This window comes from Paenibacillus sp. FSL R5-0928, from assembly GCF_037970385.1.
Classification (GTDB): domain Bacteria; phylum Bacillota; class Bacilli; order Paenibacillales; family Paenibacillaceae; genus Paenibacillus_AQ; species Paenibacillus_AQ odorifer.
Window position 1 is genome coordinate 3171928 of the sequence record NZ_CP150225.1, and the last position, 115343, is coordinate 3287270.

Annotated in this window: 118 protein-coding genes and 1 pseudogene (2 of these 119 only partly in view); 91 read left to right on the forward strand and 28 right to left on the reverse strand. The window is 43.8% G+C overall.

Annotation, left to right across the window (positions count from 1 at the left end; all coding sequences use genetic code 11):
* From MKZ16_RS14200 to MKZ16_RS14210, 3 genes are all read right to left on the reverse strand, one after another.
* Positions 1-252, reverse strand: partial view of a HAMP domain-containing sensor histidine kinase gene (locus tag MKZ16_RS14200; protein ID WP_076101750.1) — the 5' portion only. 1122 nt of this gene lie to the left of the window's left edge; only the first 252 of its 1374 coding nucleotides appear in the window; the start codon lies at positions 250-252; its stop codon lies off the left edge, out of view.
* 1 nt (position 253) lies between these two features.
* The gene (locus MKZ16_RS14205; RefSeq protein WP_036686413.1) at positions 254-913 is read right to left on the reverse strand and encodes a response regulator transcription factor; all 660 of its coding nucleotides are present in this window, start codon (positions 911-913) and stop codon (positions 254-256) included.
* Positions 914-1125: 212 nt separating this feature from the next.
* Positions 1126-2616: a 4-hydroxyphenylacetate 3-hydroxylase N-terminal domain-containing protein gene (locus MKZ16_RS14210; RefSeq protein ID WP_076104282.1), complete on the reverse strand. Its 1491-nt coding sequence runs from the start codon at positions 2614-2616 to the stop codon at positions 1126-1128.
* Between the two features lie 202 nt (positions 2617-2818).
* Here MKZ16_RS14210 and MKZ16_RS14215 point away from each other — a divergent pair, with 202 nt between their 5' ends.
* Both MKZ16_RS14215 and MKZ16_RS14220 read left to right on the forward strand, forming a co-directional pair.
* The gene (locus MKZ16_RS14215; RefSeq protein WP_036686415.1) at positions 2819-3196 is read left to right on the forward strand and encodes a BlaI/MecI/CopY family transcriptional regulator; all 378 of its coding nucleotides are present in this window, start codon (positions 2819-2821) and stop codon (positions 3194-3196) included.
* 5 nt (positions 3197-3201) lie between these two features.
* Positions 3202-5442 (forward strand): M56 family metallopeptidase, encoded by a 2241-nt coding sequence (locus MKZ16_RS14220; RefSeq protein ID WP_076104281.1) that lies wholly within the window; start codon positions 3202-3204, stop codon positions 5440-5442.
* A 166-nt stretch (positions 5443-5608) separates the two neighbouring features.
* Here MKZ16_RS14220 and MKZ16_RS14225 read toward each other — a convergent pair whose 3' ends face one another.
* Entirely contained in the window at positions 5609-7672 is a 2064-nt protein-coding gene (locus tag MKZ16_RS14225) for a methyl-accepting chemotaxis protein (RefSeq protein ID WP_076104280.1), read from the reverse strand.
* A gap of 375 nt (positions 7673-8047) precedes the next feature.
* On the opposite strand from MKZ16_RS14225, the gene MKZ16_RS14230 reads away from it, so the two are divergent.
* The 3 genes from MKZ16_RS14230 to MKZ16_RS14240 all read left to right on the forward strand — a co-directional run bounded on the left by MKZ16_RS14230 (position 8048) and on the right by MKZ16_RS14240 (position 11113).
* On the forward strand, positions 8048-10003 hold the full coding sequence (locus MKZ16_RS14230) for an AraC family transcriptional regulator (protein ID WP_076104279.1): 1956 nt from the start codon (positions 8048-8050) through the stop codon (positions 10001-10003).
* A 257-nt stretch (positions 10004-10260) separates the two neighbouring features.
* A complete protein-coding gene (locus MKZ16_RS14235) occupies positions 10261-10446 on the forward strand; it encodes a hypothetical protein (RefSeq protein WP_036686420.1) in 186 nt (61 codons plus the stop codon).
* A gap of 208 nt (positions 10447-10654) precedes the next feature.
* Positions 10655-11113, forward strand: coding sequence for a hypothetical protein (locus MKZ16_RS14240; RefSeq protein ID WP_076101754.1), 459 nt, complete (start codon positions 10655-10657; stop codon positions 11111-11113).
* Here MKZ16_RS14240 and MKZ16_RS14245 read toward each other — a convergent pair whose 3' ends face one another.
* Positions 11114-11494 (reverse strand): hypothetical protein, encoded by a 381-nt coding sequence (locus tag MKZ16_RS14245; protein ID WP_076104278.1) that lies wholly within the window; start codon positions 11492-11494, stop codon positions 11114-11116.
* A gap of 84 nt (positions 11495-11578) precedes the next feature.
* Between MKZ16_RS14245 and MKZ16_RS14250 the strand changes: the two genes are divergently transcribed.
* Positions 11579-12046, forward strand: coding sequence for a hypothetical protein (locus tag MKZ16_RS14250; protein ID WP_076104277.1), 468 nt, complete (start codon positions 11579-11581; stop codon positions 12044-12046).
* A gap of 375 nt (positions 12047-12421) precedes the next feature.
* On the opposite strand, the gene MKZ16_RS14255 is transcribed toward MKZ16_RS14250, so the two are convergent.
* Genes MKZ16_RS14255 through MKZ16_RS14265 form a run of 3 tightly spaced genes read right to left on the reverse strand, consistent with a single transcriptional unit; the run spans position 12422 to position 13893 of the window.
* A complete protein-coding gene (locus tag MKZ16_RS14255) occupies positions 12422-13177 on the reverse strand; it encodes a class I SAM-dependent methyltransferase (protein WP_076104276.1) in 756 nt (251 codons plus the stop codon).
* 13 nt (positions 13178-13190) lie between these two features.
* Positions 13191-13538, reverse strand: a complete 348-nt coding sequence (locus MKZ16_RS14260) for a cupin domain-containing protein (RefSeq protein ID WP_036686430.1) — start codon at positions 13536-13538, stop codon at positions 13191-13193.
* A 16-nt stretch (positions 13539-13554) separates the two neighbouring features.
* Positions 13555-13893, reverse strand: a complete 339-nt coding sequence (locus MKZ16_RS14265; RefSeq protein ID WP_076104275.1) for a cupin domain-containing protein — start codon at positions 13891-13893, stop codon at positions 13555-13557.
* 171 nt (positions 13894-14064) lie between these two features.
* Here MKZ16_RS14265 and MKZ16_RS14270 point away from each other — a divergent pair, with 171 nt between their 5' ends.
* Entirely contained in the window at positions 14065-14757 is a 693-nt protein-coding gene (locus MKZ16_RS14270) for a Crp/Fnr family transcriptional regulator (RefSeq protein WP_076104274.1), read from the forward strand.
* A gap of 270 nt (positions 14758-15027) precedes the next feature.
* Here the strand turns inward: MKZ16_RS14270 and MKZ16_RS14275 are convergent, their stop codons facing one another.
* The 3 genes from MKZ16_RS14275 to MKZ16_RS14285 all read right to left on the reverse strand — a co-directional run bounded on the left by MKZ16_RS14275 (position 15028) and on the right by MKZ16_RS14285 (position 16829).
* Entirely contained in the window at positions 15028-15417 is a 390-nt protein-coding gene (locus MKZ16_RS14275) for a DoxX family protein (RefSeq protein ID WP_306019493.1), read from the reverse strand.
* A 102-nt stretch (positions 15418-15519) separates the two neighbouring features.
* Entirely contained in the window at positions 15520-16356 is an 837-nt protein-coding gene (locus tag MKZ16_RS14280; RefSeq protein ID WP_076104273.1) for a sulfurtransferase, read from the reverse strand.
* A gap of 101 nt (positions 16357-16457) precedes the next feature.
* Positions 16458-16829, reverse strand: coding sequence for a hypothetical protein (locus MKZ16_RS14285; protein ID WP_036686439.1), 372 nt, complete (start codon positions 16827-16829; stop codon positions 16458-16460).
* A 195-nt stretch (positions 16830-17024) separates the two neighbouring features.
* On the opposite strand from MKZ16_RS14285, the gene MKZ16_RS14290 reads away from it, so the two are divergent.
* From MKZ16_RS14290 to MKZ16_RS14310, 5 genes are read left to right on the forward strand one after another with little or no spacing between them, the layout of a single operon-like run.
* Positions 17025-17981: an ABC transporter ATP-binding protein gene (locus MKZ16_RS14290; RefSeq protein WP_235219535.1), complete on the forward strand. Its 957-nt coding sequence runs from the start codon at positions 17025-17027 to the stop codon at positions 17979-17981.
* Positions 17974-18720 (forward strand): ABC transporter permease, encoded by a 747-nt coding sequence (locus MKZ16_RS14295; RefSeq protein ID WP_076104272.1) that lies wholly within the window; start codon positions 17974-17976, stop codon positions 18718-18720. The genes MKZ16_RS14290 and MKZ16_RS14295 overlap by 8 nt, the downstream gene beginning before the upstream one ends.
* A 2-nt stretch (positions 18721-18722) precedes the next feature.
* A complete protein-coding gene (locus MKZ16_RS14300) occupies positions 18723-19097 on the forward strand; it encodes a GntR family transcriptional regulator (RefSeq protein WP_036686443.1) in 375 nt (124 codons plus the stop codon).
* Positions 19098-19110: 13 nt separating this feature from the next.
* A complete protein-coding gene (locus MKZ16_RS14305; protein ID WP_179089993.1) occupies positions 19111-19812 on the forward strand; it encodes an ABC transporter ATP-binding protein in 702 nt (233 codons plus the stop codon).
* Positions 19806-20534, forward strand: coding sequence for a hypothetical protein (locus MKZ16_RS14310; protein WP_076104270.1), 729 nt, complete (start codon positions 19806-19808; stop codon positions 20532-20534). The genes MKZ16_RS14305 and MKZ16_RS14310 overlap by 7 nt, the downstream gene beginning before the upstream one ends.
* A 111-nt stretch (positions 20535-20645) precedes the next feature.
* On the opposite strand, the gene MKZ16_RS14315 is transcribed toward MKZ16_RS14310, so the two are convergent.
* Positions 20646-21026 carry a PilZ domain-containing protein gene (locus MKZ16_RS14315; RefSeq protein WP_036686449.1) on the reverse strand — a complete coding sequence of 127 codons (381 nt, stop codon included), beginning with the start codon at positions 21024-21026 and terminating at the stop codon, positions 20646-20648.
* A 123-nt stretch (positions 21027-21149) separates the two neighbouring features.
* On the opposite strand from MKZ16_RS14315, the gene MKZ16_RS14320 reads away from it, so the two are divergent.
* Entirely contained in the window at positions 21150-21758 is a 609-nt protein-coding gene (locus MKZ16_RS14320) for a pentapeptide repeat-containing protein (RefSeq protein WP_036686451.1), read from the forward strand.
* A gap of 441 nt (positions 21759-22199) precedes the next feature.
* Here MKZ16_RS14320 and MKZ16_RS14325 read toward each other — a convergent pair whose 3' ends face one another.
* The gene (locus MKZ16_RS14325; RefSeq protein ID WP_038570583.1) at positions 22200-23255 is read right to left on the reverse strand and encodes an anthranilate phosphoribosyltransferase; all 1056 of its coding nucleotides are present in this window, start codon (positions 23253-23255) and stop codon (positions 22200-22202) included.
* A gap of 9 nt (positions 23256-23264) precedes the next feature.
* Positions 23265-23861, reverse strand: coding sequence for an ANTAR domain-containing protein (locus MKZ16_RS14330; RefSeq protein ID WP_076104269.1), 597 nt, complete (start codon positions 23859-23861; stop codon positions 23265-23267).
* Positions 23862-24144: 283 nt separating this feature from the next.
* Here MKZ16_RS14330 and nirB point away from each other — a divergent pair, with 283 nt between their 5' ends.
* The 11 genes from nirB (at position 24145) to coaD (ending at position 33493) form a co-directional block, all read left to right on the forward strand.
* A complete protein-coding gene (nirB, locus tag MKZ16_RS14335; protein ID WP_143759010.1) occupies positions 24145-26571 on the forward strand; it encodes a nitrite reductase large subunit NirB in 2427 nt (808 codons plus the stop codon).
* 13 nt (positions 26572-26584) lie between these two features.
* Positions 26585-26902, forward strand: a complete 318-nt coding sequence (gene nirD, locus MKZ16_RS14340) for a nitrite reductase small subunit NirD (RefSeq protein WP_170914222.1) — start codon at positions 26585-26587, stop codon at positions 26900-26902.
* A 28-nt stretch (positions 26903-26930) separates the two neighbouring features.
* Positions 26931-27806, forward strand: a complete 876-nt coding sequence (locus tag MKZ16_RS14345) for a formate/nitrite transporter family protein (protein ID WP_036686462.1) — start codon at positions 26931-26933, stop codon at positions 27804-27806.
* Complete coding sequence (cobA, locus tag MKZ16_RS14350) at positions 27803-28570, forward strand: uroporphyrinogen-III C-methyltransferase (protein WP_036686464.1); 768 nt, start codon at positions 27803-27805, stop codon at positions 28568-28570. Before MKZ16_RS14345 ends, cobA begins: the two co-directional genes overlap by 4 nt.
* Before the next feature lie 392 nt (positions 28571-28962).
* Positions 28963-29772 (forward strand): glycoside hydrolase family 73 protein, encoded by an 810-nt coding sequence (locus MKZ16_RS14355; protein ID WP_076104267.1) that lies wholly within the window; start codon positions 28963-28965, stop codon positions 29770-29772.
* Positions 29773-29792: 20 nt separating this feature from the next.
* Positions 29793-30077, forward strand: coding sequence for a holin (locus MKZ16_RS14360; RefSeq protein ID WP_036686468.1), 285 nt, complete (start codon positions 29793-29795; stop codon positions 30075-30077).
* Between the two features lie 112 nt (positions 30078-30189).
* Positions 30190-30612, forward strand: a complete 423-nt coding sequence (locus MKZ16_RS14365) for a hypothetical protein (protein ID WP_036686469.1) — start codon at positions 30190-30192, stop codon at positions 30610-30612.
* A gap of 123 nt (positions 30613-30735) precedes the next feature.
* A complete protein-coding gene (locus MKZ16_RS14370) occupies positions 30736-30840 on the forward strand; it encodes a sporulation protein YjcZ (RefSeq protein WP_080742482.1) in 105 nt (34 codons plus the stop codon).
* A 228-nt stretch (positions 30841-31068) separates the two neighbouring features.
* Entirely contained in the window at positions 31069-32025 is a 957-nt protein-coding gene (locus tag MKZ16_RS14375; protein ID WP_036686471.1) for an alpha/beta hydrolase, read from the forward strand.
* 363 nt (positions 32026-32388) lie between these two features.
* Positions 32389-32997 (forward strand): 16S rRNA (guanine(966)-N(2))-methyltransferase RsmD, encoded by a 609-nt coding sequence (gene rsmD, locus MKZ16_RS14380; RefSeq protein WP_036686473.1) that lies wholly within the window; start codon positions 32389-32391, stop codon positions 32995-32997.
* The gene (gene coaD, locus MKZ16_RS14385) at positions 32981-33493 is read left to right on the forward strand and encodes a pantetheine-phosphate adenylyltransferase (RefSeq protein ID WP_036686476.1); all 513 of its coding nucleotides are present in this window, start codon (positions 32981-32983) and stop codon (positions 33491-33493) included. The genes rsmD and coaD overlap by 17 nt, the downstream gene beginning before the upstream one ends.
* Here coaD and MKZ16_RS14390 read toward each other — a convergent pair.
* Positions 33471-34697, reverse strand: coding sequence for a nucleoside recognition domain-containing protein (locus tag MKZ16_RS14390; RefSeq protein WP_076104266.1), 1227 nt, complete (start codon positions 34695-34697; stop codon positions 33471-33473). The genes coaD and MKZ16_RS14390 overlap by 23 nt on opposite strands.
* Before the next feature lie 152 nt (positions 34698-34849).
* On the opposite strand from MKZ16_RS14390, the gene MKZ16_RS14395 reads away from it, so the two are divergent.
* A complete protein-coding gene (locus MKZ16_RS14395; protein WP_076101778.1) occupies positions 34850-35887 on the forward strand; it encodes a SepM family pheromone-processing serine protease in 1038 nt (345 codons plus the stop codon).
* On the opposite strand, the gene MKZ16_RS14400 is transcribed toward MKZ16_RS14395, so the two are convergent.
* Positions 35877-37115 carry a nucleotidyltransferase gene (locus MKZ16_RS14400; RefSeq protein WP_076104265.1) on the reverse strand — a complete coding sequence of 413 codons (1239 nt, stop codon included), beginning with the start codon at positions 37113-37115 and terminating at the stop codon, positions 35877-35879. The two genes, MKZ16_RS14395 and MKZ16_RS14400, sit on opposite strands and share 11 nt — an antisense overlap.
* A 209-nt stretch (positions 37116-37324) precedes the next feature.
* Here MKZ16_RS14400 and MKZ16_RS14405 point away from each other — a divergent pair, with 209 nt between their 5' ends.
* The 12 genes from MKZ16_RS14405 (at position 37325) to ftsY (ending at position 50175) form a co-directional block, all read left to right on the forward strand.
* On the forward strand, positions 37325-37837 hold the full coding sequence (locus MKZ16_RS14405; RefSeq protein WP_036686482.1) for a DUF177 domain-containing protein: 513 nt from the start codon (positions 37325-37327) through the stop codon (positions 37835-37837).
* A 69-nt stretch (positions 37838-37906) separates the two neighbouring features.
* Positions 37907-38080, forward strand: coding sequence for a 50S ribosomal protein L32 (rpmF, locus tag MKZ16_RS14410; RefSeq protein WP_019911234.1), 174 nt, complete (start codon positions 37907-37909; stop codon positions 38078-38080).
* A gap of 357 nt (positions 38081-38437) precedes the next feature.
* Positions 38438-39034 carry a transcription factor FapR gene (gene fapR / locus MKZ16_RS14415; RefSeq protein ID WP_036686484.1) on the forward strand — a complete coding sequence of 199 codons (597 nt, stop codon included), beginning with the start codon at positions 38438-38440 and terminating at the stop codon, positions 39032-39034.
* Entirely contained in the window at positions 39018-40007 is a 990-nt protein-coding gene (gene plsX, locus MKZ16_RS14420) for a phosphate acyltransferase PlsX (RefSeq protein WP_038570599.1), read from the forward strand. The genes fapR and plsX overlap by 17 nt, the downstream gene beginning before the upstream one ends.
* An 8-nt stretch (positions 40008-40015) precedes the next feature.
* Positions 40016-41005 carry a beta-ketoacyl-ACP synthase III gene (locus MKZ16_RS14425; RefSeq protein ID WP_139329841.1) on the forward strand — a complete coding sequence of 330 codons (990 nt, stop codon included), beginning with the start codon at positions 40016-40018 and terminating at the stop codon, positions 41003-41005.
* 21 nt (positions 41006-41026) lie between these two features.
* Positions 41027-41950: an ACP S-malonyltransferase gene (gene fabD / locus MKZ16_RS14430; protein ID WP_036686490.1), complete on the forward strand. Its 924-nt coding sequence runs from the start codon at positions 41027-41029 to the stop codon at positions 41948-41950.
* Positions 41951-42004: 54 nt separating this feature from the next.
* On the forward strand, positions 42005-42754 hold the full coding sequence (gene fabG / locus MKZ16_RS14435; RefSeq protein ID WP_036686492.1) for a 3-oxoacyl-[acyl-carrier-protein] reductase: 750 nt from the start codon (positions 42005-42007) through the stop codon (positions 42752-42754).
* A 125-nt stretch (positions 42755-42879) separates the two neighbouring features.
* A complete protein-coding gene (locus MKZ16_RS14440) occupies positions 42880-43113 on the forward strand; it encodes an acyl carrier protein (RefSeq protein ID WP_036686493.1) in 234 nt (77 codons plus the stop codon).
* Between the two features lie 218 nt (positions 43114-43331).
* Positions 43332-44567, forward strand: a complete 1236-nt coding sequence (gene fabF / locus MKZ16_RS14445) for a beta-ketoacyl-ACP synthase II (protein WP_076104264.1) — start codon at positions 43332-43334, stop codon at positions 44565-44567.
* A gap of 15 nt (positions 44568-44582) precedes the next feature.
* On the forward strand, positions 44583-45287 hold the full coding sequence (rnc, locus tag MKZ16_RS14450) for a ribonuclease III (protein ID WP_038570606.1): 705 nt from the start codon (positions 44583-44585) through the stop codon (positions 45285-45287).
* Between the two features lie 274 nt (positions 45288-45561).
* Complete coding sequence (gene smc / locus MKZ16_RS14455) at positions 45562-49131, forward strand: chromosome segregation protein SMC (RefSeq protein WP_076104263.1); 3570 nt, start codon at positions 45562-45564, stop codon at positions 49129-49131.
* A gap of 36 nt (positions 49132-49167) precedes the next feature.
* Positions 49168-50175 (forward strand): signal recognition particle-docking protein FtsY, encoded by a 1008-nt coding sequence (gene ftsY / locus MKZ16_RS14460; protein WP_036686498.1) that lies wholly within the window; start codon positions 49168-49170, stop codon positions 50173-50175.
* Between the two features lie 125 nt (positions 50176-50300).
* Here ftsY and MKZ16_RS14465 read toward each other — a convergent pair whose 3' ends face one another.
* Entirely contained in the window at positions 50301-51179 is an 879-nt protein-coding gene (locus MKZ16_RS14465; RefSeq protein ID WP_076104262.1) for a DUF1835 domain-containing protein, read from the reverse strand.
* Between the two features lie 354 nt (positions 51180-51533).
* Between MKZ16_RS14465 and MKZ16_RS14470 the strand changes: the two genes are divergently transcribed.
* The 4 genes from MKZ16_RS14470 (at position 51534) to MKZ16_RS14485 (ending at position 55904) form a co-directional block, all read left to right on the forward strand.
* Complete coding sequence (locus tag MKZ16_RS14470; RefSeq protein ID WP_076104261.1) at positions 51534-52997, forward strand: circularly permuted type 2 ATP-grasp protein; 1464 nt, start codon at positions 51534-51536, stop codon at positions 52995-52997.
* A gap of 75 nt (positions 52998-53072) precedes the next feature.
* On the forward strand, positions 53073-54026 hold the full coding sequence (locus MKZ16_RS14475) for an alpha-E domain-containing protein (protein ID WP_076104260.1): 954 nt from the start codon (positions 53073-53075) through the stop codon (positions 54024-54026).
* On the forward strand, positions 54023-54889 hold the full coding sequence (locus MKZ16_RS14480; protein ID WP_036686503.1) for a transglutaminase family protein: 867 nt from the start codon (positions 54023-54025) through the stop codon (positions 54887-54889). Before MKZ16_RS14475 ends, MKZ16_RS14480 begins: the two co-directional genes overlap by 4 nt.
* 205 nt (positions 54890-55094) lie before the next feature.
* On the forward strand, positions 55095-55904 hold the full coding sequence (locus tag MKZ16_RS14485; RefSeq protein WP_036686506.1) for an SDR family NAD(P)-dependent oxidoreductase: 810 nt from the start codon (positions 55095-55097) through the stop codon (positions 55902-55904).
* Here the strand turns inward: MKZ16_RS14485 and MKZ16_RS14490 are convergent.
* Complete coding sequence (locus MKZ16_RS14490; protein WP_076104259.1) at positions 55896-56372, reverse strand: SRPBCC family protein; 477 nt, start codon at positions 56370-56372, stop codon at positions 55896-55898. The genes MKZ16_RS14485 and MKZ16_RS14490 overlap by 9 nt on opposite strands.
* A 1600-nt stretch (positions 56373-57972) precedes the next feature.
* Between MKZ16_RS14490 and MKZ16_RS14495 the strand changes: the two genes are divergently transcribed.
* On the forward strand, positions 57973-58371 hold the full coding sequence (locus MKZ16_RS14495; protein ID WP_076104258.1) for a DnaJ family domain-containing protein: 399 nt from the start codon (positions 57973-57975) through the stop codon (positions 58369-58371).
* A gap of 138 nt (positions 58372-58509) precedes the next feature.
* Here MKZ16_RS14495 and MKZ16_RS14500 read toward each other — a convergent pair whose 3' ends face one another.
* Positions 58510-58932 (reverse strand): GNAT family N-acetyltransferase, encoded by a 423-nt coding sequence (locus tag MKZ16_RS14500; RefSeq protein WP_076104257.1) that lies wholly within the window; start codon positions 58930-58932, stop codon positions 58510-58512.
* Positions 58933-59071: 139 nt separating this feature from the next.
* Between MKZ16_RS14500 and hrpB the strand changes: the two are divergent.
* Positions 59072-61566, forward strand: a pseudogene (gene hrpB / locus MKZ16_RS14505) (ATP-dependent helicase HrpB).
* 97 nt (positions 61567-61663) lie between these two features.
* A complete protein-coding gene (locus MKZ16_RS14510; protein ID WP_051491471.1) occupies positions 61664-62248 on the forward strand; it encodes a general stress protein in 585 nt (194 codons plus the stop codon).
* A gap of 921 nt (positions 62249-63169) precedes the next feature.
* On the opposite strand, the gene MKZ16_RS14515 is transcribed toward MKZ16_RS14510, so the two are convergent.
* A complete protein-coding gene (locus MKZ16_RS14515) occupies positions 63170-64069 on the reverse strand; it encodes a LysR family transcriptional regulator (RefSeq protein ID WP_249267711.1) in 900 nt (299 codons plus the stop codon).
* Between the two features lie 104 nt (positions 64070-64173).
* Here MKZ16_RS14515 and aroC point away from each other — a divergent pair, with 104 nt between their 5' ends.
* The 5 genes from aroC to MKZ16_RS14540 all read left to right on the forward strand — a co-directional run bounded on the left by aroC (position 64174) and on the right by MKZ16_RS14540 (position 70226).
* Complete coding sequence (aroC, locus tag MKZ16_RS14520) at positions 64174-65229, forward strand: chorismate synthase (RefSeq protein WP_339815836.1); 1056 nt, start codon at positions 64174-64176, stop codon at positions 65227-65229.
* Positions 65230-65389: 160 nt separating this feature from the next.
* Positions 65390-66247, forward strand: a complete 858-nt coding sequence (locus MKZ16_RS14525) for an NAD(P)-dependent oxidoreductase (protein ID WP_076104254.1) — start codon at positions 65390-65392, stop codon at positions 66245-66247.
* Between the two features lie 35 nt (positions 66248-66282).
* Complete coding sequence (locus MKZ16_RS14530; RefSeq protein WP_036686658.1) at positions 66283-66477, forward strand: hypothetical protein; 195 nt, start codon at positions 66283-66285, stop codon at positions 66475-66477.
* A gap of 245 nt (positions 66478-66722) precedes the next feature.
* Positions 66723-69185: a LuxR C-terminal-related transcriptional regulator gene (locus MKZ16_RS14535; RefSeq protein WP_179089992.1), complete on the forward strand. Its 2463-nt coding sequence runs from the start codon at positions 66723-66725 to the stop codon at positions 69183-69185.
* A gap of 102 nt (positions 69186-69287) precedes the next feature.
* Positions 69288-70226: a GNAT family N-acetyltransferase gene (locus MKZ16_RS14540; protein ID WP_076104252.1), complete on the forward strand. Its 939-nt coding sequence runs from the start codon at positions 69288-69290 to the stop codon at positions 70224-70226.
* A 36-nt stretch (positions 70227-70262) separates the two neighbouring features.
* On the opposite strand, the gene MKZ16_RS14545 is transcribed toward MKZ16_RS14540, so the two are convergent.
* Positions 70263-71153, reverse strand: coding sequence for a GNAT family N-acetyltransferase (locus MKZ16_RS14545; protein ID WP_076104251.1), 891 nt, complete (start codon positions 71151-71153; stop codon positions 70263-70265).
* Positions 71154-71519: 366 nt separating this feature from the next.
* Here MKZ16_RS14545 and MKZ16_RS14550 point away from each other — a divergent pair, with 366 nt between their 5' ends.
* The 11 genes from MKZ16_RS14550 to MKZ16_RS14600 all read left to right on the forward strand — a co-directional run bounded on the left by MKZ16_RS14550 (position 71520) and on the right by MKZ16_RS14600 (position 80936).
* Positions 71520-71879: a GNAT family protein gene (locus MKZ16_RS14550; protein ID WP_256715450.1), complete on the forward strand. Its 360-nt coding sequence runs from the start codon at positions 71520-71522 to the stop codon at positions 71877-71879.
* A 1000-nt stretch (positions 71880-72879) separates the two neighbouring features.
* Positions 72880-73239 carry a helix-turn-helix transcriptional regulator gene (locus MKZ16_RS14555; protein WP_036686667.1) on the forward strand — a complete coding sequence of 120 codons (360 nt, stop codon included), beginning with the start codon at positions 72880-72882 and terminating at the stop codon, positions 73237-73239.
* A gap of 93 nt (positions 73240-73332) precedes the next feature.
* Positions 73333-73716: a DivIVA domain-containing protein gene (locus MKZ16_RS14560; protein WP_076104250.1), complete on the forward strand. Its 384-nt coding sequence runs from the start codon at positions 73333-73335 to the stop codon at positions 73714-73716.
* Positions 73717-73929: 213 nt separating this feature from the next.
* The gene (locus MKZ16_RS14565) at positions 73930-74802 is read left to right on the forward strand and encodes a PRD domain-containing protein (protein ID WP_036686671.1); all 873 of its coding nucleotides are present in this window, start codon (positions 73930-73932) and stop codon (positions 74800-74802) included.
* A 22-nt stretch (positions 74803-74824) separates the two neighbouring features.
* On the forward strand, positions 74825-75331 hold the full coding sequence (locus tag MKZ16_RS14570) for a PTS glucose transporter subunit IIA (protein ID WP_036686673.1): 507 nt from the start codon (positions 74825-74827) through the stop codon (positions 75329-75331).
* Positions 75332-75378: 47 nt separating this feature from the next.
* Positions 75379-76833 (forward strand): N-acetylglucosamine-specific PTS transporter subunit IIBC, encoded by a 1455-nt coding sequence (nagE, locus tag MKZ16_RS14575; RefSeq protein WP_036686675.1) that lies wholly within the window; start codon positions 75379-75381, stop codon positions 76831-76833.
* Positions 76834-76976: 143 nt separating this feature from the next.
* A complete protein-coding gene (locus tag MKZ16_RS14580) occupies positions 76977-77294 on the forward strand; it encodes a hypothetical protein (RefSeq protein WP_036686678.1) in 318 nt (105 codons plus the stop codon).
* A gap of 118 nt (positions 77295-77412) precedes the next feature.
* Positions 77413-77931 carry a sigma-70 family RNA polymerase sigma factor gene (locus MKZ16_RS14585; protein ID WP_038570626.1) on the forward strand — a complete coding sequence of 173 codons (519 nt, stop codon included), beginning with the start codon at positions 77413-77415 and terminating at the stop codon, positions 77929-77931.
* A 46-nt stretch (positions 77932-77977) separates the two neighbouring features.
* Complete coding sequence (locus MKZ16_RS14590; protein ID WP_038570629.1) at positions 77978-79063, forward strand: hypothetical protein; 1086 nt, start codon at positions 77978-77980, stop codon at positions 79061-79063.
* Positions 79063-80055, forward strand: coding sequence for an ABC transporter ATP-binding protein (locus MKZ16_RS14595; protein ID WP_038570632.1), 993 nt, complete (start codon positions 79063-79065; stop codon positions 80053-80055). Before MKZ16_RS14590 ends, MKZ16_RS14595 begins: the two co-directional genes overlap by 1 nt.
* Positions 80052-80936, forward strand: a complete 885-nt coding sequence (locus tag MKZ16_RS14600; RefSeq protein WP_038570635.1) for an ABC transporter permease subunit — start codon at positions 80052-80054, stop codon at positions 80934-80936. Before MKZ16_RS14595 ends, MKZ16_RS14600 begins: the two co-directional genes overlap by 4 nt.
* A gap of 77 nt (positions 80937-81013) precedes the next feature.
* Here MKZ16_RS14600 and MKZ16_RS14605 read toward each other — a convergent pair whose 3' ends face one another.
* The gene (locus MKZ16_RS14605) at positions 81014-81340 is read right to left on the reverse strand and encodes a winged helix-turn-helix transcriptional regulator (RefSeq protein ID WP_036686688.1); all 327 of its coding nucleotides are present in this window, start codon (positions 81338-81340) and stop codon (positions 81014-81016) included.
* Positions 81341-81534: 194 nt separating this feature from the next.
* On the opposite strand from MKZ16_RS14605, the gene MKZ16_RS14610 reads away from it, so the two are divergent.
* The 6 genes from MKZ16_RS14610 to MKZ16_RS14635 all read left to right on the forward strand — a co-directional run bounded on the left by MKZ16_RS14610 (position 81535) and on the right by MKZ16_RS14635 (position 87030).
* Positions 81535-82317: a GTP cyclohydrolase II gene (locus MKZ16_RS14610; protein ID WP_036686690.1), complete on the forward strand. Its 783-nt coding sequence runs from the start codon at positions 81535-81537 to the stop codon at positions 82315-82317.
* Between the two features lie 78 nt (positions 82318-82395).
* The gene (locus MKZ16_RS14615; protein WP_038570639.1) at positions 82396-83451 is read left to right on the forward strand and encodes an ABC transporter ATP-binding protein; all 1056 of its coding nucleotides are present in this window, start codon (positions 82396-82398) and stop codon (positions 83449-83451) included.
* Positions 83452-83578: 127 nt separating this feature from the next.
* Positions 83579-84328, forward strand: coding sequence for an ABC-2 family transporter protein (locus MKZ16_RS14620; protein WP_051491475.1), 750 nt, complete (start codon positions 83579-83581; stop codon positions 84326-84328).
* Between the two features lie 6 nt (positions 84329-84334).
* Entirely contained in the window at positions 84335-85120 is a 786-nt protein-coding gene (locus MKZ16_RS14625; protein WP_036686696.1) for an ABC-2 family transporter protein, read from the forward strand.
* 113 nt (positions 85121-85233) lie between these two features.
* Positions 85234-85863: a hypothetical protein gene (locus tag MKZ16_RS14630; protein WP_038570641.1), complete on the forward strand. Its 630-nt coding sequence runs from the start codon at positions 85234-85236 to the stop codon at positions 85861-85863.
* A gap of 36 nt (positions 85864-85899) precedes the next feature.
* Positions 85900-87030 (forward strand): GNAT family N-acetyltransferase, encoded by a 1131-nt coding sequence (locus tag MKZ16_RS14635; RefSeq protein ID WP_080742484.1) that lies wholly within the window; start codon positions 85900-85902, stop codon positions 87028-87030.
* Between the two features lie 101 nt (positions 87031-87131).
* On the opposite strand, the gene MKZ16_RS14640 is transcribed toward MKZ16_RS14635, so the two are convergent.
* Entirely contained in the window at positions 87132-89435 is a 2304-nt protein-coding gene (locus MKZ16_RS14640; RefSeq protein WP_038570643.1) for an MMPL family transporter, read from the reverse strand.
* A 47-nt stretch (positions 89436-89482) separates the two neighbouring features.
* Positions 89483-90103, reverse strand: coding sequence for a TetR family transcriptional regulator (locus MKZ16_RS14645; RefSeq protein ID WP_036686703.1), 621 nt, complete (start codon positions 90101-90103; stop codon positions 89483-89485).
* Positions 90104-90399: 296 nt separating this feature from the next.
* On the opposite strand from MKZ16_RS14645, the gene mraY reads away from it, so the two are divergent.
* The 14 genes from mraY to MKZ16_RS14715 all read left to right on the forward strand — a co-directional run bounded on the left by mraY (position 90400) and on the right by MKZ16_RS14715 (position 101581).
* The gene (mraY, locus tag MKZ16_RS14650; protein WP_076106509.1) at positions 90400-91353 is read left to right on the forward strand and encodes a phospho-N-acetylmuramoyl-pentapeptide-transferase; all 954 of its coding nucleotides are present in this window, start codon (positions 90400-90402) and stop codon (positions 91351-91353) included.
* Between the two features lie 106 nt (positions 91354-91459).
* The gene (locus MKZ16_RS14655; protein WP_051491476.1) at positions 91460-91771 is read left to right on the forward strand and encodes a winged helix-turn-helix transcriptional regulator; all 312 of its coding nucleotides are present in this window, start codon (positions 91460-91462) and stop codon (positions 91769-91771) included.
* Between the two features lie 81 nt (positions 91772-91852).
* Positions 91853-93022: an MFS transporter gene (locus MKZ16_RS14660; protein WP_076106507.1), complete on the forward strand. Its 1170-nt coding sequence runs from the start codon at positions 91853-91855 to the stop codon at positions 93020-93022.
* A 152-nt stretch (positions 93023-93174) separates the two neighbouring features.
* The gene (locus MKZ16_RS14665; protein ID WP_076106505.1) at positions 93175-93795 is read left to right on the forward strand and encodes a thermonuclease family protein; all 621 of its coding nucleotides are present in this window, start codon (positions 93175-93177) and stop codon (positions 93793-93795) included.
* 67 nt (positions 93796-93862) lie between these two features.
* The gene (locus MKZ16_RS14670) at positions 93863-94306 is read left to right on the forward strand and encodes an NUDIX hydrolase (RefSeq protein WP_038574424.1); all 444 of its coding nucleotides are present in this window, start codon (positions 93863-93865) and stop codon (positions 94304-94306) included.
* A gap of 103 nt (positions 94307-94409) precedes the next feature.
* Complete coding sequence (locus MKZ16_RS14675) at positions 94410-95513, forward strand: PRK06851 family protein (protein WP_076106503.1); 1104 nt, start codon at positions 94410-94412, stop codon at positions 95511-95513.
* A gap of 148 nt (positions 95514-95661) precedes the next feature.
* Entirely contained in the window at positions 95662-96378 is a 717-nt protein-coding gene (locus MKZ16_RS14680; RefSeq protein ID WP_076106501.1) for an AzlC family ABC transporter permease, read from the forward strand.
* Complete coding sequence (locus tag MKZ16_RS14685; RefSeq protein WP_036686713.1) at positions 96375-96686, forward strand: AzlD domain-containing protein; 312 nt, start codon at positions 96375-96377, stop codon at positions 96684-96686. The genes MKZ16_RS14680 and MKZ16_RS14685 overlap by 4 nt, the downstream gene beginning before the upstream one ends.
* A gap of 31 nt (positions 96687-96717) precedes the next feature.
* On the forward strand, positions 96718-98217 hold the full coding sequence (locus tag MKZ16_RS14690) for a PLP-dependent aminotransferase family protein (RefSeq protein WP_076106499.1): 1500 nt from the start codon (positions 96718-96720) through the stop codon (positions 98215-98217).
* A gap of 36 nt (positions 98218-98253) precedes the next feature.
* A complete protein-coding gene (locus MKZ16_RS14695) occupies positions 98254-99243 on the forward strand; it encodes an ROK family protein (RefSeq protein ID WP_076106497.1) in 990 nt (329 codons plus the stop codon).
* Between the two features lie 18 nt (positions 99244-99261).
* Positions 99262-99594 (forward strand): PQ-loop domain-containing transporter, encoded by a 333-nt coding sequence (locus tag MKZ16_RS14700; RefSeq protein WP_080742697.1) that lies wholly within the window; start codon positions 99262-99264, stop codon positions 99592-99594.
* Positions 99595-99625: 31 nt separating this feature from the next.
* Positions 99626-100516: a serine/threonine protein kinase gene (locus tag MKZ16_RS14705; RefSeq protein WP_076106495.1), complete on the forward strand. Its 891-nt coding sequence runs from the start codon at positions 99626-99628 to the stop codon at positions 100514-100516.
* Between the two features lie 47 nt (positions 100517-100563).
* The gene (locus MKZ16_RS14710; protein ID WP_339815845.1) at positions 100564-100983 is read left to right on the forward strand and encodes an NUDIX domain-containing protein; all 420 of its coding nucleotides are present in this window, start codon (positions 100564-100566) and stop codon (positions 100981-100983) included.
* Between the two features lie 64 nt (positions 100984-101047).
* Positions 101048-101581 carry a hypothetical protein gene (locus MKZ16_RS14715; RefSeq protein WP_076106492.1) on the forward strand — a complete coding sequence of 178 codons (534 nt, stop codon included), beginning with the start codon at positions 101048-101050 and terminating at the stop codon, positions 101579-101581.
* A 12-nt stretch (positions 101582-101593) separates the two neighbouring features.
* Here MKZ16_RS14715 and MKZ16_RS14720 read toward each other — a convergent pair whose 3' ends face one another.
* Positions 101594-102028 carry a DUF4395 domain-containing protein gene (locus tag MKZ16_RS14720; protein ID WP_076106490.1) on the reverse strand — a complete coding sequence of 145 codons (435 nt, stop codon included), beginning with the start codon at positions 102026-102028 and terminating at the stop codon, positions 101594-101596.
* 96 nt (positions 102029-102124) lie between these two features.
* Between MKZ16_RS14720 and MKZ16_RS14725 the strand changes: the two genes are divergently transcribed.
* From MKZ16_RS14725 to MKZ16_RS14735, 3 genes are all read left to right on the forward strand, one after another.
* Positions 102125-102265: a hypothetical protein gene (locus MKZ16_RS14725; protein ID WP_179090038.1), complete on the forward strand. Its 141-nt coding sequence runs from the start codon at positions 102125-102127 to the stop codon at positions 102263-102265.
* 915 nt (positions 102266-103180) lie between these two features.
* On the forward strand, positions 103181-103750 hold the full coding sequence (locus tag MKZ16_RS14730; protein WP_076107125.1) for a TetR/AcrR family transcriptional regulator: 570 nt from the start codon (positions 103181-103183) through the stop codon (positions 103748-103750).
* Positions 103751-103800: 50 nt separating this feature from the next.
* The gene (locus MKZ16_RS14735) at positions 103801-105255 is read left to right on the forward strand and encodes a DHA2 family efflux MFS transporter permease subunit (RefSeq protein ID WP_036685000.1); all 1455 of its coding nucleotides are present in this window, start codon (positions 103801-103803) and stop codon (positions 105253-105255) included.
* A 69-nt stretch (positions 105256-105324) separates the two neighbouring features.
* Here MKZ16_RS14735 and MKZ16_RS14740 read toward each other — a convergent pair whose 3' ends face one another.
* Together MKZ16_RS14740 and MKZ16_RS14745 are read right to left on the reverse strand one after the other, a co-directional pair.
* The gene (locus MKZ16_RS14740) at positions 105325-105735 is read right to left on the reverse strand and encodes a hypothetical protein (protein WP_143759115.1); all 411 of its coding nucleotides are present in this window, start codon (positions 105733-105735) and stop codon (positions 105325-105327) included.
* A 209-nt stretch (positions 105736-105944) separates the two neighbouring features.
* A complete protein-coding gene (locus MKZ16_RS14745; protein WP_339815848.1) occupies positions 105945-106472 on the reverse strand; it encodes a hypothetical protein in 528 nt (175 codons plus the stop codon).
* A 185-nt stretch (positions 106473-106657) separates the two neighbouring features.
* Between MKZ16_RS14745 and MKZ16_RS14750 the strand changes: the two genes are divergently transcribed.
* The 6 genes from MKZ16_RS14750 to MKZ16_RS14775 all read left to right on the forward strand — a co-directional run bounded on the left by MKZ16_RS14750 (position 106658) and on the right by MKZ16_RS14775 (position 112680).
* Positions 106658-106990, forward strand: a complete 333-nt coding sequence (locus MKZ16_RS14750) for a PadR family transcriptional regulator (RefSeq protein ID WP_076099345.1) — start codon at positions 106658-106660, stop codon at positions 106988-106990.
* Positions 106987-108312 carry an FtsW/RodA/SpoVE family cell cycle protein gene (locus tag MKZ16_RS14755; RefSeq protein ID WP_076105571.1) on the forward strand — a complete coding sequence of 442 codons (1326 nt, stop codon included), beginning with the start codon at positions 106987-106989 and terminating at the stop codon, positions 108310-108312. The genes MKZ16_RS14750 and MKZ16_RS14755 overlap by 4 nt, the downstream gene beginning before the upstream one ends.
* Before the next feature lie 59 nt (positions 108313-108371).
* Positions 108372-109283 carry a hypothetical protein gene (locus tag MKZ16_RS14760; protein WP_052097010.1) on the forward strand — a complete coding sequence of 304 codons (912 nt, stop codon included), beginning with the start codon at positions 108372-108374 and terminating at the stop codon, positions 109281-109283.
* A gap of 14 nt (positions 109284-109297) precedes the next feature.
* Entirely contained in the window at positions 109298-110062 is a 765-nt protein-coding gene (locus MKZ16_RS14765; protein ID WP_218642595.1) for a M15 family metallopeptidase, read from the forward strand.
* 130 nt (positions 110063-110192) lie between these two features.
* The gene (locus tag MKZ16_RS14770; protein ID WP_076105572.1) at positions 110193-110933 is read left to right on the forward strand and encodes a copper amine oxidase N-terminal domain-containing protein; all 741 of its coding nucleotides are present in this window, start codon (positions 110193-110195) and stop codon (positions 110931-110933) included.
* Positions 110934-111201: 268 nt separating this feature from the next.
* Positions 111202-112680 (forward strand): DHA2 family efflux MFS transporter permease subunit, encoded by a 1479-nt coding sequence (locus MKZ16_RS14775; protein WP_143759078.1) that lies wholly within the window; start codon positions 111202-111204, stop codon positions 112678-112680.
* Positions 112681-112742: 62 nt separating this feature from the next.
* On the opposite strand, the gene MKZ16_RS14780 is transcribed toward MKZ16_RS14775, so the two are convergent.
* Positions 112743-113636 carry a DMT family transporter gene (locus MKZ16_RS14780; RefSeq protein WP_076105573.1) on the reverse strand — a complete coding sequence of 298 codons (894 nt, stop codon included), beginning with the start codon at positions 113634-113636 and terminating at the stop codon, positions 112743-112745.
* A 128-nt stretch (positions 113637-113764) separates the two neighbouring features.
* Here MKZ16_RS14780 and MKZ16_RS14785 point away from each other — a divergent pair, with 128 nt between their 5' ends.
* The gene (locus tag MKZ16_RS14785) at positions 113765-114640 is read left to right on the forward strand and encodes a LysR substrate-binding domain-containing protein (protein WP_036678309.1); all 876 of its coding nucleotides are present in this window, start codon (positions 113765-113767) and stop codon (positions 114638-114640) included.
* A 353-nt stretch (positions 114641-114993) separates the two neighbouring features.
* Positions 114994-115343, forward strand: the start of a protein-coding gene (locus MKZ16_RS14790) for a sulfite exporter TauE/SafE family protein (protein ID WP_076105574.1). It continues 400 nt past the right edge of the window; the window shows 350 of its 750 coding nt (coding positions 1-350); the start codon lies at positions 114994-114996; the stop codon falls past the right edge of the window.

Here is a 115343-nt window from a genome sequence, read left to right on the forward strand (position 1 = left end):
ATGATAAAATTCACCATAGGATTGAGCCACGCTGGAGATTAAAGTAGAGGTAAGTGTGGCCCCACGGGTCTGAATCGATTCAAGATTTTCATAAATGTTGTTTGCAATTAATAGCTGTTCGCTTGAAGCACGCTGCATTTCGCTGTCCATGTTCAGCTGCCAGCTTTTTTTCATAATCATTATTACACTCACATCTAGGGCGACGATGAAGAAGGCGAGGACTGACAGCAGAATTTTATGCCAGAATCTCATACTAGACCTGAACTTCCAAGCGGTAACCAAGCTTAAATACGGTTTTAATTCGTTCTTCCCAGCCTAGTTTTTTGCGCAGCTGCCTGATGTGGACATCTACGGTACGGGTATCTCCTTCAAAATCATAGCCCCAGGCTAATTCCAGCAACTTTTCCCTTGATAAAGCAATGTTTCTGTTGCGGATAAGGACTTCAAGAAGCTCAAATTCCCTAGCGGTTAAATCTACGGGTAGTTGATCCACCATGACAAGCCTCTCAAGATAACGTACTTCAACGTTTTCACAAAGAAAATTGGAAGTGCCTTTTTCGCTCCTGCGTAACACCACATTGATTCTTGCCAACAATTCAAGGATTTCAAAAGGTTTAATGATATAATCATCGGCGCCCAGCTCAAAGCCCTTGATGCGATCAGCCAGTGAATCTTTAGCGGTGATTAGAATCACCGGAATTTGTAAGTGAGCAATCCGCTGCATGATCTCAAAACCATCCAGTTCGGGCAGCATTATATCGAGCAGAATTAAATCGGCCTTTTCACGTTCCAGCAGTTCAATAACCTCCAGCCCGCGATAAGCCTTGCTATAGGTATGTCCGACTAATTTTAGATTCATAGTAATTAAGTCACTGATTGCACGTTCATCTTCTACGACTATGATATGGCCCATAGTTCATTGTTCCCTCCTAAGCTAGCAAATCACTTCCTAATGCTAATAAACTATAAACAACTTATTACAGAATTGTCCAGTGAAGGTATGAAAAAGCATCTAGTTCTTCATAATTTTGATTGTGAATAGAGCTCAAAAAGGACTGAAAGAGAACGAAAGCAGTCTCTTAATCAATCCTAAAACACATCATTATAAGCCTTTGCAACTCTTTATTAATTGGAAATTCCATCCGTTGTTGACTTAGGCAAGGGGGTATCGGGGGCAATAAAATCGTGAACGATTTGACGGAAATATTCGTGATTATCATAGCTGTTGTACATACGCCAGGCCACCGTTTGGGAGTTGCCGAAAAATAACCGCTCGAACTGGGTTTGACGACCTCCGAATGCACCCGCTCCTAGTTCCCACGCCAGCCGGAATAAGGCATTTCGATACCATGCATCCGAGACATTCCCCTTCAAATATTCATAAAGATAAGAACCAGCGCTTGATGTAAAGTCGGCTTCAGAGGGGATCATGATGAGACCGCTTGAACTGAGGTTTTGAACCATTTCAACCATTTCTGGATAAAACTCTGAAAAGTGAATGGTTGAAGCCAATAGTGGTCCCTTGTCTGGAACGAGATATCCAAATTTGTCGAGCGAAGCCCCTATTTCCGCTGCAAGTCTTAAGGCTTTGAAAGTTTCTAAATAGGTTAATATTCTGGAAATAGGCAAAATCGTGTAGGATTCAAGGACAGCGTTTTGTTCTTCAGCCAAAGACTCTAGCATACCAAGAAAAAACTCGGTTTTTGCAATATAGCGGGTGACAATTTGGTGGGCCATATGCGTATGAAAGTTACTCTCGCCGAATAATCGGGAACAGTACATCTCATCGCCATAATAAAATATACGATCATGAGGGATAAGTACACGGTCAAAGATAACAAGGGTATCCATTTCTTCATATCTTGAACTTAACGGATGGTCGTAAGTAGATGAGGCAGCGTAGCTTTCACGGCAAAAAAAAGTCATTCCAGGCAGATCATTAGGCACCGCAAAGGCAAACGCAAAGGGATTATCATCATCCACAAGTGAGGGTGAGGGAGTCGGGAATACAAGCATTTCATCGCAGGTAGCTCCCTGTGTTGCCATCATAAAAGCACCGGTAACAATCATCCCCTCATCATTGATTTCTACGACTTTAGCAGCGATAGAATCCTCTGTAGCATCAATCTGGCCGGATATTTTGCTGGCTTGAGGCTGGATGAAGGCATGGGATAAGGTAATGTCATAATCACGACAGTAGGCATAGTATTTTCTGAGGTTCTCAGCATATTTCGGATTAAGGTCCTCAAGGATATCAGCAGCTGTGAAGAGAGACATAATGGCTGTATTCATATAATCGGGGGAGCGTCCTAAAAATCCATGATGTCTATTGGACCAGAGTTCAATCATTTTTCTCCGGCGTTCTAAATCTTCAGCATTTTTGGGTGGAAGAAAAGATAAACCAACAGGATCTCCAGTATCAGGTGAAGGATAGGTCATCTGCGCCAAATAACGTTCATCACACTGCATGTTATACATTTCAGCTTGTGTTTGTATGAGACCCTGAAAGGCAGGGTGTTTGGATAAAGGACCTTCAATACGTGTTCCTCTGTACCAGATATTGATCTTTTGCCGGTCGATTCGTTCGATGTATTGATTACCTGTTTTTATAGGCATAGGTTCCACCTCATTGAAGTCATCTTTGACTAATAAGCCGTATTATTGCTATTAATGTACGTGACCATGAATCTACGTGTACATTGTCCATATACCGTGTGTGAACAGGGAGTTTGGGGTTGACATAAACGAAGCTGACTTGTATATTTTGGATATTGGATTACAAATGTAGTCATGCCAGGAAAGAATGGTGGATAGTATTATGTCTAAGGAAACTCCAAGGATTTCGGATGCCGAGTGGGAAGTGATGAAGGTGCTGTGGGCAAGTGCCCCGCGCACTGCAGGTGAGATTGTTGAAGCACTAGAAGGCAGCAGGGACTGGAACCCAAAGACGGTACGGACGTTGATTAAGCGTCTGACAGAGAAGCAGGCTATTGGTTATAACCAGACAGGTAGGGTGTATTCATATTATCCGCTGGTGAGGGAAGAGGAATGTGTCCAATCGGAGACACGATCCTTTCTGAAGCGGATCTACGGTGGAACTCTGCGCCCGATGTTGGTCAATTTTTTGCAGGATGAAAAGTTGTCCCGGGAAGATATTGAAGAATTGAAGAGAATTTTGGATGAACGAAAGGACTGAGCCGCTTGCTGGAAGCTGCATACAATCTGTTCGTCAAGGTATTGTCGCTGTCTGCCATGGCGAGCGTGCTGGCTCTGCTGATCTTATTGACCCGGTTCCTGTTCAAGGATCGTCTAAAACCTACCTGGACGTATCTTCTGTGGATACCACTGATCGTGAGGCTGGCAATACCTTGGGCACCAGAAAGCACATTTAGTATTTTTAATCTGTTGCCGCTGGAGAAAGAAGCGGCGCAGAGTACCATTTTTCCGTCAGTACAGTCGGAAATCGGCTTTACTTATATGCCCGGGTTGACCGGAGAGGAAGAGGAAGCAGCGTCAGTTACTGGAATTGCAGAAACTGGACCTTTGCCGGGAGCATCGGCATCGGATGATGTGGCACAAGTCAATCCGCAAATAGACAGTTCTACCAGGGCGACCGATTCAGGGTGGGAGCCTCTACATTTACTGGTTTTGGCGTGGCTTGGCGGAGCCGCGGTGGTACTGGGCTTGTCGGTTCGAGCACAACTGCGATTTACCGCACGGGTTCGAAGGGAACCAGAGATTCATTCCTTAGAAATCCAACGGTTGTTCCGAACCTGTCAGCAGGAGATGCAGGTACGGCGCCCAGTCAAGCTGATCGAGACGAAGCAGATTGCCGTACCGACACTACTTGGCGTTATACGGCCCAATTTGCTGCTGCCCACCTCTACTTTACACACTCTGGAGACGAACGGGCTCCGTCATATATTCCTTCATGAGCTGGCGCATGTGAAGCGCCGTGATATTTTGCTAAATCTGCTGACAGGTCTGCTGCTGGCCATGCATTGGTTTAATCCTCTGTTGTGGTATGCCGTACGCCAAATGAAAGAGGATCAAGAGGTTGCCTGTGATGCTCTGGTCTTGAAGCATCTTGAACCAGCGTGCCACAGAAGTTATGCCCTGACACTTCTCAAATTGTTAGAAACCTTACCCGACCCGATCCGGTTGGCAGGTACAGCTGGCATTTCGAGCAGTAAAAAGGAAATGGAAAGAAGGATTATCATGATTACCAGACACAAAAAATTTACGGCAAAAAACTCACTGCTGGGCCTAGCTGTAATTATGGTCTTAAGTGGCTGTACCCTGACAGGGGCAAAGCTGAATTCTGCATCAGCCCCGGCAAAGAGCGCTCCTGCTACTTTTCGGGCAGAAGCGCAGGATAAAGAGAGCACGGCTTCCAGCGTTAAAGGCACTCTATTGGCGGAAAAAAACGGAATCACGGTATCTGCTAATCCCACTGGGGAGAATGCACTTTTGCATAAAGTCACGGTAGATGTGCGTGGTGAAGTAAGCCGTACGTTCTTGTGGAATGTCGGGGAAGATGAAACTCGGCCTCCATTGATTGAAGAAGCAGATGTGAACGGGGATGGGACTAAAGAAATCTTCATACGCATTACGACCGGCACAGGTACCGGACTTTCTATGAGTGAGATTCATGTGCTCCAGCCTGTTACCTTGGAAGAGCTTGTGGTCGAAGATCCGATCGAAACGTTGAATCAGAGGCTGAAATCCTCCATTACACACCGAAATAACCATACCTATGTATCTGCTGAACTGGACGGAAAGCATTTGACCAAAGTATATGATTACACTGAGGGAGCTTGGGGAGAGAAGGTCGGATTTGGCTCAATAGTTTCATACGAGCTGATAGATGACCAAATTATAGCCCACTTGGCTGGTGCAGCCTCTATGTCTGAGTTTCCGCTCGAAGTTATTGCCGTTTACGGGAAGAATCTGACCATTGAGAGCGCACAGATGTACTATGGTTCGTTTATATCTCCACCGCTCAGTGAACAGGACATCAAGTCCATGATGGAAAAACAGCTTCCGGCAAGCGGTTGGACCTTTAGCAAAGACGGAGATCAATATAGGGTGGATATAGATCCACTGAATGGCGTAGGGGAAGGCAGCAGCTATAAAATTAATCCGCTTACCGGAACGGTTCATGACGTAACTTCTGGCAGTCCACTGAGAAGTCTTGTAAACCGAGAAGCGATAGATCTGTGGGATATCTCTAACGGTACAGAATACCAGAAGGAACTGTATAAGTTACTCCAACCTATCTTTGCTACAGAGGGTTTCAAGCCAACAGGTACGGACTGGATTTCAGGCTTTATCGGGGATGGTTATTTGTTCAGTGATGTTAGGCAAGGAAGCAGGGAATTCACGATTAAAGTAGATGTCTTTACTGGTCAGTGGGAGGAAATTCCTGACCCGTATAAATAGTTAATTATCATAGGTCTGTACCGTACGATTGAAGAGACCATTACTAGCGAATTGAAACTAAAAGCAGCCAGTGCGCGCCGATGGATTATCGGCATGCACTGGCTGCTTAATTTTTCTAGAAGGGAGGATAGTCTCATGACTGCGTAACTTACGGATGACTAGAGGGCTATTCGACCTGGAACTGGTTTAATTCGTCCTGAAGCTTTTTGGACAACTGGTTGAGCTGCTGGGATAGCTCGGCAACCTGTTCAATGCTGTCCAATTGTTCCTGCGTGCTTGCGCTAACTTCTTCCGTCGAAGCGGAATTCTCTTCTGTAGTTGAAGAAATGATTTCGAGTGCCTGTAGGATTTCATCTTTGTGCTTATGGACTTTGGAGGTGTTGCTGCTGATTTGAATCATACGTAATCTCAAAGCCTCCAAATCGCTGTTGATGCTAAAGAATACCTGTTTCGTAGCCTCCACGGATTTTGCATTTTCTTCGGCAATTTCAAGTCCTTGGGCTGTGTATTCCACGGATGCTCTAGTTTTTTCCTCGATTTCATGAACCTTTCTGCCAATCTCCTGTGTGGCCTGTGCGGTCTGCTCCGCCAACTTGCGAACCTCTCCGGCAACAACGGCAAATCCGCGCCCCTGTTCTCCCGCACGTGCTGCTTCAATGGAAGCATTTAGCGCCAGCAGATTGGTTTGCGTAGCGATTTGATGTACCGTGTCCACGATACTTGAAATTTCATGACGGCTTTGATCAATATCATGAATGGCAGACGATATCGAATGAGTGGAGTTGTGATTTTCTTCTGCCCATTTCGATAACTGATTCAATACACCCAACCCCAGTTCGCTCTGGTCGGCAGAAGCCTGCACCATCGTCTCTATGGCTATGGCATCATTTGCGATTTCGTCAATTTGACCAGATAATGATCCGGTTTTTTGCAAAATCGTATCCGTTTCAATCGACTGGTAGTTGGTCGCATTCGCAATCTCATTAATGGCCGTTGCTGTATCGTTCATCGTTATAGCTGTACGGGAAGAAATGGATTGCAGATCTTTTGAGGACTGGTTTAATACCTGAGCGGAGGTACCCACTATTTGAAGCATCCCTTGAATTTTCTGGACCATGTTGAATATTCCGTTGGAGATTTGTCCAATTTCGTTGTTGGAATAGGCATCAAATTGAACAGTCAAATCCCCATTTTCCACCCGTTTGATTTTGGTGAGCAGCTTCGGTATGGATCTGAGCAGATAACGGAGTGTGATATACGAAAATAGAACGAGCAGAATCGCCGCTGCCACAAACCCGCCAATCGTTATCCAGGTGAACTTTTTTAATTCGGAGAGCACTTCACGCTCTGAAATAGTTAAACCTACGGACCAGCCGGTATCTTTACTTGTAGCATAGCCGATGTAACGGCGTTCTCCGTTGTCATTAATCAGATGTACGCCGGATTCACCAGCGATCATTTTCTTGCCGATCCCCCCAAGATCACCTGGCAGCTCATTAATCTTTTCCTTTGTGACCTTAGACTGGTCTGGGTGATACAGTATATCACCTGTTTTGGAGGCGAGAATGGAATAACCAGTGCTGCCTAGCTTATAGCTTTCCATTATCTCAGGGATATTTTTAGACGCTATATCAACCGCGACAAAACCGATTAATGTATTGTTGTCATTTTTTATCGGATAAAAAATACCCATCAGCATATCGCCTGTAGTGATGTCAATATAAGGATCGGAGTAGTATAGGCCGTCTGCTTCGATTGCTGGCTTATAATACGGCCGTTCTTTAATGTTAAAAGCAGTATCTGATGTCGTACCATTGTTCAGGATATAAAAACCTTTGCCGGCAGTACTAGCAATCCATGCATCTGCAAAAGTGGGTTCCACCTTTACAATGGCAGCTAGTGTCTTTGCTACTTCAGCGGCATGCGGTGAAGTCTTGGCCATCTCTGGAGATTTGGTGGTTTCGATGTATTGTTTGAATAAGTTATTCGTTGACATTTGCTTGACCAGTGAACCCTTTTCCTTAAATAGTGCATCAAATTGACTGACAAGTGCCTGTGTTTTGGTCTGAAGCATAGATTCTTGTTGTTTCACAAGTATGCTGCGAGTGCTGGAAAACATAAAGGTTCCCAAGATTGAGAAGACGACAACAATAATAACTAAAAGTACAATGGACAAAGTATTTGCTATGCTTGATGAACCGAACCGCCTTTTTTTTAGTTGTTTTAACATGCTACCATCTCCCCCAAGTTGTCTCTGAGCAAATAGCTCATAAGAACATATCGGAAGATAGTGAGATTTTCGAAATAGTAATTTTGAGAATAAAAAAATTAAATTAAAATGGATAACGCACAGGATAAACCCTTGACTGGTGCGGGATTTCAAGATGGTGGGGGGCGAGGGAGATCTTAACAATTAGTCTGTTCACTTGGCACATTGCAGTTACCCATTAGAGGCGAATTGTTATTTTTTTAGATGATGCTTAACTGCTTTTTTCGGACTTCTTGTTTGTATATTGCTTCCAGCTCTTGCGGTTGATAATGATTATCAATTATACTTCCGATAAGAAGGAGGCGAGTAAAAATTTTAAATACTGATGATAATTTGATGCTCTGGGATTATGCACATATCCGGCTGGTTGATATTCGCCATATGTTGTTTAAGGCCGGCGACAAGCTGACCTCCTATAGGTTCCCGGCTGCAGGTTTTTTATATATGGTTCGCGGCAACGCAGGTTTTCGGCTCAATGGAAATAAACATGCTGCAGAACGTTTTCATATCCTACACAGCGGAAAGGGAGGGCAACTGGATATTGATTGGGTCAGGGAGGAAATGGAGTTTTATTTTATTTTCTATAAAGCTTCGCTTTCGCTAACGTCCGGATCAGGTGTACGTAGACTTTTTGAAAGAAACAGTCCTTTTCAAAAACAATATGAATTTGCTCCGGATGCTCCAGTGGTTTTACTGTCTCAAGTAAAGGAGATGCACCGAAAATGGCTGGACTCAAGTTCACTTGAACGGATTCAGATCAAAGCAATGCTTTATCAATTTGTCTACGAAGTTGAGCGGCAGAGACAGGCATATGGAGTCTATCCCGTCAAGCCGGATCTGGTGGAGCAAGCCGTTCGATACATACGGGAATATTACAGTCAGCCTATTACCTTATCCTCTATTGCAGAGCAGCTTAATTATAGTGTGGCCTATGTGGCGAAGCAGTTCAAAAGCAAGACGGGTACCAGTCTGATTGATTTTCTTATTCGGACGCGAATAGATAAGGCGCAGGAACTGCTACTAAATACCGATGCATCATTGCAGGAGGTTGCCGCCGGAGTGGGGTACACGGACCTGTCCTATTTCATCCGTATTTTCAAGAAAACAACCGGTGTGACTCCGGGTAATTATAAGTCATTGGCCCTAGGCTCTGCCAAAGGATCAGATCGTCCTAAAATCAGGCTAAGATTGTTTAATGCAGGATGGGCTGAGCCAAGTTATATTGTTAATGATCATGATAATCATTATCAATATAGAGGAAAAGGGGATTTACCGATGGTTAGAAATACAAAAATGTCAATGGGAGCAGCGATGCTGTTATGTCTGGTTTTAATGCTTAGTGCTTGCTCTTCAGGGAACAGTCCTGTTAATTCTGCGAATGCTGGCCCTAGTCCGGTATCCTCTGTGCAAACAGAGACAAGTCCACCGGACTCAGCCACCAATTCAAAATCTACAAGAGTATATAAAGACAGTCAGGGGCATGAGGTTGATATTCCAGAGCGTCCACAGCGGATTGTGCTGCAGGGTAATTCGATCGGAGACCTGCTGGCACTCGGGATTCAGCCGGTCGGTGTCGACCGCCGGTTTATTGAAGAATCAGTCTATTTGGACAAGGAGACAACCCCGGCACAGGATATCGGATTTCCTACAAATCTGGAACTTGTTTTGGATCTGGAACCGGATTTAACAATGCTAGGTTATGTGATGGACAAACAATATGAAGAAGTGTCCAAAATATCACCTACTGTTGTATTTGACCAGAGTAAACCCTTGTCTGAGCGTCTGCCTGTCATTGGTGAGATAGTGGGTAAAAAGGCTGAAGCAGAGCAACTGTTGTCCGAATATAATCGCAAGGCCGAGAATATGTGGAGCGGATTGCGTCAGGAAGGCAAACTTGCCGAAGGAGAAACAGCGGTAGTGCTGATTTATTATTGGAACAAGACAATGTATTTGATGAAAACTGGTGGCATTCCTGCACTGCTGTATCAGCCGCAGGGCTACAAAATGTCAGAAGCAGTGAAGGAAATTGAGCCGGCAGAAGGCGCGCCTTATATTGAGGTCTCCCCTGAGCTAATGCATAAGATGCTTATTGGTGACCATTTGTTTGTCATTTATCCGGCCAATGCTGATGCGGAAAATTCCTTTAATGAGTTAATGAAAACTGCGTTGTGGAACTCGCTCCCTGCTGTTAAGAGCGGAAAAGTTACTTTTGTGGAGACCAAATGGAATTATGACGATATGCTGACCAGCAGCATGCTGCTGGATGAGTTCCCTAAACTGCTGACTAAATAAATGAGATCTCAGGTTAACCCTTGACGTGAAGTTTAATGACCGTTTTGAATGAGAGAAGTAAGATTCAACAAAGAAGCAGTGAAGTAACTCGCTGCTTCTTTGTTTTGCTTATAAAGTAGAGGGTGTTGAATATAGGAAAGTAATCGGCTCATTGATTTTTGTTGATTAGCTAGACGCTAAGAGTAGCATCGATTAATCTGAAGAAGTAGAATGCGGGTTATGCTTGAATCGTGCACACAGATAAACGGAGGCTGACTATGACTTACTCACAGATTTGGAACAACTCAGGAAATGAAGCCGATATTCTCTATTTGGAACAGCAGATTGAAACCGTTAAAAAAGAAATAAAACGAGCAGAAGCTGCAGAGCTTCAGGAAATATTGGAACAATCAAATCGTAAGCTGGCTGAACTGGAAGCGAAGCTGGACGAGCTAGAGGATTAGGGGCAAGCCGTCCATCGTACCGCCCATAGAGTGGCTTTTCTGCGCTAGTTTAGGAACAAAACAGCTTGGGGGCTGACTTGACTTAAGTATTTCCTTCTGACCCCTGGCTCGTGTGCTATGTAGAAGTTAAAATAAGCAGATTTGCACCGATGTCTTTATAGTTTTATAATTGTAGCTTACAGAATCGTATTACTGGGAGGAATGGGAAATGGATAAAAATAGAAAATACATGCTTGTCGGTGCGCTTCTGACAGGGGTAGGTGTCTCTTTGATGGCCTATACAGCAAGCCGCTATACTTCGTTTAAACGAATCGTAGCCAATACCATCCGATTGGAAGAAATCGCCTCTCTAGAAATCTCGCGATTGTCTTCAGTTCCCGGTGAAAAGAAAGACATCATTATTACTGATCCTGCTGTTATTGAGCGGATCTTTACTGATTTCTCTCATGTTCAATTAATGAAATCGGCCCGAAATGTCAGTTCTGACAAAAATTTCAGCTATTATATTACGATAGTTCAGGCTGATCGCAAGCAACGATTTGATATTATTCTAAAAAGCAGACAGCATATGATCATCTATGACAATGATTTAAGCAATCCTCACTTGAATGCATATAAAATTATCAGTCCTTATAATCCGCAAGCACTGGAACAGGTTTTTGACTGATTATATAGAAGTGCGCAATGAAGTAATATCGTAGCCCATTTCCTGCATAGCATCCAATCCATATATGATCTCTATTGTCCGGGTGCCGTCCCAGCCTTTAGCCGTTCCATATTCGATCCATTCGCGGATACGCTGTGGATGGTTTAGATTATAGACAACATCAAACCCTCTTTTATGGTTTTGCAGCAGATAGCCTGTATTCAGCGGACAACCGGCTATCGGATCATCCCATGTTAGGATTTGGATGCGTAGCGCGTGGAGCTTTACATTTTTATGATAAACCTTTAATTCAAGCAGACTCCGTTTGTCATGGATTCGCATGCCCAGTATGTAGCTGTATTCCAGTTCCCTGAGCGTGATAGAACGCAGCTTTTTTTTCATAATAATCGCCTCTCATCCCAATAATTTTGTTATCATAGCAAGCATAGGGATATTTTTCAAGCAATCAACAGGGAGGATGTTCATATGAAGTATGAATTTGGGATCATGGCATCCATTACAGAATTGGTGGAGTACCCGGATGAGCAGAATGATGCCTACATTGCGCACCCGAATTTTCAGATCATCATGGATCAATTGGGCATTACAGTACCCGTTGCGGAGATTTATGAACATTTTTTTGCCAACCCTGTTCACAACGGACATGTGCTTGTTTACAGTAATCCAGTGCAGCCAAACGCTTGTATTGTCCTCGACACTTACCGTGATCCGCTGGACCAGCTAGATATGATTTATTTCGGATGGCGCTGTTCGTCCGAGATAGACTTGATCCGCGAGCTGTCCCGGCGTTTTTATGATGAATGTGAATTTGCGGTCCGTTATGAAGAAGGTCAATCCGTACTTTACAAGTTGTTGAAGGAGGATACCTATCCGCGAAAATTTTACTACAATACCGTGTTTGAGCAGCAGTTGAAGCGATACCCGGCAAAATAGGCGATAGAAATACATAACCGAATAACTTAGAAAAAAAACGCGAGTTCAGGGCAGTGCCACCCGGACTCGCGTTTTCTATATATTTGATTTTAAAATGTTCTGCTTCATTCAGGCAATTACTGCGCCGTCAGCAGCTGCTCCAGAATTTCGGAGGGAGCAGCGGATTTGGGCGAACTTTCATTTTTTTGTTGCGAACGGGCACTTAACACAGCAAACTGAGACACAAGGCATAAACAGATTTAGCTTTCATCGTGAGTTCCTTTCAAGCGGTTATTTTGACTTCCAGACGGTAATATTGATGAATTTTGTTGATAATCATTCTCAACGTCAGTGGAAATAAAAACCTATCATAAGACATGATAGGCCTGCGCACAACTATTGTTTGCTGCTGCAAACGGCAATATAATTCAGATCTTTACCCGTCGTATTAAAAAAGGTATACATCTTTTTGAACTGTTCCCGGTTCTCTTTCTTGAGCCCGTTTTTCACAATACGTAGCGCCCCGATAACCCCTTCATCACGAATGAGTCCATTGATACTCATCAAGGACATGGGACCGGTAGCATTGTCTACTTGCTTAAAGCCTGCGGAGTGGAATAATCCCGCCCAATGCCCAACAGACAGTGGCTCGACATTGATGTGAATGGTGCGGCGCAGCTCGGCCAGATGTTCTTCCATATTTTCCTTGGCAAAGGTAATATCATGGGTAAGCAGAATGCCGCCAGGTTTCAGTACCCGATAGTATTCGGCGACTGCCTTTTCCTTCGCAGGCTGGTTAAGCATCGTGAGCATGGCTTCATTAATGACAACGTCAAAGCTCTCATTCTCAAAAGGTAGCTTCAGTGCATTTCCTTGCCGGACACGGATATAGTTTTCCAAGTTGGCATTTTTGATATTTCGGTTTGCTTTTTCCAGCGCCCGCGGGTCCATATCGATGCCGGTAATTTGACAGTGATATTTCCCGGCCAGTTGAATGGAGGTGGTGCACATATTGCAGGCTACCTCCAATACCTGGTTGTCCGTACTCAGATTGGCTTGCTGGATCAGCCAGTTGGTTGCTGCAACGCCGCCGGGCCGCAAACGTTTTTTTCCCAGCCGCGCCAAAAAATTATGGCCTACTTCCTTTTTCATCGCATTCACCCCATTACTTATCCGGCTTGACTACAACCAGAAGCATCTGAAACGCCTCTGTTGCGTGTAGGGCATGCGGAATATTGGCCGGCATAACGAGGGTCTCCCCGGCATGAACAGTGTACTTGTCTTCTCCAATTGTAATTTCCGCTTGCCCGGACAAAATGTTGACCATGGCATCTCCCGGGGAAGAATGTCCCCCAATCGACGAGCCTTTGTCCAGCGAAAGAAGGGTCATTGCCAGATTTGGCCGCTGTACAAGGGTCAGACTGGAAACCTGCTGTTCCTCTATTGTGATGATGTCCTTCAAATCAATGACTGCGGATTGCGGCAGTTTTTTAATGAATAAACCTGTTTCCATTTTGATTACCTCCGTTTTATATACTGATTTGCAGAAATTTGCAGCTGCTGCGGGCGGAATAATCATGCCAAGTGCCCGCTGGGACGATAACGGATGCGCCGGCTGTCAATTGATAGGGCTCTTCCGCCACCAGCAGATGAAGCTCGCCTTCCAGCACATGGATGATTTTAGATTTGGGGGCGGTCTCTGAACTGATGGTCTCCTCCTGATCCATGGCATACAATACCCATTCCGGTTGTGCCGCTGTTTCGGCTGCAGATACGGGCAATGCCAGCACTCGGCTCGCAATACGGTGTGGCTTAACGCTGATCATATCTGTTAAAAAAAATACCTTGCCTGCTGTAATTCCACTCATACGATCCCCCTGTTCAAAGTACAGCATTTTGTTTATTTCCAAATTGCTTGATTGAATGATTCCTGCAATTTGATATAATGAGAATGACCAATGAGAATTATTCTCATTTATTTTATTGTAGCAGAGTATTTATCATGACTCTGTTGCCATGGCAACAGGAGGCTGAGAAAATTGCAGAAATATCTGAGCAGGATACAGAGCACTATTTTGTTTAAGGGGTTCGCGGAGCGGGAGGTGCAGCAAGCGCTGAGCTGTTTGCAGGGCACAATCAAGGATTTTGCGCGGAAGGAGGTTATTTTTAGAAAAGACGATATTCTGGATTCGGCGGGCATTATTATCCATGGCAATGTTCTGCTGTGCAAAGATAATATCTCAGGCATGAGATTTATTTTCTCGGAGCTCGGGGATGGGGAAATCTTTGGCGAAACGGCGCTTCGCCTTGTCCAAGAACACAGCGGCTATGAAGCGGTGGCGGGTTCGGAATGCCGGATTCTGTTTGTCAAAATAAATAAAATTGTCCGGCCCGGCCAGGACACTTGCCATTTAAGGGGCCGGATCATTGAGAATATGCTGACCCTGCTGCTTGAGAACAACCGGTCCATCTATCAAAAGCTGGATCTGGTCTCCCACAAATCGCTGCGGGACCGTATTCTGCATTATTTAGCCCTCCAGACCAAAAAAAACAATTCCGCCTGTTTTGAAATTCCGTTTACCCGCAGCGACCTGGCTGATTATTTGACTGTTGACCGCAGCGCCTTGTCCAGAGAGCTGCAGCGGATGGCGCAGGACGGGCTGATCCGGTTTAATCGAAATCAATTTGAGCTGTTGGACGCGGAGAATCAGCTGCGGATCAGCGATTTTTAGAATAATTCCTCCAAACCTTGAAAAGAGTACGCAGCTAGAAAATGCACTAGAAAAGTATTTGACCGATCTAAACAGCATAAAAGAGGTAGTTGAAGTTAGTTAACTGTTGACTTGAGTTTTGATTTGTTGATTTTAGCTATCTATCGGAGTTACTCATAAATACAAGAGCCCGCGTCGGACGCGGGCTTTTGTATGTTACTCTCCTCCAGTAGCCACCGGGTTCTCCTCATATGAAATCCAATTACTCCGACTACCCGCATACAACTTCCTTTATAGTCTTCCAATTGCCACGATCAACGCCAGAACTACAAAAAAGATATTTACGCCGAGCTCCCGGTACTCTTTTCGCCCAATATGAAACAGCATCCCGAGCAGTGCAACCGCAGCCAAAGCGATCGCGGCGATCAGCGTTAGCAACGGAGCTATGTTCAATGCCCACGGCAAAACAAGGCCCAGCGCTCCGAGTAGCTCCGCGATTCCGATCAGAACAACTAGTCTTTTCGGCACATCATTTACCCAGGCCCATGTCTTTTTTGACGACTCAATACGAACGGTTTTCATCCATCCCGAATATACGAAGCCTGCCGCCAATACGATATGTACGATGCTGTACGGTGAAGAAGACGAAGCAGAGGCAAACGTATCCGACCTTCGGAAAATCGATTTCTTGCCGTAAACGTTTCGGTATATAGCGCAAGCTAAAAAAGCCCGCAAAGATTGCGGGCTTTTCCTTTTCTTAAATATACAAATAAAAACGAACGCTTAACCCTCTCCCGTAGCCACCGGATTCTCCTCATATGAAATCCAATCACTCCAGCTTCCCGCATACAGCTTAACATTCTTGTACCCGGCTTTGCCTAGCGCGAGCACATTAGGGCAGGCACTTACACCTGAACCGCAGTACACAATAATCTCTTGCTCAGGATCAATTCCTTCATAATGCTCTTTCAGCACCTCAGTTGATTTCCAGCGCCCTTGCTCATCGAGAACATCCTTCCAGAACTTATTGATCGCACCAGGAATATGACCTGCCTTCGGATCAATCGGTTCTTCCAAACCTTCATAGCGACGGGACTCGCGGGAATCAATCAATAGTGCGCCACCGGCGTTAACTACATTTTGCACATCTTCCATGCTAGCAAGCATCTTCTTCTGAACATCTGCTTCATACTGGCTAGGAATCCGAACCGCTTGATGATCACTGACGGGGAAGGATGCTTTTTTCCAAGCAGAGTAGCCTTCATCCATTACAAACACACGTTCATGCCCCAAATATTTAAGCATCCACCACAGACGGGAAGCGTAGGCACCACCTTGATCATCATAAGCAACAACAATACTATCTCTGTTAATACCAACCTTACTAAGTGCGGCAGTTAGCTTTGAAATTTCTGGCAGTGGGTGGCGTCCCCCGTGTGAGCTTACAGGAGCGGAGAGTTGTTCTTCCAGATGTAGATAAACTGCGCCGGGAATATGATCTTCTGTATAGGCTTTACGTCCAGCTTCCGGGTCAGTAAGTAAAAAACGGCAATCAACTATAACAAGTTCAGGCTCGTATAACCGAGCAAGCAGCCATCGAGTAGAAACGATCGGTTCCATAAAGTAGCCTTCTTTCCTGTTTAATATGTATGGAGTCATTATAGCGGAAAATAAAAGAGGGCGCACCTTAAGCTTATGGCTTAAACTGCGTCCTCTAAAAATTAGATCAAACGATATCCCGAAGGCAAGTTACCGCTGCTGCGGATATTACGGATTTGTTCGAGGGTTAAGCGTTGGTTAGTAGAAATAATGGACTCCACGTCATTACCTGAAATGAAATCATCCAGATCCCTAATGTTGCGGTTCCCGCGAAGTACACGGAAGTTCCCTCTAAACCGTGTTCTAGTGAAAAGTACCAGTGTAGCATTGCTGCTAGTAGAGAAGAACCGAAGGCTCTCAATACCATCGAGGATGTTGTCCGTATTACGAATACCCAGGTTGCCAGTATATATTCTACGGCGTCCATTGAAGTTTTCTTCATCGTACACGGTCAAGCGAGGGTAAGTCTGCGATACATGAACTTCTTTTTTCATTTGTAATTCCTCCTTTGTTATCTAATCTATGTTCATATAAATTTTTTGCTTGGCTAATAGTCTAATAGAAAGCCCTTATTTGCATTAACTTATCATTTTGGGCTTTACTTCAATAACATATTAGTGTACTATTCAACTATAACACTGACACAATAAAACGAATGAACAATACATTAGTTGGCAGGGAGGATCCGCATGAAACAGGGGAGTGGTGTAGAGATGAAAGATTCAGTCGTTCTGCAAATGAATGAGGTAAGTAAGATTATCAAAGGAAGACCGATTGTGGATAAGCTGACATTTGATATCCGTAAGGGTGAAATTGTTGGGTTGTTAGGTCCAAACGGTGCAGGTAAGACCACAACGATTCGAATGATGACGGGTTTAATACGGATGAGTGAAGGCGATGTGATTATCCAAGGTCACAGTGTAAGGAATGATTTTAAGCAGGCGATTGGCCATATCGGTGCGATAATTGAGAATCCAGAGTTTTATCCGTATATGACTGGACTTGATAATCTGAAGCAGTACCAAAGAATGACGGATAATATTGAGGCTGGCAGAATAGATGAGGTTGTAGAACTGGTAGGACTTCAAGAAGCGATGAATAAAAAAGTAAAGGCTTATTCGCTGGGCATGCGCCAACGTCTAGGGATTGCTCAGGCGCTACTCAATCGGCCCAAGTTATTGATTTTAGATGAGCCTACGAACGGACTTGATCCGGCTGGAATACGGGAAATGCGTGATTATATGCGTACCATCGCCGAAGTGGAAGGCATCTCTATTCTAATTTCCAGCCACTTGCTCACTGAAATTGAACAAATATGCCATCGGGCTATCGTAATCCAGAATGGTAAGCTGGTAACCGTAACTGCGATTGGTGAAGAGCAGGAAGCAACCGCACAAGTAAAGCTAACCATCCGTGTAGGATCGGTTGAAGCGGCGATAAACCTCTTGGAGCGTTTAGATTATGCGGAATTGGCCTCCATGGACAGCGCTCGTTCTGAAGTGATAGTAAGTCTGCTTGATAGCAGAGTACCGGAGCTTGTATCTGCTTTTAGTGATGAAGGTGTGGGAATTTTCCGGATTACGGAGAATAAACAGAGTCTTGAGGAAGATTTCTTGAAATGGACAGGAGGAAACCGCATTGCGTAACTTCAATAATCTTATTGTTAATGAATGGCTCAAGATCTCAAAGAAACGCACATTTATTGTGCCATATGTGATATTAATTCTATTATCCCTGCTATTAGGTTATATTGTTCATTCTGTTTCACCTGACATGTTTGAATCAGCTTATGATTTTTCAGCTATGATGCTGCTTTCCCAAGGGATTGGCCAAGTGATTACAATTCTTGCGATCATCGGAACAGCAGGTATTGTCTCAAAAGAGTATAGTCAAGGAACCATTAAGTTCCTGCTTATCCGCGCCAGAAGCCGTACAGCAATCCTCGCATCCAAATATGTGGTTGTACTGTTGTATGCTTTGACTTTGACTGTCATTGGAGGTATAGCCGTTTTTGGAACAGGGGCTTTGTGGTTTGGACTAAGTGGTGGAGAAGCGGGTATGAGTGAGATGCTTACAAACCTATTGTATAATCTCGTTAGTACAGTTGTGTATGGAACACTTGCTTTTATGCTGGGGATATTGACCACTTCAACGGGAGTAACGATTGGGGCTACTATGTTTGCGTTAATGATAGACAAATTGATTATTTCTCGTGATTTTTACAAATATGTTCTGTTTCCAAACTTAAATTTAGCTGCTTATGAAGGTGGAGGAGCACCTATGCCTGGAATGACACTGACCTTTTCCATCGTGATGCTTGCCGTATACACAGTTGTCTTTCTTCTCATAGGTTTCTCCGTCTTTAGACGAAGGGATGTTGCTTAATCATGACAATCGAATTCGATAACAACCTGCCGATTTATATCCAGATCATGAATTACATCAAAGGTGAAATCGTCACAGGTAAGCTGAAACCAGGAGATAAAATCCTCTCGGTACGAGAACTTGCCAGTGAGCTGCAGATTAATCCGAATACGGTGCAAAGAACTTTTCAGGAACTGGAGCGTGAAGAAATCGTGGAAACCCGGCGTGGAATGGGAAGATACGTCACAAGTAATGAAGGTACTATCCTGACTATCAAAAAAGAAATGGCAAAAGATGTGCTGGATCGTTTCATTCGTGGTATGCAGGATCTTGGCTTTCAAGGCGAAGATATTTTAGCGGCGGTGGCGGAGAATATCCGCAATAAGGATGGAGAATAGGGGGATACGCAAGTTGGAAAATATACTTGAGGTTCATGAAGTTACAAAAAAATATAGTTCCAAGCATGCCCTCCGCGAGGTATCTTTTAATCTGAGTGCGGGTAAGATCACGGGACTGTTAGGCAGTAACGGCAGCGGCAAAAGTACACTTATGAAAATCATCGCCGGGCTGTCACAGCCTACGACCGGTCGTGTATCGGTCATTGGGGGTTCTGTAGGAACAGAGAGTAAAGCGGTGGTATCGTTTATGCCTGATAAGCCGCTTACAGAATCTTGGATGAGTGTTTCTGATGCTCTAAAGTTCCAAACTGACTTCTATCCTGATTTTGATCTGACTAAAGCCTCGCGAATGCTGGAGTTTATGAAACTAAGAGCGCAAGATAAGGTAAAGGACCTGTCCAAAGGGATGAATGAACGTTTACAGCTTACACTTGCTATATCACGCCGAGCTAGCCTTTATTTGCTGGATGAACCCATTGGTGGTGTAGATCCGGTAGCTAGAACAAAAATTCTTAATGCATTGGTAGAGTTTTATGAAGAGGACAGTACCATTCTCTTATCAACCCATTTAGTATCGGATATTGAGCGGATCTTTGATGATGTGATTTTTATAAAAGAGGGAGAAATTGTGATGCATACGGCGGTAGAGGATATCCGGCTTCGCCAAGGCAAAAGCATAGATGAACTGTTCAGAGAGGTGTACGCAGAATGCTAAAGCTAGTGAAGTACGATTTTAGACGAGATAGGGATAAGTTCCTTGCTGTTTTTGTAATCATAATTCTGGCGCAGATCGGGTTGGGGTTCACCAAATTGCATGACTATGAAAGGTTTATTTTGAACGGATTAACTTATGTCATCGCAGGGCTGATCTTTCTTGTCATGGCAGCACGAACCTTTTTTAACAATATAAATTCCTACAATCGTCGCCTATTGCCCGTAAGAACCCTGAACACAGTCCTTTCTCCGTTAGTACTTTTTTTAGCTCTGCTGCTGGGTATTATTTTAATAGCTTTGATGCATTTAGGCGTGTATCTCTCGATGTATTCCACATTAGTTCTTCCAGAGAATTTCTGGACAGTGGGATTGTTAGTTCTTTTGCAGGCATATTGGTTTGCCGGTTATATCATGCTTACCTTGATGGTCTCCATTACGGTTGCGCGAAGTGTGAAATTTAAGGGGCGAGTATGGATTGGTCTGGCCACTGCGTATTTGTTACAGAATGGAATATCCTATTTGGAATATTTGATTTTCAAAAGTAACTTCACTGCTTGGGAAAGTGTATTCCAGTTCGAGGTCATAGCTGAGACGGATACCCGAAGTGGGATACAGCTTACACAGGGTCACTTGAATCTAGCTCCTCTTCTATTTGAAGCGGTGATAGCAGTTCTCCTTATAGCAGTCATCATCAAGCTCGTTAAAAAAAGAGTGGACGCCTAACCACATGGCGGAATAGTTTTTAGAACGGAGGCAGAGCGATTTAGCTTTGTCTTCGTTTTTGTGCAAAAAAAAGACGTCCTTCTAAGTGAAGGGCATCTGTTATGGTAAGTTCTACAGACCTTCAACCCGAAGGGTGGCGGTCCATGTCTCAAGCTCTCTTATTAGGCGGTCTTCCTCATTTTCGTCCAAGCGGAATTTAACTCCATATTGATATTGGCCAAGTCCAAACATCCAACCCCAACGGGCGCTGCATAAGAGCTGAAGCTTCTCTTCATTTAATCGAAGATGAATAATAAGCCTGGTATCTCTTGCCGTGAATCGAAGATTCAAAGGGGTGCGTACTTTACAACCCGAACGGCTAAGATCGAGTAATACAGCCTCTGTTAACTTTCCAGCACCTGGACCGGAATTGTTAAGCGGAACTTCAATCCAGCATTCAAGCGGATGGTTCATAACATAACGGAATGGTTCTTTCCTGCTGGACACATCCATAATTTACCTCCCCATTGTTTATTTGCTATTATATCGAAAGGGAATGTTGAGAACAATCTACTAAAGTGCTATTTTTAATTAAGAATTAATTTTTTTAATACTGATGAAGGTGATGAGACTTATATGTACCAATACCTTAATGAAACGTTCCGTAATCACAATTTTGACCAAGGAAGCTTGCAGGATGGTGAGTTAAATAACTGCACATTCGAGCAATGCTCCTTCAAAGGCACTTCTATGGAAGAGATGAACTCTATTGGCTGTCGATTTATTGATTGTGATTTTACAGGAGCCATGCTTAATGCGTCTCACCATAAAGGTTCAGCTTTTACCAATTGTAAATTTACGGGAGCGAACCTGTTTGTATCTAAATTTGAAGATTGCAAGATGGTAGGATCGGATTTCTCAAACGCTTATTTGGACGGAATCTCGCTGCTTGGAGGGGACTGGTCGTACACGAACCTTAGACATACCAATCTAAGCAGACAGGATCTGCGGGGGATTCGATTTACAGAAGCGGATTTAATGGGCTGTAATTTGCAAAAAAGTGACTTGCGTGGAGCGGATTTGAGCCGTGTACAATTGTCTCAATGCAAGCTTAAGGGAGCGGATATGCGGGAAGCGATTGTTGAAGGCATTGATTTAAAGAGTCTGGATCTACAGGGAGTGCGGATGGATATGGAACAGGCGGTACTCTTGGCACGTTCATTTGGGGCAAAAGTAGGGAATTAGTAAATAGGGGCATCAGTTGCTAGTACTTTAGCGATGGGTGCTCTTTTTAATTGAATTTGAAGGATTTCATCAGGAAAGATGCCTAAAGACCTCCGCTAGCAAACCAATGCTTAGAGCGGAGGTGGTGGCAAACGCAGATTATTATAATTAACTCACTGCTGAACCTATGTATTATTGCATATGAAATATTATGCGTTAACGTAACCGTTTTCTGGGTTTTGCCCACCATTTGATCCATAAGAATCCATCATCATCACGAAAAAACTTTATACCTACCCAGCGTAAGGGTGTCCATACTTCTTTAAAATAATATGAAGGCATAGTCTGTTAGACCCTCCTATATAGTAAATTATTACTATATATTACGCTAATTCTACGGGATTCACAAGCTAGATTTACTAATAATTACATATTGTCCGGGTAAAATGAGGTGAAAATGCATTATGCAGGACCTAAGGCACCGCTTGTGCTACCGAGAAGTGCACCCCTCCATTTCACATATACGCTCCAAGCTTCACCATTATCCAATAAGCTTTTGCAGGTATACAGCCCTTCCTCGATAGAGTTGACCTTTCCAGCTAGATGTAATCTTGCTGCACCGTTCAGCAGAGTTTGATTATAGAAAGCCATGTGACCGCCGCCCTGTAGAACTGCCTCAGCTGTCATTAGCTGTTGATGTGGTGTCCAATGGACTTCAGGAACAATTGTATCCAAACCAAATCCTTCCGGATCAATAATATCAAGAGCCGCCACACCGTTCTCGACAGTGTAAACGCGGGTAGGTCGGTCGATGAAAAGATCCTCGGAGCCTTCCACCCCTTGGACAATTAACGCCTTTTGATAACCAAGCTTTATGAGTAATCTAGATAATCGGTCAAAGACTGTATTATGGTATATCCCGAAGATAATAAAAGGAGAGCAGGCGTAGTCAATCAGCTTCTCGGCGGTGTTGAATAAGGTTCTCATACCAATTTCCTCACGGATGCTGCGAAGGTCGCCTAGAGGAGGGCACCATTCTTCAGCATCGGCAAATAGTACATTACTCTTGTTAGCAGCTGCAATGGCTTTTGTACGTTCTAGCGCAGTTTTCTCAATCCCAGATTGATAGATGATATCTTGTAAAGTGATTCCCCATTTAGGAGGCAGAGAAGCAGTACCGTGTAGTGTGACTGGCAGTCCGGCCGCGGACAATAGAAATGCAGTGGGAAAAGTTGCGATGAATGAGGATTTTCTACCATCATAGGGTCCGGCGCAATCAAGACCTTCCGCAAAAAGGGGTTCGCGATGCGCATATTTACGTAAAACGTAGACGAAAGCTTCAAGTTCTTCTACGCTTTCTAGCTTAATCCGCTCAGCAGCCAGAAAGGCTCCAATCTGAGCAGGAGATGCTGTTCGTCCGAGTATAGATTCTGCGGCATATGTAGACTCTTCATAATTTAAATCTCGGGCGCCTCTTTTGCCTCGGGCGACTTCTTTTAAAATGTTGATCATAGGTATATTCCCCCCTTAGGTTTGATCTTGCAGTAATTGATAGACTCTAACGATTGAAGTAGCTACATCAACCATACGTTTACGTTCATTCATTGCTTGTTTACGGAGAAGATCATAAGCTTCAGATTCGGAAATATTCTTGACCTTGGACAGGATACCTTTAGCCATATCAATCCATTTCCGTTCTTCGATTCGAGCATGCAGCTGTTCTCGCTCTTTACGCCATTGTTGTCTTTCGAAACATTGCTTGGCACTGAAATGAAGGATCCAATGGATCTCCTGTGAGAGCATGGAAGGCGATAATACACCATCCACCATGATATTATCTTCACATGCAGCAAGTGAAAGTGTGGCTGTTTCGTCAGTACACCACCAAAGGATTGGTGCAATCTTATGACTCATTAGTAAAGTACCCCAGCTATTGATCTCTGTGATGGGTAAATGGAGTATGGAAGCATCAGCGTCTTTGATCCGTGCCACAGCTTCTTCTTGTGTAACGGCTACTGTGACAATATATCCGGAGGAACGGAGAATGGCATCCGTTTTACTAGTTGAGCGCTCGGCTGTGTCCTTCTCTGTCGTGCTATTCTGAATAATCAACAGGGAATGCATAGTTCGACGCCCTTTCTTAATCGTTATGTTATTTTATATAACACAGAAACGATGGGTTGTCGACGAATTTAAGATTTTTAAATTTTATATGTCATAATTGTTGACGTTCTCTGATTCCTGTTGTATAGTCGGTTTAACAAATTAATCATTCACGAATACAACGGTGTATTCGACTGAAGCGGCAATGGTGCCTGCTTTCACTTATCGCAATGGGAATGTAAGTTTCCGTGTGGAGTGGAGCGGGCTTTTTGGGTTTTCCAAACGGAGAGGAGAGATATAGATGATAGCTGCGCGCAAGAAACTGGTGTTAGTCGGCAATGGAATGGCGGGGGTTCGTACGATTGAACATTTGCTCAAATTAAATCCTGAGGGGTATGAGATTACCATCTTTGGTTCGGAACCTTATCCTAACTATAACCGGATCATGTTATCTTCCGTTCTTGCTGGTGGAGCGAATATGAGTGAGATCATCATCAATGATCTGGAGTGGTATCACAGCCAAGGTATTAAGTTGTATATGGGACATACGGTGACTTCAATAGACAGTGAGAGTCGAAAGGTATATTCCGATAAGGGGATCACTGCCGAATACGATGAGTTAATCCTAGCTACAGGATCGAATCCCTTTATGTTGCCTATACCGGGTGCGGATAAAGAAGGGGTCATTGCTTTTCGTGATATTAAGGATTGCCAGATCATGCAGGAGACTGCAGGATCTTATAAAAAGGCGATTGTCATCGGTGCAGGCCTGCTAGGGCTGGAAGCGGCTAGAGGTCTGTTACATCTGGGAATGGAAGTCACTGTAGTGCATATCCACGATTATATTATGGAGCGCCAGCTGGACGAAGCTGCATCAGTAATGCTCAGAAGAGAGCTGGAAGCGCAAGGAATGAGATTTCTGCTCCATAAGCAGTCCGAGGCGATTTTAGGTAAGAAGAGAGTAAGAGGTTTACTATTCACAGATGGTAGCACAGCCGATGCGGATCTTATTGTCATGGCAGTTGGGATTAAACCAAATGTTGAATTGGCAAAGAAAAGTGGTGTGCAGATCAACCGCGGAATTATCGTAAATGATTATATGGAGACGAATATCCCCGGTATCTTTGCTCTGGGGGAATGTGCCGAGCACCGAGGAATCGCTTATGGTCTGGTAGCTCCTTTATATGAACAAGGTGCCGTATTAGCAAAAAGGCTGGCTGGAGTTAAGGTTGAAGGATACATGGGTTCTGTAACTTCTACCAAGCTGAAAGTATCTGGTGTTGATGTATTCTCAGCAGGACAATTCACCGAGCCGGGCGGATCCAGGGCGCTGCGATATCAGGATGAAATAGAAGGAGTCTACAAAAAGCTAGTTATACAAGATGACATGTTAATCGGGGCAGTACTATTTGGTGATACCAGCGACGGTGCTCACTTGTTCTCGATAATTAAGAATAAAGAAAATATTAGTGGAAGAGAAAAGGAACTGTTATTAGGAATCTCAGCGGATGTGTTCTCATCGACGCAAGGGAATCGGTTGGAAGTTATGCCGGAAGATGAAATCATTTGTGGATGTAATGGTGTTTCGAAGGGGACTATTGCTGAAGCGATTGAGTCTGGAGGCTGTACCAGTGTAGGGCAAATTAAGGCGTGCACCAAAGCATCCGCTTCCTGTGGGGGCTGTAAACCACTTGTAGAAGGGTTATTGCAACTCTATGCAGGTGATGCGGTCACCGTAGTTAAAGAAGGAATATGTGGCTGTACAACGCTGAACCGTGATGAAATTGTTTCTGAGATAAAAAGAATGAAGCTAATGACAGTTAAAGAAGTGATGAATGTTCTGGAGTGGAGTCAGGAGGAAGGTTGTGCGAAATGCCGCCCGTCGCTGAACTATTATCTGGGCATGTTGTGGCCTGAGGAATATATAGACGAGAAAGAGTCTCGTTATACAAACGAGCGATATCACGCCAACATTCAGAAGGACGGGACTTACTCTGTGGTTCCGCGAATCTATGGGGGGGTAACTTCACCTGCAGAATTGAAGAAGATTGCAGAGGTTGCCGAGAAATTTGCTGTTCCTATGGTGAAGTTTACTGGAGGACAAAGACTAGATTTGCTTGGCGTTAAGAAGGAAGACTTGCCTAAGATGTGGGAGGAGCTTGATATGCCTTCCGGGCATGCTTATGGCAAAACGTTACGTACAGTGAAGACCTGTGTGGGGTCTACCTTCTGCCGATTTGGCACTCAGGATGCGATCAGTATGGGGATTACACTGGAAAAACAATTCGAACGCCTGAATACGCCGGGTAAAGTGAAACTTGCAGTTTCCGGATGCCCTCGTAATTGTGCGGAAGCGACGATTAAAGATTTTGGTGTTGTGGCGATAGATGGTGGATGGGAACTGCATATTGGTGGGAATGGAGGGGTACATGTGCGGGCCACGGATCTTCTATGTGTGGTGAAGACTGAAGAAGAGGTAGTTGAATGGGCAAGTGCGTTCTTACAATATTACCGTGAGCAGGCCTGCTGGAATGAGAGAACTGCACACTGGGTCGAACGAGTAGGGGTAGACAATATAAAGAAAGCTCTTGAAAGTCAGGAGGAGCGCTTGGCGCTCAAAGAACGAATTGAGACAGTGCTGGGGCTCACTACTGATCCTTGGAAACAAATTGTGAATGAGCCAGAACTACGTAAGAATTTCGAAGCTATTGCACAAATAGAGAGTGTTTAAAGGGGGGCTAATGATGACTATAACCAAAATGCTCGTTGGTAAAGTAACTGATATTGATACAAGGGGTTCACGAACTTTTAGGGTCAATGACATGGAGATCGCGTTATTTCGACTTTCAGATGGTGAGGTTCTTGCGGTAGAGAATAAATGTCCTCATAAAGGTGGCGCATTATCCGAAGGGATGGTATGTGGTACGAAGGTTCACTGTCCTCTGCACGACTGGAAGATTGACCTGCATAGTGGAGTTGCTATGGAGCCAGATAAAGGCTGTGTTGTTACATTTGATGTAGAAATTGATCCTAATAGTGGTTCGATCTATGTAACCATTTAAAGAAAAGACCGTTGAAGGGGGATTAATCATGGATTATATCAAACCACGTGAAGTGCTGAACGCTATGATTGAAAGCGGCAAGAACAAAGCAGAGTTATCTATCCTGCAGTTATTGGTGAGAGGCAGTTTGGGTGGAGCGATTCTGGCTTGTGCTACTACACTTGCATTTACAGCTGCGGCGCAGACCGGGATTCCTATGGTAGGAGCTATTATTTTTCCGGTAGGGTTCGTAATGATTATTCTACTTGGTCTAGAGCTAGTGACAGGCAGTTTTGCGCTGATCCCTCTGGCGGTTCTGGAAAAGAAGACAACAACGAAGCGGATGTTGAACAACTATTTATGGGTTATATTCGGACATCTGCTCGGTTGTGCGGTATACGCTGTTCTTTATGGCCTTACGATTACAAAAATGGGCACAGATATGAGTCATCCAATGATTCAAACCCTCATTAATACAAGTGAGGCCAAGACCATTGCCTATAAAAATATGGGTGGAGACGGAATGCTGTTAGTTATTATTAAAGCCATGCTCTGTAACTGGATGGTTACCTTAGGGGCTGTTATGGCTATGACTTCGAGCTCTACCTCCGGTAAAATCATTGCCATGTGGCTGCCAATCCTAACTTTTTTTGGACAGGGGTTTGAGCACACCGTCGTAAATATGTTCGTGATCCCTGCAGGGATGATGCTGGGAGCGAGTGTTAGCTTTGGTGACTGGTGGTTATGGAACGGCATTCCTGTTCTCCTTGGAAATTTTATTGGAGGTGTTCTGTTTACTGGAATTCTATTCTATCTCTCTCAAAAAAGTTTCAAGGGCAGTCGCTTAACTCCTGCGTCTGATGTATCGACGGGTCGCGGAGATTCTGTTGTGCTGGAACAGGTTGTGTTGGAGAAAACGATATGAAGCCGGGATGCGTAGCTATAGTTGGAGCGGGACCGGGAGATCCAGAACTTATAACGATAAAAGCAATGCGGCGAATCCAAGAAGCAGACGTTATTTTATATGATCGCTTGGTAAATGAAGAATTGCTTAACTATGCCAAAGCCGGAGTAGTAGTAATCTATTGTGGTAAATCTCCAGGCCAGCATTCAATGTCACAGGAGAAAATTAACGGGCTGCTCATTCAATATGCTAGCGAAGGCCATAGAGTGGTCCGACTCAAGGGTGGAGACCCCTTCGTATTCGGCAGAGGCGGGGAAGAAGCACTGGCTGTCGTGCAAGCTGGTATTCCTTATGAAGTCATTCCGGGTATAACTTCCGCAATCGGTGTAGCCGCTTCCGCTGGAATTCCCCTGACACATCGTGGTATTGCAGCGTCTTTTGCCGTCGTCACGGGTAGTCGCTGCCCTGAGCATGTTGCTCCTATACAATGGAACCGGTTAGCGCATAGTGTAGATACTCTTGTTATTTATATGGGAGTTAGTCAATTAAGCCATATTCGTGAACAACTCTTAATACACGGAAAAGATGCCCAAACACCGATTGCGTTGATTGAGAATGGTACATTTGCTTGCCAACGAACAGTGACAGGCACGCTGGAGAATATCGATAAGCTGGCAGTGGCCACAAAGATTAAAAATCCTGCTCTTATTATAGTAGGGGAAGTTGTGAAGGTGAGAGAGCAACTGATACATTTACAGGGATTAGTGAGATCGGAAATTAGCTAAACACGGGAAAAGTGCTTGATCACAGTGGATAGCAGATGTCGATGTCATGAAAAGATAAAGGAGCGTTGTTTGGCTGCTTTTACACCGCCGAGTCATATTCAGTCTGCTTAAGCTTAAGGACCCGGATGACGTTATTAGCATGTATTTAACCATTTGAGCATGGTTTCGGACCCCAGTGACACTATTCCATATGAAGAGCATGATATTGAGTGATTTTGGTGCCAATTGCGGCTATGGAGTCCGTTAACATTCCAAATGTGAGCTAATGCTGCGTATAAGGTCAGCTGAGTCCTATAGCGGATACGAATCTAGTAAAAACACAATGTTAGTAGGGGATAAGCACAGTCATTTTATGATGCCTCGCATTTAATAAATGGAGAGGATGTGATGAGATGACAGAAGGCGAGTTTATAGCGAAGATTGCAAATTTTGCTGTAAAGGACATGCAGCTCACTAAGGTTCCCGCTTCGTTAACCATTGCTCAAGCGGCTCTGGAGTCAGGCTGGGGCAGCAGTGGATTGACTGTGAAAGCGAATAATTTGTTTGGGATCAAAGGAAGTGGACCTGCTGGCAGCATTACTGTACAAACTACTGAATATATTAACGGTAAAGCTGTTAAAGTTAATGCCCCTTTTCGAGCCTACAACAACTGGGGAGAATCTATCGCGGATCACTCCGAATTGATTGTGAATGGAGTCTCATGGAATCGCAACCTTTACAGCAAGGTTCTCGGTGCGAGTGGCAAGGCGGCCGCACAAGAGATTGCCGCAGCTGGCTACGCTACTGATCCGAACTATGCAGCTAAGCTGATTCAAATTATGAATACCTATAATCTGTATCAATATGACGACAAATCCATGGGAGGAGATGATGAGATGTCCGCAGAGGATAAGCAAAAGCTTGTTAGTCTAGAATCGGAAGTAAAGGAACTGCATGCCCTTATTGCAGTTCTTACAGCTAGCAGGGATACGCTGAAAACAGGTGTGCAAGAACAGGGGCAGTCGATTACTAAGCTTACAGATCGGGTGGCATTAATTGAAAATCGAGCAGTCATGAATGTCCCTGCATGGGCTGAGGCGGCTGTGAAAACAGCGACTGCGGCAGGACTTCTCGATACTCCATCGGGTGGCAGTTACGATTTCTATCGCATATTAACGGTTCTGAACCGTGCAGGTTTACTTGTAACAGAAAGTAAAAAATGAAATAAGGAGGATTAAAAAACATGTATAACGATGCTCTCAACAGTGTGCTTGCCTTTGCTTCAGTCCTAGCTGTTTTTGTAATGGCACTAGTACAACTTGTGAAGAATAGCATTGAACTTCCGCGGAACATTGTGCCAGTTGTGGGGTTGGGTATTGGCTTGCTGGTTGGAGCAGTTGCCTATCCGTTCACTGATATGAATCTGATTCTGCGACTCTGGGCGGGGGGGCTTGCGGGACTATCAGCGACCGGGTTGTTTGAACTGGCGTTTAATAAAAGGGATGGGACGAAAAAAGATGATAAATAGATTTTGCCTATGAGTTTTATAAAACAATCGTTTTACACTGGTAATGTGGCTATGCATTCTATCGAGAACACTAATATATTATGGTATGCCAATATATAAAGGGGGTGCAACGATGGGAACTTACCTTGATGCAAGAACATCTCAAAATGCCAGCCTCGCCAACTCTATATCTATTCCTATTACGGTACTTAACACGCCGCAGCTCTTTGGACAGATTGGGTTGTTAACGGCTGGAGTGACTACCAATCCACGCGTTCTTCTTAAAGGAACGATATCTGTAACGCTTCCGTTAGCTTTAGTAGGTATCACAATTACGATTGTAAGAGGAACCTTGGCTACTGATCCAAAAGTGTATTCTGCTACTTCTACTTTTTCTCTTAGTCTTCTGGCTCCGCAAGTAATAACCTTTTCAGCAGCGGATTTCTTACCAGCCATTACACCTCAGCTCACTTATACAGCATTTGTATCTTCTAATCTTCTCGGTACAGTACGTGTGGGTCCGGAAAGCTTTGATGGTATTTTAGTTTCTGATTAGATGTTGAGCTCATAACCTCGCTGGTAGCCCAGTGGAGGTCTTTTTTTTTAACCGTACGCCCAATCTTCTAGGGGGATAAATACATATTATATATTGTATTCTAAATACGGAGGAGGTCTTCTCATGGGTGCTGAATATGGTCAGGTTGGTGGCGCTTTTACTTCTACAGGCGCAATCTTAGTATTGTTCATCTTATTAGTAATTATTACAAGTGCATGTATGTTCTAAATTTCTAAAATAGCAGGGCTCCATGTTGGCATTTTGCCGACTTGGGGCTTTTTTTTGTAAATGTTGTGTCCATTAAAGCTATATAAATTAATGAATTAAAAGAATACTAATCACGTAGTGAATAACATGAGTTTACAATACTGTGATTTTGAATATTCAAATATACATGGTATCTTAGTCTGATAACATAGATTAATACTGTTAAATTTTATTTAGGAGAGAGCTAGTTTGAAGAAAAAAATGATGATCGGAATTTCTTCTGTTATTGTACTTTTAATCATTGTTGTGACTGTGGGAAGTTTTTATTTCTATCATGTTGCTATTGCACGTGCTTCAAAGGATTTCTTAAATGAAAGCCCTGACCTGCAGTCCAGTCCAGAGGTAGAACAATCTAAAGATACCTCGAAGGCAGACCAAGAGTGGTGGGATACCCAGAGCTTTGATAGATGGGAGATAGATTCTGATGACGGAATACAGCTTAAAGCGTACTATTTAGCTGCCCCTGAACATTCCGATAAGACAGTTATTGTTGCTCATGGGTATGCTGGAAATGCAACTCAAATGAGTGGATATGCCAGAATGTATTATGAGAGACTTGGATATAATATTTTGCTGCCGGATGCCAGAGGACATGGTGAAAGTGGCGGTGACTATATCGGATTTGGATGGCCTGAACGTAAGGATTACCTGAAGTGGATTCAGAGTGCCCTAAAAGCAAATGGTGAGGATACACAGATCATCCTGCACGGTGTTTCCATGGGGGGAGCTACCGTTATGATGACAAGCGGAGAGGATTTACCAGCTAATGTTAAAGCAATTGTGGAAGATTGCGGTTATACCTCAGTGAAGGACGAGCTTACCTTTCAATTAAAAAGAATGTACCATCTCCCCGCCTTTCCAATTGTAGATACGACCAGTATGCTAACAAAGATTCGGGCAGGTTATTCCTTTGGTGAAGCCTCAGCCTTAGAACAGGTGAAGAAATCTAAAACGCCAACCCTGTTTATTCATGGCGATAATGATACTTTTGTTCCTACGGAAATGGTTCATACGGTATATGAGAATAGTCCGGTCGAGAAGGAGCTTTACATCGTTCCTAATGCGGGTCACGGAGAAGCTTTCCGCATGGATCCGGTTAAGTATGAGAGCGTAGTTTCTGAGTTTATCGGAAGATTTGTGAAATAGTTGCTGCTGAAAAGGCTGCCGAAAGGGTAGTCTTTTTGTGTTTATAAAACCGTTAAACATAAATTCGGGGCCCTATCTCTAGGGCCCCTTTCATGGGAGAGGAGAAACCGGACGAAGAGCTTATGGGGAAACGTAAGCCTGCTCCGCGGTTGTCTACGACATTTGTGGTGTCGATAATTACATGATGTCCCTGGAAGTCCAATCTTATACATTAAGATGACTTATTTCTCTGAATAAGCTGTTTCGCCTTCTTATTTCATATCTAGACAAATTTTTTATTTCATCGCGCAAATGTGTTACGATAGGCGTGGACTTATGCCCTTTTGGGCATAACAAACAGAGATATAGAGCGGGTGAATAACAGTGAGAGTGGTATCGGGAAGTGCAAAAGGAAGGCCACTGAAGAGTGTTCCGGGAAGTGGGACAAGGCCTACGACCGATAAGGTGAAGGAAGCTGTATTTAGCATGGTAGGCCCATATTTCGAAGGTGGAGCGGTGCTGGATTTGTTCGCCGGTACTGGCGGTTTGGGGATCGAAGCCTTAAGCAGAGGGATGGAAAGCGGTGTATTTGTTGATATGGATCCTAAAAGTATCGACACGATCCGCGCCAATCTGAAGGCTACCAAGCTGGAAGAACAAGCGCAGGTGTACCGTAATGAAGCTGGAAGGGCGCTAGGTGCGCTGGAGAAGCGGGGAAAAGTTTTTGATTTGGTCTTTTTGGACCCTCCCTATCGCTTGAAGCACGGGGATGAACTTATGCTTATGATGGTCGAAAAAGGAATGCTGCAAGAGGACGCGATTATTGTTCTGGAGCATGAATCAAGTTATGCCTATCCTGAAGATATTCCAGGATTTTATAGGCTGCGTCAGGCCGTATACGGAGAAACGACAATTTCTATTTACCAGTATGAAGCTAATCCTACAGAGGAAAGTGAAGCTGGTGAGGAGGTAGAGAATGAGTCAGCAAATTAGAAAAGAACGTGTTGCCATTTATCCAGGTACCTTTGATCCCGTGACTATGGGACATATGGATATTATTCGGCGCGCATCCAAGCAATTCGACCGTTTGATTGTAACGGTGCTTAATAATTTGAGTAAAAACCCGCTGTTTACTGTAGATGAACGGACAGAGCTATTAAGACAGGCAACCGCTGATATTCCCAATGTGGAAATTGACAGCTTCCGTGATCTGTTAGTGAATTATGTTCGTCAAAAAGATGCTCAGGTCATAGTTCGGGGTATCCGTACCGTTACTGACTTTGAATATGAGCTGCAAAACGCATCGATCAACCATAGCCTGGATCCCGATGCTGAAACGATTTTTATGATGACTAATCCGAAATATTCCTACTTAAGTTCCAGTGTTGTTAAAGAGATCGCCCATTTCGGCGGGAATGTGACTGATTTTGTGACGCCTGAGGTTGAACAAGCGATGAAGCGTAAATTTAACCGAGTCGATGGCGAATAGTACTTACCAGATAAGTTCCAGCAGATAATCCCAACAGTATGATGAGCAGAAGTGCTTGCAGACTTAGCAGCTGTGGAAAAGAGCTCCATATGTCCGTAACATTCATGGTGCCGGTTGGAGTCGGGCGTGAGTCTGCAAGTGCTGGTAAAGCAGCTTTACGGATAGCCAGCAATGGTTTCCAGAGCAATAAAGTTAACAGAAAAGCATAAAGTCCATGCATCAGACGAACCGTAGCGTAGGGTATAAATCTGACTCTGGCTTGTTTGAGCATGGTCAGCACCTGTAGTTGCGCACATAGTCCGCTCCAGCCCAGTGCAGCAGACAGCAAAGCTATCCCGAGCATACTAGAGGGACCTGTTCCAATGCTTTCCAGCCCTTTGCTGATTGCGTCGGCGCCTAAATGAATTTCCAGTAGGCTTGCTGGCAGAGCAGCTGGCAATGCGGGAAGTACAGTAGTGATGATATTGATGACTACAGCGAACATAATCATGTAACCGCCCACGACCATCAGACTTTGCACGGCATTAGCTACGGACTCACCGAGAAGCTTGCCGAAGCTGCGACCGTCTTTTGCTCTGGCATCTGTTGCTGCAAGCTGAACACGACTATATAAAGAAGGACGTTTGGTGTCCGCAGAAATCTTATCAACTGGTTTCGTGTTCGCTGACCGTCCCTTTAACAGAGCATCGGTATAGCTGGCTAGAAGTCCAGAGATCCAATGGATGGCCAGCAGGAAATAACCTGCTGAATTACTGTGTAGAAAAGCTATGCCAATTACTATAAGCATGGTTACCGGGCTGGCGAAGTGTGTAAGTGCTGCAAGTCGAGCGGCTTCCTTGTCAGAGATGCTGTTCTGCTTGTGTAGCTGCATGACCCCTCCAGCTCCACCGGGGAATCCGGCTGTGATTCCGAGTGCCAAGGTCCAGCCGCTGGCACCGGGCAGACGAAAGACCTTTTTCATCAATGGCTCCAGAAGCACTCCAAAACCATGCACGAAACCCGAAGCGGTAAGCATCTCTGACAGCATCAGGAAGGGGAGCAGGGCAGGGAATACGAGTGTCCACCAAAGCTTCAATCCTTGGAGTGAAGCCTCAAAGGAGCTCTCCGGTGAGATAATAATTGCAATGGCTATCAGGATTGCCATAATCCCGGGTATAAATGGTGTGGAGCGTGTAGCTAGTCGGCGTATTTGAATATTTTTCATTTCTCAGATCACCTCTTCATAACTTAAGGCATGGACGATGTGTTATCAATTTATGCAGAGTAGACAACCATCATGCCAAACCACTAGTCGAAGCGGTAATGAAGTTCAATCATTCATATCCTAAATGTGCCGCGGGAAAGAAGGGAAGAGCAGTGAAGCAACTGAAGCATCGGCCGGGTTTCCGCGCCACAGCTTATCTGTTTACGTTTGTAGTTATCGTGTATGTATTTGTCTTTATGAACACCCCGTACATCGTATATCAGCCAGGCAGTGCATCTGAAGTTGCCCCTATGATTAAGGTGGAGAATGCCGATCCGGCTGAAGAAGGAACGTTTATGATGACTACGGTGTCTGCTAGTTATGCTAATGTGGCCTTATTGGTCGCCTCTGCTTTTAATTCCAATTCAGAGGTTGTGCGAAAAGAAACCCGGCTAGGGGATAAGTCAGAAGACGAATATGCTGCGGAGCAGGTTTTTTACATGAATAGCTCACAGTCTTATTCTGTTCAGGCCGCTTATCATGCAGCGGGAATTCCATATGAGGATGTAGTGGATTATCTCTACGTCTTTTCGGTTCCTGTAGAAAGTAATAAAGGACAATTTCTGCCGGGTGATAAAATCATTAGCGTAGAAGGACAAAAAGTGCCCGATCCTGAAGCACTGTCTAAACTGCTCTCCTCTAAAAAAATCGGAGATCAAGTGGCTGTTGTTTTGCAAAGAAATGGCAAGGAAGTAAAAGAACAAGTGACGCTGGTGGAAATAAAGGATAAAGAGGGCGCGGCCGTTCGGCCTGGTTTTGGAGTCACTATTGCCGCCGTTCAAAAAGTAAAACCAAAAGAAGCAGGGAAAGCTGTCAGTTTTGTAGATACAAATGTTGGCGGACCTTCGGCAGGGCTAATGTTCACTATGGAAATTTACAATCGCCTTACTTCTGGTGATTTAACTAAAGGCCATAGGGTTGCAGGGACGGGTACGATTAACGCTGAGGGTGTGGTAGGTGCTATCGGTGGAGTGAAACACAAGATCGTGGCTGCGGATCGAGAAGGGGCGGAGATTTTTTTCGTGCCTGTTAAGAATTATGACGAAGCCAAAGCAAAAGCTGATAAAATCGGCACATCTATGAAGCTGGTGCCTGTATCTACGCTGGATGAGGCGCTGAAGTATATGGAGGAACTGCCGGTCAAACCATGACCGGAGGTTCCAAATAATCGCGGTACATATCCAGTCTGCGGGGTTCCTTAAAAGCTCCCGTGAAAGCGGAAGCGGCTTGAAGATCTCGCTCAAGCTGCGGATGGGAACAAAGGGACGGGCGCATGACGATGGGCAACGTAGCTTTTTGTTTCATCTCTTTAAGCAGTGCTCGTCCACTTTCTCTAAAACCAAGAATGCGGATATATCCGGGCCCCTCTGCTAGTATGGAAGGGGTCATTTCTTTTTTAGAATGATTTAACAGAACATGTAGCAGCAGACGCTGTAACCGTGTATGCGTGTAGCGCTTGCTCTTAAGGGCGTGAAGCAGGCCTGAAACAGAGAATTGCTCCAACTCAGGCAAAAGCCGCAGTATTCGGTTCTCCAAGCCTTCATTCATATCATGGATCGTTTGTAACTCGGCAGCAGTATGGGTGGTCAGCAGATGGCGAAGCGGGATACTGAAGCTCTCCAAGCTCAGAGGGCCCCTTCCGGCTGCATGCTCTCTTTCCAAAATGGACACGCTATAATCCGGCATATAAGCAGCAGGAGATCCGCCTTCTTGCAGCAGCTTGCGGATGGCCGTCGCACTTGCAATAGAAGAGTCGACTTGTAATGGGTCATGGAAGCCTGCTGCTGTGCGCGGAACGGTTAGTGGCATTATCTTGCTGTGCAGCCGCTGCAAGGCGATAAGATAATGCAGGCCAAGGCTGTTATTCGGCTGGCGCAGCAGCTCGCCTGCATCTCCGGGACTCTCCGTTTCCGGGAGAGTCCCTTCAAAGGCCACCGCCGCCGCTGCGCTGTAGGCGGCGGGAAAGCTTGCTCCGAGCGCCATGCGGCGGCGGATCTCGCTCTGAAGCTCGCTACTTTCCTCAGCCAGATATCTGGCCAGCGGGAGCAGCGAGCCCAAAGTGCCGGCTTCGGAGCCGAAGCACAAGCTGTCCACGACCCCGGTCGCTTCCAGCAGTGCAACTGCTCCGAACGCGAACCACTCGGCTGGCTGGACGGCATAGGCCACCGGCAGCTCAATGACGAGGTCGGCGCCCATATGCAGCGCCATCTTTGTCCGGGCCTGCTTGCTAACCGCCGCCGGCTCGCCGCGCTGGGTAAAGGGACCACTCATGACGACGATGGTGCGCTCTGCGCCGGAGAGTCTTTTGGCTTCTGTGAAGTGATGCACGTGTCCGTTATGTAAAGGATTGTATTCTGCGATGATTCCAACCGTTGTCACTGTGGCTTCCCTCCGATAAGTAAGGTATATTTATTGAGTTTAGTAGGGTGGATTTCTAGAGATACTGTTAGCACAAGCTGATCTTTTGATTTACACTAATAGTTATATCATAATTCACCGCATTTTCTGAAACAATATAAAGGGAAAATGGTTGACAAAGGTATAGAATACTAGGTATAATAAATTTTGTTTGTTTGGGAGTGATAAGTATGCAGATTCACTTTCGCAAATTAGCGAATGCCGACGAACCGTTACATATTCACGATGTTGTGGATGTCAGCGAGGTAGTCAAAGGGCGCAAGGATATTCTAACTGTTGCTCCGCTCTCAGTAGACCTTAAAGCGCTGCCCGCGGGAACCGATTGTGTGAACGTGGTGGGGAAACTGAGTGGAGATGTGGACATGTTATGTTCACGTTGTCTCACGGAGGTCAAAAGTGATTTGAACATTCCTTTTGCTGAGACTTTCAAGTGGCTTAAGCAGCCAGTTCTTCCAGATGATGACGAAGATGAGGATCTCATTTACGTCAAGGATGAGGTTGTGGATCTTATCCCGTATGTGGAAGAAAATTTCGTACTGCACTTACCGGATTCGGTATTGTGCAAGGCAGACTGTCTTGGTCTTTGTCAGAAATGCGGACAGAACTTGAACGAAGGCACCTGCAGTTGCGACAACACAGTGATCGATCCTCGACTCGCTGGGTTGAAAGACTTTTTCAAATGAAACATTACAACAAAACACATCCTGCTCTGAGGAGCAGGCTGACAGAAATATCACGAGGAGGTGGAACACATGGCAGTACCACAACGTAGAACGTCTAAAACACGCCGTGACAAACGTCGCACCCACTTTAAGTTGGTTGTGCCGGGCATGGTGAAATGTGAACAATGCGGAGAGTTGAAACTAGCTCACCACGTATGCAAAGTTTGCGGAACTTACAAAGCAAGAGAAATCATCAAACAATAGTTTCAGAATAAGTAGTACTTCACTTCGGTGAGGTACTATTTTTTTGCTTAAATATAATAAAGATAGGGTTTGCACCTGTACTTTATGTTCCGCTCAGAAGTCAATGCTTTATTTTTGGTGCGGCATGCTTTATACTACATATTAGTACCTGGTTCTAAATAATATTTATGATTGTTTGACCTAATATAACAGCGGCCATTCAAGAGGCCGGATGCTTTCTTTAAAATATAAGGAAGTATAAGTTATGCACCTATACTTTATGTCTTATATTTCTCGCTTAAACGCTTACCGTCCTTATTAGGACGCCGAAGGCGTTTACGCTTGGCATGTGCCAGGAGGTGAGCCGCTATCGAGCGGATGTCCAAGAAAGAACGTCAGCAACAGCTGCTACATATAATTGCAGGCAATCCTTTTGTGACTGATCGGGAGTTGACTCGTCAGCTGAAGGTGAGCATTCAGACGATTCGGTTAGACCGGATGGAGCTGGGAATACCAGAACTGCGTGAAAGAATGAAACAAATGGCAGAGCATTCCTATGATCAGGTGCGCTCTTTGCCTGCGGATGAAGTGATCGGAGATATTGTGGATTTACAGCTCGATAAGAGCGGGATTTCGATCTTTGAAATTCGTGAGGATCATGTCTTTTCCAGAAATGGGATCGCCCGTGGCCACTACGTGTTTGCTCAAGCCAACTCGCTTGCGGTTGCTGTGATTAACGATGAAATTGCCTTGACTGCTTCAGCCGACATACGCTTTGTTCGTATGGTTCTGCTTGGTGAGAAGTGCATTGCTAAAGCTCAAGTGCGGTCACTTGCAGGCAGAGGCGGCAAAGCAGAGGTGGACGTATTCACCTATGTCGGAGAAGAATTGGTATTTCAAGGCCACTTTATAGTGTATCGTTCCGCTAATGAAGAGTATAGTGAAGGGGGTAACCGTAGTGCTGATCGCCATTGATGCCATGGGCGGGGACAACGCTCCTGAATGTAATGTCGAGGGGGCGTTGTCCGCGGCCGCGGAATGGAAAGATACGCAGATTGTGCTCGTAGGTGACGAAGCCAGACTAGAGCCGCTGCTGAAGGACAAGCCGTCCAACCTGAGTGTGCGGCATGCAGGAGATGTTATTGGTTCTGATGAAGAGCCGGTTAAGGCGGTTCGCCGCAAAAAAGATTCATCCATGGTTGTAGCTGGACGTATGGTGCGTGAGGGCGAAGCAGATGCTATGATTTCGTCAGGTAACACAGGGGCGCTTATGACTACAGGGTTACTCGTAGTGGGCCGTATGCAGGGGATTGAACGTCCTGCGCTGGCACCTATGATTCCGACACTTGATGATGTTGGCGTGCTTGCGCTTGACCTTGGTGCTAACATGGATGCGAAACCTGAACATCTGGTGCAATATGCGCTGATGGGCAGCATTTATCGGAATAAAGTGCACGGTATTGCTAAGCCGCGGGTTGGACTTCTAAATGTAGGAACGGAGCCTGGGAAAGGCAACGAGCTGACCAAAGAAGCCTATCCACTGCTGGAGAACTTGCCAGGCATTCATTTTATCGGTAATGTTGAGGCACGCGACGTACTGACAGGAAACTGCGATGTGCTTGTCTGCGATGGATTTGCTGGTAATATCCTATTGAAGTCGCTTGAGGGTACAGCAGGTGCATTGTTCTCTTTGCTGAAGGAGCAATTCAGTCGTTCTCTGAAAACTAAGCTTGGAGCGGCTATGCTGATGCCGGAGCTTAGAGCCCTGAAGGGCAAGATGGATTACAAAGAGCATGGTGGTGCACCGCTGCTTGGTCTTAGCGGATTGGTAGTTAAGGGGCACGGATCTTCAGACGGAAATGCGGTTAAAAATGCGGTAAGACAAGCGCGGATTGCTCTGCAAGCCGATCTTGTGCCAAGTATATCCAAGGAAATTAGCGGGAAGTGAGTGACGAAATGAAACAGTTGCGGCCGGTTGGGATTATCGGTACGGGTAAATATGTACCTGAGAAAATTTTAACAAACAGTGATCTAGAAAAAATAGTGGAGACTAACGATGAATGGATCGTCAGTCGGACAGGGATCCGTGAAAGACATATCGCTGCACCACATGAGGCAACTTCTGATTTAGCCTATGAAGCTGCACTTAAAGCTTTGGATTCTGCAGGCATGAAAGCTGAAGATCTGGATCTTATTATTATTGCAACGGTAACCCCTGATAGCTCCTTTCCTTCCACAGCCTGCATTTTGCAGGATAAACTTGGAGCTAAAGGTGCTGCGGCATTTGACTTGTCAGCAGCCTGCTCTGGTTTTGTATACAGCCTAGCTACTGCGGTTGGCTTTATTCAGAACGGAATGTACAATAATGCACTCATAATTGGTGCGGACACTTTATCCCGCATCACTGATTATACGGATCGTAACACCTGTGTACTGTTTGGCGATGGTGCAGGAGCAGTAATCATCGGTGAGGTTCCAGAGGGACGCGGTTTCCAATCCTTCGATCTGGGTGCTGAAGGTTCTGGAGGAAACTTGCTTAAGCTGGAAGCTGGGGGCTCGCGCTTGCCTGCATCTCAGCAGACAGTTGAAGACAAGAAACATTTCATTTATATGAATGGCCGTGAAGTGTTTAAGTTTGCCGTTCGTGTTATGGGCTCAGCTACAGAACGTGTGCTAACTAAAGCCGGATTAGGTAAAGAAGATATTGATTTGTTCGTGCCGCATCAAGCGAATATTCGTATCATTCAATCCGCTATGCAGCGGCTTGACCTGCCACCGGAGAAATGTGTAATCAATGTTGATAAATATGCTAATACATCAGCAGCTTCTATTCCTCTAGCTCTAGTTGAAGCGGCGGAAGAAGGACGCATGAAGGAAGGCGACACGGTTCTGATGGTTGGATTCGGCGGTGGCTTGACTTGGGGCGCGTCCGTATTGATCTGGTAATAGAGGAAGGAGTTCTTACTTATGAGTAAAATCGCATTTGTCTTTCCCGGTCAGGGTGCACAGGCAGTTGGAATGGGTAGAGATGTATATGAAGCTCTTCCGCACAGCCGCGCGGTATTCGAAAAAGGTGATGAGGTGCTCGGATTTTCACTGAGCCAGCTGATTTTTGAAGGACCTGACAGTGATTTGAAACAGACCGTAAATACGCAACCAGCTCTGCTAACAGCAAGTGTGGCTTATCTGGAAGCATTACGTGATCAAGGGATGAAGCCGGATTATGTAGCTGGTCATAGCCTAGGAGAATACAGCGCACTGGTTGCGGCAGGCGTATTGTCCTATGAAGATGCTGTAAGACTCGTGCGTTTACGCGGTCGTTTTATGGAGGAAGCTGTTCCAGGTGGACAGGGAGCTATGGCTGCAGTGCTTGGTGCGGAGCGGGATGCTCTGGCAGAATTATGCCGGAGCGTATCCGAGGAGAGCGGCGTGGTAGAACTGGCGAATGTGAACTGCCCGGGACAGATTGTTGTTTCTGGTTCACAAGCCGGGGTTAACGGTGTTGTGCAGCGTGTTAAGGAAGCAGGCGGAAAGCGGGCTATTCCGCTGGAAGTAAGTGGACCTTTTCACTCTTCGATGATGAAGGCTGCGGCAGACCGCTTGGCAGACGAGCTGAAGAGTGTTACTTTTAATGCTCCGGCTGTACCTGTTATTGTCAATGTTACCGCAGCACCTGTAACGGATCCTGAAGAAATCCGTGAACTGCTTGTCCGCCAGGTGTACTCCCCTGTGCTCTGGCAAGACAGTATTGAATGGCTGATTGCTGATGGTGTGGATACTTTTGTGGAAATTGGTTCTGGCAGTGTTCTGGCAGGTCTGATCCGCAAAATAGACAAAACGGTCAAAGTAATCAACATTAACACGCTAGAAAGTGTGCAAGCTGTCTTGTAAGATACGTTCAAACATTGTTTATCAATAGCAATATGATCGAAGGGGGAATAAATGATGTTCTCAGCATTGCGGGGTCAAACGGCCCTTGTAACTGGTGGCTCTCGCGGCATCGGCCGCAGTATTGCACTTGCTCTCGCGGAACATGGCGTGAAGGTGGCCGTGAACTATGCGGGGAGTGAAGCAGCCGCACAAGAGACCGTAGCTCGGATTGTCGAGCTTGGCTCGGAGGGTATTGCCCTTCGTGGCGATGTCGGCAATAGTGAACAGGCCGAGAACCTTGTCAAAGAGGTTCTGAATACCTGGGGACGTATTGACATTGTTGTCAATAATGCCGGCATTACCAGAGACAACCTGATTATGCGCATGAAAGAAGAAGAGTTCGATCAAGTGATCGAAACGAATCTAAAAGGGGTGTTTAACTGCCTAAAGGCAGCTACACGCCCTATGATGAAGCAACGCTACGGGCGAATTATCAATATTTCTTCCGTAGTAGGTGTAACAGGAAATCCTGGACAAGCTAATTACTCCGCAGCTAAGGCAGGTGTCATCGGTTTAACGAAGGCATCGGCTCGTGAGCTTTCCTCACGGGGGATCACGGTGAACTGTATCGCTCCTGGCTTCATTGATACAGATATGACGCGTGAGCTCTCTGAGGAAGTGCGCAGTGAGCTTGAGAAGGGCATTCCACTTGCTCGTCTGGGGCGCCCTGAAGAGATTGCTATGGCTGTAGTCTTCCTGGCCTCTGAAGGCGCTGCGTATATGACCGGCCAGACACTACACGTGGATGGCGGGATGTATATGTAACTCTCCGTCAAGGAGAAATTACACTGTTTTAATGCTGAAATGTGAGGGATAAAGAAAGCGTTTTTGACGCTCTATGGTATTTTGAACTCATATCTCGTATAATACCAAAAGAGGAGGTGAACCGGATGTCCGATGTATTAGAGCGTGTAAAACGCATTGTCATCGACCGCTTAGGTGCCGATGAAGCTGAGGTAACATTAGAAGCGTCTTTCAAAGATGATTTAGGTGCTGATTCTCTTGATGTAGTAGAATTGGTTATGGAATTGGAAGATGAATTCGATATGGAAATCTCTGATGAAGATGCAGAGACGATTACGACCGTGGGTGAAGTTGTGAAGTACATACAATCTCATACCTAGAGTCATATGATTGAGAGTCCCGTTCCTGCTAGGGCGGGACTTCTCCTCATTTATAGAGCATTAAAGAGGAATCAAAGGTTGCCTTGAGCAACTATATAAGGGATATAACAGAACCGCAGGATGGTTATTGATGCGGTTATCGCTGTTCATATAGTAGCAACAGAAAGTATATAAGTTCTGAATATAATGTATACAACCTATAGATGGGGTGATTGTGTTTGAGTCATAGAGTGGTTGTTACCGGGATGGGCGTAGTTACATCATTGGGCAAAGATTTGGAGACGTTCTGGGATAATCTTATGAGCGGCAAATCCGGTGTATCAAAGGTTGAGACCTTTGATGTCAGTGAGTATACTACGCAAATAGCATCCTCTGTTAAAGATTTTGATCCAGAGGCACTTTTTGGTCGTAAGGAAGCCCGCAAAATGGACCGTTTTGTACAATTTGCAGTGGCTGCCGGTGAGGACGCGTTGCGAGATAGCGGACTTAAGATCGGTGAAGATATTGATGCCGAAAGAATAGGTGTATCTGTAGGATCAGGTATTGGTGGTCTTGGAACTTGGGAAGACAATCATAACTTGTTGCTTGAAAAAGGACCGAAGCGGGTTAGTCCGTTCTTCATTCCGATGATGATCGCTAACATGGGTTCTGGACAGTTGTCCATTAACCTTGGTGCAAAGGGTCCTAATACGACGACAGTAACTGCTTGTGCTACAGGAAGTCACTCCATTGGGGAATCCTTCCGCTTGATTCAACGTGGAGACGCAGATGCAATGATCTGCGGTGGTTCCGAAGCGACCATTCGTCCAACAGGTATGGCTGGTTTTTGTGCAATGAGAGCAATGTCCACTCGCAATGATGAGCCTGAGAAGGCAAGTCGTCCGTTTGATGTGGATCGCGATGGTTTTGTTATGGGTGAAGGCGCCGGGATTCTTATTCTGGAATCACTCGAACATGCTGAGAAACGCGGAGCGAAGATCTATGCTGAGGTTATCGGTTATGGTCTAAGCGCAGATGCTCATCATATGACTGAGCCTGATCCAGATGGTGCAGCTCGCTGCATGAAGATGGCAATCCGGGATGCTGGTATCTCTCCTGAAGATATTGATTATATCAATGCTCATGGTACTTCAACGCCTGTAGGAGATAGATCAGAAACTGCTGCTGTTAAGAAAGCATTGGGTGATCATGCATATAAAGTGGCAATCAGTTCAACGAAATCCATGACAGGTCACCTTCTGGGTGCGGCTGGTGGAGTAGAAGCTATTATTTGTGGCCTTTCCTTGCAAAAAGGGATGATTGCGCCAACGATTAATTTGGACAACCAAGACCCGGAATGTGATCTGGATTATGTACCAAATGTGCCACGTAAAGCTGATCTTGATATTGTAATGTCGAATTCGTTCGGCTTCGGGGGACATAACGCAACAGTTATTCTAAAAAAATATAATTAGTAAGGGGACAGTGCGGTGAAAGGAGAACTGAAGCAGTTACAACAGCAACTTCAAATCCAATTTCACGATTCTGTGCTTCTGAAGCAGGCCTTTACCCATGCATCCTATGTGAATGAACACCGTTTCAATCAGCATCAGGACAATGAGCGTCTCGAATTTCTTGGGGATGCAGTTCTGGAGTTAACGGTTTCTGAATATTTGTACAATCTATTGCCAGACCGACCTGAGGGAGAGTTGACCAAGCTGCGGGCCGCTATTGTATGCGAGCCTTCACTGGTCAAATTTGCGGAGAGTTTAGGTTTTGGCCGTTATGTACTGTTGGGCAAAGGGGAAGAACTTACGGGCGGACGTACTCGCCCGGCCCTGCTGGCTGATGTATTCGAATCCTTCGTGGGAGCGCTTTATCTCGACCAAGGACTGGAAACGGTGCGAAGTTTTCTTGATAATCACGTATTTCCTCTGGTGGAGACGGATGGGAAATTGCAAATGCAGATGACCGATTATAAGACGGAACTGCAAGAGCTAATTCAGCAGCACAATATGGGTACATTGGAATATCGAATTATAGAAGAACGGGGACCCGCACATGAGCGTGAATTCGTCTCAGAGGTGTATATGGCTAACCGTTCACTTGGTAAAGGAAGCGGCCGGTCCAAGAAGGAAGCAGAGCAGCAGGCAGCGGCAGCTGCACTCTTGCATCTGAAAGAGGACGGTGCCTGAGTTTTGCATCAAGGGGACAAGCGGAGGAGAGCAGCAAAGGTCTGAATACCGGCGTTTAGGCGGAGCTCAGACCGTTGCTGCTCTTTTTCGACAATATAAGAACTTATATGTCCACGTTATAAAGTAGCCTTCTATTTCTCGCTTAGACACTTGCTGTCCTTATAGGGAAGGTAAGCGGAAGGCGTTTATGCTTGAAGGATAGAATAAGCTGCATCTTAATGGTTTTTTAGGGTACAAACGCTATGGTATAATGGGTCAGAGGTGATTGGCAAGTATGTTTTTGAAACGGATAGAATTAGCTGGTTTTAAATCATTTGCCGACAAAACAGAAATGGAATTTGTGCGCGGTATAACGGCTGTAGTTGGCCCGAACGGAAGCGGCAAAAGCAATATTTCTGACGGCATACGCTGGGTACTCGGCGAACAGAGTGCTAAATCACTGCGTGGCGGCAAGATGGAGGATATCATTTTTGCTGGAAGTGATGCGCGTAAAGCCGTGAATTATGGCGAAGTATCACTTACGCTTGATAATGAAGATCACACACTTCCGCTGGATTTTAGCGAAGTTACAGTGACTCGGAGAGTTCATCGCAGTGGAGATAGTGAATATTTAATTAATAAGCAATCCTGCCGTTTGAAGGATATCACAGAGCTGTTTATGGATACCGGTATCGGACGTGAAGCCTATTCGATTATCGGGCAGGGTAGGATTGAAGAAATTCTAAGTACTCGTTCCGAAGATCGGCGAGGCATCTTTGAAGAAGCATCAGGTATTGTAAAATATAAATCGCGCAAGAAAGACGCAAGTCGAAAGCTGGATGATACCGAGCAAAACCTGCTTCGTATTCATGATTTGATCAGTGAGCTTGAGGATCAGATTGGGCCACTTAAGGATCAGTCCGAGAAAGCTATCCGCTTTAAGGAACTTCGCGAACAATTAAAACATCAGGAAATTTCAGTATACGTACACCAGATTGAAGGCATTCATACCGCTTGGCAGGAAGGTAACGCAAAGCTTGAAACGTTGAAGGACGAGCAGCTGGAGCTGTCTACCGTTGTTTCGGCGCATGATGCCAAGCTGGAGAGCGGACGCTCTGAACTGCGCACACTCGAAGCACAGATCGAGAAGCAGCAAGAGCAATTGCTGCGTTATAGCGAAGCATTTGAGAAGAGCGAAGGTTACGGTGAAGTGCTGAGGGAACGCAAGCGAAATCTGGAAAGCAATCGTGAGCAGTTAATGCTCACGTTAGGTTCGGTTGGCGAGCGTTCTGCAGATCGTCAGCGTGAAGTCGTGGATCTGGAGCTTAAGCTTGAACAATCGCGGCTTAAGCTTGTGGATCTTCGGAAACAGATCGAAGATGAAGAGACAAGGCTTGAAGGTGTGGCAGACGGGATTAGCCAGAGCCAGGAAGAAAAGCTCAAAAGTGCTCTTTTGGAGTTAATGAACCTTATGGCGAATGCACGTAACGAAATTCGTTACGCGGATCAACAGAAGGAGAATCTGGAACGTCGTATGAGCCGCAGTGAAGAAGAAAGCGGCAAATGGACAGCCCGGCATGAAGAGTTGTCTGCCAACCAGAAAGGGCTGAAGGACAAGATTGCCCAGCTAGGGAAGGAACTTAGCAATCTTCGCGGGGCTTACATCACTGAAAGTGAACAGCTCAGTAAACGTCAGAAGCTGATTGAAGAAACACAGTCCGGTCTTCGGAAGTGGGAACAGAAGCGGGAAGCGCAAGTCTCTCGTCATGAGACCATGAAAGAGATGCAGGATGATTTCGATGGCTTCATGCTTGGGGTTAAAGAAGTGCTCAAGGGCGCCCGCAAAGGACAGCTCAACGGAGTGCATGGTGCGGTTGCAGAGCTGATCTCCGTTCCGGAGAAGCTGGAAATGGCGATTGAGACTGCTCTAGGTGCATCACTTCAGCATGTAGTCATGGATAATGAGACTGTGTCCCGCCAAGCGATATCATTTCTAAAGCAACGTCAGCTGGGACGAGCTACCTTTCTTCCGCTAGATGTTATCCGGCCGCGCCAGATTTCTGGCAGTGACCGTGGTATGGTGGGTGATGCTGACGGATTTGTTGGAATTGGTTCCGAACTCGTTGGTTACGATGATAAATATACTAGCATTATCGGCAGTTTGCTCGGCAATGTGGTTATTGCGGAGAGCTTGGAGCAAGCGAACCGCATTGCCGCTAGATGCCAATATCGTTATCGGGTAGTTACACTGGAAGGCGATGTAGTGAATGCCGGCGGTTCGATGACCGGGGGTAGCCAGCATAAGAAGAACAATAGCTTGCTTAGCCGCAAACGTCAGCTGGATCAATTAAGCAGTGAAATTGAAGAAAGCGAACGTCAAATAGTGAAGCTGAAGCAAGGCATTGCCAGACTTCGTGAGGAGCAGGAGAACGCTAGCGTGAAGCTGGAGGACCTGCGCCGTGATGGTGACGAGAAGAGACTGGAAGAGCAAAGAGTCTCCGGTGATTTGAAGCAGCTCGAGCATGAGCTTCGGCATGTGCAGGAGCAAGTGGAGAGCACAGGTGCGGAACGCAGCGGCTTTGAGAGTGAAGTACGTGCGCTTGAAGAGACGCGGAAACAAGCCACTGCTGAGCTTGAACGCCTTGAAAAGGAAGAAAAGGAAGCCCATGAGGGTATCCGTAACGCTGAATCTGCGCGTAAAGCGAATGAATCAGCTAAGGAAGAGCTGCAAGGCAAGTTGACCAGTATGAAAGTCTCGGAAGGCAAGCTTGATCAGGAGATATTCTCCCTGGAGGAGCAGTTACGTCGCCTTAGACAAGATGTGGGTTCACAGGACAAGGAGCTGCGCCAGAATCGAAATCTGTTACATACGATAGAACAAGATCTGGCTAACAATGCTTTGGAAGCTGTGAAGCAGAAGGAAGATTTGAACAGTTACCGGTTGAAGAAGGAAGAGACGACTGGAACTTTGGATTTTGCCCGGGCTGAGCGTACAGCGTTAACCCGTAAGCTGGAACTTGAGGAAGGCAAAACTAAAGACCAACGTCAGGCCCTTAAAGTAGTGGAGGACAAGCTGCGTGCCACTGAAGTTTCTGTTGGTCGACTCGATGTGGAGCTGGATAATATTCTACGCAAGCTGAGTGATGACTACGAGCTAAGTTATGAATTAGCGAAACAGAGATATCAGGTGCCTGAAGATGTACCTGCCGCACAAGCCGATGTACAGCGTTTGAAACGCAGTATTTCTGCGCTAGGTGAGGTTAACTTAGGGGCGATCGAAGAATATCAGCGGGTCCATGAACGGTATACGTTCCTCAGTGGACAAAAAGATGATCTAGTCGAAGCTAAGACTACTCTGTATCAGGTAATCCGTGAGATGGAAGATGAAATGTCCAAGCGTTTCAAACAGACCTTTGATGCGATCCGTAAACAGTTCGGGACCGTGTTCTCAAAGCTGTTCGGAGGCGGGCGAGCTGATCTTATGCTGCTGGATCCGGAACATATGCTGGAAACAGGTATAGATATCGTAGCCCAACCACCGGGTAAAAAATTGCAAAATCTGCAGCTCTTATCCGGCGGCGAACGCGCTCTAACTGCGATGGCGTTATTGTTTGCTATCCTGCAAGTGAAGCCAGTTCCGTTCTGCGTATTGGATGAGGTTGAGGCTGCACTCGACGAAGCAAACGTTGTTCGTTTTGCACAGTACTTACGCGAGTTCTCTGAACAAACTCAGTTCATCGTCGTTACCCACCGCAAAGGAACGATGGAAGAGGCGGACGTGTTATACGGAGTAACGATGGAAGAGGGCGGCGTCTCCAAGCTCGTCTCAGTACGTTTAGAGGATGAGGAAGCTGAGATTGCTTAAATTCATCAAAGAAGAGAAACTTTTAGGAGGAACCAAATGAGCTTTTTTAGAAAATTAAAAGAAAGCATTTCCGGCAAAACGGAAAGTGTAACGAAACAATTCCGCGACGGATTAGAGAAAACCCGTAAAGGTTTTGTAGAGAAGGTCTCCGACCTTATCATCCGCCGCAAAAAGATAGATGAAGAGTTCTACGAAGAGCTGGAAGAGATTTTAATTGGTGCAGACGTGGGTGTAAACACTGTTATGACCCTTGTCGAGGATTTGCGTGCCGAAGTGAAGCAAAATCGGATTGAAGATGCTGCCGAGCTGAAGCCGATTTTGTCCCGTAAGCTTATGGAGCTGCTGCGCGGAGATGATGATAACAGCCTGAAGGAAAATCCGAATGGAATTACAGTTATTTTGTTCGTTGGGGTTAATGGCGTGGGCAAGACGACTACCATCGGCAAGCTGGCTCATCGTTACAAACAAGAAGGTAAAAAAGTTCTTTTGGCTGCAGGGGATACGTTCCGTGCCGGAGCGATTGAGCAGCTTGAGGTTTGGGGCCAACGCGCAGGCGTAGATGTCATTAAACAACAAGCAGGCTCTGACCCGGCGGCTGTAATGTACGATGCGGTGCAAGCGGCTAAACAGCGCAATGTGGATATCTTAATCTGCGATACTGCTGGCAGACTGCAGAATAAAAGCAATCTGATGGAAGAGCTCAACAAAATCTTCCGCGTTATTCAAAGAGAAATCCCAAGTGCTCCACATGAGGTACTGATGGTGCTAGATGCTACGACAGGTCAAAATGCACTTACACAAGCCAAGTTATTTGGTGAAAAAAGTGGCGTCACTGGCTTGGTCTTGACGAAGCTGGACGGTACGGCTAAAGGCGGAATCGTTGTAGCGATTCGTCAGGAAATGAATTTGCCGGTGAAGTTTGTAGGTCTTGGAGAAAAAATGGAAGACCTGCAGCCATTTGATTCGCAGCAGTTCGTACATGCTCTTTTTGCTGGATTAATTGCCGAGGAAGAAGAGTCAGAAGAATCGGAAGAGCAAGTGTAATCAACAGCACAATATAATCATAAAGAAGTCATATTTACAAGGAATGCCCTCGAAGCTATATTTAGTTTAGGAGGGCATTCCTTTTCTTTTTTATAAAGGGTTTGTCCGTCATTTAGTAGCAACTGCTAAGCGATTCTTAGAAAGTATAAATGCATCGCGTAAGGGATCCCTTTAAATAACAGCTTTCCCTCACTAACTAGCCTCCAGAAGCGATATTCTATGAATGAGGTACTGATATACAAATTCCATTGCCCTATAATTGTGCCTACAATCAGACCTGCATTTACGTAGCCATCTCGATCCTCATACTGTTGAAGTTGCAGAATTAAAGAAAGAATTTCTTCGTCATAGTAACTCTCGGGAACATTCATAAGCTGGCCATCAGCCCAAACTCTAAGCATATCCTCGGTGTTGCTGATTTTTTGCCACTCTAGTTCATACTGTTTTCTTTGAGCGGAGGTGACAGGGGATGTGTTTTCGGTGATTTTTATAATTTTATGCACAGCTTCGTTTGGGAGCTGACTAAGTGCTCTGGGATATAATCCGGTTTCAAATGGAGCGGCAATCTCCCTATAAGCCTTGACGGGATCAATAACATGAATAGGTTGCGTCCTCTCATTAAGAATAGAAAGCGCAAATCGTAAACCTGTCTGATCATGGGAGTTGTCTCCGCACCAAATAGTGATTTTTTTGTCCTCGGGAATTTCTTTTAAGGTCTGTATCACGGCTTCCAGTTTGTGCTGGGGATTGAGATGATAACCATGATCCGGAAATCGTTCCTGAAACCATAACTCACGGGTATGATATCCTTCATTATTATGTAATTCATGCAACGGTCCAGCAGAGAATGTCTCATTAAATGAAAGTACTCGTATTAAATGGCGATAACCTAAATGACTAAGGGCTACCTTCATTGACCCCGCTTCCGATAGACCAAATAACAGATAAATGTGATTCCGCCTAAGCTCTTCCTGCTCAATTGACATAGTATATTTGTGCTCCATAGGTCACTCTCCCATCGCAACAAATTATACCATACTCAATGAATCCACATCCTCAGGCAACTATATAAAAAATACATTATATGAAAAATTCATAATAGTAATGCTTGTCACACTTCCTGCATACAATTCAATGATGAATGTACATTTCATCTCCGGCAACCTATATAAGAGAGAAAGGAAGCGATTCCAAAAAATACAAATACCTCTGGAATCACATTTCTCTGTTATATATGTTGACATGAACAAGTAGATTTACGTATTATGAGAATATAAACCAATATTTTCATGGATGTTTTCTGAAATGAAAGTATAAGTTGTTAACAAAGATTACATCTATCGAAAGGAGTCGGGCTCATGTCCAAATTAGATCCTCTGCCAGGTCTGTCTCCGTATCCATTACAGCATTTTTTCGATGAAATGTATGCTGATAAGAGGAATGTCCGGCCGCACTACAGACATGTGAACCGCATGTTTTCCGGAATGAGCTCCGAAGAGCTGCAAGGGAAGCAAAATTTAATGCAGCGTAGGATGATGGAAGAAGGAATTACCTTTACGCTTTACAATCCAGCTCAAGATCATCCTATGGAGCGAACGATCCCCTTCGATATGATTCCACGTATAATCCCTAAGAATGAGTGGGAGAGGCTAGAAGCTGGAATAATTCAGCGTATCACAGCTTTGAATTTGTTCATTCATGACATCTACCATGAGCAATACATTGTTAAAGATGGCATCGTCCCTAGGCGTATGATTATTTCCAACTGTTACTTCCGGCCAGAAATGTCAGGTCTGCGAGTGCCCGGTGGAGCTTACATCACCACCTCAGGAATCGATCTGATCCGCCATCACGATGGGCATTATTATGTACTTGAAGACAACCTGCGAACACCCTCCGGCTTTTCCTATCTTTTTAAAGGCAGAACACTTATGAATCAATTGTTTCCTGAATTGTCCTTTGCCAGCTCCATCCGAGATGTAGATCATAGCTTAAATCGCTTCTTATCCGTGCTTCGTAGTCTATCTCCATCAAGGAGGTCAGATCCGGTTATAGCACTCCTAACGCCTGGAGAATACAATTCTGCATATTATGAACATGCTTTTTTGGCACAGCAGATGGGTATACATTTGGTCGAAGGACGAGATTTGGTAACAAAGGATCACAAAATATATCTGAAAGAAATGAACGGACTACGTAGAGTGGATGTGCTGTATCGTCGGTTGGACGATGATTACATTGACCCGCTAGCCTTTCAACCTGATTCTTTACTGGGTGTGGCAGGACTTATGAATGCATATAGGGCAGGTAACATAGCGATTGCTAATGCTCCGGGAACCGGTGTTGCAGATGATAAAGCGATGTATGTCTATGTACCGGATATGATTCGTTATTATCTGAATGAAGAGCCGATCCTTGGTAATGTGCCGACGTATTTGTTGTCCAGACCTGATGAACGCCTGTATGTTCTTGAGAACCTATCCGAAATGGTTGTTAAAGAAACCTCATTATCCGGAGGATATGGGATGTTGATCGGAAGTGAGGCGACCAAAGAAGAATTAGCGGAGTTCCAAATGAAAATTATTGCCGATCCGGACCGTTATGTGGCACAGCCAATTATGTCCTTGTCCAGAGCACCCGTATTGTCGGGAGGCACTATGGCACCCCGGCATATAGATCTTCGGGCTTTTGTATTAATGGGCGCAGACCGGAAGCCACATGTCATACCTGGCGGATTAACACGAGTGGCTATGAAAGAAGGTTCACTAGTTGTGAATTCCTCGCAAGGTGGTGGCGTAAAGGATACTTGGGTTATGGCTTGATCTATTATCTTGTAAGCCTTGATTGTGAATCAAAAATATGCAGCATCAATTTGGAGGATAAAGGAGTGGCTAAAGATGCTGAATCGAAATGCGGAGGCTTTATTCTGGATCGGCCGATATATTGAAAGGGCAGAGAATCATGCGCGGCTAATCAATGTACATTATCATATCCAGCAGGAAGAGGATTTTCAGGAAGAAGGACATAAATGGTCGAGGCTTATCGATGCATTAGGAGTTCGAAGTGAATATTTGCAGCAGTTCGAAACCTTTTCTGAACAGGACGTGTTATCCTTTATTACACTTGATTTAGGCAATTCGAATTCATTATTCTCTTGCGTACATCATGCCAGAAATAATCTTCGCACACTGCGCCAGCATCTTCCAAGTGAGTTATGGGATATCGTCAACAGCTTTAATCTATGGCTTGGTGAGCGGTCAGTCGCTGATATTATGAGTGGTCCACATCATTTCTACCAGCAGGTGAAGGAACGTGCAGCTATGTTTCTAGGAGCAGAACAATCCGTAATGCTTAGAGGGAATGAATGGCACTTTATAGAGAGCGGCCGTTTTTTGGAACGGGCCGAGAATACGACGCGTATTTTGCAGGCAGTTATAGCCTCTTGCCGTTTCAAAGAGCTTAATGCAATCTATATTCAGTTACAGGCTGTGCTGAAATCCGTAAGTGGGTATCAGGCGTTTCGCCGTTATTATGCAGATGCCATGTCACCGGAGAGCATTTTAGATTTTTTGATCGCGAATCCCAAATTTCCACGTTCGATCCGCTTTTCTTTTCACCAGCTGGAAGAACATTTAGCTAGACTTGAACTGGATTCCTCAGAAAAAGGCTCAGGTCATGAGAAGGTCATCCGTCAAGCAGGAAAGCTGAAGGCAGAGCTGGATTATATGGAAAAAGAAGAAATGTCCGGTGAGCTGGTGGAAGATGTACTGCAATCACTCGTAATATCTTGCCAGAGACTGGGCAAAACGATGGAGGGCGCCTTTTTTCGGCGAGAAGGAGTATCTGTATGAAGATTCAAATCAATCACACCACCACATACAGTTATCCAGAGCCAGTTACGGACAGTGTCAATGAAATCAGACTCACTCCTCGCACCAACTATCGGCAATCCTGTTATCACCACGAGGTTGAAGTATATCCGGCAGCTAATCTATTAACGTATGAGGATTTCTTTGGTAATCGGGTGCATGCCTATTCAGTTAATAAGCCACATACGGAAATGGTAATCCATACGAAAGCTACTGTAGTAACACTGGATAAATCTCAAGGTACCGATCTTCCGCGAACCAGCCTTGAAGAGCAAGTTAAACTGCTAAATGATGAGAAGTTTCAGAACCGGTACATTGAGTTTATTTTGCCGACCCGTTATACCGAGGTGACTCCTGAATTGGTAGAGTTCGCCTCACAGTACCCTTTTAGTGAAGCTGAAGATATGTATCAATGGATTCTGAGGTTATCTTCGACGATTTATGAACAGTTCACCTATGATCCTGAGGCAACAAGCGTAAATACAACGGTAAAAAAAGCCCTGAAGCTCAAGCGGGGTGTCTGTCAGGATTATGCTCATCTTATGATCGCTGTCTGCCGCAGTGTGGGTCTGCCTTCCAGATATGTTAGTGGATATCATTTTGTCGGTGATCTACAGAGCAGCAATGCCAATTTCGAGCAGGCTTCACATGCTTGGGTGGAGACCCATATTCCGGGTACGGGCTGGCTTGGTTTTGATCCGACGAATAATGTTGAAGTGAACTGGCGTTATATCAAGCTGGGTCATGGACGGGATTATAAAGATATAGTACCTGTAAAAGGGGTATATCGCGGCGGAGCAGGCACACTGACTGTAAAAGTGGACGTACGCAAGCTGGACAATTGAATTGAAATAATCGAAACATCGAAACAATCAAAAAAATCAAAATATTCGAAACAAACTCTCCGCTCATCTTATTGAATGGGGAGATTTTTTTGTTCGGCGTGCTTAAATTATGAAGATTTATGAACGAGATGATTCCATTACAGGTTTATTTGGGTAATCTTGATCCATAGTACTTATCTTACAGACATTAGAGGAGAGATTACATATGAGCCCAAACATATCTAAGAAACAAAGATTTATTGGAAAAACAGCGATTATAACCGGAGCGGGCTCGGGAATTGGCCGTGCTACCGCTATTAAGCTGGCGCGGGAAGGTGCAAATGTAGCATTGTTTGATTTAAATCTTGAAAGAACCTCTTCCTTGGCAGAAAAGCTTAATAAGCTTCGAAAAGATTGCGCGCTGGCCATAGAGGTAGATACTTCCGATGAGAAAAAGATGGAGGAAGCCGTACGTTGTACGGTGGAACAATTCGGAGGCGTGGATGTAGTATTCGCTAACGCGGGAATTAATGGCGCTGTGGGTCCGATAGAAGAACTGAGCTTGAGCGACTGGGAGCGTACGATGTCGGTGAATTTGACGGGGACTTTTTTGACCCTGAAATATACCATTCCTCATCTGAAAGATAAAGGGAAGGGCAGTATTATTATTACTAGTTCCATTAATGGGAACACTAGATTTGCCAGTTTTGGGTGGTCTACTTATAGCACTACCAAAGCTGGACAGGTGGCTTTTGCCAAAATGGCAGCTCTCGAGCTTGCTAAGTTTAAGATTCGTGTGAATGTGATCTGCCCTGGGGCTATTGCTACGAATATAGATGAAACCACTGAAATGAGCGAGGATGTTGAAGCAATCGTCATTCCGATTGAATTCCCTGATGGAGCGCAACCCTTGGCAGATGGACCGGGCAAGCCGGATAATGTCGCTGATCTCGTTGCTTTTCTGGCTTCGGATGAATCTATCCATATTACAGGTGCGCAAATCGTGATTGACGGCGCGGAGTCCTTGTTATCCTAATTTCGAGATGGCTTCACGGTAATGCTCGTACCATTTGTTCCATTCGTCTTTCCGTGATTCCAGCGTCGTGCCTTCCAAAAGATGCTGGATCACTTCTAGACAAACATGCCAGCCAGCGAGATCTCGTGGTGTATGCGAGGTGAGCGTCTGTAGTGTTTCATTCAAGATGAGTAAACAGCCTTCTGAATTAGGGTATAACTCAAAACGAACAAGATCCTCAGCCCATGTAAACTCAAAAGTAGATTGATGCTGTAGCTCAGTAATTTTCATATCCACAAACGTTCCGTTTTGCATATCAAACTTTATAAGTCCGCCTTCACGCAGGTCCTCGATTTTTAATTCAGAGAACCATAAGGCAAGCTTCTCATTTTCGGTCAAATAGGACCAAATCTCAGTTGCGGAATGCTTTAACTGGCGTTCGAAACGAGCGACATAATGTTGATCTTCTTTTTGGATGTTAGCTAACATGAATATTCTCCTTTGGACTACTGTGGTAGTCCTTTTTTTATTGAGTTGAGTCTCATTAGAAAGAGTATAGCAATCGCCTGTGTTAATTGCACGATGCGGCAGAAGACTAACTTATAGGGTATCGAGGGCGATGAAATAGTGGGAGAAATAAGGTCACATGCAGTCCACGAGCTCGATTTGCGTACGGTGCGGAGTTAGTGTTGGCAGAGATAAGGGAGTGATGAGGGTGAAAAGTGAGTGAAGACTGGGGTAAGTGTGTGTTGAAGGTGAAAAGTGAGTGAAGACAGATATAAGTGTGTGTTGAAGGGCGGAAGTAAACAGTAGCATTTTCGGTGGCGAGGATGCATCGGCGTTGCGGACCGTATTGCAGCTATTTGGTGTTTTTCGTGTTTTTATTAGCAGTATCGGACTGTATAGCTCTTATCGCCGCGACTTTGAACAAAAGTAGGGTGTGTTAGAGCGAATAGCTGAATCTGAGTCCGATAGCAGAGCAAAAAGGCATGAATTTGCGAAATAAGGGCTTCTAGGTCCGAACGATCAATGGAGACGAAGATGTAATGAATGTATAATAAAGGATGTAGTATACGAGCAAGAGCTCCAGGGTCCGAACGTTTTACGGTGGCGAGTGTGCGCTAATGTATCGGACTGTATTGCAGCTATTTGGTGTTTTTGGTTTGTTTATTAGAAGTATCGGACTGTATAGCTCTTATCGCTGTGATTTTGATTAAAAGTAGGGCACATATGAGCGAATAGCTGCAACTAGGTCCGATAGTACAGCGAAATGGACTGAATTTGTGAAATAAGGTCATCTGAGTCCGAACGATTCACGGTGGCGAGTGTGTGCTAATGAATGGGACTGTATTGCAGCTATTTGGTGTATTTCGTGTGTTTATTAGCAGTATCGGACTGCATAGCTCTTATCGTTGCGATTTTGAACAAAAGTAGGGTGTGTTTGAGCGAATAGCTGAATCTGAGTCCGATAGCAGAGCAAAAAGGCATGAATTTGCAAAATAAGGGCTACTGGGTCCGAACGCTGCGACGAGGATGTAACGAAGGCGTAAAGGATGTAGTATACGAGCAAGAGCTGCTGAGTCCGATCGATTTGTAGAGGAGAGTTTGCGCTGACGTTGCGGACTGTATTGCAGCTATTTGGTGTATTTCGTGTGTTTATTAGCAGTATCGGACTGTATAGCTCTTATCGTCGCAACTTTGAACAAAAGTAAGGTGTGTTTGAGCGAATAGCTGCAACTAGGTCCGATAGTACAGCGAAATGGACTGAATTTGTGAAATAAGGTCATCTGAGTCCGAACGTTTCACTGAGGTGAGTGTGCTCTAACGTTACGGTTATGGACTTAGAATATACTTAGCATACGATAGTTACAGAGTCCGAGCTGCTCAACTGTGCGACGAGGGGCAAGGGGCATTTGAGTGAATAGCTCGCCACACCTATAGTTAACGTATAGGCAAATCTGAGAAAGCATTCCGGTAGCTTGATGCAAATCCTAAGTCTTTTATGCTAAAATTAACGCAATTCCGTAAAATATACTTTTGATTAGGCAGGGTTGATAATAGTGTGGCATTGGTGAAGGAGGCTGCGTATATGGGGATGATGTCTTGGTTTACTGAGCAGCGGATTCAGGAGTCTATGCGTAACGGGGAATTTCGAGATTTACCTGGGCATGGCAAGCCGCTGGAGCTTGAGGATTTATCAGGTGTGCCAGAAGAATTACGGATGTCTTTTAAAATCATGAAGAACTCCGGACTTGTTCCTGAGGAAATCTCTCTGCGAGCTGAATGTGTTACGTTGGAAGGATTGCTAGCGGCGTGTCATAATAGCGGAGGTGCAGAAACCAGTGAGGGCAAGGCTCTGCGGTCAAAACTGTCTATGAAAAGACTGCGTCTACAGGAGCTATTACGTGAACGCGGCTTGGATAGTAACCCTGCTTTTATGCAATACAGTGCTCAAATACACGGACAGATGATAAAGGAAGAGGATTAATGCTGGTTAGGTTACTGCCTAAATACCTACGGTCATTTGGACATCAGAATAAATAGTGTAAAATAAAAAGGCATCTCTTGGTCGTTTTAGACAGAAGAGCTGCCTTTTTGCTTGTTGTGTGTAACTAATCATGTATGCTCATCTAATTTGTTTGAAATAAACCCATTCCGGGTCGCCATCATCTAAATTCTCAATGACTCCGCTTTTAACAAACCCTTGAGAAAGACATAGTTGCTGCATGATCGTATTGGATTCATTGGTGGAGGTGAAAAGCTTGGGGGTTGGGCATTGTTCCTCGATGTAGCTAAGGAGTGTTTTGGCTATGCCTAGGCGTCTGAACTCAGGATCCACAATGACCAGCTGAATAAAACAACATTCGAAAAAGGTGGTATCGTAGCAAGCAAATCCGACAAGCGTTCCATTATGCGATGCTACGTAACACTGCTCATGATTGATATATTTTTCAATCTTCGATTTGCGGCTTTCATTGCCAATGATCTTGCTGTCTACTTTGGTTAGCATGGGTAGATCTGAAATTGTAGCTTCTGTTACGAATATCATAGTTAGTCTCCTTATTAATATTATAGAGGGTATGAATGGTAAGTCTTGATCTTTAAGGTTTTTTCACACATGATAAAGATGATCTAAGATAACTTCTAGGAAAATTATAACATATGATTATAGACGATGGAGAGATAGAATGAAACAACTTCCGATTATACAGGTGCTTCCTGACCTGAAAAACATACTTAACACTGCGCAGGCAGCAGTACTTATCGCTGAACCGGGTGCAGGCAAAACAACTGGAACGCCTCCGGCGTTTTTGGACGAACCCTGGATGGCGGGTAAAAGCATTTTAATGTTAGAGCCTAGAAGGCTTGCTGCTAGATCTGCCGCCACTTACATGGCATCCTGCCTTGGAGAAAGTGTTGGACAGACGGTAGGTTATCGGATGCGGAATGACACTAAAGTAGGCAAAAATACGCGGATTGTTGTAGTCACTGAAGGAGTATTAACGAGAATGCTGCAAAGCGATCCTTCTTTGGGTGATGTGGGTTTAGTTATTTTTGATGAGTTCCATGAGCGCAGTCTTCATGCGGATTTGGGACTTGCCCTTGCACTGGAAGCACAGGCTGTGTTGCGGGAGGATCTAAGGATTCTTATCATGTCAGCTACCTTGGACAGTGAGCGGGTGTCTGCTTTACTAGGGGATGCGCCTGTAGTAAATTGTCCGGGCAGAACCTATCCTGTAGAAACAATCTATGTGCCAACTACTGGGAATCTTCCACTGGAAAAAACTGCTGCAGCTGCTGTGAGACATGCGCTTGCTGAACAACCCGGAGATATTCTCGTCTTTTTACCGGGGGAAAGAGAAATACGCAGAACTCAAAATGAGTTGGAAAATGGGAGCTTGCCAGTTCCGGCAATTATTCGCCCTTTATATGGTCAGCTGCCACAAAATATCCAAGATGCAGCCGTGGCTGCATCTGTTCAAGGTGAACGAAAAGTAGTGCTTGCGACTTCTATAGCTGAGACAAGTCTAACGATTGAAGGCGTGCGAACGGTGATTGATACAGGGCAACGCCGTACACAGGTATTCTCACCACGCACAGGAATGCCGAGTCTTACGACGGTCCCGGTATCAAAAGCCTCCGCGGATCAACGGCGGGGACGTGCCGGACGGACAGCCCCAGGCGTGTGCTACAGGCTGTGGAGTCAGGAGGAGCATAATCGACTTCCGGATGACAATGTGCCGGAGATTATGCAGACGGACCTTGCGCAGCTTGCTTTGGAGCTGGCGCTGTGGGGCGTGCGCGATCCTGCCGCGCTATCTTGGCTTGACGCGCCGCCCGCTGCGCCTTATGCGCAGGGCACCGCGCTGCTGCGCCAGCTCGGCGCGCTGGACGCCGGCGGCGCCATTACGCCGCACGGCCACAGCATGGCCGCGCTTGGCGCGCACCCGCGAGCCGCGCATATGCTGCTGCGCGCGGCAGAGCTTGGCGCAGCACCGCTCGCCTGTAGAAGCTGGCGGCGCTGCTGCAAGAGCGGGACCTTTTCAAGGGTCCCGCGGCCCTAGGTTGCGACCTCACGCTCCGCGTTGAGGCGCTGCTCCGGTTCGAGCGCTCCGCTGATAGCGGCGGAGCGGACCCGGCGGCTCTGCGCGCTGTGCAGCGCGAGAGCCGCCTTTTCCTGGCGCAGCTGCAAGCCGCGCCGGGCGAGAACGTGAACGACATCAGCCGCTGCGGGCTGCTTCTGTCGTTCGCCTATCCCGACCGGATCGGGCAGAAACGCGGCGATGGCGCGTTTCTGCTCTCCTCCGGTCGGGGGGCGGCCATGCGGGAAGGACAACCGCTGGCCCGGTCACCTTATATCGTAGCTGCTTCGATCGATGATCGCGCTACACAGGGCGCAATTATGCTGGCAGCTGAGATAGAAGAAGGACAACTGCTTACCTATCATGCAGACCGCATCACCGAGGAAGCGGATGTGTATTGGGATAAAGAAAGTGGGAGTGTGAAGAAACGTCGTCGCACAATGCTCGGCGCGTTGGTCTTAAAAGAAACTTCACATGAAAGACCCTCCGCGGAAGAAACGGCAAATGTACTGTTAAGTGTCATCGCTACTGATGGCATTGAAAGACTACCGTGGGAGAAGGGAACCTTACAGCTTCGCGAACGTTTGATGTTTATGCATACCTTACGTTCAGATTGGCCGGATGTCTCAGATGTTGCTTTAATTGCTACGTTGGATGAATGGCTTTTGCCATATCTTCAGGGTATGAAGAACCTCCGCGACCTTCAGCGTGTACCGTTAGCACGGGCGCTTGAGGGGATGTTGGACTGGAATCAGCGGCAGATGCTGGAAAAGGAAGCACCTACACATATATCTGTTCCTAGTGGCTCGCGTGTGCCCGTAGATTATACTAATCCTGCTGCCCCGGTATTGGCAGTAAGATTGCAAGAGATGTTTGGACAGCTGGACACACCTCGAATTGGAGGGGGGAAGGTGCCGGTATTGCTGCATCTTTTGTCACCAGCTAGACGACCTGTGCAGGTAACCTCTGATCTAGCAAGTTTTTGGCGGGGGACCTATTTTGAGGTCAAAAAAGATTTGAAAGGACGGTACCCGAAGCACTATTGGCCAGATGACCCATTACAGGCCATTCCGACTAATCGTACACGTCCCGTAAAATAATTTATGGTACATATGCTCTTGAAATTTTCCCTTAGATGTTTGGTCTCCCGTTTAAAGGGTAATTACTAGCGAAGACAATTACTAAGGAGGGCTTCAAGTGACTAAAAAAATCGTAGGTATTTTCGACACAGAACAAGAAGCAACCAGAGCAATTGAAGGACTTCACAATCAAGGATTTAGTAATGATGAAATATCAGTAATCACACGTGATCGTGATGAGCTTAGAAACATCTCAGAGGATACAGGCACAAAAGCTCCAGAAGGAGTGGCGACAGGCGCTGCTACAGGTGGTGTAGTTGGCGGCGTTGCCGGATTATTAGCAGGGATCGGAGCATTGGCGATTCCGGGGATTGGACCGATCCTGGCGGCAGGGCCTATAGTTGCTACCCTTACAGGTGCAGCAGTTGGTGCAGGCGCAGGTGGATTAGTCGGCGGCTTGATCGGACTCGGTATTCCTGAGGATGAGGCTAAAGAGTACGAAGGGTATGTGGAAAGCGGCAAAATCCTTGTACTAGTCGATGATAATGGACGCGGCTATCAAGCGCATGATGTGTTCCGCGGCAACCGTTCGCTGAATACTCAGCGTTACGAAGGCGTCTATAACGAAGACACTAGACTAGGAAATTCGATGGCTAACAGAGCGGATCGGACGGCTGAAGTCTACAACCGCGATAAAATATAAACATTATAATAACCTGCTTTAAAAGCGGTAAAAGGTTACAAGGAGCGATTCTCCGATTAATGGAGAATCGCTCCTTTGCGTTATTAGTCCATCGCGCCACCCGGAATCCCCCATAACTCATCCACTTTTGAGGTATAGGGACCCAGAGGACGCTATTGGCTAATTTTTAGCCTTTGCAGCAGGATTTCGGACTCCATGGACGCTATTCTATAGAATGAGGCTCATATTTGCTGTTTTTTATGCCAATAGCTGCAATGGGGTCCGATAGGGCTCCAAATATTGAATAATATTGCGTTTAAGGTCCCCTGTGTCCTTTGCTACTACGTACCTGCATCGTTTCGGAGTGTCCCTATGCTGCTCCGCCACGTGCTGTCTTTGTACTGCTACGTACACGCCCGATCACTGTGTCCTTTCCCACTACGTACCTGCATCGTTTCGGAGTGTCCTTATGCTGCTACGCGCGTGCTGTCCTTGTATTGCTACGTAAGCGCCCGATCACAGTGTCCTTATGCTACAGAGTATTCGCATCGGATTGCAACTCCGAACGTGCCCCATTTCGCAGTGTCCTTAATACTGCTACGCACGTGCTGTCATTGTACTGCTATATATGCGTACCCGATCACTGTGTCCTTATGCTGTAGGTGCATCGTTCCGCTGTGTCCTAATGCTGTTACGGTACATGCAGGGTTCCCTAGAGTCCTTATGCTGCTACGCACGTGTTGTCTTTGTACTGCTATGTATGCGCACCCGATCACTGTGTCCTTTTGCTATACATACGTGCATCGTTCCACTGTGTCCTTATATTGCTACGTAAGCGCACCCGGACTCTGTGCCCTTATCCTATTGAGCATACGCCCCCGGTTTGCAGCTACGAAATCGCCCCGTTCCGCAGTGTCCATATGTGCTGCTACGTGCACGATCTTAATCAAGGATACGAAGCATGCGGACGAAAGAATCAGCTGCTACGGATAACCTCATATCGCGATGGATTGCGAATCCTATATTCCGGGGTGGAGGCGGATCATCTAATTGCAGCTCGAAAAGTTCTCCTTTTTGAATCTCCTCAATTACAAAAGAACGGCTAATAAACGCTACCCCGTAACCAAGTCTTGCGAATTCAGAGAGTAAATCGATGCTGCCCAGCTCTATATCTGGTTTAACGGACAAACTCTTACCAGCAAACCAATGATCAACAAACAGTCTGGTGCTGCTTTCTGGGGATAATAAAATAAAAGGTAACTCTGCAAGTTCTTTTGCCGTAAGCGAACGGTTTGCCAGTTGCTGAAAGGCTCGTCCCACTACAAAACAATCTTCAAGGGTGGCAAGCGTCTGAATATTTAATTGTGGATCGTCAATAGGCATATGGACGAGCGCACAGTCTATTTCGCCTTCTTTCAAACGTTTGGTGATCTCATGCGTTTTTCCGTGTGATAGCCGAATTCGTATACCGGGATATTGTTTGTGGAATGCGTTCAATTGCGGAAGCAAAAGATTTTTAATAAGGGAATCACTCGCTCCAATCCGAACTTCTCCTTCGTTTAACTGCTTTAGATTGTGAAGATGCTTTTGTGCAGAATCCAGCATGACTAGTGAGGGCTCAACATATTCCAATAACGCCAGTCCCTCCTCAGTTAGCTCTACACCTTTAGATAAACGATGAAATAATTTGAGCCCTAAAGAATCCTCCATTTGTTTAATGGCATAACTTACGGATGGCTGTGTAATATGCAATTCATTTGCAGCCTTTGTTAGATTTTTGTAACGAGCCGTATATAAAAAAATGCGATACCATTCAAGATTAAAGAATTTGATATAGATCACCTCTATGACAGTCTATTGAAAATGTGATTTCATTAATTGCAACAATCTTATTATAATTTGGATAGATAAATAATAAAAGAGTCGGCAATGGAGGTTTGAATATTATGGCAGGTAACACATTTGGGGAAGTATTTAAGATTACTACCTTTGGAGAGTCACATGGTGCAGCGGTTGGGGTCATAGTGGATGGAGTTACACCTAATGTTGAAATTGATGAAGCATATATCCAGAAACAGATGGATAGAAGGAAACCAGGCCAGTCCTCAGTAACTTCACCGCGTAAGGAATATGATGTTGTGCAAATACAATCAGGAGTATTCGAAGGGAAAACAACCGGAACTCCACTCTTTGTGGTCCTGTACAACAAAGATATGAAACCGGAGGCCTATAACGATATTCAGCATTCATTTAGACCCGGCCATGCGGATTATACTTTTTTGCAGAAATACGGAATTCGCGATCATAGAGGCAGTGGGCGGGCATCAGGCAGGGAAACAGCGGCAAGAGTAGCTGGCGGAGCGATCGCTCGGAAACTGCTTGAAAGAAGAGGAGTTGAGGTACTGGCCTACACGCAAGAGGTCGGAGGGATTAAGTGCCAAACCTTTGATGAAGATGTCATTGAACAAAATGCAGTCCGCGCCTGTGATGCTAAGGCAGGAGCTGAAATGATTAAAAAAATTGAACACTTAGCTTCGATTGGAGACAGCTGTGGAGGTATCGTGGAGTGTTGGATTAGAGGGGTTATTCCGGGTCTTGGAGAACCCGTATTTGATAAATTGGATGCAGAGTTAGCTAAAGCGATGTTATCTATCGGTGCTGTAAAGGCAATAGAGTTTGGAGCTGGATTCGAAGCGGCCTCTATGCTTGGAAGTGAACATAATGACGCGATGAATAAGGATGGATTTCTTAGTAACCATTCCGGTGGGATTATAGGCGGAATTAGCACAGGAGAAGAAATTATTTTTCGAATAAGTGTAAAACCTACATCATCGATTTCTGTTACTCAACAGACCATAAACACGAATGGTGAAGAAGTAGAGATTAAAACGGAGGGCAGACATGATCCATGTATCTGTCCGAGAATCGTGCCGGTTGTTGAAGCAATGGCTTGCTTGGTATTGGAAGATCTTTATAAAAGACAAGCTGCTATTTTTGGATAAAAACACTTTATGATAATGATTCAACTCAAAGATTGCACCTCTTAGCATGCTGTGAGGTGCAGTCTTTTTTGCATATGTGGTATCATATGGATAATCATTCAAATTATGCTTTAACTCTAGCTATGCCATAAGATACGGTACAGCAAAAAGGAGGGAATAGATGAAAATCTTTGTTGCAGGTGCTGCAGGTGTGATTGGACGGCTATTGCTTCCTAAGTTACTTCAAGCGGGGCATGAGGTTATCGGTCTGACCCATAAAGAAGAAAACAAAACAATCCTTGAGAGCATTGGGGCACAAGCGGTAATCGCGGATGTGTATGAGCGTGAGTCTATATTTGCGGCTATTCGCGCAGCTCAACCTGAAGTGGTGATTCATCAGCTGACTTCACTAAGTCAGCGGAATTTTGCAGATAATTCAAGGATAAGAATAGAAGGAACACGAAATATTGTCGATGCTTCATTGGCATCCGGGGTTGAACAGATCATTGCCCAAAGTATCTCTTGGGCATATGAAGCTGGTGAGGGACCTGCCACGGAGAATACTCCATTAGATACTAATGCTTCTGAATCACGGATGAGAACCATTGAGGGTATCCGCTCCCTTGAAAAAGCAGTCGCTGAGATTCCTAATCATGTGATTTTGCGGTACGGAATGTTGTACGGCCAAGGGACTTGGTATGATTCTGCAGGATTAATGACAGAAGAAATTCGGCATGGAAGACTGATAGCAACAGAAGCAGTTACGTCATTCCTTCATGTGGAGGATGCAGCTAACGCGGCGGCGCTTGCTCTGAACTGGCCTTCTGGTCCAGTCAATATTGTGGACAATGAACCTGCGCGAGGAATAGATTGGATGCCTGTTTTTTCAGAACTCTTGGGAGCTCCTGGACCTGCTTCGCAAATGGGCAGAGAAGGCTGGGAACGGGGGGCGTCCAATACAAAAGCTCGAATGGATTACGGATGGAGCCCATCTTACCCGTCATGGAGGTCAGGTTTTGCTCAGAGCTTGAAGGGTTAGAGAGATGAATCCTTACATGTAGAAGGAGAGATGACATGAGTAAATTAAAGAATTTTTCTTTAGTAGTCGTGAATTTAATTGCTGATCTATGGTTTGGAATTGTTCGAAAACCAGAGTTTTATGATAAGCACGCCGTTACTAGAACAAAGAAAGGGTATGTCCTGTTTGTAACTATGGCAGGCATTCTCGCAGTGGGTTCTGCTTTTTGGTTATGCTCGAGAATATATTAGAAAAAAGACTGCCAATTGGCGGTCTTTTTTTTAGATATTGGACGTCAGAAAGCTACAATGTTATGTTAGTATTTAATAGATGGTTAAAAATTGAATTTTTTAAAAAGAGGAAGGTTCCAATGAATTCTCCTACACCGAACTAACGGGCGCTCACTTATTCTCAACAATCTATAATTGCCTCACGAGTCACCATTCCAAAGCAGGCTCCTTATTATGTTCAGCGCATAAGATTAATGTCCAAACTCATGGATGAAAACCGTGCTAAAGTAACGCTTATTGCCGCCTCAGCTGGATTTGGAAAAACGACACTTGCGGCTGAATGGGCTCGCACTCATTCCGATGAGGTTGCATGGTTGTCACTGGAACTTGCAGATAACCATCTTGTACGGTTCTGGTTAAGTTTGCATAGCGCAATTGAGAGAATCTTTCAGCCCTATTTAAATCGCTGGGGATTGTTTATCCAGTCTGTTCGTGACGGTTCAGTAGAAACTGCGATTTCTCTTTTACTAAACGATTTGCATACTCTTCCGGGTTCAAATACACTTATAGTGGATGATTATCATGTGATTACAAATCCATCGATTCATGAGAGTATGGGCTTTTTCCTCGGACATCTTCCGGCTAATGTGAAGCTTGTAATATTGAGTAGAACCCTCCCGCCACTCGCCTTATCCCGCCTAAGAGCACAACAGGAACTACTAGAATTAAGTAACGATGATTTGAGGTTTACGTTTGACGAAATAGATGAGCTGCAATCGCAATCCTTGAGCGAGCATCTTTCGCAAGAAGAGTTATTTTTGCTCGAGCAAAAAACAGAAGGATGGGTGGCGGGTTTGATTCTTGCCTTCCTCTCTTTTTCAGAGAAACAAGATCGTACGGCTTATATGAATGCTTTTTCAGGGAACACGCGCAATATCTTCGATTATTTATTGGATGAAGTCCTCTCTAGGCAGTCAGCCGAAGTACAAGAGTTTTTACTCGCGACGTCTATTCTGAATTCTTTTGCTCCTTCTCTAGCAGCAGCGGTACTGGAGCAATCGACTGCGGAGGCTCTATTACAAGAAGTTGAAGAAGCACGTCTTTTTATCATACCGCTGGATGACACTAGGAACTGGTTCCGATATCATCATTTATTTGTAGAAATGTTAAAAACAAGATTAAATAAAAAAATGAATATAGCAGATAAAGTAAAGCTACATAGAAGGGCAGCAATCTGGTACGACAAGGAAGGGCTGGCCTTGGAAGCAATCCAGCATGTCTTTGAGGCAGAGGATTATGCGTTTTCTGCATCATGTATGGATAGGCACTTCAATTCGATTATCAAAAATGGCGATGAATCTACATTGCTAGATTTACTAGATAAGTTGCCGATCAAAAATATGATTGTGCACCCTGATTTGTTTTATTTTCAAGCGGGTTCGATGGCTGTCGCTGGACGATCAGATGATGCCAAACGCTTTTTACAAAAGGTAGAACTTTTCATGGAAGAGGAATTTCTTATTCCGGAAAAAGAGCAAGCCCTAATTCAAATGCGGTTGGATCTGTATCGTGCTTCGGTTGCTTTTTATCAGGGGGACGTGGATACGTTCGTTGAGTTATTGGACCAAAACAGGGAAGGCATAGAGAGATTTGCATCTATCGTAAAAGTAGTGAATGTAGGAGAAGCCCTTTTACTTCGTGGCCCAATTGGTTTTGGTGGCAGATTGAACAAAATGGCTTATTTATCAGCTAAAGTATCAACCTCAGAAGAAAGAAGAACGTTGCTTCATTTTGCGTTACAGGGACATGGTTTTGTATTTTTGGCAGATCTTTTTTATGAATGGAATCATCTTAATGATGCAAGTGTTCAACTGGATAAGGCGCTTGTCATGTGTAATTCTTCGAAGCATGTGAGCGTGTGGGTGCCAGGGATTATTTTGCAATCCAAAATGTTAAAAGCATTGGGTCGTGGGGAAGATGCAGCGGAGGTTTTGCAGACAGCTATTGCGGAACTTAAGCAATATCATTCTCCCCGCTGGGAAAGATTGCTGGAAGCCGCATATATTCGAATTCAGCTCTCGCAAGGACTGTTAAGTAGTGGTGAAGAATGGCTAAAGAAAAGGCATATTAGTGCAAACGATAAACCTAATGTTGCCCGGGAATACGAACAAATCACGCTCGCGCGTATGCTGATGGCACGTCAAGCCTTTAGAGAGGTAATACCTTGGTTGAACAAACTTCTGAGTGAGGCTAGACGAACGGATCGAATCGGCAGCCAGATTGAGATTCTGTTGCTACTTGCTATATCTTATGAAAGTCTCAGTAAAGATAATCAAGCCTACGAGGTTTTAGAACAGGCCCTTGAACTCGCTGAGCCAGAGGGTTATATCCGTATTTTTCTTGATGAAGGACTGCCACTTATACGATTACTACAACACTGGTTAACTGCCAAGAGAGCAGCTTCCGGACATGATTATGTAAGTCAATTGATTCAGTCTTATCAGAGCGAGCAGATAGATAACGTCAATACTATAAATATTCATTTTACAAAAAGAGAACTAGAACTCATGCATCATATCGTTGATGGACTTTCAAATGATCAGATTGCTCGTCAATTATTCCTTTCTCCGGGAACTGTTAAAAGATATATTCACCATATTTATCAAAAGTTAGAGGTTAAAAACCGGGTACAAGCCGTTTCTATGATAAAAGAAAAGCATTTGCTTTAAATCGGCAAAAGATTAATATAACAGTTTATTACCAAACATTTACTTTAAGAAGTGATACTATGGAATACAGAAGGTGATAGGACTAGCGAGGAGGAAATGTAAATGCAATTAATGGCATGGTCTGAATACGAGATTTCATATGACTTAAATAATGATTATTCTATTCGTATGGCAGACTCGGAAGAATGGGGACTGTACTGTTCCATTTATTATAATATGCAATATAATGGTTTTTTTAAAGAAGAAGGGTTCAATTCTGCCCAAAGAAACGCTTTTTGGATCTATAGAGGGGAGTCAAAAATAGGTGGAGTAAGGATGTCGCCTAATCGGATATATCATTTATTTGTTATTCCACCTTTTAACGATACATTTGTGGTGCTGAAGCTATTAAAAAAGCTTTTGATTTATTGGTCAGATAGCACAAAACCTATAAAAACCTTCGAGGTTCTGCCAGACCAGGTTCAATTATTTGCGCGGGCAGGGTTTTGGCCTGATGAGTTCAGATGCCGTTGGATGCACCGTCCTACAGATTATTTTGAGGTCGAATGGAACGAAGAGTTAAGGATTGAAAGTCCTCAGATCGAAGATAATGGTATGGGCGCTAAACGATTTATTCTTGAAGAGCAGATCGCCGAATGTAACTATGCGAGCTTTGATGGAAGTCTTGAGGCAACAAGAAGAAAGAAATTCTCTTATGAAGATTTTATCCCAAGTGAAGAACCTAATTATACAAATGAAGTATTACTTACAGCGTCCACGCTTGTGTATGATAAGAAATCGGGACAGCTAATTGCGAATTGTCTCTTGGGTTTACAAGATGATTACGCAGCAGTTTACAGTATTGGTGTAATACCTGCTTACAGAGGAAAAGGGATTGCTACACGGATGTTGAAAAGAGGACTTAATCTCCTGAAAGATAAGTATCCGATCCTAAGGTTATATGTCATGGAAGGTAATGACGCGGAGTCTGTTTATTTAAATCTAGGATTTGTCCCTGGAGTACAAGAGATACAGAGTATGTATATTCCTATGCACGATTAAGAAAGGCTGCCATGTGGCAGCCTTTCTTTTCGTTAACTAGGCATGAGAAGTAATAGGAAACATGAAATGTTGAGGGAGTTCTTTTAATAGCCGACGTATAAATAAGGTATCTTCACTTTGGAAAATTAATTCTGCCTTAACTTGATCGATTGGATAATCTGGTGTGAAATAAAAATGTATAACCTCAGTTTCCGGAGAAATAATGCTTTTCAATACTGTGTTGATATCAAAACTTGTTGTACTGATAATATCAAAAATATGAAGCTGATGATCCTCATGTTTAAAGATCACAATAACGTCAGCCTCTTCAATATAATAAAAGGAATCATGAAAAGGAAGAATAAAATAAAACAGCAGCTGATGTTCATTATTTATCACACTTAGCGCGGAGGATACCGGTGTTCTTTTGACTGCAAAATTTTTGATCATGCTAAAATCAACGGGGTTACCTATAGATAAAGGCCGCACAGAGTAGGTTGTAGTTGGCTGATTGCTAAGATGAGCAACGTTAAGTGAAAAGCTGCTTTCTTGCATGCGTTCAAACCCGAATTTAGGATAAAAATCCAAAGCGCGCTCATTAGCAAATAAGTAGAGGAAGTCGTATTCATGTTCGTACTTAGCGATAATGTGGTCTATTAATTTTCTGGATAAACCTTGCATACGATAATCAGGATGTGTCATCACCGTCCCAATTTGGATGGCGTTGTATTCTTTTTTGTTGATGAGAATAGTCATTTTATTAATAGATGCATTCGCAATGACGTGATCTTCATCGATAAAGGAATAACAAATATATTTGTCATTCCAGCCCCCTTGTTCATACCAAGGTTTAAAATCAATACCAAAGATTGATTGGGCTAAAGAATTGAAGCTAAGCTTATATTTATCGATGTGTTTATAATCGCTAATCAATTGATATTCATTCATAGTATATACCTCTATTTCAGATGATTTCGGGAATCGCATTTTATGAATATATAATACTATGCTTTTTAACCGTAAAGTTGATTTTAAAAATACTATACCAATATAATCCTGTAGATGTGTTATCATAATCTCTAAATTATTAAACTCGGAGGTACAAGATGAGAGAGGTAGATTACACTCATATTTTTGGCAGGATGAGAAAATAAGACTAAGATCCGTTCAGGAAGAGGATTGGGAAGGTCATTACATCAATCGTTTCGATACCCCTGCGCGGCGACTTTTAGAGTGTACTGTTGAACTACCACCTACCATAGCTGATCCCGAAAATTTGTAGATACATTTGCAGAATTCTCATCACAGCGGCTGATGTTTACGATCGAGAATCTAAATGGCGAATATGTGGGTGGAGTAAATCTTAATAGCATAGACGAGAAAAATGGTACGTTCAGTATAGGCGTGCAAGTGGATAGAGATCATCGAGGTAAGGGGTATGGGACAAGAGCTATCAACATCCTGTTGAAGTATGCTTTTTTGGAGCTAAGACTCAACAAGTTTAACGAATGTGCGCTCGAAGGTAACGAACCCTCAGCAGCTATGCTCAGAAAAGTGGGCTGTATCCAAGAAGGCGTGCGCCGGAAAGTAATTTATACAAATGGACAGTATTTAGACTTACTGTTGTTTGGATTGACGAAGGATGAATTTATGGAGAAAAACGCTATGAAATAGTGATTAGGAGAGGCTACTTGGAATGCGATTCTTCAATAACTGGAGGATCGCTTTTTTGCGTTTCGTTTTGTGGATCGATGTTCTCGCTGAAGCTTTCGGACCCAGAAGACGCTATTTGCAAATATTTAGCTATTTGAGAGTAGTATCGGACTCCAGTGCAGCTATTCCTCTAGTTCAGCTGTATATATGTTACTTTTTATGCCAATAGTGCCCATGGGGTCCGATAGGACAGCAAAAGTGGGGAAAAGCAGCAAATAGAGTCAATGGGGTCCGATAGTAGCTCGAACGAGCAACTGATCAAACCAAACGGATCAAACTAAACAAAGAATGGGAGGGGAGAGTGCAGAAGTATGTGGGCTCAGATGGAGTTTATTTTGTGCTGAAGTTTGTGGTTCCAGATAGAGTTTGGTTTGCGCAGAAACATTCGGACTCAGAAGACGCTATTTGCAAATATTAAGCTTTTACAGAGTAGTTTCGGACTCCAGTGCAGCTATTCCCCAAGAATAGCTGTATAAATGTTACTTTTTATGCCAATAGAGCCCATGGGGTCCGATAGCACACCAAAAGTGGGGAAAAGCGGCGAATAGAGTCAACTGGGTCCGATAGTGGCTCGAACGAGCAAACTTGAACAAACTAAACTGATCAAATTAAACAAAGAATGGGAGGGGTGTGCAGAAGCATGCGGGTTCAGATGGAGTTTGTATCGTGCCGAAGCTGTGGACCTAATTCTTCGAGGATCATTCAACGCAATCAACGATGTACAGCCATTTATTCCGTACTTTCATCATATGAAAAATTCACAATAGAAGACCACAAAAAACTACACTCTCCCTGCTCACATCCACATAAATCATCCTACATACCACCAAATCTCTATAAACAACGGAATAAGTGAACCCTCTATCAAATTTCAGGTTGTGAAAGTTGGAAAATAGTGCTTATACTAGAGTAATAGAAGGAAAGATTAGCCAACAACATTTACAACATGAGGAGGGTTTATATGGCGTTTATGATTGCTCAACGAGCGTTTATCAAGGTGTATCTTATAACAATGGTAGAACAACACCGCGGTTACGGATATCAAATGCTGGAGGATTTACGTCGGGATTTCAAAGCCCATGGTTATTCCCCTCCACAGAGTGAAATCTATCGCGCCCTGCATGAGCTGGTGCAGCAAGGGATTTTATATCGTACCAAGCAGCTGAAAGGCAATGACCCTAAAGTGGATTTTCAAGAAATCGTACTTTACCATTTCACTTCAGATGGAGAAGAGAAAGCAAAGTTATATAAAAAGCAGGTAAAGACAGATCTTGACCGCTGCTTAGGCATTTTGAATAAAGCTGTTGTGGACAACTATTAGAACTGCAACTATAGTAATATTTTCAGGATGCTCTCACCCTGTTATAATGGTTACTGCCGGATGATTGCAGTATATACTTGGAGGTAGCAAAAGATGGATGAACATATGAAACGTCGGTTAGACAAACAGCGGAAGCTGTTCAGTCAACTCGGCATCACATTAGACGCTCTAACCATACATGAAAAAGAATTCAGCATGAAGCTGCGTGGCTACGATGCGGAGGAAGTAGATACATTTCTGGACAGCGTAATCAAGGATTACGAACGTTTCTATGCGACGATCGCTGATCTGATGGATAAATGGCAAGAGCAGCAGCTGGAAATGCGGGAATTAAAGGTAGAAACCAAAACAGAGGTAATCCAGGTACCTGTTTCCCGAGGCATTGATCCAAAAGAATTGGAAGAGGTTATTCTGAGGCTTGAGACTAACGTCCGCCAGCTTAAAGATAAGCTTCCTCGCGTGGAAGAGTTTTTATAAGGAGTTGTTTGGTGTAAAGGGAGCTCCGCTTGACATTTCTAAATTTACCATTGACGAGTTAGCAGTTCATGAATTATGATATGTTCATAAATGATCATTTATATTTTAGTGGCGTGTTACCGTTAAGGGCATGAGCCAAGAATTGTCTTTATTTCCATTAGACAATTCTTGGCTTTTTTTGTTCCAATTTGACGATAATTAGGGAGAGGAGTGATGAGCTTGTCGCGAGAGATCGAGCAATTTCAAGTACAGCGTGTAATCGGGAATAACGTTGTAATGGTTCAGGGAAGCAAAAACGGGAAGGAATATGTCATCATTGGCAAAGGTATTGGATTTGCAGTGAAGGGTTCTGGTGTGATCGAAGGAAATGATGCTCGGATTGAGAAATTGTTTCGTCTAGAAGATCGCGAAGCCTGGAGCCAATATCAAGTTTTGCTGGAAGATATAGATCCTAAGGTAATGAAAATAACTGATGAGATAATTGCAGATATCCAAAGTCAATTTCCTGACAAGTTAAACGACAAGATTTATCTGGCACTCCCGAGCCACATACAGTTCACCATCTACCGTCTGCGCAACGGGATGGATATTATTAATCCGTTTTTGCAAGAAACCAAAATGTCATTTCCGAAGGAATTTGAGATCGCTTACAAGGCATCGGAGAAAATCAATGCTGAATTTCAAGTACAAATCCCCGAAGATGAGATTGGATTTCTTACTTATCATGTGTATTCAGCAGTTAATAATGTATCGGTTGGTCAGTTAGTAAAGGCCTCTAATATTGTCAATGAGCTTCTAGACATGATTCAGCAAGAACGAAAGATAACTTTTGAGCATGGCAGTATGAATCATATCCGATTAATGATCCACTTGCGTTTTTCGCTGGAACGTATTTTAAAAGGATCACTAATAGATAATCCCTTTGTGAAACATATTAAGAAAGAATACAAAGAGGAATACAAGCTGGCTCAAAAGCTCGGTAAAGTAATGCAAAGGTCGCTTGAAGTCGAAATCCCGGAAGAAGAACTATGTTTTCTAGCCATGCATTTGCACCGGTTATTTCAGACCTTAGTGAAATCAAATTAACATCTTAAGAGGAGTGGAGCATATGTTTTCCAAATGGAAATCAAAAAAAGAAGAGAAACATACTGAACATACCATCGAAATCATGGCACCAATCAGCGGGGAGTCAGTTCCACTAGCACAGGTTCCGGATGAAACCTTTGCTGGCGGTCATATGGGTAACGGAATTGCAATAAAACCATCTGAGGGAATTTTGAAAGCGCCTTTTGACGGTAAGGTTGCTCATATCGTGAAATCGAGTCATGCAGTCATTCTGGAACATTCCTCCGGTATGCAATTGCTATTACATATCGGAATCGATACTGTCAGCCTCAAGGGCAACGGTTTTGTCAGTCATATAACCTCTGGAGATCAAGTAAAAGCAGGTCAAACCCTAATCGAATTTGATCTGGACGTAATTCGCGCGGCAGGTTGTGACACAATTTCGCCTGTAATCGTGACCAGTACAGAGGAGAATCCACCTCAAGTAAGCGGACATTATGGTCAGGTTACAGCAGGACAGGATCTGATTCTTACCGTGGCTTCAAAGTAAATGGTTTATAGAGCACTACTACTATTGAACCGAAAGGATGATTTTAAATGTTGGCTTTTCTACAAAAACTAGGTAAGTCGTTAATGCTTCCTGTTGCAACCATGCCGGCGGCAGCTATTCTTCAAGGGTTTGGTTTGCTTAACTACGAAAAAGATATTCCGCTAGGAGCGACCATTGGTGGATTTCTGAATCAATACTTTGCTCCATTTCTAAACGCCGGAGCGAATGCGATCTTCGGTAACCTAGCCTTAATCTTCGCGGTAGGGGTTGCCATTGGATTTGCCGGTGACGCCGTAGCAGCTTTGTCAGCAGTAATCTCTTACATGGTACTGACTAAGATTCTGCTTATCGTACCGCTTCAGTTCTCTTTCATCAATGATGATGTTGTATTGAACATGGGTGTGCTTGGTGGTATTTTTGCCGGTGCTTGGGCAGCATTCTTATACAAGAGATATCACAATATAAAAATGCCTGATTGGCTCGGATTTTTTGCAGGTAAACGTTTTGTCCCAATCATTACGGCAGCTTCTATGATGGTTCTTGCTGTATTTGTGGGTATGATCTGGAGTCCGATACAAGATGTTATTAGTGACTTCGGGAACTGGGTTGTGTCACTGGGGGCTGTTGGAGCATTCATCTTCGGTACAGCTAACCGCTTGCTGATTCCGTTCGGTCTTCACCACGTGCTTAATACGATTGCTTGGTTCCAAATTGGTGATTTTACGAATGCAGCTGGTGAACTGGTGCATGGTGACTTGTACCGCTTCTTCGCTGGAGATAAAACTGCTGGGATGTTTATGACTGGATTCTTCCCAATTATGATGTTTGCGCTTCCAGGGGCAGCACTTGCATTTATTCATACAGCTAAACCGGAAAAACGTAAAATGGTTGCTTCCATCTTCATCGGTTCTGCCATTGCTTCTTTCTTAACAGGGATCACTGAACCACTTGAGTTCTCCTTTATGTTCGTAGCACCACTCTTGTACGGAGTTCATGCTTTATTAACAGGATTCTCCATGGCCTTGATGTACATTTTAGATGTTAAGCTTGGTTTTGGTTTCTCTGCAGGTTTGATCGATTATCTTGTAAACCTGAAACTGTCCACTAATGCATGGATACTTATTCCTGTGGGTCTTGGATTCTTCGTCTTGTATTATGTACTATTCCGCTTTATTATCTCATTGTTCAAGCTAAAAACACCTGGACGTGAAGATGATGATGAAGAAAGTCTGTTAGCACCACCTGGAGGTAATGGAACGCCTTCATCGTCTTCTAAAGCTGCTCAAATTCTTGAGAACATCGGCGGTCCATCGAACATCCGCAATATCGATGCATGTATCACACGCCTTCGTCTGATTGTTAATGACGAAAAAGCCGTTAAAGATTCCGCATTGAAACAGCTCGGAGCTTCCGGTGTTATGAGACTGGGTCAAGGGGCTGTGCAGATCGTATTTGGTCCAAAATCAGAGCAAATTAAAGATGATATTCAAAAGCTGTTATAACTAAATTGATCATGTTAAATTCATTAAACAGGGCTGGTTCTTATACCAGTCCTGTTTTTTTGCTGTGTCCAGAGATAAAGGGTTGCTTTATAGATAATGCCTAGTATAATACTTGGTATAAGTAGGCAAAGGAGTCGGTACACATGTCAGTCGATGATTATTTGGATCTTTTAAATTACGCCAAGGCGATTAAAGATGGACAGTGGCAGGCTGACATCATTGAGCGCTTAAAGAATCTTAGTGCAGCAGCGGAAAGTCCTCAGATTCAAGAAGAAAGTGTAATAGAATTATGGTCAAGATTTGATGCCATTAACATAATGATCATGAAGCTGTTTGAGAAGCTACGTGAGAATGAACATTCAGAGCAACAGTTTCAGTGGAAAGAGCAGCTCTGGGAGCTTAGGCTGGAACGAAGTATTTTATCAAAAAAGATTCTTAATCGTTACATTCGAATTAGGTAAACACTAAAAGACAGTTTCCTTATTAATTTAGGGGCTGTCTTTTTTACGTAATCTTGATACAAAAAAGCATTGATAGTCGTCTTACTTATAGCTGCAGCTGATAAGGAGGATTTACAAGATGGAAATTCCGGAATCTGAAATTTTTAAAGCAATATTCTATGAACATTATCCTATTGTCAGACGTAAGCTGACCGCTTTGGTTCGTGATGAGTCGGCAGCAGATGATTTGGCACAAGAAGTTTTTCTGAGATTGTATCGTAACCCCCCAGATGATCCAGCAGCGCTGGGTGCCTGGCTTCATAGAGTCCTTACTCGTATTGGATATGATTATCTGGACAAAAAAGCAAGGGAACGGCGGCTGCAAAATAAACAAGAACAGTTATACGAAGTTGGGGAATCACCTCCTTCAGGAGAGGAAGTCTTAATCAGTAAGCTGGATCAGGAGGATGTTCATGAATGGTTGAACGAGCTGCCTGACAGGGATAGACAAGCGCTTCTGCTTAGATACTCTGGTTATAGTTATGCGGAAATAGCAGGCGAGCTTGGTCTAAGACCTCCCGTAGTAGGGACATTACTGCACCGTGCGACCCAGAGGTTAAGACAAAATGCAGCAAAATCACTATCTCAGTCAGATTAACAAACCGAGATAAACGAAGCTCCAAATTATTTAGGAGGGTTTACTAATGACTAAACAACCGCTAAATCAAGATCATAATAAGCAATATACAGATGAAGCCTGGGCCAAATTGCAAAACAAGTTAGCGTCTGAGCCTGCAAGTCCTAAATGGGCTGTGTGGAGTCAGCAGTTGGCAGTGGATGTTATGAAAGATGATGATATACCACACCCAGAAATGGGCCAGCCTCAATCTACAGATGACAATCCGATAACTAATCGCCGATCCAAGCGACCTCGCATGAATCGTCGGCGTAAGTGGGGAGTAGCAGTGGCAGGTGCCGCGATCGTTGCGGTTATACTTGGAACTCCAGTAGGAAATACGGCTATGGCATCGCTGCTGAATCAGTTTCGGATGGAAGAAGTTACAGTTGTGAATGAAAATGATATTCGGGATATTTTTTATCAGGTAAATGAAAGTCAATCCATGAATGAAGCTATGAACAAATTTGGTGTGTTTACAAGTACTTTTGGTTCAAATAAAGGGATTATTCCGCTAAATCAGGTGGAAGAGACTCTAGGTTTTACACTTCCAAGCGGAACTTTGCTCAAGAATGTGAAGAGCGCATATATAACCAATTCACAAGAAATAACCTTGAAGCTTAATATTGAAGCGGTTAATAAAGCAATGAAAAGATTGGGTGCAAAACAGCTTCTTCCAGAGGCCATAGATGGGAAAGAAATTAAATTAGATCTTTCGGAGATCGTGAATTATGATCTTTCGATGGATAATGATAAATGGGCTAATCTTACACAGACGAAGACTCCTTTAATTACTGTAGATCCAACTATAAAGGTTGATGAAGCTTTGGAAGCTATAATCGATTTTCCATTGCTGCCAGATTATCTGAAATCCAGCTTAAAGCAGAGCCGCATTTTATCAGGTGAAATTCCTCTGCCACTGGTAAAAGGCCTGAATACCGATCAAATAAAGATTAAAGATACTACGGTTCTACTGAATCAGAATGAATATAGTCAAGGGATTGTATACTCGGCCATTTGGGTACAGAACGGGCAATTGTTCGATTTCAACGGGGGAAGCGTGTATACAGATAAAGCTGTATTCTTAGAGAAGCTAGAGGAGTTGATTGAATAATGACGGTTGCTGCAATAGAAGCGAAGTCTTTGACCAAAGAATATGATAACGGACGTGGTTGCCGTGATGTAACGATTACTGTTGGGAAAGGGGAAGCCTTTGGCTTCCTCGGCCCTAATGGTGCGGGGAAAAGTACCTTTGTCAAAATGTTGGTAGGTCTCATTCGTCCATCGAGTGGTAGTGCTACTCTATTAGGCCATAAGATCGGTTCACTTGAAGCCAAGTCTCAAATCGGATATTTACCGGAATTATATCGCTATCAAGAATGGCTTACCGGGGAAGAAGTAGTAAGACTGCATGCCAAGCTGTGCCGTGTAGAGCGATCTGTAGCCGATAAAAGAGTTCCAGAGCTTCTAGCGGAAGTTGGAATTGGAAACCGTGGACGGGATCGTGTGAAACATTATTCCAAAGGGATGCAGCAGAGATTAGGGCTTGCTTGTGCTCTTGTAAACAATCCGGCCATCGTTTTTCTGGATGAGCCCTCATCGGCGCTAGACCCGATTGGACGTCAGGAAGTTCGGAATATTTTGCAGAGGCTAAAAGAGAAGGGAGTTACGATATTTCTTAACTCTCATCTACTGGAGGATGTTGAACTCATCTGCGACCGTATGGCACTGCTGAATAACGGAGTTATACTGCGGCATGGGAAAGTATCTGAGATCTTAAATAAGCGAACAAGCTGGCATTTTAAAGTGGGCGGTTTTACGCCTATTTTGTTGTCTTGGCTACAGGATAGTACTGATCTTAAGATCAAAGTTTCAGCGGATATTGGATCTCAATCTGAAAAAGGAGCTTCAATCCCAGCTACATTGGAAAGTAGCACAGTTTGGCTGGAAGCGGAACTGGAGAATGAGGAGCAAGTAGGCTGGCTGAACACGTTAATTATTGAACAAGGAATGACCTTATATGAAGTCTCACGAAAGCAAGAACGTCTGGAAGACTGGTTTATGAGTGCTGTATCCGGCCTAAGTCACAGAGGTGAACACGAATGAGAATAATCATGGGAATGACCTGGAAGGAATTGCTGCGAAAACGAGTGATGATATTAACACTGCTTATGACCATTGTCTTTCTTATAGGATTTTGGTTTGTGGCAAATACGATTGGACAAAGTGGAATACCGAATAGAACAGATATTAGCAGTGGCGAGCATCTCTTAGCTAATTTTACAAATGGTGCTTTTATATTATCACTTGGATTCTTTTTTGGCGCTTTTGTAATCGCCTTTTTGGCGATCTTCAGTTCCTTCTCAGCTATTGCAGGTGAAGCGGAACAAGGGGTTATGCAGGCTTTACTGCCAAGACCGCTGCCGCGGTGGAAATGGTACATAGGTCGCTGGCTTGGATATGTGACGCTTGGGATTGGTTATGCCCTGATTTTATTTATTTCTATTTTATGGATTACTGAGATCCATGCAACCGTTCCTAGAGATGCCGTAGTCCTATTGAAATCATTTTTGTTATTCTCCTCTATAGTGCCTTTGCTAATTACGATTTCTATGCTGGGTTCTGGATTCTTCTCAGCAGTGGGGAATGGCGTCTTTATGACAATGTTATATGGAGCGGGCTGGTTAGGTGGGATGATTGATAAGATCGGAGGATCGCTTAGATTAGAACCCGATGTTCTTGACACATTAAATAATCTGTCAGGAATGATGGCACTGCTTATGCCAGTGGATGGTTTACAGCGGAAAATGACCGCCGTCCTGTTCAGCGCTAATGAAATGAGTGGAATGATGGGATTGTTCGGCAGCATGAATGGATTGCTGGATTTTAATACGGTTCCGTCAAATATGTTTATTTTTTATGCGCTAGGATATACCCTGTTAGCTTTTGTTATAGGTCTCCTTCGCTTCGAGCGAAAAGACTTATAAAGGGGATGTTAATCCAAAAAGAGCCCTCTTGTCTTATGATCGGGACAATTAGGGCTCTTTGTGTTGTGTAGCGGGAATCATTTCTTAATACCAAGCTCAATCCATTCGGTAGACCAGTTTCCAATTTCACCAAGTATAGGAGCAAGCGCTGTGCCTTTTGGAGTCAGAGAGTACTCAATACGTACTGGCATTTCAGGATATACAGTTCGCTCTATAATGCCTTCGGTTTCCATTTCCTTCAATCGGTCAGATAACACCTTGCCACTGAGATTGGACAGACAGCTCTCGATTTCACCAAAACGGCGTGGCCCTGGCATAAGCACGAAAACGATCAGCGCGACCCAACGTTTACTTAGCAAGTCTACCGCTTTTTCAAAGCGAGGACACATGTTGAAATCATTCATAATATCACCTCGACATTCATTATATCATAAACTTACATAAAGTAATTATAAATATTTAAATATATATTATAACTTGACGAAGTTATATTACAATGATAAACTTACTTACAAATAGTTACTTATAATTTAACTAATATTTTATCCTTATGCTTAGCTCTATCTAAGCATTGATGAACAATGAGGAAGGTGTAATTATGATTAAACCAGAAATCACTTCTATTTTACAGAATAAAATCACGCGAATTCCTTTAGCAAATTCCACAAATATATTGGTTGGACCCATCACGTTACCCGTGAATTTAGACGGCGAGACCGTTGTTTTTAAATGGTACAACTGGCTGAATACAACGGATGCAGAGCTTCTTCAAGAGGATAGCAGTAAAGCAACGGCAGCTTTAATTTCACGTTTGCCATCCATGAACTTAGCAGAAGGACAACAATCCAGTGTGTTGGTATATGGCGATTTCGAAGGGTCTGAGGATGCATTGATCCGGATGCATAGCATCTGCCATACTGGCGATATTTTTGGCAGTAAACGTTGCGATTGCGGATTCCAGCTGCATCAATCCATGAAAATGATTGTTGAGCATGGCTCTGGGGCATTATTTTATCTCGCGAATCATGAAGGAAGAGGCATTGGCCTGTTCAGCAAATCTTTAGCGTATCTTTTACAGGAAGAAGGATACGATACAGTTGAGGCTAATTTAGAGTTGGGATTTGCTGATGATTCAAGAAACTACGAAGAAGCAATCAGTGTTCTGCAAACTTTACGTCACAAACCAGTGACGCTGATCACGAATAATCCGAAGAAATTGGATGCGCTCAAGGCTGCAGGGATGAATGCCGTGAAAAGAGTAGCGTTATGGGGAGATGTATCTTCTTTTAACGAGAAATATTTGCGGACTAAAGTCGCTCGCTCAGGGCATTTAGAAGCTGTGAAGGACACCCATTCGCTAAATGAAAGACTGGCTAAGTAAAGATTGAAGTAGTGCTTTTGCGCTTCTTCTATTATAATGGGGTACTGGGAACCAACTCTAAGCTTAGTGAGGTACAATATGACTGCTATTCAAGTACAAGACTTACGCAAAACATTTAAAGTACAAAAAAACCGCGAGGGTCTCAAAGGGGCCTTCGCTGATTTGTTTAAAAGGGAATATACGGAAGTGACTGCAGTGAAGGACATTTCCTTTTCCATTCCTGAAGGGGAGATCTGTGGTTATATCGGCGAGAACGGTGCTGGGAAATCGACCACGATCAAAATGCTCACAGGTATTCTCGTGCCGACTTCCGGAAATCTGACAGTAGGTGGTTATGTTCCGTATTTGGAGCGCGAGAAATTCGTGAAAAATATCGGCGTGGTATTCGGGCAACGCAGTCAGCTATGGTGGGACATTGGGGTGATTGAGTCGTTCCAGCTCCTGCGCAAGGTTTACCGGGTGTCTGAACAAGATTTCAAGAAACGGCTGGATGAATTGGTCGAACGGCTGCAGCTGCAAGAACTGCTGAATCGTCCGGTTCGTAAGCTTAGTCTAGGTCAGCGGATGCGTTGTGAATTAGTAGCAGCATTGCTTCATAATCCGTCGATTGTATTTCTGGATGAACCGACCATTGGCTTAGATATTGTGGTGAAGTCAGAGATCCGTGAATTCCTAAAAGATATGAACCGCGAGCATGGGACAACCATACTGCTGACTACACATGACCTGCAAGATATTGAGGCGCTTTGCTCCCGAGTGATAATGCTTGATGATGGCCGTATCATTTATGACGGAGGACTGGAAGACCTGAAGCAGCGTTGGGGAACCGGACGTGAGGTTCAATTTCAATTTGGAAATGCAACGAAACGTCAGCAACTTGAGTTATGGACTGAGGGGTTGCCTGTTACTTGGTCTGCGGAGAACGATCTAGGGGCATCTGTCTGGATACCGCTAGATATAAATGTATCGGATGTATTAAGCAGAGTAGTGGGAAAAGCAGACATTACTGATATCAAAATCATAGAGACCAATACGGACGATATTGTTCGCAGTATTTATCAATCCGGGTCTGCAGACAAGCCTGATGAAATGGCTGCCGCTCTGAAGGATGAAAGAGAGGCTTTACATGTCTGATAAGCTTAATCCTGCAACGGCTATGTCCTCCTCCTCAGGAGGCGCGTCTTCTGGTGGTCCTCAGGAGAATAGCCGTAAATTACTATTCGGGGCTTACTTAGATTTTATACGCATCCGTTTCCTTACCATGCTTGCTTATCGAATTAACTACTACTCAGGTATTCTTATCTATTCACTGAATATTGGGGTTAACTATTTCACTTGGATGGCCATCTATGGTAATGGGGATTCATTGGGTGGATTTACTGCAACGCAAATGACATCATATGTTGCTGTGTCGTGGATGGCTAGAGCCTTTTATTTTAATAACCTAGACCGCGAGATCTCTACGGATATCCGTGATGGAAGTATCGCTATCCAGTTTATAAGGCCCTATAACTATGTCTTAGTCAAAATGATGCAAGGTCTTGGAGAGGGAATGTTCCGCTTCCTCTTATTTATGATTCCCGGCATGGCCATAGCGATGCTGCTGTTCCCAGTACAATTGCCAACAGCGCCATCTGCTTGGGCGGGGTTCCTGGTGATGCTCTTTTTCAGCTTTTTAATTAATTCACAGATCAATATCATTACAGGGCTCTCGGCTTTTTTCGTGGAAAATAATGAAGGCATGATGCGAATGAAGCGGGTAATTGTAGACTTATTCTCCGGCTTAATCGTACCGATCAGTCTGTTTCCTAACTGGTTATCTTCCGTACTTGAGGTGCTGCCGTTTCAGGCGATTACCTACTTGCCAGGTTCAGTGTTTACGGGACGGGTGCAAGGGGTTGGAATATGGAATGTATTAGGGATACAAATTATTTGGTTCCTGGTATTGCTGATTCCAATTGTCTGGTTATATCATGCGGCGCGGCAGCGTCTCTTCGTGCAGGGAGGTTGAGGAAACATGTATTACCTGGGATTATTAATTGAATATATCAAAAACTATATGAAGAGCCGGCTCACCTATCGCGCTGACTTTTGGGTAGAGGTCATTTCAGACTTGCTTTTTCAAGCTACCAACTTTATCTTTATTCTCGTAATTTTTATGCATACAGATAGCCTGGGCGGTTGGAATCAGAATGAAGTAGTGTTCGTTTATGGATTCTTTATGGTGCCTTTTGGGGTGTTTAGTTGTTTTGTGAATCTATGGGGATTTAGTGAACGTTACATCGTTAAAGGTGAGATGGACCGTATTTTGACACGCCCAGCTCATAATTTGTTCCAGATCTTTTTGGAAAATGTTGATCCACCAGCACTTATGGGCTCATTCATAGGTATTATTATTATGGCCATCAGTGGCAGCAATCTGGGTCTTCCCTTTGAATGGTGGACGATACCGGCTCTGATCATTCTGACGTTAAGTGCGGTCGCCATCTATACGGGGATTTATACAACGTTGACTTCATTGTCTTTCTATTCGGATGCTCCTACTGGGATTCTTCCGTTAATGTACAACATTCAGACTTATGGCCGTTACCCGGTAACGATTTACAATCGTGCTATACAGGTATTGCTTACTTGGATCATTCCATTTGCATTCGTCGGAGTGTATCCAGCCGCGCTTTTTCTGCAGCGGGAGGAGATGACCAGCCTTGCTCTGATGACACCTGTAGTAGGCGCTATATTCCTGGGGATTGGTTTGTTAGCCTGGAGTTATGGCGTACGAAGATATAAGGGTGCGGGGTCTTAAGTTAGGCTAGTGTTTTGTTAAGTTGGAAAGGCTACCTTCGGGTAGTCTTTTTTTTACCCGGAATTCATGAATATGCTAAAATCATTAATATCTACATTGGGGAGGAATCATAGATGAATGTGTTAGATATTTTACCAGCACCCGAAAACTTAAAAAAACTTATGAAAATACTTGCTTCTCTAAATATTGTCTTATGTCCAGAGGACTGGCTTCGCTATCATAGTTTTGATTCTATATTTGATAAGAATGTTTCTCTAGCATCGATCGATAATGGCTCAGGTGATAATTTGTTTATTATTTTTACACCTCAAGGAACGATAATTAAAGGTTTTGATCATGAGTCCGAAGTAAGTCCATATGCGCGTGACGAACATGAAGTTTGGCCAGGAATCTATGAAGAGGTCCCAACCTCGCTATTGTCTTTACTGGAAGATGAGGCGATAGCTAAGGATGATGTTACTTTTTGTTTTTGGCGTGAAAATAACGACATGGCGTGGCAGAAGGGAGAGGTAGAGATTCCAGCGGGGGCAGAAGATGGTTCGGACTTTTTGCTAGGGACTATTTTCCGCACAGCTGAGGATTTTGTGGAATTTGCCGAAGGTTATTTTGAACTCACACTCCCTTTAGAGGTCGTTGCACAAGTTTATGAGGGTGCAGTCATTACCAAAGAGATGATCAAAGCGTTAAATCCTGATGGTGATGTAGAGACAATTCTTCAGGAGTTAGCAAAGCTAGACTCTTAGGGACTTATCGATTTTGAAAACAAAGGGGGATGCGAAATGGAACTTTACGTGGAAAAGCTGAATGCTGATGCTGCTAGGGATATTTTAAGCTGGCAATATGATCCACCCTATGATTTTTACAATAATGAAACAACTCCTGAAGCTATAAGTGAAATGCTAGAGGAAGCATTTTTTTCTGTACTTGATGCAAATAAACAATTGATCGGATTCTTCTGTGTAGGAAGTCCGGCACAGGTTCCAAATGATAAATATACATATTCTCAGGATTTTATAGATGTGGGTTTAGGAATGAAGCCAGAGTTAACCGGACAGGGGAATGGGACTCTATTTTTCACAACAGTCCTTAACTATATTAATGAGAGATTCGAGGAAAAACCAAAGCGGCTGACAGTGGCGAAGTTCAACGATAGAGCGATACGCTTGTATGAAAAACTAGGATTTAGCCGGGAAGCTGAAATCGTTAAAGGAACTACAGAATTTATTATTATGATTTGTAATGAAAATGATAATCTTACTCCCATGTATGAGCGGGCAAAACCCGGCGAAATAATTACTTTTGGCTCTTATCCGCAAATGGCGGACGGAGCAGAAAAAATGCCGATAAAGTGGCGGGTGCTGCAAAATTCAGGTAGAGAGCTGTTCATTTTAAGCGAGTACATTTTGGACTGCAGGCGGTATCACAGTGAATATGTTGATGTTACATGGCATGACTCCGATTTGCGAAAGTGGTTGAACGATGATTTTTATAATGCCGCTTTTAATGACTCCGAGCACAGGCTCATCAAGACTACACAATGCACAGATAACGGAGAGGGAAGTATAAACACGGAAGATAAGATTTTTCTGCTCAGTGTTTCGGAGGCGAATGAATTGACCTTTAAACTTGGTGAAGATACTTTACGTGCGAAGCGTAGGGCGATAGGAACGGGATTCTCCAAAGTGAAAAAGAACGATGGATGTAAATTGTATGTGTATGATAAAAAAGTCAAAGCTGATTATATCCTTGAGAAGGATGAAGAGTTTGGCTGCTCATGGTGGTGGCTGAGAACTCAACCTGCGATTTCTTCACGTGCGTATTTTGTAGGTACCCGTAGCAGTATTCGCAGTTACGGACATGTAAACTTAGCTTGTTACGGTGTGCGCCCCGCTATAATCCTTAATTATTAAGCTCTTTCTCCAACATCGTTTCATGGGAAGCGAATCTTACCACAGAAACAAAACAGCCTGAACCCCTAGGAATACATGGCTCAGGCTGTTTATTATTGTTTCTATTTCATGGAATTAGATTTGTCTTTAGCATTGAGTGTAGCAATCAGTTTCTCGCCTTCGACATCCAGGTTTGGCAGAATACGGTCGAGCCATTTTGGAAGTGCCCAAGCTTTGTTGCCGAAAATAGACATTACAGCAGGAACTAATCCCATTCGAATAATGAAAGCATCGATTAAGATCCCTACGGCCAGTGTAAAGCCGATTTGTTTAATCATGACATCATCCGTAAAAATAAACCCTGCAAAAACGGAGATCATAATTATAGCAGCGCCTACTACGACACGACTCACCTGGTTGTATCCATGAACAACGGACTCTGATCCCTCATGACCATGAACGTACGATTCACGCATGGAACTGACAAGGAAAACCTGATAGTCCATCGCGAGCCCATATAGGATACCCGTAACGATGATTGGCATAAAGCTTAGCAATGGGCCACCGGTGTCGAAACCGAAGAGAGTATGGAGCCAGCCCCATTGGAACACGGCTGTGGTGATCCCGAAGGTAGCGAGAATGCTAAGCAGAAAACCGATCGTAGCTTTGATAGGAACGATAATCGAACGAAATACCAACAGAAGAATAATGAGCGATAGGAGAATGATGATTCCTACATAAATGGGAAATACATCTGCCAGTTTGGCCGACATATCGATGTTAACAGCGGTAAAGCCGGTAACCCCGAGTTTAACATCATTACTTTGAGCGATACTAGATTCCGTAGCCCGTAAATCATTCACCAGATTTTTGGTTGTTATATCGCTAGGACCCGTTTCTGGAATCAGACTGAAGATAGCTAAATCCTTAGTCATGCCCAGAGGAGTGACCTGCGCGACATTCTTTTGAGCTTGGAGCTCTTTTACAAGATTTCCTAGGAGTTCCGGGGTGACTGGAGTGGAAGAATTCTTTGGTTCTGCAACCAGAATAAGCGGTCCGTTAAATCCCTCTCCAAAACCCTCGGATATAGCATCATAACTTTGTCTTGCTACCGTGTCCAAATTCGCTGAGGCAGCTCCGGGAATGCCCATTTCCATTTTCGCTATGGGGGTTGCTGCTACGCCAAGTACCAGGACGATGGCAACAATAGTGACCCAACGATACTTGATGATAAATTTAACCCATCTATCAGCTATACCGCGGTTACCCGTTTTATGATGATCCTTGTTTTTCTTGCGAGCTTTAGGCGAACAGATGCGTTCACCCACCAATCCGAGCAATGCCGGCAATAGGGTTAAGGCAACAAATACGTTGATGAGGACGGTAGCTGCTGCTACTAACGCCATCGTAGATAAGAAAGTAAGCCCGATTACAAGCATACCGCAGAGAGCGATAATAACCGTCAAACCGGCGAAAAATACGGCGCTGCCGGATGTGCCAATTGCTCTAGCCGCAGCTTCTTGTGCGCTTAATCCTTGATCAATAATCATCCGGCGTTGGCGATTTACAATGAAAAGAGCATAATCGATTCCGACGGCTAATCCAATCATAAGCGCCAAGACGGAAGTGACACTAGGCATTTCAATGAATTTGGAAATAGAAAATGCTCCACCCACACCGATGCCGACTCCAAGCAGTGCAGTTATAAGGGGCAGCCCTGCTGCAACGACAGAGCCAAGCGTCACCAGCAAAACAATTGCAGCAATGACAAGTCCGACAATCTCAGCTGATCCTACACCGATAGATACTGATTTGAGTGTCTCACCCGGCAGTACAGTAATGTTGGTATCTTTCTCGACATTCATGACGGTATCAATTACAGAATCAAAAATATCTTGAGAGATAGCTGATTGCTCAATGGTAAACTGGAATTGGAACAATGCAATTCTACCGTCTGCGGAAAGAATAACACCAGGCACCGGAACACCATCTGCCATCAGAGGACCATAGGAAGGGGGTGCTGTGGCTGTTGCAGACTGATCCATACTGGCAGCCTGAGTTGCTTCAGTAGTTGAACTACTTGCTTCCGCTGCATAATCCGCAGGATTAATCACTTCGTTTATACCGTAAACCTCATTAATACCCTTAGTGATCGCTGCCAAACGTTCTGGCGTATCCAATCGCTCGCTTTGAGGTGCTTTGAACACGACACTTCCTTGTCCACCAGATGCAGCCGGAAGTTCTGTTGCTAATTGATCCAAAATCTTTTGCGATTCCGTGCCTTCAATCTTCATTTCCGAACTGATATGAATACCATTCATGCTGATCATAGAGATGACAATTCCTAAAATTAAAATCCAACCTAAAATGAAGTACCCAGGTTTACGATAAGCGGTTTTTCCCACTCTGTATAATAATGTTGACATGTATCTATTTTACACTCCCTCGATGATGAAAACTGATTGTTAGCCTATTAGAATCCGTTGCGTAAATATCCGTAAATAGTTTCCAAAAATTGATCGAACGTAAGAGTTTCAGGACTTGGATCGTCGCTCGTCGTTTGTCCCGGAAGCAGCACATTAAGTTTTCCGTCAATTAAGGGAAGTACAGTTCCGTAAACCGAATTTATAAGCAGATAAGTATAAACCTCGTCATACTTACCATTTGACAAGTGCAACAATGTTTTTTGTGCTCCAGTTTGCGTAAGGTGTATTGCTCTTAAATAATGGGGCTCGAGGGCTGGGAATTTTCGGGAAAGTAATGAAAGCTCACGCAACCTCCCTATAAGCTCAGCTGTAAGTTGCATCTTAATTAGTTGATATAAGGTATCCAGCAGGGAGGCATTTTCAGGGATTTTGGTGAGCAATTCCTCATACTCATTCGTGTTCCGTACGGTAACTGCTCCCATCGCAACTGCCTCTTCCTTGCATGTGAAATAGTTTGCGAAAGTTCTTCTGGAGTAGCCGGCTTTTTGCACGATATCTTCAACAACAAAACCGTCCAACCCATGTTCAAGTGCAAGTTCGAATGCCGCTTCAGCTAGCGCTTTTTCAGTGGCTTCTTTTTTGAAATCTCTCAAAGTTTGTTTAATCATAACTTTATGTATACACCTCCCATACGGCTGTTTTTGTGGTGAAGATTAGGATTACTGACTATATACTAATGTAAACTTGCCCAAAGTGCAAACTTTCTCATTGGGCAAGTTTATGCTTTGGGATCTGCTTATAGAAAACTCTCAGCTGTTACACAGCAGAAAACAGGAAATAAAAATAGAATAATTTCTCTTTATCAACAGATGAAAAGAGTACATAATTACAGACGACCTCATTAACTCTAGAAATATTTTGTGAGTATTATAAATGATCTTTTCCAAAGAGGGGAGTTCGTTGTATGTATGGAATTCTGGCTGTTTCCGGCCTGTCTTTTCTTCTGGTGGCGGTATTTACACCTCTATTAATCTGGACGCTGCATAGACTGAGGTTAACGCAGCCGATTCGTGCCGAGCTTCCAGCAGATCATCAGGCCAAACGGGGTACACCACTAATGGCAGGGTTGATCCTGCTTATCGGGATAGCGATTTCGCTGCAGTTTCAACCCGGGCCTCTAATGTTACTCTTATGCGTTACGTTTTTGTTGTTTAGTTCAGTCGGATTTTTGGATGATTTCAAAAAGGCTTTTTGGCAAAATCCATCCGGCATCAGCGGCCGCTCAAAACTAGTGCTTCAATTTCTTTTTACTGGAATTATATTATATGTGTTGTTCCATTCGTTCGGCCTGACGAGTGATATCGAGTTATTTAAAGGGCAAAATCTGCATTTGCCTGTGTACCTTTATGTGGCCATCATTTTGCTGTTTGTGGTCGGCTCCGCGAATGCCATCAATTTTACAGATGGTCTCGATGGGCTACTGATCAATGTTGCCATACCGTCGTATTTTTTCTTTTTTATGATTTCGGACAAACCTGAAGTGCAGACATTTTCACTTGTTATGATCGGTTGTCTGCTAGGGCTTTTGCTTTACAATATTTATCCAGCAAGAGCGTTTATGGGCGATACTGGATCACTGGCGATCGGGGGCTCCCTTTCCGTTCTGGCTGTCATTGAGAAGGTTGAGCTTTTACTTCCAATTTTGTTTTTCGTTTATTTTGCGGAGCAGTTGTCGGTCATTTTACAAGTTTGGTACTACAAACGGACGAAGCTGCGGCTATTCCGGATGGCTCCGATTCATTACCACTTCAGCTTAAAATACGGATGGAGTGAGAACAAAATCGTGATGATTTTCGGTTTCATTTCGTGGGTATCCGTACTGCTTTGCTGGTTGATTTGGAAATATTTAATTCACTAAACGAACAATTCGATACGAAACATGAATCTACATAGTGTTATTGCAACAACGAGACATCGGCATCTTTTGTATTTACAAATCTATAAAAATAGATATAATGGAACACATGGAACCTTTAATGATATTCAAAGCGTTGTCTAACGAGACTCGTAGTCAAATTATGATGTGGCTAAAAACTCCCGAGGAGTTTTTTGATGAAAAGCCTTATTTACAACAAGGCCTAAATTTTCAAATCGGGATTTGCGTGGGCGATATTCAAGCTAAAGCGGGGCTTGCACAGTCGGTTATTTCGAGCTATCTATTGACCATGCAAAAAGCTGGTTTGCTGGAATCTGAGCGAATTGGGAAGTGGACGTATTATCGTCGAAACGAAAAGATAATTCAAGAATTTTCCGATTATATTAAAGAGAAACTATAGGAGAGAGGAGGAAGGGCTTTTTTTTGATAATACATATCTACAAATCTAAATATGTAAATATAAATGGAGGATTATTTTAAAATGAAAAAGGTTAACCCTTTACTTATTATTATTTTGGCTTTAGGCGTATTTGGCATTATTACAACGGAAATGGGGATTATAGGTGTTCTGCCACAGGTAACTCAAAAATTTAATATATCAACTTCTCAGTCTGGATGGCTTGTAAGTATATTTGCTTTAGTTGTTGCTATTTCAGGTCCATTTCTGACCTTATTGGCTTCTGGAATTAATCGTAAAGTAATTCTATTAACTGCCGTACTTATTTTTGCAATTTCAAATATTGTTTATGCGTATACGACCATGTTTGAAGTAATGCTGATTTTTCGTATTATCCCTGCTATTTTTCATCCCGTATTTTTTTCAGTTGCACTTGTTACCGCTGCCCAACTTGTCCCTCCGGAAAAGAGCACCAAAGCAGTTACAAAGGTTTTCGCCGGAATAACGGTCGGGTTTGCTTTTGGTGTGCCTTTGACTTCTTATCTCGCGGACAAAATTTCTTTAGAAGTCGCTTTTCTCTTTGGAGCTGTCGTAAGTATAATTGCCTTTTTAGGAATACTAGCTTGGCTTCCTTCCATGCCAGTTAAAGAAAAAATGTCTTATGGTAAACAACTTGCTATTTTACGCAAACCCCTATTGTGGTTAAATATTGTGGCAGTTATTTTTATCTTTGCAGCTATGTTTTCTGTGTACAGTTACTTTGCTGAATATCTTGGGCAGGTAACACATATGAACGGGTCATGGATTAGTATCATGTTGATGGCCTTTGGGATAATCATGATTTTTGGGAATTTTTTATTTGGAAGCCTTTTGCATAAAGGCATTACAAAGACCGTTATCATGTTTCCATTGTTATATGCGGTAACTTACTTATTCGTATATTATCTAGGTTCTTATTTCCTTCCGATGGTTGTTATCATAATCATTTGGGGGGCAGTGCATTCCGGCGGACTGATTGTCAGTCAAGCATGGTTAACGACCGAAGCGAAAGAAGCTCCCGAATTCGGTAACAGCTTGTTTATCTCATTTTCTAACCTTGGAATTACTATAGGGACTGCTATCGGTGGTTGGTTTATTTCTCATGCAGGAATACATCAACTCATCTGGATCGGAATTATGTTTTCCCTGCTTGCTTTCTTATCGATCATAATCAAAATAAAGATTTCCAAATTAAACGTGGTGGAAGTAGAGTAAAGGCGAAACAGCGATAACCAAGTATCTTTTTTCTGGTACATGGCTGTCGCTGTTTTCTATGATTAGTATTACAGTCTTGTGTTTTTAAGTGTTTTAATTTATTTTTATTAGACCCCATGAAATTACATACGTGTATAAGAAAGAGGTTATCAATGAATAAGATTTATCTATTAAAAAGCTTTCTAGCTATCACACTCTTACTTGGAACAACAACTGCCTGCAACTTAGCCGAGCAGATTACTTTAGAACCAGTTCCAACGATTACGGCCGATTCCAGTTCTGGATTAGATTCTACGCCAGACAATACAACAGAGGACAACAAACGTTTAATAGATGCAAAGGTAACACGAGTAGTCGATGGTGACACCATGAAGCTGACTATAGGCGGCAAAAAGGAAACCATTCGTTTATTGCTGGTCGATACTCCAGAGTCAGTGAATCCGAATATCCCCGAACCACAGCCATTTTCGCTAGAAGCTTCTGATTTCGCCAAAAAGATGCTTACGGATAAAGATGTACAAATTGAACTAGATGTATCGGAGCGGGACAAATATGGCCGCCTACTTTGTTACCTCTATATAGATGGGAAAATGTTCAATGAGATTCTGCTAGAGCAGGGTTATGCACGTGTAGCCTATGTATTTGTACCTAACACAAAATATGTTGATCAATTTAGAGCGATTCAGGATAAGGCGCGAGAGCGGGGAATAGGTATTTGGAGCATTGAAAATTACGCGCAAGACAAAGGTTTTCATGTGCAGAAAAAGAAATGAACTTCTATTAACGTAGGGTATTTGAGCCTATTAGAAGACAGGGGATAGTTTATTGAGCGATTATATTATGGAGTTAAGAAAGCTGGTAGGTACCAGACCGCTTATAATGGCAGGAGCCTGTGTTTTATTGTGCAGCAATCATCAATTATTATTGCAACGTAGAACGGACAACGGGTGCTGGGGTTTGCCAGGTGGTTCAATGGAGCTTGGGGAGACTTTAGAAGAGGTCGCTAAGAGGGAGCTTTTTGAGGAAACAGGCTTAACAGCCAAAGTTCTTGATTTGTTCGACATGTTCTCTGGAAAAGATCTTTATTATAAATACCCGCACGGTGATGAAGTATATAATGTTGTGGCTGCATATCTATGCACGGACTTTGATGGGGCGCTAAAAGTAGATGGAATTGAGGTGCAAGAATTGCGTTTTTTTAGTTATGAAGAATTGCCAAGCGAGCTGTCTCCTCCAGATGTTCCCGTCATTAAGAGGTTTATGGATCGTTTTGTTTGTAACTGAACCGGCTAACGAAACCACATCTCACTCAAAACGTCACCTTTCCCTGGGTACATTAATAAGATGAACAATGAAACATGACATCAGCCCGGAAAGGTGTGCGATTATGGACGGAACAATCCTGAATTTCTTTGCTGGCGGCAACACAGCTCACGGCTTCTCTAACCTCTATGAGTCGTCATTGCAAGATTTAACGCGTTTGTTTGTTTTAAAAGGAGGCCCCGGTACGGGGAAAACTAGAATCATTCGAGAAATCGGAGATCTTCTGGCTCAACAAGGTTATGAGATCTGGTTAATTCACGCAGCGTCAGATAATGATTCACTCGACGGAGTGGTTATTCCTGAATTAAAAGTAGGAATTATAGATGGTACTGCTCCACGGGTCATTAAGCCAGAATTGCCTGAAGAGGCCATCGTACATGTGAATTTGGAGCAGGCCGTCGATACGCTCCAGTTAAGCCAGCGTTGTGTTGAGATCGACAGCTTAGTTGATCAGTACACGGAAGAGCATGAACTCGCTTATTCAGGCTTTGCTGAAGCACTCCGCATTCATGACGAGTGGGAAGCGATTTATATTGCGACAATGAATTTCCAAGCCGCTGATGAGCTGACTCAGGAGTATATTCAACTTCTGTATGGTGATCAGAACTTCGAAAAAGTAAGCCGGGTGGATCACCGTTTTTTAGGTGCAGCTACGCCTAAGGGTGCAGTGGATTTTGTACCTAATTTAACCGCAGGACTAAAAAGATATCTTGTAAAAGGTCGCGCGGGATCCGGTAAATCTACACTTTTAAAAAAATTGGCAGCTGAAGGAATAAAACGTGGTGTCAATGTTGAGATTTACCACTGTGGTTTCGATCCGAACAGTCTTGATATGATTATCGTACGCGAGCTTGGGTTTGCTATTTTTGACAGCACAGCTCCGCATGAGTATTTCCCTGACCGTGCCACCGACGAGATTGTTGATATGTATTCACGGTGCATACAGCCAGGTACGGATGAAGCTTTTGCCGAAGCCATCGCAGGTATTAAAGAGCGATATTCCAGCACCATGAAACAATCCATTCAACATCTGACAGATGCCAAAGTATTTTTGGATGAGTTAAAGACAATCTATGCCGCAGCTACAGATTTTGACCATGTAGATCAGATTAAATCCCAAATTCAACAAGAAATCAGCGGGATTGTGGAAAGTCCTCAGGAGGTTTAACCTTCATTAAAGATCGCTCTCTTAGCGGGCGGTCTTTTTTCTATGTCAAGAAATTGGTATGGTACATACGCACCCATGCGGTTATTTCCACAAGAATTGTATCCAAGTATGCTCTCTCTAGGGACAACGATAAGGGAGAGAGAAACTTATGAGTGATCAGAAAGTGATGTTTAGAAAGGGTCTTAAGGATTCTGTAGCTATTGTTGCAGGATTTATTCCTGCTTGTTTTACGTTTGGATTGGTCGGTATGGGATTAGGCCTAGGGAGTCTGGAAGTGTTCTTATTGTCAGCGCTCGTATTTGCGGGAGCCAGCCAATTTATTGGCGTGAAAATGCTTGCTGCTGGGGCCGCCGCTCCAATGATCCTGCTGCTTACGTTGATCATTAATTTAAGATATTTGTTTATCAGCCTATCTTTTGGGGGTCAGCTTGACCGTACAATCAATCCTCTGGCCAAAGTCTGGATTGGGTTTAGTTTAACAGAAGAAGTGTACGCTGTTAGTATGATCCCCCGCAATCATTCAAAAGAAAATATAACTCTTCCATATTTGCTGGGTCTACAAATTCCTCCGTATATAGCAAATTTGCTGGCAACAGCTGCGGGAATATCGCTGGCATCCTACATTCCGGCTATATACTTACCTGCTTTGAACACCTCATTGTATGCCTTACTGATAGCACTAATAGTGCCACAACTAAAGGGAAGCATTCGGAATTTGGCCATATGTTTAGCAGCGGCGGGTTCTTCATGGCTTCTACATCCCGTACTTGGAAACTCCTCGATACTTGCAGCTATGTTAATTGGTATGGCAGTAGGCTCCTTATTTCGAGAGCAAGCTGAAGTAGAAAAGGAGGTATCCGTATGACTATTCTGATCATTATCGGGATGGCAATCCTTACATTTTCATTTCGTTTTGTACCTTTGCTGCTGACAAAGCATACGAATGGCTCTTCCAAAGTCCAAGCTTTGTTGGAATATTTGCCTATCGCGGTTCTTAGTGCTTTAACGGTTCCTGGGATATTTCAGGTGGACGCAGATGACAATCTTGTAGGTATCGCTTCGGGGATAGTCGCTGTTATACTGGTATTAATTAGGAAAATCCCGCTGTTACTCGTGATCTTAGGTGCTGTTTCTGCAGCACTAATTGTAAAAATCCTTACTATGAACCATTAAGAAAACCCGGATTAGAAGGGTAGGAAATCTTATGAAGCATGAATTGCTGATTACTCTCGATAAACAAAGACCCATTCCATTAAGCCGTCAAATTTATGAGCAGGTTCGTAATGCTATCCATTCAGGAGCTTTAAGTGGGGGGGATTCACTGCCTCCATCAAGGACTTTGGCTAATCAACTGGAAGTATCCAGAAGTGTAATTCTTCAATCCTACGAGCTACTTCAAGCAGAGGGGTATCTGGAGATGAGAAAAGGGGCAGGAACCTATATAGCGGGGCTGCCGGTGGAGGAGAAAGACCCCCAGGATTCTGAGAACCCTTACAATTTTATAACGAAGGGTCCTGATTTCCTTACCCTCAATCCTTCTTCTATTATAGAAAACGACTTGAACACAGTATTATGTAATTTTCGGCACGGTGTACCTGCATGGGACGCTTTTCCAATGGATCAGTGGCAAAAAGCATTAATGAATGCCTGTCGTCGTGCATCTCCTGATACTTTGGGTTACGGCCCGGTCGAGGGCTCTTTGGGACTACGCCAAGAGATTGCACGTTTATTACGGTCCACACGTTCGATGCCCGTGGTTCCGGAGCAAATTGTGATTACATCCGGGGCAACGCAGGCATTGGATATATTATCGAGAATTTTTGTTTCAAAAGGTGATCATGTTGTTGTTGAAGATCCATCACATAACGTTGTGCGGGAGATTTTTTCGTTCGCTGGAGCGGTGGTTACACCCATCAGAGTTGACCTAGAGGGTATCTCCGTAGATGAGCTCCAAGCAAGCTGTGATCACATCAAAGAAGGTCCTCATAAAAAACCAAAACTAGCTTATGTCACTCCTTCGCATCAGTTTCCTTTCGGGGTGACCCTGTCGATGAAACGAAGAGTGCAGTTACTGGAATGGGCCAAAGCCAATCAAGCTTTTATTATTGAAGATGATTATGATAGTGAATACAGGTACGAGGGTCCGAAGCTATCATCACTTGCTGGACTAGATGTTGACGGTAGAGTAATTTATGTAGGCAGTTTTAGTAAAGTGTTATTTCCTTCTCTGCGCATAGGTTATGTAGTATTGCCTCCGACTCTGATTCAACCTTTTTTGGCGGTCAAATGGATAACAGATCGTATGTCTTCTGCTTTGGATCAGGAAGCGTTGGCGGAATTTATTCAGAATGGACATTATGCGAGGCATGTTACGCAGATGGGGAAACTTTATGCTGCCCGCAGGGCTTGTCTAGTAAAAAGTTTGGATGCTGAATTTGGCAGTCGTGTCCGCTATTATGGGGAAGAGGCGGGTCTTCATTTATTGATTGAGCTGGAATCTGGTGCCGAAGAGCATCGTATAGCTGAATTGGCGTTGCGATATGGAGTTCGGGTCTATCCTGCGTCTTCTTATTTTGTGGGCAGTAAACCTCAAGGTCCTGTCTTTCTACTTGGTTATTCTAATCTCACCGAGAATCAGATTAAGGTGGGTGTGAACCGCTTGATGTTAGCTGAAACGGAAGCGGCAGTTAGTACTAGAACTTAATCGAAAGCGATAGATTATCTAATTCTGGAGGTTTTTATGAAACGGTATATGTTAGGGATTGATCTTGGCGGAACCAATATTAAAGCAGGGATTTACGATACTGATTTTATAGCTGTTAAAGAAAGATCTATACCAACAGAGGCTGCTAAGGGCCCAGCCCATGTGTTGGGACGTATTAGAGAAGCCGTACGTTTAATCACGGATGAAGCGAATATTCCATTAGATTTGGTAGAAGGAATGGGAATCGGAGTGCCAGGATTACTTGATCCGGTAGCGGGAATTTCTTTTTTTTCACCGAATTTTCCGGATTGGGAGCATGTACATGTTGTAGATGAGATGAAAAAATTCTATGACTTTCCTACTTTTATTGATAATGATGTTAGGGTTAATCTTTATGGTGAATGGCAACAAGGTGCAGGAAGAGGGTATAACAATCTGGTTCTGATTACATTGGGAACGGGATTAGGGTCAGGTATCGTGAATGACGGAAAAGTGATCTACGGTACGTCTTATAGCGCTGGTGAAATTGGGCATATGAATATGTACAGGAACGGACGTCCCTGCAAATGTGGAAGCTCCGGTTGTTTAGGGCGATATGTGTCCGCGATTGGCATGGTGAATACTTTTAAAGAGAAGCTGAAAGAAGGTCGAACAAGTATTATTCAGACTTGGACTAAGGATCAAGATGAGAAAATTACCGCGTTAATGATATCTGAGGCTTACGAACTTGGAGACGCTCTCTCTGTGGAAGTAATGCAGGAGACTGGAGCTATACTTGGATTTGGATTAGCGAATGTTGTGAATATCCTCAACCCGGATCTTATTATTGTAGGTGGGGGAATGGCAGCGGCGGGAGATAAATTGCTCCAACCCGTAAGAGAGACTGTGCATCAGCATGCGTTGAAGCTATCAAGCAGGAAGTGTGAAATTGTTCAAGCAGAGCTTGGGAGTCGGGCAGGAACTATAGGTGCGGCCTCTTATGCGTATAGTAAGCTGCAAGATGCAGGGAAATTAAACTTTGCTTAGTGTTATTTGTTTTTTTACATGAAATGGAACCAGATCGAGCCGCCCGGAATACAACTGTATAAAATCCGTGGAGGTGCTCTTATGTTTGCAATCATGCAATTAATAGGTGGAGTGATTCTTTCTTTGGGATGGATCCCGCAGATTGTTCAAATCCTCAAATCAAAATCCGTAGCCGATTTAAATCTAAAATCGTATTTACTTATGCTGCTCGGGATTAGTCTAATGGAAGCTTATGCGATCAGTTTGGCGGTTACGGGGGTTGGATTAGCTTTTTTGATTACGAATACGATGTCTTTATGTGTTGTATTGCTGGTTATTATTCTAGTGATTAAATATCGAACAAGACAATGAATGAAGCTTATAAATTTAATCTAGATAGTGAATGCAGGAGGTTAATTTGCGCGAAAAAAATTATACATATGAAATCGATGCGGTAACTTTTCAATTGCAGGAAGCCTGTGATTTTGTTTGGTTAACTAAGCTGGGAAAAGTGTTTAAAGTGTTCGATCAGCAAGACTCCGGAAATCTTTCTTTTGGTGTGGAGCAGGATGGAAAGAAGTTTTTTGTGAAATTTGCTGGAGCGAGACCTTTGACTTATGCCGGCAATCCTCAGGATGCTGTTAACCGTTTAATTGAAGCTATTCCGTTATATAACGAACTTAGATCTGATGCACTGATCACGCTACTGTCGCATTATGAGGTTGAGTCAGGGTATGTAGCAGTCTTTGATTGGTTTGCAGGTGAATGTTTACATTCGCATTGGCTATTTGCGGGAGAAGCGAAGCTGAGTCATCCGGAGTCGCCTTTTTTTCGTTATAAGCAATTATCCGTTGAAAAACGTCTGTCTTCATTAGATGTAATCTTTTCGTTTCATGAACATGTTGAGTGTCGAGGGTATGCAGCTGTGGATTTTTATGACGGAAGTATTTTATATGATTTTGTAAACGATGAAACTAAAATTTGTGATATTGATTATTATAGACTAAAGCCTACTGTAAATGATCTGGGAGAGAACTTCTGGGGTTCATCCAGATTCAAGTCACCGGAAGAGTTTAGCTTGGATGCGCCGATTGATGAAGTTACGAATGTATTTAATATGGGCGCCACAGCATTTGTTTTATTAGGAGGAGCATCCGATCGATCGTTTGTAAAATGGGAATCCAGTCAAGCCCTCTACGAGGTAGCTTTACGGGCCGTCAGTGCGGTGAGGGAGCAGCGGTATCGGAATGTAGCAGAATTTAAATTGGCTTGGGATGCGGCAAGGACTGTTTGAGGCTGGTGGGAAGGCGAGGGATATAAATGCAGGTAAACTTTTTTGAGTTGGATAAGGAAGAAGAAGTTGAGCTGAAGTACGTTGTTATTATGGTTAAACATGGTGAAGAATGGATCTTAGCGAGACATCAGGACCGTTCGACGTGGGAGTTTGCCGGAGGGCATATAGAGGTTGGCGAAATCCCGGAGCAGGCTGCTGCCAGAGAATTATATGAAGAAACGGGTGCGGAACAATTCTCACTTTTTCCAATAGCTATTTATAGGGTCACTAGTATCGACGCTCCAGAAAATTATGGTAAGTTATATTTTGCAAATGTGGAACAGTTCGCAGAACTTCCTCCTTATGAGATGGCAGAAATCAGAGGATTTACTGAGATACCAAAAGAGCTGACGTATCCCTTGATTTACCCAGCTTTGATATCAAAAGTTCAGGATTTCATTAACCATTCATCTTCAGCTGAAAGATAAGAATGATAGCCCTGCTGTTGTCACATGATATGATTAATAAATAGAACAAGCAGGAGGGATTTCATTGAAAAGAGACATTCAGCATGTACCCTATGGCTATGAGCCACCAGTTGAGCAACGTAAAGGGACTTTAGTGTTTTACGATTCTTTTGAACATATAACAGATCAAGAGCTTGAAGTGGCGGCAAAAACTGCAGCAGACCGGCGTTTCACTAAACTGGTGTTATATCCACTTCATGAGGAAACGGTGCGACGGATGACCAAAGAGCCGGTGAGCGCTTATTATAAGCGAGAGGACCGGCTGCATGAATGGAAAAGAGAGCAAGGACGTAGCTTTATCACGGTAGAGAGTTTGGAAGGGAAGCGAAAAAAGTATACTCCGCTTGATACTGCGCTGCGGCATCTTTTGGAGATCTATTCTTCGCCGATTTTTCTGTATTTAACGCCTGAGGTGGCGAATCAGTTTGCGTCTTATTCTTCTTTTGAAGAGTGGATTGTAAAAATTCGGTTATTGTTGCCAGCTGCACCTTCCTCACTGCATCCACGGTTACTAAAATTTCGCCATCGCTGGGATGTTATTGGAGAAGAGAAAGATTAAGAATTAACAAATTTAATTTGTGCTGCTTTGTTTACGTCTGTAATTGTACATTCTCCATTGATAATGGATAAAACATCCGATACAAAAACCTAGGATTGCCACAGTGGCAGCCACTGCAACGAGCGCTGTGAAAATGTAAGCTGCGATCGTCCAGCCAACGATGAAGCTGATTAGACCCCCTGCGAGGCAGAAGACAGCTATGCTTTGATTAAACTGTTGTTGTGACCAGTCTTCGAGTACATAGTGGGAACGCTCTTTTGTCAGAAACCTGGCAGCCAGCTTAATGATGGGATTATAACTGAACAAAAGACCGAGCAATCCGGCAAACAAGGGCAGCGCTAGTATCCAGTGTTGTCCTGTTAGCCATGTTAATATTACAGAAATGACGATAAACGCCTGATTAGTTTTTACTAATGGTCGGGGAATTCCTTTGGGCACATTTTGCATTTTATTCACACCTTTCTCATTGGAATAATTATAGTATACGCTGGGATTGGGGGAATGGGAAGTAGATAATTTCGTGCGAGAGTGGATTAGTGAGGGATGGAGAAGGTATGGAGATGGCTGGAAGCGGATGGGGAAGATGGGGCGGATGGAGGTAGGTGGAGCAGATGGAGCGAATGGGGGCAGATGGAGCTGATGGAGCTGATGGAGCAGATGGAGCAGATGGAGCAGATGGAGTAAATGGGCTGGATGGAGGCAGGTGCTAATTTATTGAGAAAATACAGATGGACATTAATAGCATCCCACCCACCTAGCATGTTACGTCCTCATCTCCTCTCGACAGCACATTGGGCCTTCTCTCCTTTACCGCATCTGGTTCACTCCATTTCCTTCAGTCCAACTGATCCACTCTATCTCCTTCACTCCATCGGACTCCAGAGTCCTTATTTGCTCGAAAAGTAACCTTTTGAAAGATTAACGGACCCCAATGCAGCTATGAGCACAAAAAGGGATGAAAACAGCCCGGTTTGAGTGGAATAGCGACGGTGAGGTCCGAAAATGTGTCCAAAAGCCGGATTTAGCGCAAATAGCTGCATCTGAGTCCGATAGAAATGTTAGCTTGAGAGCAAAGTGTAGTACATGGAAAACAAAAGTGTGGGAGTAAGTGCGAAGCAAGGGAGTACACGGACAAATGCATGCGCGGAAAGAACTAACGAAGCTAATAGCTCGATGAGAAGTAAATGTGATGTAGAAGGATGCTCGAAGTTAGGAGCCATCGGACCCCAGAGTCCTTATTTGCTCGAAATGTAACCTTTTGAAAGATTAACGGACCCCAATGCAACTATGAGCACAAAAAGGGAGGAAATCAGCTCCCTATGAGCGGAATAGCGTCGCTCAGGTCCGAAAATGTGTCCAAAAGCCCGTTTTAGCACAAATAGCTGCATCTGAGTCCGATAGGGAGGATGGAGCTAAACCAACCCAACCCAACCCAACCCAACCCAACCCAACCCAACCCAACCCAACCCAACCCAACCCAACCTCCACGATCTTCCACCAAAATTACTTTGAATTTAAGTAATTTATGTGTTGACATATCTCTTTAAAATATGGTTTTATTATGTAGACCAATTGTTATAATGCAAAGGAAGTGTCAGCTTGTCGAACAAGCCGAATACGCGTGAGGCGATTTTGGACACCGCTTCGAAATTGTTTTTTTCTCAGGGATATCATGCAACAGGACTGAATCAGATTATTAAAGACAGCGACTCGCCGAAGGGATCTCTTTATTACTACTTTCCTCACGGTAAAGAAGAACTGGCTTTAACATGTATTAACCGGACTAGTGAAGTTGTCGCACAGAAGCTTAGACATCATATGGAGAACAGCAAGAGTGCGTCTGAGGCAATGGAGGATTTCATTCTAGGAATGGCTAAAGATGCAGTGGAATCCTCATACGAGGGGATAGTTCCGTTTAGTTTTTGGTTGGCGGCGGAAACATCCTGTATTAGTGAAGAGCTGCGGACAGCATGTAAATCTGTGTTTATGGACTTGCAGGATGTGATCAAGAAACGTCTTTTGGATGAAGGCGTAGAGAACAAGCCCGCGGCCGATATGGCTTCAGTGGTAATCTCTTTATTTGAAGGGGCGCTTCTCCAGACGCTGACTTTTCGGGATGAACAACCGCTTCTCGCGGCGGCAAAGATTATCCCAGCAATACTTGGTTAGATACAGACAAATAGACAAGATTATCAGGAGGATTAAGGGTGGAAGCAACTATGCAAGGGAATCAACAAAAAGAGGTCAAGAAGTTTAAGACTATTCCGATTCTTGTCTCTTTATTACTAGCAGGTTTTATCGGAATGTTCAGTGAAACGGCATTAAATGTTGCTTTAAGCGATCTAATGAATGTCCTACAAATTACCCCAGCAACAGCACAATGGTTGACAACAGCTTATCTGCTTACACTGGGTATATTAGTACCAATTTCGGGGATGCTGCTTCAATGGTTCTCGACGAGACAGCTGTTTATAGCGGCTTTATGTTTTTCAATTCTAGGAACATTCCTAGCAGCAGTCTCACCTAACTTTGAGTTCTTACTTACAGCAAGAGTGGTTCAAGCTATGGGAACAGCGCTTCTGTTGCCACTGATGTTTAATACAATCCTTATCATCATTGCTCCTGAAAAACGGGGGGCTGCAATGGGGATGATCGGACTGGTTATCATGGTTGCTCCGGCGATTGGACCTACCATTGCTGGACTTCTTATTGAAAGCCTCAGCTGGCACTGGATTTTCTGGTTGTCATTGCCATTCTTAGTGATTGCATTGATATTTGGGATTCTGTTCATGCAGAATGTAACAAAGGTGACGAAACCGAAAATTGATATCCTCTCCATTGTGTTATCTTCACTCGGGTTTGGCGGTATCGTGTTTGGTTTCAGCAGCGCGGGTGAAGAAGCGGGCTGGGGAAGTCCGAAAGTGATCATTGCGATCATCGTAGGTGTAGTAGCATTGTTATTGTTTGGACTTCGTCAAATGAAGATGAAGGAGCCAATGATTAATCTGCGTGCTTTTAAATATCCAATGTTCGCTATTGGTGTAGCTATGGTATTTATCTGTATGATGGTTATTCTGTCCTCCATGCTGATTCTTCCGATGTACCTTCAACAAGGACAAGGTTATACAGCTTTCAAAGCGGGTCTATTGCTGCTTCCAGGCGGAATTATAAACGGATTGATGTCCCCAATTATGGGTCGTATGTTTGATAAATACGGTCCGAAATGGCTCGTTATTCCAGGTCTGATTATTGCAGCGGTAGCCTTGTGGTTCTTCTCCAGTATTAGTGTAGCTTCTACGGTTGTGTTCGTAATCGTACTTCACAGTACGCTTATGATTGGTATTTCGATGGTATTTATGCCGGCACAAACAAATGGTATTAACCAGTTACCACTAGAGCTATATCCAGATGGTACAGCTATCATGAATACACTGCAGCAGGTTGCTGGTGCAATTGGTACTGCATTAGCAGTCAGCATTATGTCCGCGGGTTCAAAAAGCTATATGAAAACTGTAGAGAACCCAGCAGATCCAGCTAATATGTTACCTGCGTTCACGAACGGTGTACAAAATGCTTTTATTTTCGGAATGAGTATGGCGATTGTAGGACTAATTCTTGCTTTCTTCATAAAAAGAGTAGTTGTTAATCATAAAATGAATACTCCAATGCATTAATAATTAGAGGAATTCGATTAAAAGGAGTGCTAACTGGCAACAGTTCTAGCACTCCTTTTTTGTCGTCAATCATTGTGTCCATTCCATCATATATACTCGTTTTAATTCCACGTTAAGGATCACGATACAGTAGCTATCATCATCTTTTTTCTTATAGTAATACAATCCACTTTCTTTGAGTTCTATGGGGTTAGCCTGAAATAATTTTTCGTATTTGGCTTTTTCATTTGGATAAATGGCTATCACGGAATCTTTGAAACTTGATATTCTCTCTTTTAAGGGGGCAATGGATTCAACAGTGAGGGGATGCCAAGATGTTGCATCTTTGATTTCTTTGAATTGCTTATCGTTATAATCTAATACGTAATAGCTTTCGCCATCCCCATGGAGACTGGGTGGACTTTCAAATATCACTTTTGACTCTGTAGGTTTAAAGATCGCTATTCCCCAATTTATCTTCCACGCCTCATAATAGGTCAAAGAACTGTTATGGAGCATATATCCAACGAAAATAACTATGAAAAGAACGAAAAACTCCAGATGGCTATTGTTGTTTTTTGCATGGTAGATCTCCTCAAAATGTCGCTTGTATTACCATTATTATACATGTGAGAGTGGGGAATAGGGAGGGAGTAAGGGGGGGGAATAAGAGGAACTTTACATACATAGATTTACGATGTATAGTTGTCCTAGGTATAAAAGGATAAATAATATTCATGTATACAGATATTAGTCATTGGACGAAGAAGCAAATCAACGGTATAAATCCCGTAGAATGAGCCGAGCCCGGTCCGAGGAGGCAAATCAACGGTATAAATCCCGTAGAATGAGCCGAATCCGGACCGAGGAAGCAAATCAACGGTATAAATCCCGTAGATTAAGCCCACGCCGGCCCGGGGGTGCAAATCAACGGTATAAATCCCGTAGAATGAGCCGAATCCGGACCGAGGAGGCAAATCAACGGTATAAATCCCGTAGAATGAGCCCACGCCGGCCCGGGGGTGCAAATCAACGGTATAAATCCCGTAGAATGAGCCGAGCCCGGTCCGAGGAGGCAAATCAACGGTATAAATCCCGTAGATTAAGCCCACGCCGGACCGAGGAAGCAAATCAACGGTATAAATCCCGTAGATTAAGCCCACGCCGGCCCGGGGGTGCAAATCAACGGTATAAATCCCGTAGAATGAGCCCAGTCCGGACCAAGGAAAGCAAATCAACGGTATAAATCCCGTAGAATGAGCCCACGCCGGCCCAGGGGTGCAAATCAACGGTATAAATCCCGTAGAATGAGCCGAATCCGGTCCAAGGATGCAGATCAACTACTATGATGAGTGAAATTTGTTTAGTGGATCAGATACATCCACGTCAATTGTAAAGTTTAGAATTTAGGAGGTGTTAGCCGTTGAAAGTAAGTAAAGAGATGCTGAAGGGCAGTACGGGTACTTTGATTCTGACTCTTTTACTGGAGAAGCCATTATATGGTTATGAGTTGATCAAAGCGCTGGAGCTGAGATCTCAGGGTGTTTTTTCATTAAAAGAAGGAACCTTGTATCCGATTCTGCATGCGATGGAAAGTGAGCGCTGGGTAGAGGCTTACTGGATGGAGGTAGAGGGACGGAAGCGTAAGTACTATAGAATTCTGGAGGAAGGTAAAGAGAAACTCAAGGAGAAAAAAGCAGAATGGGTTATGTTCAAAGGTGCAGTTGACTCCGTTCTGGGAGAGGGTGGTGTATGATGAAAGAGAGGCAGCAGCAATTTTTGGATGTAGTGTGTGCAGAGATTAAAGCGAAAAAAACTCACCCAGAGATACGTCAAGAATTAGCTAGTCATCTAGAAGATTTAATTTGTGAAAAAGAAGCCGACGGTGTATCACGGGAAGAAGCCATAGCTTGGGCGATCGAACAAATGGGGAGCCCGCAAACGTTAGGGAAGGAACTTCATCTAATACATAAACCACATGTACCTTGGGGATTGTTTGGAGTTGTAGCTTTGTTATCCGCGATCAGTCTGATCGGAATGAGTTCTGTGGATGTAGGCTACAGTGATATCGTTAAGGGTTCTTTTTTGGATAATGCGTTTAGACGCCAAGCGATAAATATACTCATTGGAATTGTATTGATGTTTGGATTGTATTTTATCGATTTCAGAAAGGTGAAAAGTTTCTCGTGGGTATTATACGGAACATCAATAGCCGGAATTCTGTCGAGTATATTCTGGGGGATAACAATAAATGGAGTGAATTATGGTCCTAGGATTTTTTTGATCTTACCTGATATGACATCCTATCGTCCTTATGTTTTGATAGTCGCGTTAGCAGGGATTTTAGTGAATCGTAAGGAATCGGCTAAAAAGAAAACTTGGCGGAGTGGTTTGTTCAACATAAGCATTCTGTTAGCACCTGCCTTGCTTCTTATCTCTTTAAACTCTCTTCCAGAGCTTGTGGTGTATCTAATTTCTTCATTAGTATTATATGTATGGATTACTCGCGATTGGATTAAGAGTGTAGTATTATTAGGATTCTTTGTAATAGTTGGACTAATGTTCATCTTCAATAGCGACTACCTGATGGTCAGAATCATTAGTGCTATAAATCCCTCTTTAGATCCAGACGGTTATGGCTATATATACCAAGTAATGCGTGAAGTTATTAGTTCAGCGGGTTGGTGGGGGCACGGATTCGGAGCAGTAGAACAAAAGCTGCCGTATGTCTACTCAGATATGTTGCCTGTCTATCTTATTCATTGTTTTGGTTGGGCGGGGGCACTGCTTTTGCTGGCAGTTATCTCCTGGTTCTTCATCAAGCTTCTATCTACGATACGAGCGATTCGTGAGCCCTATGGACAAGCTCTAGTGTTGGGTTTGGCATTTTTGCTAGCGATAAGACTAACCTATGGTCTTGCTATTTTGAGCGGTGGAATGATGCTGACTTCTATCCCGTTCCCTTTCCTGAGCTATGGGAGTCATGTGTGGTTTGAATATGCGGCTATTGGACTTCTGATGGGTATTTATCGTAGGAAGGACATTGGAGGCGTCCAGAATAATACTGTACTAAGTTAGATTCAGGATCCTCTCGTATGTCTAATTATTAAGTATGAATACTTAAGGGAGGTCTTTTAATGGGATGGAAAAAAACAGGCTTGTTAAGTGTTGCCTTTGCCCTAGGCTCTATGGGAGGGTTTGGGAGTATACATACAACAGATACTGTAGCTGCCGCAACTGTGAAAGAATCTGCAAAAGTCTATAATCAATTCCAACAATATGTACAGAAGCCGGCATCTCTGGCTAACGCCCGGAATTATTTGATTAACCATATCAAAGAAGTGGATACCTGGACAGCAACTCAGATGACACTCCAGCTCGAAAATGCACAGAAGGCATATTTACCTGTGTACTCTGAGAAGGTTTTTCCGGAGAATGTTCAGAAAGAGATAAATAATGCTTTTTCCAAAAGCAAAAATCTAACCTACAGCACACTCCTTAATGCGATCAAAGATGCTAATGTGCGCAATATGTTAATTGAAGGACGGGATAAGGGATATAAGCTGGAGACTAGTGAGGGCATGTACTATCCAGTGATGCATTATGAGGGCTTCAAAAGCTTTAAGCCATATGTCACGAAGGACATCGCAGCTTACATTGACATCATGGCCACTGAATCGAATCAACCAAGTGTTTTTGATGCAGCTATTGTGATTAGTTGGACAGAGTTAACGAACAGGGCGCTTGCACTGGAGGATTTTGTGACGAAATATCCAGCTTCCAATCGGTCAACCGTTCTTCAAAAAGAGCTGCTCAATGCAACTTCACGCTTATTATATGGATCAAGCAACACACCAGCTTATGACTATGATGAGCAAGTAATCAAACCTGAAGTGAAAAAGGCGTATGAGAATGCATTAAAAGGAAACAAAGGCGACACCAGAATCCTAATGATTTTAGAAAAACTACTACAGTTACTTGATTCCACGAATAATAAACTCACACCTGAAGTGGAGAAATTTCTGAATCAAACGGTTAATTCGAAATGAAGAGGCGGGATCTATTGAGAACCGGATTTAGAGGAACAAAAATCATAGTTTTCGCATTTGTGCTGTTGTTATGGACAAACACTATTGTTATGGGCAGCGCAGATGCAGCTTACGTTGGCTCATCTACAGACAATGTACTGCAGCAAATGCAGCTGGAGAAGAAACACCGTCTGCCGCAAGGATTTGTCTATTTGGATGAAGTGATTCCTACTGCCCATTTTGAAATTCGTTATTACGGAGACAATAATTTTGTAGGGAAGCGGATTGATGGATATAAAGCGCCTTTAGCGATCTTTTCAAGGACTGCGGCTACAGCCTTGAAGGCAGTAAGTGAGGATTTAGCCAAAAAAGGATATATCCTAAAAATCTATGATGCTTATCGTCCGCAGACCGCGGTGAATCATTTTGTAAGATGGTCACAGAATTCCGCGGATACTAAGATGAAGCAGCAATATTACCCGCTACTGGATAAACGTAATTTATTCAAACTCGGATTTATAGCGAAAAAATCAGGACATTCCCGTGGCAGTACCATCGATTTAACGATCGTCAATAAAGAGACAGGTGTAGATGTAGATATGGGCAGCCCGTTTGATTTTTTCGGAGATATCTCTTTTTATGATACATCGTTAATCACCAAGACTCAGAAAGCAAATCGCGCAATTCTCAAAGAGGTTATGGTGAAGCAAGGCTTTAAACCTTATAGTAAGGAATGGTGGCATTTTACGCTGATAAAAGAACCTTTTCCTAAGCAGTATTTTGACTTCAAGGTGGAATAGTTATTTAAAAGAAGCGGCTCAACATAATGTTGAACGGCTTCTTTTTTTGCTTGTCTTGATTATCCTTAGGATTAGCACATGCTGGAAACGCACATAATACTTGTAATAACTAAAGGGAGGTTTCGAGCGGATGATCAAAATGGCAGCGGTTGTTGTGTTAGGTGTTCTATTTTTAACTAATGGATTTGGTGGATTTGCCGCTCCAACAGTATGGGCAGACTCCGGCCAGGTTAGCGTAATTTTGAATGGTAAACTACTGGAAACTAATCCCCATTCAGCCTACAATAAGGGTTCCACGGTCATGATTCCGCTCAGAGAGGCTTTCAATGCACTGAAATATACAACAACATATCAAAAAAGTTCAGAAACTATAACACTAACAAGGATAAATGAAATAATTAAATGGAAGCTTAACGAACATTTAGTTAGCATCAATAATTCACAAGAGTTGTTTTTTAAAGATGATTTCGAATTCAGAGAGGATCATATCTATGTTCCAATCTCCTTTTTTAAGACAATTGGTTTAGTAACCTCATATGATGGGGAGTCCAATCAAGTTGAAGTGTATACCCCTGAAGTGACAGCGAGTGTTATAGCGGGGTTACTGGTCGGCGGTAAATATAATGAATTATCGGAGCGATATCATTATGATGTGGTCGTAAATAAGCCAAGCTCCAATGAATTACTGGAAGACTGGAAGCAAATTACGGTAAAAGCCGGGAATTATCATGGGATTAAATCTACAAAAAGTAGCTATAACGAGGATAAATTTTCTATCCGCTGTGTATTGGATTTTGCAGAGATAGAGATTCCACTTGAAATTATATTGAACACATCGGGCAAAATTATAGAATTAAGAGAGACGCTCTAATCGGAAAATGATTCCATGATGACTATGCACATTTCCCAAGCAAGAAGATTTAAGGGGATCATGCATAGTCTTTTTGCTGTTCTAATATACATTTCAAGATAATTTCTGAAGGGTATCGTAAACTCGATGTGTTTTTAATGGAAAAAATGGTTTTATTTGTTGACTTCGAGATTCATCGAATGTAAATTAAAATTTGAAATAATCAATAAAACATTTAATTAAATTAGAGAAATGAGTGGAGTACTGGATGACAAAAACTATGACTGGAATGAGTACTGCAGAAGATCAACCATTTTCGTTAAAAGCAATCATCCCCCCGCTTCTTGCTATTATTGTCGGTATGATTATGGTTATTCTGGATGGTACTGTTGTGAATGTGGCCGTTCCCAAGCTGGTTGATTATTTTGCTTCCGATCTCAAAACGATTCAGTGGGCGATTACGGGTTATACTTTAGCTTTAGCGGCTGTAATCCCACTCGCGGGCTGGATGACCGATCGTTTTGGATCGAAACAAGTTTTTCTGGCAACTCTTACGATGTTTATTCTTGGCTCTATGTTATGTTCGGTTGCACAAAGCTCATCTCAGCTCATTATTTTTCGAGTCATTCAAGGTCTTGGCGGGGGGATGGTTGCTCCCATTGGGATGGCGATGGTTTTTAAATTAGCTCCAGTAGAACGTCGAGGTTCTATTATGGGGATGCTTGGTATTCCAATGCTCTTAGCTCCGGCACTCGGTCCAGTCTTATCCGGTTGGCTGGTGGAGTACGTAAGCTGGCACTGGATCTTTCTGATTAATGTACCTATTGGAATCGTTGGCATTATTCTTGGTGTTAAATATTTGCCGAATTCTGAAAAAAAGAGCAAAGGCAAACTCGATATCCTAGGCATTATCCTTGCCCCAATTGCCTTCTCTATGTTGGCTTATGGGGTGAATGAAGGCGGTGGAACAAGCTGGTCGTCTACTCCCGCTATTGTTGGCTTATCTGTTGGAGGGGTTGCATTGATCCTTCTTGTCATTGTGGAGCTGCTTCACAAAAATCCGCTTTTACAACTGCGAGTTTTCCGTTCGTCGGATTTCACTCGGGGTATTATTTTAACTTGGGTTATGCAAGCTGCTTTGTTTGGGTCCATGTTATTTGTGCCCCTTTACCTGCAGCAGATTCGAAGCTATACCCCGCTGGAAACCGGTCTGATTCTACTTCCGCAGGCTTTAGCTTCAGCAATCGGAATGCCGATTGGCGGCAGGTTGTTTGATAAGATCGGGGCTCGTCCGCTGGCGTTTGTTGGACTTAGTATCATTACGGTCACCTTGTTCCTGTTATCCGGAATTAGTGTTACAACAAATTTATCGTTAATTATGACATACCTGGGTTTCTTAGGTTTTGGTATGGGTCTAACGATGATGCCTTTGAATACTCATGTCTTGAATGCTGCTCCACGTGAATGGGTGGGAAGTGTAACTTCACTTACTGCTGCTGCTCAACAAGTCGTTGTTTCATTTGCTATAGCTGGAATGACAGGTTACCTGACTAGTCAGATCGCTGTTCATATGGGAGCACTGAAAGCGGGAAGTAATCCTTTGACAGCCGCAGTTAGTGGTTTTGATGATGTGTTCTTCCTGTCTGGCTGCATAGGTGTGGTAGGTATATTAATGAGTATTATTTTGCGCAAGCCTAAGCTTTCCGCTGGCGATCCTTCCTCTGGAGAGGGACAGAAGGCAGATGCGGCGATGATGATGGGGCATTAATTGAACCAATAAACATAGAAAAGGCGTCGTTCAGCTTGTATAGTTGAACGACGCCTTTATTGTTATAAATGCTCTGGTTTCTTCTGAGCCCACGATGCGGGGAGTGTTGCTTTACCAAGCAATTCAGAAGCCACGATTCCGAGCAGAACAAGCGCTGCGCCAGCATAACCCTGCATCGATAACTTCTCAGCAGCGAACCAATAACCAAACATCGCAGCGAAGACCGGCTCAAGGGAGAAGATTAGTCCGGTGCGGGTCGGTGATGTATATTTTTGAGCAATAGGTTGCAGGATGAAGCCACAGGCACTGCATAAGATACCAAGCGCAAGAATTGCAGTCCAACCTGGCAAAGTAGACGGTAGCGTAGGTGTCTCGAAGAGTGCGGACAACACTAAGGCCAACCCTCCGGCAAATCCTAACTGCAAGATTCCGATATTCAGGGAATCACATTCTTTTACCGCCTTGCCTGTAAATAAGATCTGTACCGCGTAGAACACTGCCGAAAGGATACACAGGAAATCACCCGGCTGAATAGTTAAGGTTGCATTTAAGGTAAGGAGTCCAATCCCGGCTATGGCGAGGATGGAGCCGAACACTTGTGGAGGTGCAACTCTTTTTTTGAAAATAACTCGATCCAAGATCGGTACAAAAATAACCGTCAACGCAACTAGGAATCCTGCGTTTGAGGTGGTGGTTGTTTGAAGTCCGAAGGTTATACATGTGAATACGCCGAGCAGGAGGAATCCGAGTAGGGCGCCATATTTTAATGTTTTGATGTCTACTCGTCTTAATCGTTTGTGGAATATCATAGCGGCTAATATAAAAGCAAGTCCGAAGCGCAGTGCAATCAGATTGAATTCGCCTAACGTACCTAACCCCATTTTCATAAATATGTAGGAGGAGCCCCAAAATAATGTTACAACTAACAGCAGCAGCTCAGCTTTGAGCGGTTTCATCTCTTCATCCATCCTTCTTCAATTTCAACTCAATATAGTATAATACGGCTCTATACATAAGGTAACTGAATGTTTATCATAGAATACATGAGTAAAACTTATGCAATTTATAAGGGTGGGAACAGAGGTTGAGCATTAATAAATATGAGATTTTTCTGAAAGTTGTGGAGCTAGGCAGCTTAACAAAAGCAGCAGATGTACTGGGTTTTACGCAATCCGGAATTAGTCACACCATTAGCAGCTTGGAGATGGAGTTTGGGTTCGCGTTATTAATTAGAAATAGATCCGGTGTGAAATTGACGGTAAACGGAGAACAAGTTCTGCAGCCTATCCGTGAAATCTTGAAGTGGAACGAGAAATTGAAGCAGGAGGTAGCGGACATCCACGGGCTAGAGATTGGCACGATTACCATCGGTACGTTCACCAGTGTGTCTGTGCATTGGCTGCCAGGGATGATTAAGCAATTTCGCAGTGAATACCCTTATATAGAAATCAAGCTGATGGAAGGCGGTTATTTGGAGGTTGAGCAATGGATAGAGGCTGGAGTCGTAGACTGCGGTTTTATTTCACTGCCTACACGTGAGAAGTTTGACGTAATTCCTTTAAAAAAAGACCGGATGTTAGGGATTGTATCTAAAGAGAATCCGCTAAGCACGGAGCCCTTTCTTTCCTTATCGCAAATTGCTAAAGAGGATTTCATTATCCCGAAAGCAGGTTCGGATTATGATGTTAGACGTGTGCTGGATAAGGCGGGTATTAAACCTAATGTTAAATTCTCAGCAGGTGATGACTATGCCATTATGTCGATGGTGGAGAAAGGTCTTGGCATTAGTATTTTGCCAGAGCTTGTCTTAACCCGGCAAAATTATAATGTGGCTATGCTAGAATTGGAGGAACGTAGTTTCAGATCGTTAGGAATTGCTGTCCACTCTATGAAATACGCTTCTCCCGTCACCAAAAAATTTCTAAAGCATGTGCAAGTGTGGCTGAAAGATAACACCTAAATGAATACGTCAGAAAATAAGAAACTGATACCTCATCAACGTTAGGGGAATCAGTTTTTTTAGATACTTAGTTGTTTTTTAGAAAAAGGGAAATACATACGGGCCCCTGTAATCGATTTTAAGGGGTTTTCGTTAACTATATGTATATCTCCATTATTGTGTAGTTGTAACGTCGTTTGGATGGTTTTTAGGGATGTTATAATGCACGTTTGTTCTCTATCGATATCTGTTTTTTAACTAATGATATGTTATAATTAGAAGAGTGGGAAAAAGAAATGTATTCCAGATGATCTGTCTATGTGATGATTTTATACACAATTACGGATGGATGAGATTAGGAGGGGGATAAACGATTGTCCGTTACAATAATTACACTAGTCGTAGTAGCAGTATTTATAGGTGCCTTGATGAGAACCATGTTTGGTTTTGGTGAAGCGATTGTGAGCATGCCACTGCTTGCACTGCTCCCGATTCCTATACATACCTCAGTTTCTTTGATTGGATTGGCAGGCCTCACGGTTGCCTCACTTACAGTTGTGAGTGGGTGGCGGCATATAGAACGACCTATTCTGATTCGATTAGCACTCTCAACAGTGATAGGAATTCCTGTAGGACTAGTTATGCTTTATTTAGCACCTGCAAGTGTAATTATGACTGGACTTGGTATATTTTTGATTGTTTATGGAGTTTATTCAGTGATTAA

What these genes read in the sequence shown, in the direction of transcription:
- MKZ16_RS14615 (WP_038570639.1), top strand. Translation starts at nt 82,396, where the DNA reads ATGACTGCTATTCAAGTACAAGACTTACGCAAAACATTTAAAGTACAA.
- MKZ16_RS14320 (WP_036686451.1), top strand. Translation starts at nt 21,150, where the DNA reads ATGTACCAATACCTTAATGAAACGTTCCGTAATCACAATTTTGACCAA.
- MKZ16_RS14300 (WP_036686443.1), top strand. Translation starts at nt 18,723, where the DNA reads ATGACAATCGAATTCGATAACAACCTGCCGATTTATATCCAGATCATG.
- MKZ16_RS14315 (WP_036686449.1), bottom strand. Translation starts at nt 21,026, where the DNA reads ATGGATGTGTCCAGCAGGAAAGAACCATTCCGTTATGTTATGAACCAT.
- MKZ16_RS14540 (WP_076104252.1), top strand. Translation starts at nt 69,288, where the DNA reads ATGCAATTAATGGCATGGTCTGAATACGAGATTTCATATGACTTAAAT.
- MKZ16_RS14565 (WP_036686671.1), top strand. Translation starts at nt 73,930, where the DNA reads ATGAGCTTGTCGCGAGAGATCGAGCAATTTCAAGTACAGCGTGTAATC.
- MKZ16_RS14760 (WP_052097010.1), top strand. Translation starts at nt 108,372, where the DNA reads ATGGGATGGAAAAAAACAGGCTTGTTAAGTGTTGCCTTTGCCCTAGGC.
- MKZ16_RS14595 (WP_038570632.1), top strand. Translation starts at nt 79,063, where the DNA reads ATGACGGTTGCTGCAATAGAAGCGAAGTCTTTGACCAAAGAATATGAT.
- MKZ16_RS14405 (WP_036686482.1), top strand. Translation starts at nt 37,325, where the DNA reads ATGCAGATTCACTTTCGCAAATTAGCGAATGCCGACGAACCGTTACAT.
- MKZ16_RS14525 (WP_076104254.1), top strand. Translation starts at nt 65,390, where the DNA reads ATGAAAATCTTTGTTGCAGGTGCTGCAGGTGTGATTGGACGGCTATTG.
- cobA (WP_036686464.1), top strand. Translation starts at nt 27,803, where the DNA reads ATGAAGCCGGGATGCGTAGCTATAGTTGGAGCGGGACCGGGAGATCCA.
- MKZ16_RS14345 (WP_036686462.1), top strand. Translation starts at nt 26,931, where the DNA reads ATGGATTATATCAAACCACGTGAAGTGCTGAACGCTATGATTGAAAGC.
- MKZ16_RS14645 (WP_036686703.1), bottom strand. Translation starts at nt 90,103, where the DNA reads ATGATTAAACAAACTTTGAGAGATTTCAAAAAAGAAGCCACTGAAAAA.
- MKZ16_RS14690 (WP_076106499.1), top strand. Translation starts at nt 96,718, where the DNA reads ATGAAGCATGAATTGCTGATTACTCTCGATAAACAAAGACCCATTCCA.
- MKZ16_RS14570 (WP_036686673.1), top strand. Translation starts at nt 74,825, where the DNA reads ATGTTTTCCAAATGGAAATCAAAAAAAGAAGAGAAACATACTGAACAT.
- rpmF (WP_019911234.1), top strand. Translation starts at nt 37,907, where the DNA reads ATGGCAGTACCACAACGTAGAACGTCTAAAACACGCCGTGACAAACGT.
- MKZ16_RS14495 (WP_076104258.1), top strand. Translation starts at nt 57,973, where the DNA reads ATGGGGATGATGTCTTGGTTTACTGAGCAGCGGATTCAGGAGTCTATG.
- MKZ16_RS14480 (WP_036686503.1), top strand. Translation starts at nt 54,023, where the DNA reads ATGAAGATTCAAATCAATCACACCACCACATACAGTTATCCAGAGCCA.
- MKZ16_RS14475 (WP_076104260.1), top strand. Translation starts at nt 53,073, where the DNA reads ATGCTGAATCGAAATGCGGAGGCTTTATTCTGGATCGGCCGATATATT.
- MKZ16_RS14655 (WP_051491476.1), top strand. Translation starts at nt 91,460, where the DNA reads ATGGAACCTTTAATGATATTCAAAGCGTTGTCTAACGAGACTCGTAGT.
- MKZ16_RS14560 (WP_076104250.1), top strand. Translation starts at nt 73,333, where the DNA reads ATGGATGAACATATGAAACGTCGGTTAGACAAACAGCGGAAGCTGTTC.
- MKZ16_RS14535 (WP_179089992.1), top strand. Translation starts at nt 66,723, where the DNA reads ATGGATGAAAACCGTGCTAAAGTAACGCTTATTGCCGCCTCAGCTGGA.
- MKZ16_RS14695 (WP_076106497.1), top strand. Translation starts at nt 98,254, where the DNA reads ATGAAACGGTATATGTTAGGGATTGATCTTGGCGGAACCAATATTAAA.
- MKZ16_RS14775 (WP_143759078.1), top strand. Translation starts at nt 111,202, where the DNA reads ATGAGTACTGCAGAAGATCAACCATTTTCGTTAAAAGCAATCATCCCC.
- MKZ16_RS14600 (WP_038570635.1), top strand. Translation starts at nt 80,052, where the DNA reads ATGAGAATAATCATGGGAATGACCTGGAAGGAATTGCTGCGAAAACGA.
- MKZ16_RS14720 (WP_076106490.1), bottom strand. Translation starts at nt 102,028, where the DNA reads ATGCAAAATGTGCCCAAAGGAATTCCCCGACCATTAGTAAAAACTAAT.
- MKZ16_RS14660 (WP_076106507.1), top strand. Translation starts at nt 91,853, where the DNA reads ATGAAAAAGGTTAACCCTTTACTTATTATTATTTTGGCTTTAGGCGTA.
- MKZ16_RS14240 (WP_076101754.1), top strand. Translation starts at nt 10,655, where the DNA reads ATGGATAAAAATAGAAAATACATGCTTGTCGGTGCGCTTCTGACAGGG.
- MKZ16_RS14500 (WP_076104257.1), bottom strand. Translation starts at nt 58,932, where the DNA reads ATGATATTCGTAACAGAAGCTACAATTTCAGATCTACCCATGCTAACC.
- MKZ16_RS14585 (WP_038570626.1), top strand. Translation starts at nt 77,413, where the DNA reads ATGGAAATTCCGGAATCTGAAATTTTTAAAGCAATATTCTATGAACAT.
- MKZ16_RS14360 (WP_036686468.1), top strand. Translation starts at nt 29,793, where the DNA reads ATGTATAACGATGCTCTCAACAGTGTGCTTGCCTTTGCTTCAGTCCTA.
- MKZ16_RS14225 (WP_076104280.1), bottom strand. Translation starts at nt 7,672, where the DNA reads ATGTTAAAACAACTAAAAAAAAGGCGGTTCGGTTCATCAAGCATAGCA.
- MKZ16_RS14290 (WP_235219535.1), top strand. Translation starts at nt 17,025, where the DNA reads ATGAAACAGGGGAGTGGTGTAGAGATGAAAGATTCAGTCGTTCTGCAA.
- MKZ16_RS14260 (WP_036686430.1), bottom strand. Translation starts at nt 13,538, where the DNA reads ATGGAAACAGGTTTATTCATTAAAAAACTGCCGCAATCCGCAGTCATT.
- MKZ16_RS14705 (WP_076106495.1), top strand. Translation starts at nt 99,626, where the DNA reads ATGCAGGAGGTTAATTTGCGCGAAAAAAATTATACATATGAAATCGAT.
- MKZ16_RS14780 (WP_076105573.1), bottom strand. Translation starts at nt 113,636, where the DNA reads ATGAAACCGCTCAAAGCTGAGCTGCTGCTGTTAGTTGTAACATTATTT.
- MKZ16_RS14675 (WP_076106503.1), top strand. Translation starts at nt 94,410, where the DNA reads ATGGACGGAACAATCCTGAATTTCTTTGCTGGCGGCAACACAGCTCAC.
- MKZ16_RS14770 (WP_076105572.1), top strand. Translation starts at nt 110,193, where the DNA reads ATGATCAAAATGGCAGCGGTTGTTGTGTTAGGTGTTCTATTTTTAACT.
- MKZ16_RS14330 (WP_076104269.1), bottom strand. Translation starts at nt 23,861, where the DNA reads ATGCATTCCCTGTTGATTATTCAGAATAGCACGACAGAGAAGGACACA.
- MKZ16_RS14630 (WP_038570641.1), top strand. Translation starts at nt 85,234, where the DNA reads ATGAATGTGTTAGATATTTTACCAGCACCCGAAAACTTAAAAAAACTT.
- fapR (WP_036686484.1), top strand. Translation starts at nt 38,438, where the DNA reads ATGTCCAAGAAAGAACGTCAGCAACAGCTGCTACATATAATTGCAGGC.
- MKZ16_RS14725 (WP_179090038.1), top strand. Translation starts at nt 102,125, where the DNA reads ATGGAGAAGGTATGGAGATGGCTGGAAGCGGATGGGGAAGATGGGGCG.
- MKZ16_RS14530 (WP_036686658.1), top strand. Translation starts at nt 66,283, where the DNA reads ATGAGTAAATTAAAGAATTTTTCTTTAGTAGTCGTGAATTTAATTGCT.
- MKZ16_RS14255 (WP_076104276.1), bottom strand. Translation starts at nt 13,177, where the DNA reads ATGAAAAAGGAAGTAGGCCATAATTTTTTGGCGCGGCTGGGAAAAAAA.
- coaD (WP_036686476.1), top strand. Translation starts at nt 32,981, where the DNA reads ATGAGTCAGCAAATTAGAAAAGAACGTGTTGCCATTTATCCAGGTACC.
- MKZ16_RS14370 (WP_080742482.1), top strand. Translation starts at nt 30,736, where the DNA reads ATGGGTGCTGAATATGGTCAGGTTGGTGGCGCTTTTACTTCTACAGGC.
- MKZ16_RS14680 (WP_076106501.1), top strand. Translation starts at nt 95,662, where the DNA reads ATGAGTGATCAGAAAGTGATGTTTAGAAAGGGTCTTAAGGATTCTGTA.
- ftsY (WP_036686498.1), top strand. Translation starts at nt 49,168, where the DNA reads ATGAGCTTTTTTAGAAAATTAAAAGAAAGCATTTCCGGCAAAACGGAA.
- MKZ16_RS14390 (WP_076104266.1), bottom strand. Translation starts at nt 34,697, where the DNA reads ATGAAAAATATTCAAATACGCCGACTAGCTACACGCTCCACACCATTT.
- MKZ16_RS14550 (WP_256715450.1), top strand. Translation starts at nt 71,520, where the DNA reads ATGTTTACGATCGAGAATCTAAATGGCGAATATGTGGGTGGAGTAAAT.
- MKZ16_RS14425 (WP_139329841.1), top strand. Translation starts at nt 40,016, where the DNA reads ATGAAACAGTTGCGGCCGGTTGGGATTATCGGTACGGGTAAATATGTA.
- MKZ16_RS14605 (WP_036686688.1), bottom strand. Translation starts at nt 81,340, where the DNA reads ATGAATGATTTCAACATGTGTCCTCGCTTTGAAAAAGCGGTAGACTTG.
- nirD (WP_170914222.1), top strand. Translation starts at nt 26,585, where the DNA reads ATGACTATAACCAAAATGCTCGTTGGTAAAGTAACTGATATTGATACA.
- smc (WP_076104263.1), top strand. Translation starts at nt 45,562, where the DNA reads ATGTTTTTGAAACGGATAGAATTAGCTGGTTTTAAATCATTTGCCGAC.
- MKZ16_RS14265 (WP_076104275.1), bottom strand. Translation starts at nt 13,893, where the DNA reads ATGAGTGGAATTACAGCAGGCAAGGTATTTTTTTTAACAGATATGATC.
- MKZ16_RS14285 (WP_036686439.1), bottom strand. Translation starts at nt 16,829, where the DNA reads ATGAAAAAAGAAGTTCATGTATCGCAGACTTACCCTCGCTTGACCGTG.
- MKZ16_RS14545 (WP_076104251.1), bottom strand. Translation starts at nt 71,153, where the DNA reads ATGAATGAATATCAATTGATTAGCGATTATAAACACATCGATAAATAT.
- MKZ16_RS14580 (WP_036686678.1), top strand. Translation starts at nt 76,977, where the DNA reads ATGTCAGTCGATGATTATTTGGATCTTTTAAATTACGCCAAGGCGATT.
- MKZ16_RS14230 (WP_076104279.1), top strand. Translation starts at nt 8,048, where the DNA reads ATGCTCTGGGATTATGCACATATCCGGCTGGTTGATATTCGCCATATG.
- MKZ16_RS14465 (WP_076104262.1), bottom strand. Translation starts at nt 51,179, where the DNA reads ATGGAGCACAAATATACTATGTCAATTGAGCAGGAAGAGCTTAGGCGG.
- MKZ16_RS14310 (WP_076104270.1), top strand. Translation starts at nt 19,806, where the DNA reads ATGCTAAAGCTAGTGAAGTACGATTTTAGACGAGATAGGGATAAGTTC.
- MKZ16_RS14700 (WP_080742697.1), top strand. Translation starts at nt 99,262, where the DNA reads ATGAAATGGAACCAGATCGAGCCGCCCGGAATACAACTGTATAAAATC.
- fabD (WP_036686490.1), top strand. Translation starts at nt 41,027, where the DNA reads ATGAGTAAAATCGCATTTGTCTTTCCCGGTCAGGGTGCACAGGCAGTT.
- MKZ16_RS14610 (WP_036686690.1), top strand. Translation starts at nt 81,535, where the DNA reads ATGATTAAACCAGAAATCACTTCTATTTTACAGAATAAAATCACGCGA.
- MKZ16_RS14635 (WP_080742484.1), top strand. Translation starts at nt 85,900, where the DNA reads ATGGAACTTTACGTGGAAAAGCTGAATGCTGATGCTGCTAGGGATATT.
- MKZ16_RS14245 (WP_076104278.1), bottom strand. Translation starts at nt 11,494, where the DNA reads ATGAAAAAAAAGCTGCGTTCTATCACGCTCAGGGAACTGGAATACAGC.
- MKZ16_RS14280 (WP_076104273.1), bottom strand. Translation starts at nt 16,356, where the DNA reads ATGGAACCGATCGTTTCTACTCGATGGCTGCTTGCTCGGTTATACGAG.
- MKZ16_RS14555 (WP_036686667.1), top strand. Translation starts at nt 72,880, where the DNA reads ATGGCGTTTATGATTGCTCAACGAGCGTTTATCAAGGTGTATCTTATA.
- MKZ16_RS14235 (WP_036686420.1), top strand. Translation starts at nt 10,261, where the DNA reads ATGACTTACTCACAGATTTGGAACAACTCAGGAAATGAAGCCGATATT.
- MKZ16_RS14440 (WP_036686493.1), top strand. Translation starts at nt 42,880, where the DNA reads ATGTCCGATGTATTAGAGCGTGTAAAACGCATTGTCATCGACCGCTTA.
- MKZ16_RS14735 (WP_036685000.1), top strand. Translation starts at nt 103,801, where the DNA reads ATGCAAGGGAATCAACAAAAAGAGGTCAAGAAGTTTAAGACTATTCCG.
- MKZ16_RS14755 (WP_076105571.1), top strand. Translation starts at nt 106,987, where the DNA reads ATGATGAAAGAGAGGCAGCAGCAATTTTTGGATGTAGTGTGTGCAGAG.
- MKZ16_RS14640 (WP_038570643.1), bottom strand. Translation starts at nt 89,435, where the DNA reads ATGTCAACATTATTATACAGAGTGGGAAAAACCGCTTATCGTAAACCT.
- MKZ16_RS14215 (WP_036686415.1), top strand. Translation starts at nt 2,819, where the DNA reads ATGTCTAAGGAAACTCCAAGGATTTCGGATGCCGAGTGGGAAGTGATG.
- nagE (WP_036686675.1), top strand. Translation starts at nt 75,379, where the DNA reads ATGTTGGCTTTTCTACAAAAACTAGGTAAGTCGTTAATGCTTCCTGTT.
- MKZ16_RS14670 (WP_038574424.1), top strand. Translation starts at nt 93,863, where the DNA reads ATGGAGTTAAGAAAGCTGGTAGGTACCAGACCGCTTATAATGGCAGGA.
- MKZ16_RS14210 (WP_076104282.1), bottom strand. Translation starts at nt 2,616, where the DNA reads ATGCCTATAAAAACAGGTAATCAATACATCGAACGAATCGACCGGCAA.
- MKZ16_RS14620 (WP_051491475.1), top strand. Translation starts at nt 83,579, where the DNA reads ATGCTTGCTTATCGAATTAACTACTACTCAGGTATTCTTATCTATTCA.
- MKZ16_RS14205 (WP_036686413.1), bottom strand. Translation starts at nt 913, where the DNA reads ATGGGCCATATCATAGTCGTAGAAGATGAACGTGCAATCAGTGACTTA.
- MKZ16_RS14665 (WP_076106505.1), top strand. Translation starts at nt 93,175, where the DNA reads ATGAATAAGATTTATCTATTAAAAAGCTTTCTAGCTATCACACTCTTA.
- MKZ16_RS14470 (WP_076104261.1), top strand. Translation starts at nt 51,534, where the DNA reads ATGTCCAAATTAGATCCTCTGCCAGGTCTGTCTCCGTATCCATTACAG.
- MKZ16_RS14365 (WP_036686469.1), top strand. Translation starts at nt 30,190, where the DNA reads ATGGGAACTTACCTTGATGCAAGAACATCTCAAAATGCCAGCCTCGCC.
- fabG (WP_036686492.1), top strand. Translation starts at nt 42,005, where the DNA reads ATGTTCTCAGCATTGCGGGGTCAAACGGCCCTTGTAACTGGTGGCTCT.
- MKZ16_RS14485 (WP_036686506.1), top strand. Translation starts at nt 55,095, where the DNA reads ATGAGCCCAAACATATCTAAGAAACAAAGATTTATTGGAAAAACAGCG.
- MKZ16_RS14490 (WP_076104259.1), bottom strand. Translation starts at nt 56,372, where the DNA reads ATGTTAGCTAACATCCAAAAAGAAGATCAACATTATGTCGCTCGTTTC.
- mraY (WP_076106509.1), top strand. Translation starts at nt 90,400, where the DNA reads ATGTATGGAATTCTGGCTGTTTCCGGCCTGTCTTTTCTTCTGGTGGCG.
- MKZ16_RS14355 (WP_076104267.1), top strand. Translation starts at nt 28,963, where the DNA reads ATGACAGAAGGCGAGTTTATAGCGAAGATTGCAAATTTTGCTGTAAAG.
- MKZ16_RS14250 (WP_076104277.1), top strand. Translation starts at nt 11,579, where the DNA reads ATGAAGTATGAATTTGGGATCATGGCATCCATTACAGAATTGGTGGAG.
- aroC (WP_339815836.1), top strand. Translation starts at nt 64,174, where the DNA reads ATGGCAGGTAACACATTTGGGGAAGTATTTAAGATTACTACCTTTGGA.
- MKZ16_RS14590 (WP_038570629.1), top strand. Translation starts at nt 77,978, where the DNA reads ATGACTAAACAACCGCTAAATCAAGATCATAATAAGCAATATACAGAT.
- MKZ16_RS14625 (WP_036686696.1), top strand. Translation starts at nt 84,335, where the DNA reads ATGTATTACCTGGGATTATTAATTGAATATATCAAAAACTATATGAAG.
- MKZ16_RS14685 (WP_036686713.1), top strand. Translation starts at nt 96,375, where the DNA reads ATGACTATTCTGATCATTATCGGGATGGCAATCCTTACATTTTCATTT.